Here is a 109,230-nt window from a genome sequence, read left to right as displayed (position 1 = left end):
GCCTCCGGATCCGAAACAGACGCCGCATAACGCCGCTCATATCCCGACGCATCAACATGCGCCTTGCCAGACAATTCCGAAGACGGAGGATAGGTTTTGGAAGTTTCGGTTGGGGTCTGTTTGGTCATCAGAGGCTCCTCCCTGAGTGAAGCATTTCGTGGCTCGATCCTGGCCATATTTGCGACCAAAAATCGGGTCTGTCCGTTGCGGTAAATATACCGTGATACGAAAATAATTAAACAAGTATCAGAAAAATAACAGTTTTACTGTAAATTATTTTCATAAGGGCGCACAAATAAGTAAAAATATTTGCCTGACCTCAAGGAAACCCCTGTGAAACAGCACTCTCTTGATTTTGCGTAGTTCAGTGAAAATTAAAGGTAGCGCAATCATTTGGACCGGGATGGTCCATCAGGGGGTGCGGCAAAATGTTTCAGTATGCTGTTGTATGCCGCTAACGCCCACTGATGGACCGCTGCTCAGTGCGTTCAACCTAAGCCTGCGTCGCAGGTGATTCTCCCTCTGCGTTCTCTGCACAATCATTGCGACGTGTGTCGACATGGAAAGACCCAAGAGCCTTCTCGAAAACAATTGTCAAAACGCCTGTGAAAGGGGGCTATGGCGTGGTTTGAAAGCCGGGGAGGGGCGTCCTAGTCTTCGTGGATGCCCTCAGCGGTGAAGATACCGCCCTGGAACCGCACTTCCGGAGTATCCGGAGCGGGCCGCGCATTATTGGCATCAACCGTCGGCCTGTAGTCTTCAGAGTTGTCTTGCGGTTTCCAGCCCAGGTAACCGACTTTGGAGTTATCCCACCAGCCGGCGTCATTGTCAGACGCGCCGTAGATTACCGGGCATCCCAGCTTGGAGGTCGCAAAGGCCCGTTCGATCAGCCGAACGAAATCGTCTTGGCTTAGCCAGGTGGACAGCTGCCTGTGGTCGGAGGGTTCGGGCAAGCAGCTTCCGATGCGCACGATGGCGGTCTCGATCCCGAATTTGTCATGGTACATGTTGGCGAGCGCTTCGCCGAACACTTTGGACACGCCGTAAAGGCTGTCCGGCCGAGGGTAGACATCAGAATCAAGCCGCTCATTTTGCGGATAGTACCCGATTGCGTGGTTGGAACTGGCAAAGACGATCCGATTGCAGCCTTGTTTGCGCGCGGCTTCATAAAGGTTGAAAACTCCGTCAATATTGGCGGAGCTGATCACGTTCCAACTGTCCTCGATGGAGCGCCCACCAAGATGCACAATACCGTCACAGCCTTTGACGAGTGCCTCGACTGCGGCCTTGTCGCTGAGGTTGCAGGGCATCAATTCTTCATTCGGACCTGCTTTGCCCAGATCCGCGATGTCGGACAGGCGCAGCGTATCGGCCAGATACGCCAGTTTGCTGCGCAAGACAGACCCCAACCCTCCTGCCGCGCCGGTGATCAGTAGTCTTTTCATGGCATTGTCCTTCAATTATTTCCTACTGCCCGAAGGCCCGCAACGCAGATCGAAGTTTGCCTGCACGGCTGCGTGGATGCCGCAATCCTTTAAACCTTATCCGGCAAAACGCTTTTGCGGCAGGCCGGTCGCGCCCAAATCGGTGATGGCGAACAGCCCGCCAGCCTGGGGTTGATCCGTACCTTCCGTCAGGTCTGCGCCGATCGAGGTAACAAAAAGGATGTCCAGATCCTTGCCACCGAACATCGGTTTGGTGGGTTTTTCAACCGGCATGTCTATGGTCAGGAGTATCTCGCCCTCGGGAGAGATCCGATAGACCTGCCAACCGCTGACGCCGGCCATCCAGTAACAGCCTTCGGAATCGACCGTGCCGCCATCGGGCCGACCGGCAACGTGGCGTGTGTCGAAGAACACGCGCGCCGGGCCGGGCGTTCCGGTCTGGGTATCGTAGTCGCAGGCCCAGATCGTACGGACCCGCGCATTGCTGTCGGAGAAATACATGGTTTGCCCATCGGGAGAAAAGGCAAGGCCGTTGGTCGTGTAAATGCCGTCTTTCCAAGGATGCACGACGCGGTCTGCATCCAGACAATAAAACTGGCCCATCGGTTGCGGCGCGCCGCCGTCTTTCATCGAACCAGCCCAGAACCGGCCCTGCGCGTCGGTGGCACCGTCGTTGAACCGGTTATCTGGCAGATGTGCTTCGGGGTCAGCGATATGGTCGCGTCGTCCGCTATCGGGGGCGTAAAGCCAGAAGCCCGATTTGGTCGCCAGCACAAGCCCGCCTGCCTCCCGGATTGCCAGACAACCAACCGGTTCGCCAAATTCCTGCGCGGTATTTTCGCGCGTCACGGGGTCATAGCGATGGATCAGCCCGGCGGAGATATCCACCCACCACAGCACCTGTGCGCGGTCGTCCCAGACAGCGCCTTCGCCAATCATGCTGCGGCTGGAGACAACACATTCAATTTGCATGAAAAAGCCTCATTGTGAATACGGTCTTTGGCGAGCCACGCCGCCGGATAAGAAATCATCGTGCCGGACTGCCGAGGACACCTGGCGGTGTTCCCAGAAGTCTTTGATCTTTGCGTTCACCCAGAGATGGCATGCTATACTTCCAAGGACAACTCAGGTTCTCAGCCGTGACCGGGCACCCTGCGAAATGCGCCCACCGCCACTATCCCCAACCGGCGTGCGGCCGGCGCTTGTCTTGACAATTTATCGCATCACGTTCTGCCGGGTGTGGACTCTACCCTCCCTTTGTCGACTATGATGACGCCGACTTGCATTGGGACTGCGTCGACCGCTGAACGATGACGTGACTGACTTGCGCCTCTGCATATGCTGTGGGGGCGGGGCATGACCTGAAACATGTAACAAATAGAGGCTCCCTTGACCGACACCCGCATCGCCGACATTCGCGTCACGCCAATTGCCTTTTCCGATCCGCCGCTGCGCAACAACGCTGGCTGCCACCAGCCCTATGCGTTGCGTTCCATCATCGAGGTAGAGACGGAAGGTGGCATCGTGGGCTTGGGCGAAACGCATGCCGGCAAAGAGCTGCTGGACGGGATGACAGACCTCGCCCCGCGATTGATCGGAATGGATGTGACCGATCTCAACGGGTTGTGGGCACATGCGCGGCGTGCGCTTTGGCCGATGCCCGATCCTCGGGTGCAACTGCGCGTGGTTGCCGGGATCGAGGTTGCGATGTGGGACGCGTATGGCAAGGCCACTGATCGGCGGGTCTGCGACCTGCTGGGCGGGCAAATGCGCAAGACCGCCCCATTCTCGGCCTATCTGTTTTACAAATTCGCCAAGCACGCAGGCAGCGACACCGCCGATATGTGGGGCGAGGTGGCCACGCCTGAACAATTGGTCAACGAGGCCCACACCCTTGTCGATCAACACGGGTTCCGGTCCTTCAAGGTCAAGGCCGGCGTTCTGCCCCCCGACGAAGAAATAGCCGGGCTGGAGGCCTTGCGCGAGGCATTCCCGAATGCGCCGTTACGGCTTGACCCGAATGGTGGCTGGCATCTGCATACCACGCTGGACCTGCTGCCCCGGCTTGACGGGCTGGTGCAGTATCTGGAGGATCCGACGCATGGCATTCCGGCCATGGCAACCGTACAGGCAGCAACGGAGATTCCGCTGGCCACAAGCATGTGCATTACCAGCGACGCAGATTTGCCCGAGGGGATTTCGCGCAAAGCCGCGCAGGTGATCCTGTCTGACCATCATTATTGGGGCGGGCTACAGGCGACGCGGGAATTGGCGCGGATCTGCGCGATCTGGGGTGTCGGGTTGTCGATGCATTCAAACTCGCATTTGGGTATCAGCCTGGCGGCGATGGCGCATCTTGCCGTGTCCTTGCCGCATCTGAGTTATGACTGCGACACGCATTACCCGTGGCAGACGGATGAGGTGATCGAGGGTGGAAAGCTGCGCTTTGACAAGGGAGCGCTGACGCTGCCCGAAGGGCCGGGACTAGGGGTGACGCTGGACCGCGATGCCCTGAAACGGCTGCATCAGAACTATCTCGATTGCGGCTATACAGAGCGTGATGATGCAAGCGAGATGCGCAAACACCGTCCCGACTGGCAATACGCGCATCCGCGTTTCTAACCCCCCCCGTTCGAAAAGGACCGACATGCCAACGGCTTGTGGGCGATACTTGCCGGAACGAAAGACGATACAAATGCAGCACATCACCTATGACGCCGTCAACGCGCATCTGTCCTGGCCGGATGCCATTCAGGCGTTGAAAGAGGGCCACAAAGCGCCAAAACCAGAGCTTGACGATATGTTCCTCGGCCCGTCAGACGCGACCTTGCTGAACAGGGGGGCCTATATCGAAGGCTTGGGTTATGGGGCGAAGGCGGTAACGGTCTTCGGTGCCAACGCACGGCGCGGCTTGCCGACAGTACAAGGCGCAATGTTCTTTTTTGCGCCCGAGGACGGTCAGCTGCGCGCCATCATCGAAAGCCGTCTTGTCACCGAATGGAAGACCGCAGCCGACAGCGTTCTGGGCGCGCGGCTTCTGGCCCGGCCGGACGCCAAGCGGTTGCTGATCGTGGGGGCCGGTACGGTCGCGGCCTCGCTGGTACGCGCCTATTCCGCCGGGTTTTCGGGATTGGACAGTATTCTGGTCTGGGCGCGCCGGGGCGAGCAGGCAGAGGCGCTGGTTGCCAAGATGCAGACGGAAGGATTTGGTGTCGAGGCGGTTCCGGACTTGCAGGCGGCGGCCGGGCAGGCCGACATCATCTCGACCGCCACGATGGCACGCGCGCCTGTATTGCTGGGCGATTGGATCGCGCCGGGCACACATGTCGATCTGATCGGTGCCTTCAAGGCGGATATGCGCGAGGCGGATGATGCGCTGATGCGCAAGGCGAGCGTGTTTGTCGATAATCGCGACACGACCCTGCACCATATCGGCGAGTTGATCATGCCGCTTGCCTCTGGCGCATTGGCCGAAAGCGATGTTCTGGGCGACTTCTATGATCTTGTGGGCGGCGCGCCGGGGCGTACGAATAGCGATCAGATCACCGTGTTCAAAAACGGCGGCGGCGCGCATCTTGACCTGATGATGGCACGCTATATCGCCTCGGTTGCCTGAGGCCGGATCAGAGCGGAATGTACTCCACCGGATCGCCCGCATCGCGCGCCGGATCATGCGGAGGACGCACCAACAACGCGTCTGACAGGCCCAGAACGGACAACAAGGAGCTGTCTTGCCGCTGGTCGGGCAGAATGCCGTTTTCTGTCAGCCGCGCCCGCATGTAATGCTCGCGCGGGCCGTTGGCGGGCTGGGATTGGGCCAGAACGGTTTGCTTGCGCAGGGCTTGCGCGCGGGGCAGGCCTAGCATGGCCCGGATCACCGGGGCCACGAAGACATGTCCGCAAACCATGGCCGAGACGGGATTGCCGGGCAGTCCGATCATCATCGCGCCGTTCAATGTCCCTGCCATCAGCGGTTTGCCGGGCCGCATCGCCACTTTGTAAAACGCGCGGTCCATGCCCAGGTCGCCCGCCACCTTGCCAACCAGATCGTGATCACCAACTGACGCACCACCGATTGTCACCACCAGATCCGCGCCTTGGGCAAGATCAAAGGCGGTGCGCAAGGAGGATTCATCATCGCGTGCCAGCGGCAAAAGCCGGGGCTGCGCGCCCAGATCGCGCAGCAGCGCGTGCAGGCCGAACGTATTGGACGCGATAATCTGATCCGGTCCGGGGATCTCGCCGGGCATCACCAACTCATCGCCCGTGGACAGGATAGCCACCTCAGGCCTGCCGGTCACTGGAACCCGCGCCACATTCATCGAGGCCAGCAATGCGACAAGCGCGGGCGTCAGACGAACGGGCGCGTCGATGGTCTGCCCCACACGAAAGTCACCGCCTTCGCCGCGAATATGCGGTCCCTTGTCCAAACCCTCTGTGACGGTGATGACATCGCCATCGCGCGTCACATCTTCCTGGATCACAATGCGGGTGGCACCTTGGGGGACGGGCGCACCGGTAAAGATACGCACAGCCTCGCCCGGCCCAACCGGGCCGTCATACCTTGACCCGGCCGCCGCTTCACCGATCACTGTAAAGCGGTCGCCGGGGGCTGCCGAGACAACCGCGTAGCCGTCCATCGCAGAGGCCGAAAACGGCGGCTGGTTGCGTGTCGCCGAAACGGCGCGCGCCAAAACCCGACCGTTCGCCTCGATCAAGGGGATCTCTTCAACGGGCAGTGTAGGGGTCAGTGAAAACAGCCGGTCGAGTGCTTCTGAAACGGGAATCATGTCGCCTCAAAACGGCCGGATTTGCCGCCATCTTTCAACATCACGCGGATGCCGCTGATCTGCATTGTCTTGTCCACCGCCTTGGCCATGTCATAGATCGTCAGCGCAGCCGTGCTGACGGCGGTCAGGGCCTCCATCTCTACCCCTGTCTGGCCGGTGGTCTTGACCGTGGCCTCGATCCGCAGGCCGGGCAGATCCGCATCCGGCGTGATCTCGACCGCGACCTTGGTCACGGGCAGGGGGTGGCACAGCGGGATCAGTTCAGGCGTTTTCTTGGCACCCATGATGCCCGCCAGCCGGGCCACGCCGATCACATCGCCTTTTTTGGCGCGGCCTTCGGTGATGATGTCAAATGTTTCGCGAGCCATCAGCACATGGCCCTCGGCCACGGCCACACGCGCCGTCACAGCCTTGTCGGAGACATCAACCATATGGGCATCGCCCTTGGCGTCGAAATGCGTCAGGCCACTCATGCCGATACCGGATCTGACAGAAGCTGCCGGGTCGCGGTCGCCACATCCGCCTGCCGCATCAGGCTTTCGCCGATCAGGAAGGTGCGGGCCCCGTAGGAGGCCATATCGGCCAGATCGTCGCGCGTGTTCAGACCGGATTCAGAGATCAACAGGCGATTGTGCGGCACGCGTTTGGAAAGCGTGCGCGTGGTGTCCAGCGAGGTCTCGAAGGTCTTGAGGTTGCGGTTGTTCACCCCGATCAGCGCCGATTTCAGCCGTAGCGCGCGGTCCAGTTCCGGCCCGTCATGCACCTCGATCAGCGCATCCATGCCCCAGCGATGCGCCGCGTCCTCGAGTTCTGCTGCTTGCGCGTCGGAGACGCTGGCCATGATGATCAGGATGCAATCGGCGTGCAGCGCGCGGGCCTCGGCGACCTGATAGGTGTCATACATGAAATCCTTGCGCAGCGCGGGCAGCGACGTGGCGCTGCGGGCCTCGGTCAGGAAAGTCTTGGCACCTTGAAAGCTGGGTGTGTCAGTCAGGACGGACAGACAAGTGGCACCGCCATCCTCATAGGCGCGGGCCAGCGTGGCGGGGTGGAAGTCCTCCCGGATCAACCCCTTGGAGGGCGAGGCTTTCTTGACCTCGGCGATCAGGCCATAGCCTGTCGCGGCCGCCGTGCGCAGCGCCTCGGCAAACGGGCGCACGGACGGTGCTGCGCGGGCGGCGTCCTCGACCGCGCCAAGCGGCGTGGCAGCCTTGTCGGCGGCGACTTCCTCCAGCTTGTAGGCTTTGATCTTGTCGAGGATTGTCAGGGTCATGGCGTCGTCCAATTGATCTGTGTCTCGCCCCTTGCCTTAAGCCAGTCGTTGACTTGGGAAAAGGGGCGCGAGCCGAAAAAGCCGCGGTAAGCAGACAATGGCGAAGGATGGGCGCTGCTGAGGATAAGATGGTCGGGGCCTTCAATATGCCGGGCGTATTTCTGCGCCGGTCCCCCCCAAAGCAGAAAGGCGCGGGGGCGGTCCGACAATGCCGTCAGCACTTCCTTGGTCAACCTGTTCCAGCCAAGCTTCGCATGCCCCTTGGCCGCCCCTTCTGGCACCGTCAGCGCGGTGTTGAGCAAGAGAACGCCCTGATCGGCCCAGTCTGACAGGTTGGTCTGTGTTCGTGTGAGGTCCAGATCGTCATGCAACTCTTTGAAAATATTTTCAAGACTGTCCAGACGTCCGCCAAAGTCGTCGGGGATGGAAAAGGCCAGCCCGTCCGCCTTGCCGTTGGTGTGATAGGGATCCTGTCCGAGGATGACCACCTTGGTGTTGTCCGGCGAGCATAGGTCCAACGCCCGGAAAACCTGCTGATCCGGCGGATAAATCGGGCGGGTTTCGGCCTCCAGCCTGGTGACGATCCCAGGCAGGGTGTCGGCGAAGAAGGGCAGATGCGCCCATGCCTCTGGCACCGTCAAAGCCATCACGCGGCTTGGGTGATGCGGGCCAGCGCCTCGATCCGGGCTTTCGCGGCACCGCTGTCGATACTCTCGCAGGCCATGGCCACGCCTTCGCGCAGGTCGTTCGCCTTGCCAGCCACGACCAGCGCACCCGCCGCGTTCAGCAGCACCGCGTCGCGGTAGCCCGAGGGCGCACCGTCCAGCAGCGCGCGGAAGGCCGCGCCGTTTTCTTCGGGTGTGCCACCGATGATGTCCTCGAACGGATGCACGGGCAGGCCCGCATCCTCGGGATGCAGTTCCGATTCGCGGATCGTGCCGTCTTCTTCCAGCGCGGCCACCCAACTGACGCCGGCGATGGTCAGCTCGTCCGTCCCGTCAGAGCCATGCACCAGCCAGGCGCGTTCGGACCCCAGCTTGCCCAGCGTCTCCGCCATCGGGCGGATCAGATCGCGGGTGAAAGCCCCGGTCAACTGGCGTTTCACGCCTGCCGGGTTGGTCAGCGGCCCGAGAATGTTGAACATCGTGCGGGTGCCAAGCTCGGCCCGGACAGGGCCGACATGGGCCATGGCGGGGTGATGCATGGGTGCCATCATAAAGCAGATGCCCGCTTCTTTCAGAGCTTTTTCAACCGTTTCCACGCCGATCATCACGTTGATGCCCATCTGGCCCAACGCGTCCGCCGCGCCCGATTTCGACGACAGGTTGCGGTTGCCATGCTTGGCGACCACGACACCGGCACCGGCCACAACAAAGGCCGTCGCGGTCGATATGTTCAGCGTGCCCTTGCCGTCGCCCCCGGTGCCGACGATGTCTATTGCCCCTTCGGGCGCACGAACCTTGTGGCATTTGGCGCGCATGACGGCGGCGGCGGCGGCATATTCCTCGACCGTTTCGCCGCGTGTGCGCAGGGCCATCAGCAGCCCGCCGATCTGGGCCGGGGTGGCTTCGCCCTCGAACAGGATCTCGAAGGCCTGATGCGCCTCTGCGGCGGTCAGGGCGCGATCCGGGGCGGCCCCGATCAGGGGCTTGAGCGCATCACTCATGCGGGCACCTTCATTTCCTTCACGAAGTTTTGCAGCAGGGCGTGGCCATGTTCGGATGCGATCGATTCCGGGTGGAATTGCACGCCGTGGATTGGCAGGGTCTTGTGTTGCAGGCCCATGATGGTGCCATCCTCCAGCTCTGCCGTGATTTCCAACGCGTCGGGCAACGTGTCCCGATCCACCACCAGCGAATGATAACGCGTGGCGTCAAAGGGCGAGGGCAGGCCCGCGAACACGCCCTTGCCCGCATGTTGCATTGCACCCATCTTGCCATGCACGATCTCGTGGCAGCGCACGACCTGACCGCCAAACGCCTGCCCGATGGATTGGTGGCCAAGGCAAACCCCCATCAAAGGTGTGCGGGTTTCCGCCGCCGCCAGCACCATCGACAAGCAGATCCCCGCCTGATCAGGTGTTCCGGGGCCGGGAGACAGCAGGATGCCGGCCGGTTTCAGCGCCATGGCCTGCTGCACATCCAGCGCGTCGTTGCGCCAGACCTTCACATCCGCGCCCAATTCGCCCAGATAGTGGACGAGGTTATAAGTGAAGCTGTCGTAGTTATCGATGAGCATCAGCATGGGTCGATTTCCCTGTCTGGGGCTGGTGGCCGGGGCCTTGGTCGCGGTATACATGCTCTGGCTTGGCAGGCAGCGTCAAGGGCTTGGCACGTCGCAGGCACATGTGCGGCCATGAAGGACAACGAGAGGGCAGTAAAGTGGCAAAGGGTTTTCTCTCCGGAGCAGTGTTTGGCACCGTGACCGCCGTCGCCGGGGCAGGCGTCTTGTCGTTGGCTGTCGGAATGCCGCAATCGCAACGCCCAGAGGTTGTCGCCGTCGAGGTCCCTGCCGGGTCCGCCTTTGACGATGTCCGCGACGACCGTGCCGCCACGCGCCCTGCGTCAGAGACAAGTGGCCCGGCCGGAGAAGCCCCCCGGATCACTGCGCCGGTGCCGGATGATCTGGCGCGGCTTGCCGATGCCGACACGACGCCGGTGGCGGCGCCTTCGCCGGATATGGGCGCGAATGCGATGACCGCGCCTGATGCCGGGGTATCAAGCGGTGCTGTGACAGTGCAGTCCGAAACGCCGGCCCCGGTCGCCGTGGAGCCATCGGGCGCGCCCGCGACACCTGAGGCAGAGACGCGCCTGACGGTATCCACCGAACCCGCGGATCCTCCGGCACCACCGGTGGAGGAACGCCTGAACGGTCTTACCCCGCCTGATGACGCGCCTGATGATGACGTGTTCGTCCAAAGCATGCGGGCAGAGGCGGTCAGCGGTGGACCGGTGCCACAACCCTGGCGCCCGGACGCCGGTGTCGCGATGTTTGACGCGCCAGCCCAGCCCGCGCCACCTACGGCCGAGGATACCACGCCGCCGACGGCAATCGACACGCCCCGGGCAGCCACGGTCAGCGGCCTTTCCGAGCCATCTGCCCCGGCACCGTTCGTGATTCAGAACGATCCTGGGTTGGCGCGGGATAGAGCCGATGATGCGCCGGCTGGTCGTGACATGTCTGGTGCGAGGGATGCAACCGATGGCTCCCGGTCCGAAGCTGAAGAGCCTGCGGATGCGCCCGTCCTGACGGACACGCCGGAAGTCGCTGGCGCAGAAAAAAGACAATCATCAGACATTGTTACTGCCGAAGGAGAGACTGCTCGATCTGTTCCCGATGATGGCAACGAACAGCCCGCAGACCGCGAGAGCACTGCTGACACTGTAGCGCCGGCAACTGGTGGCGGTGGCGATGTTGGGCCTGGTTCCGACGATGGTGCGGATGCGGGGTCTGACGAAGCGGACGACATGGACTCTGTCGAAGCGACCCCGACGGCTGACAGCGGCCCATCGGATGAACCGCCGGCAATCACGATGTCGGACGCACAGCAAGACGAGGGGCCAGAGCCAGCCGATGCAGATCGCGATGAGGCCAGCGCAGACACCGGCGCTGAGGCAAATGTGAACCTGGGTGCTGATGAGCCGAGCATGGCACCTCCAGAGGAAATGATTGCTGAGAGCACCCCCGTGATTGGCAGTCAGCCAGTCCGAACCACTGCGCCCGACGCAAGCGCAGAGTTTCCCGGCAACGCGGTGGCTCTGGCGGAACTGTCGCCGCTTGAACGTTTCGGCGCTCCCTTCCAGCCTGCGGGCGAAAAGCCGTTGTTGTCGGTGATCCTGATCGATGATGGAACAGGCCCGCTTGGGCCGGACGCCATTGACGGCTTTCCCTTTGCGGTGACCTTTGCACTTGATGCCGCCAGCCCCGATGCGCGGCAGCGGATGACGCTTTACCGAGAAAAGGGCTACGAGGTCATGGCACTTGCCGATCTGCCGCAAGAGGCTGGCGGCAATGCGGCAGAGGACGCCCTGGACGCGCTGTTGAATGATCTCCCGGAAGTGGTGGCCGTGCTTGAGGGCGATCAGGCCGGCCTTCAGGGGGCGCGGGCAATTTCTGATCAGGTGACGCAGACAGTCCGGCAAAGCGGTCACGGGCTGGTCATGCGGCCCAATGGTCAGAACTCTGCGCAAACGCTCGCCGCGCAACAGGGCGTGCCCGCCGCAACAGCGTTTCGGGATCTTGACGGGCAGGGACAGGGCCAGACCGTGATCCGAAGGTTCCTCGATCAGGCGACGACGCGGGCAACCTCGCGCGCAGGCCGGGAACAGCCGATCATTCTGCTTGGTCGCCTGCGTGCGGAAACGCTGGCATCGCTGATGCTCTGGGGGATGCAGGACCAGACCAAGGATGCCGTCGACATCGTACCGATTTCGTCTTTTCTGTTGCAGACGGCGGACTGACACATCGTCGCCAATGACGATTTTTTGCGCGGCTTTCCACCAAGACAGCGCTTTCCCCGTCCCTTCATGCGCAACACTGGAAGGCCCGGTCAGCTCTGCTGACCGGGCCTTCGGGCGACGCCGTAGGTGGCGCAATCCTTGGCCGAATGGGCCTATCTATCGGATCAGAGGTTGCCGGACCCGGTAAAGCGCGCGGCATCTTCCGCGGCCATGCGAATGGCGTTGGATTTATGTACCGTCTCCTGATACTCGGCTTCCGGGTCGCTGTCATAGACCACGCCGCCGCCGGCCTGGATATACAGCTTTTCGTCCTTCACCACGGCCGTGCGCAGGGCGATGCACATATCCATGTCGCCGCCCGCGCTGAAATAGCCGACACCACCGCCGTAGACACCGCGTTTTTCCGGCTCCAACTCGTCGATGATCTCCATCGCGCGCACTTTCGGCGCGCCGGACACGGTGCCCGCAGGCAGCCCCGCCAACAGGGCCGACAGCGCGTCGTGATCGTCGTCCAACTCTCCCACCACGTTCGAGACGATATGCATGACGTGGCTGTAGCGTTCGATGATGAATTTTTCGGTGGGGGTCACGGTGCCGATCTTCGACACGCGGCCGGTATCGTTGCGGCCCAGATCAAGCAGCATCAGATGCTCGGCCAGTTCTTTTTTGTCCGCCAGCAGATCGGCCTCCAGCGCCTTGTCCTCGGCGGGGGTGGCACCGCGTTTGCGCGTGCCTGCAATCGGGCGGATTGTCACTTCCCGACCAAAGACCCGCACAAGGATTTCCGGCGACGCGCCGATCACCTGAAAATCGCCGAAGTTGAAATAGAACATGAAGGGCGACGGATTCGTGCGACGCAGCGACCGGTAAAGCGAGAAGGGCGGAAGCGGGAAATCCTGCGTCCAGCGTTGCGCGGGCACGACCTGAAAAATATCGCCTGCGCGGATGTAATCCTTGGCCTTTTCGACTGCGGCCTTATAGGCATCCTTGGTGAAATTCGACACCGGATCGGCCGTCTGCCCAGCCTCGCCAAGATCGCGGCTGGCCTGCGGCATGGCACGTTCCAGATCGCGCACCGCGTCCATCACGCGCTCTGCGGCCTGCGCATAAGCCGCGCGTGCCGACAGGCCTTCACGGGTCCAGGCGGGGGCCACGACCGTGACCTCGCCCTTGACGCCATCCAGAACCGCAACGACAGAGGGACGCATCAGCAGAGCATCAGGCAGGCCCAGCGTGTCGGGATTGACGTTCGGCAAATGCTCGACCAGCCGGATCATATCGTACCCGAGATAGCCGAACAGTCCGGCCGCTGCCTGTGGCAAATCGGTGGGCAGGTCTATCCGGCTTTCGGCGATCAGCGCGCGCAGCGTGTCCAGCGGATGGCCGTCCAGCGGGGTAAAGCTCTCGCGGTCGAAGCGCGCTTGCCGGTTGATGCTGCTGTGTTCGCCGTCGCAGCGCCAGATCAGGTCAGGTTTCATGCCGATCATCGAATAGCGGCCGCGCACCTCGCCGCCAGTCACCGATTCCAGCATGAACGCGTCCCGCGCCGCGCCTGTCAGCTTCAGCATCAGCGACACAGGTGTGTCCAGATCAGCCGCCAGACGGGCATGCACAATCTGGTTTTGCCCGGCATCATAGGCGCGGGCAAAAGTTTCAAAGTCGGGGGTCAGTTGCACCATTCTCGAACCTTACTGGAATTGCGCGTGAACCGCGTTGATCGCTTGCTGGTTCAGTTCCAGCCCGATGCGCGACTGGATGTCCGTCGCCATGGCGCGGAACAGATCCTGCGAGATTGACGCCCCGGCCTGCTCGCGCAACGTTGTCACCAGTTCCTGCGCATCGGCGCTGTCGCTATCGGCGGCCGAGATTTGGTCCAGACGCACCAGCAGCACGTTGTTCGATGCCGTCACGGCGCGCGCCTCGCCCGGTGCCATGTCGAACACCGCCAGCAGTACCTCTGGCGGCACACCGCCTGCAAAATCGCCGCGTGTCGCGCCAGCCTCGGATCTGGGGTCAAGCCCGAGGGTCTCAAAAGTGCTGTCCCCGGCCAATTGTCCGGCCATCTCGTCGGCTTTTGCGGCCAGCGTTTCCGTCCGGGTTTGCGTTAGCCAATCTTCTGCAACCTGATCTCGGACCTCGTCAAACGGCTGGGCCTGCGCTGCAATCTCGGAATCAAGCCGCATGGCGTAAATGCCGCCATCGCCCAGCAGGTCCATTTCCGGGAAGTCGTCGGCGCTGAGCGCGGTCGCGGCGCTGCGGAACGCTTCGTATCCGGTGATTTCATCCTCGGCCTGTCCGCGCCACTCGACTTGGCCAAGCTGCATATCGGTCGCCTCTGCGATCTGTTCCAGCGTTTCGCCGCCAGCCAGTCGGTCATCCAGATCCTGCATTTGAGCTTCGATCGCACGGCGGGCATTGTCCAGCGCAAGATCGTCGCGCAATGCGGCTTGTGCATCCTCAAAAGAGGTCACCTGCGCGGGCAGAACGCCGTTCACACGAAACAGGGCCGGACCAAGGTTGGAGGCGAAGGGGCCGACGATATCGCCAACCTCAGCGCCGAATACGGCCTCGCCAGCAGTGCCCAGTTCGTTCTGGGCCACATCGCCCATATCGACATCGGCCAGTGCCAGGCCCCGGTTCTCTACCAGTGTTTCGAATTGCGTGGTGCCCGCATCCAGACTGTCGCGCGCGGCTTGTGCGGCGGCGTCATCGGCAAAGACCAGACGCTCGGTCAGGCGACGTTCTGGCTGGTTGAATTCCGCATCGCGACGCTCATAGGAGGCGCGCAGATCGTCTTCGGACACCTCGACGCTGTCGATGATCATTTCGGGCGTGAGCCAAGCATAGGTGATCGCCTTGGCTGCAGCTTCGGTGTAAAGCGCGATATTCTCGTCATACCAGGTCTTCAGCTCCTCCTCGGACGGGTCTGGCAGATCGGTGGCCAGCAGCGCAGGATCGACCGGCGCCCAAGTAAAATCACGGGTCTCGCCGGCATAGGCGACAATCGCGTCGGCATAGGCGTCAGGGATCGTGTTGCCGGACAGCACCGCGGCTTGCAGCATGGTGCGGGCGGTCTCATCGCGCAGTTGTTCTTCGAACTGCGCCTCTGTCAGCCCGGCATTCTGAATGGCAAAGCGGTAGGCTTCGCGGTCAAAACTGCCATCAGCACCCTGAAACGCTGAAATCTCGCGCAATTGCCGCGCCACGATTTCGTCGCTGACAGAAATGCCAAGCCGCGACGTTTCGGCGTCCAGCGCGCGTTCTGTTACCAGTCGTGACAGCACGGCGCGGTCCACACCCGCCGCCTGGGCATCGGCAAAGGTCAAGGCAGAGCCGCGTTCAGCCTCAATCGCGCGGATTTCGTTTTGCAGCGCGCGCGCATAGGTGTTGACGTCGATTTCCTTGTCACCGACAGAGCCGACCGATCGCACGGTGCCGCTGAAATTGATCGCGCCAAAGCCCATGAGGCCGACGATCAGCAGACCCATCAGGATCCAGACCAGCGTTTTTCCGACGCTCTTCACCGGTGAAGCCATGATTTTCCCTTGCCTGTTCGTGCCGTGTCAGTTGATGCGGTGTCTTTTAAGCGGTCCGGCCGCTGCTGCGGATGTCTACGCTGCACCGCCGGTTGGGGCAAGGGGCAGCGAAAGCGTCTCCAGCCGTTCGAAAAGCGTCGCGATCCCGACCACATCGACATTGGCGAAGGCCACGCGAATATGCCGCGCGCCAGTGGCATCATCGCGCGGCGTGAACATCGTGGCGGGCAGGGCGAGGACATGCGCCTGACGCACCAGAAGCGGTGCAAGCGCGTCGGCGGACATGGCGAAAGGATGTTCCAGATACGCGAAATAGGCACCGACACCGCGCAGGTGCCAGCCCTGCGGCTCCAGCCGCGGAAAGCCGGTTTCAATCGCCGCGCGCCGGGACAGGATCTCGGCCCGTTCGCCCGCCAGCCATTGCGTGAGGTTCTGCAATCCCCAAAGGGCGGCACGCTGACCAAGTTGCGACGGGCAGATTGTGACCGCGTCGATGAATTTTTCGACCTCTTCCAGACGCTCGGGCGAGGTCATCACCGCCCCCACGCGATGGCCGGTCAAACGAAAGGACTTGGAAAAGGAATAGAGCACAATGACCGTGTCGGCCCAGTCCGGATCATGCAGAAGGTCATGCGGCGCGCCACTGCGGCTGTCGAAATCGCGGTAGGTCTCGTCAAGGATCAGCTGGATTCCGGCGTCGCGCGCCAGATCGCGAAAGGCGTGGATCACCTCGGCCGGATACTCGACCCCTGTGGGGTTGTTTGGGCTGACCAACGCAATCGCCCGCGTGCGGGGCGTGATCAGTGCGGCGGCGGCTTGCGGGTCGGGGACAAGATCCGGCCCGGTGGAAAGCGGCACCGCCCGCACGCCCGACATATCCAGCCACATCTTGTGATTGAAATACCACGGCACCGGCAGGATCACCTCGTCGCCTTCACCGCAAAGCGAGGCGATGATGGCCGCGAAGGCCTGATTGCAGCCAGAGGTGATGCCCACCTGTTCCGGCAGAACGGTGCCGCCGTACCAGTCCGACCAGCGCGCCGCCAGTTCCGAGCGCAAGGCAGGCAAGCCCAGGTCGGGACCGTAAAGATGGGTGGCCGTGTCCTCCAGCGCTTCGGCCATCGCGCGGCGTAGCGCTTGCGGCGGCGGGGCCACGGGGGCTGCCTGGCTGACATTGATCAGCGGGCGGTCGGCTGGAAAGCTGACCCCGTTGAGCCATGCCCGCGCCGCCATGATCGGCGGGCGAAAGGTGGCGGCGGTGCGTGGCGTCGTCATCGACCATCCCTGTGGTTAACGGCGTTTGCGGACAACAAGGCTTCCGCGTTGTTCGAAGCTTGCATGTTACCCGCGATGCATAGCCTTAATCCGTGCCGCGATAAGGTTCCACATATTGCAGGGCCATGTCCCAGGGGAAGAAGATCCAGGTGTCCTGACTGACCTCGGTGATAAAGCTGTCGACCTGCGGGCGGCCCTGCGGCTTGGCGTAAACGGTGGCGATATGCGCCTTTGGCATATGCTGGCGCACGACTTCCAGCGTGCGGCCTGTATCGACCAGATCATCCACCACCAGCACACCGGTGCCGTCGCCGATCAGATCCATGTCGGGCGACTTGATGACCTGCGGCTTGCTTTGCGTTTGGTGGTTGTAGCTTTTGATGCTGATCGTGTCGACGGTGCGGATGTCCAACTCGCGTGCGACGATCATCGCGGGGGCCATGCCGCCGCGCGTGATTGCCACCACGGCGCGCCACCCCCCGTCCGCAGGGCCGTTGCCATCCAGTCGCCATGCCAGCGCGCGGGCATCGCGGTGAAGCTGGTCCCAGCTGACGTGAAACCCTTTTTCATGCGGCAGTTGGTTGGTCATTAAGAACTCCTGATTAGCGGCTGAGCAGCAGGCGCAGGCCAAGCAGGCCCATGACACCGGCCGCAATACGGTCGAAAATAAACTTGGCGCGCAGGTAGCCTGCGCTGATGCGGCGGGTGCTGAGCAGCATGACAAGGACAGACCCTACCAGAAACTCCACGCCGAGGTGATTGAACACAATCAGTCCCTTATCCCCGACGCTAAGCCCGGCGGGAAAGATCACCACCAGCACGGCTGCCGAAAACAGCACCGATTTGGGGTTGGAAAGATTGACCAACATGCCGCCCAGAAACGCTCGGGCAGGCGGGGTGGGGGCGTCGGCCAACGGGTCGCGCGCATGACGCCATGTCGTCCAGGCGATATGGATCAGGTAGAACGCCCCCACAAGCTTGCAGGCCGTATAGGCCCAGGGCACGATCTGAAAAACCGCGTCCAGTCCCAACAGCGCCAGCAGAGTCCATGTCGCCGCCATCACCCCCAGACCCCATGCCGTGAAAAGCCCCACACGCCTGCCATGCGCCAGCGTGTTGCGGATGGTATACAACATCGCGGGGCCGGGACTGGCGATTGCCGCCAGCAGGGTCACGTTGAAGGCGATCACATGGGCGAGGTCCATCGCGCCTTAGCCCTTGGTGATGTCAGGCGCATCCACGGCCTTCATGCCCACGACATGATAACCGGCATCCACATGATGCGTCTCGCCAGTCACGCCTGCGCCCAGATCGGACAGCAGATAAAGCGCCGAGTTGCCGACATCCTGAATTGTCACATTGCGGCGCAGGGGCGAGTTATATTCGTTCCACTTCATGATGTAGCGGAAATCGCCGATACCCGACGCCGCCAGCGTCTTGATCGGGCCGGCAGAGATCGCGTTGACACGGATATTGTCCTTGCCCAGATCCTCGGCCAGATAACGGACCGATGCCTCAAGCGCGGCCTTGGCCACGCCCATGACATTGTAATGCGGCATCACGCGTTCGGCCCCGTAATAGGTCAGCGTCAGGCAGGAACCGCCCGTTTTCATCATCTTCTCGGCGCGTTTCACCACCGAGGTGAAAGAATAGACGGAGATGTCCATTGTCATCGCAAAGTTGTCGCGGCTGGTGTCCACATAACGCCCGCGCAACTCTGTCTTGTCGGAAAAGCCGATGGCGTGGACGATGAAGTCCATATTATCCCAATGCTCTTGCAGACCGTCGAAAAGCGCATCCACCGATGCCTCGTCGCCGACATCGCAGGGCAGGACGATATTGCTGCCCAAAGATGCCGCCAGCGGATCGACGCGCTTCTTCAGTGCTTCACCCTGATAGGAAAAGGCAAGCTCTGCGCCGGCATCGCCAAGCGCCTTTGCGATACCCCATGCGATTGACTTGTCATTGGCCAATCCCATGATCAAACCGCGCTTGCCGGCCATTAGTTGATTAGACATAAGGATCCCTTCGCCCGAAACTTCTTGCAAAACCGTTTAGGGGATAGGCCGGTTGTCGGCAAGCCTCGGGCCGCGTATGGCAGCTTTGGTGTATCATAGACGTGCTTATTGACACCTACCTGCGACCGAAAGGATTCCCATGACCGACCGTAGTGGCATCTTCGCCGGAGACGACCCTTTTGTAATTGCGCAATCCTGGCTGGACGAGGCCAGAACGCAGGAAATCAATGACCCGGATGCCATGGCGCTGGCGACTGTGGATGTGAACGGGCTGCCCAACGTCCGCATGGTCCTGCTGAAAGAGATCGAGGCGGCGGCCTTTGTCTTCTACACCAATTACGAAAGCGCCAAGGCCCGTGAGATCACCGATACGGGCAAGGCGGCCTTTGTCATGCATTGGAAATCCCTGCGCCGACAGGTCCGTGTGCGTGGGCTGGTCACGCGCGAAGACGGGCCGCAAGCGGATGTCTATTATAAATCCCGATCGCTCAAAAGCCGCCTTGGTGCCTGGGCATCGCAGCAATCGCGCCCACTGGACAGTCGCGCGACCCTGATGGCCGAGGTTGCCAAGGTCACTGCGCGCAAAGGCACCAATCCGGACCGCCCGCCATTCTGGGGCGGCTTCCGGATCGCGCCGCTGGAGATCGAGTTCTGGGCTGACGGGGCGTTTCGTCTGCATGATCGGTTTCGCTGGCATCGCAGCGATGTCTTGGATGCATGGCAGGTCGTTCGGCTCAACCCCTGACGCGGATTCGCGACAACTCTGCCAAGCTTTGAAACGTTTGCAGTTCGCGTCACATGAACTGCAATTAGGCCGGATATTCTAGGTTTTTTGGTTGCATTGATCAAGCCTGTGTCGCAAGACGTATGTGGGGACAAGGAATGGTTATTAACTTGGAAATGGATATGGCACCCGGCGAATACGTGCAGGGGAAGGTCAAGTGGTTCGATCCGGCAAAGGGATTCGGCTTCGTTATTGCTGACGAAGGTGGTCCGGACATACTGCTGCATGCAAACGTGCTTCGCAATTTCGGGCAAAGCTCCGTTGCGGATGGCGCGCGCGTGGAAATCGCCGTGCAGCGCACGGATCGCGGTGTGCAGGCGACCGAAGTTCTGGGGATCGTTCCGCCACTTGGTGCCGAAGGATTGCCGCTTGCCGATTTCGAGGAGATCGACCCGGAAATCATCGCGAATGCGCCGCTTTTGCCCGCGCGGGTCAAATGGTTCGACAAGGCGAAAGGCTTTGGTTTTGCGAATGTCTTCGCGCGGCCCGAGGATGTCTTTATACATGTCGAGGTGCTTAGACGATCCGGCCTGTCCGACCTTCAGCCGGGCGAGGCGCTGGCAATCCGCATGATCGATGGCAAACGTGGTTTGATGGCGACGGAGGTTTGTTCTTGGGAAACCGCAGTTTAGGTCTGGCTCTGGCTTTTACGATTGCCGCAGGGCAGGCTGGGGCTGCATGCCGTGATGATCGCGTATCGTTGCGCGGTGACTGGGGCAGCGCACAGTTCTCTGTCGAGGTTGCCGATGATGGCCAAGAGCGTGCGAAAGGCCTGATGCACCGTTCGGAGATGCCCAAGAGCGCGGGCATGCTGTTTGTCTATGACACGCCGCGATCGGTTGCCTTCTGGATGCGCAACACGCTTATCCCATTGGACATGATTTTTGCGGATGCCAGCGGCGTGGTGCAAAAAGTGCATTCCAACGCCGTTCCCCTTGACGAGACCGCGATTCCCGGTGGCGACAACATCCAGTATGTCCTGGAAATCAATGGCGGACTGGCAGACGCGATGGGCATCACAGCGGGCAGTCAAATGCAGCATCCGGCCGTTGGAGCGGCGGCTGCGTGGCGCTGCGACCGATAAATATCAACTTCCTGCCGAAATGCGTCAGAATCGGCTTTTCAATCGCGGCAGTCACGTCTATTGAGGCCGCTGTTCGGGGCGTAGCGCAGCCTGGTAGCGCGACGGTTTTGGGTACCGTAGGTCGCAAGTTCGAATCTTGCCGTCCCGACCACTTTCCCAGGTTTTCAAACAATTCTGTATGAAGTGATCCTGCCCCAGGCCGGTCGTTTTGTTCTGTTCAATGTCACGAATAGGATGCGTAACGGCGGTTCTTTGGGGTTCGGCGTTTCGGGAACCATAATCATCTGTTGATTGTCTGCGCGGACCATCGCGACCACCACATATATGTAGGGTTGCGATTTCATCGCTACATCTCGACCATTCCTGAGGCGGGGACATGGCCGCTTTGTTCCGACGGTCTGCCGTGTTCTTTGCGCCACGCCATGCGGGAGCGGCACGGCGCGATTTTAAATTAATATACGTTAACAAAACCTAAACGATGGATGAGTGTAATTCATTAAGTATCTGTAACTAAATAGAAAAATGCCATTATAGGGGGTGTTTTGCTTGTGGATATGTCTGGGGGCGACTCGTCGTGTTCGACGCGAAGATGCGTCAACCCAAAAGAAGCCATGAAAAGGCCAATAAATCCGTTGACGGGCTATGCCTAAATACGTCAGATTGTGTAAGTCAGTCGTTGAGCCACAATATGTAGTGGCGGGCAGGCGGGATCAGAAGGCGAAAGCGCCTTGATCGGGACACATGAAACGAACAGCGCGACAGGTTTTCGATTACGCGCCGTTTTCACCGTCCCCTGACCCGGAAAACGGCACAGGTGCCCGGCAAACGGGCGCAAAAATGAAAACGCTGGTAATGGGGCAGCCTGATATGAAGATCGAAAGACAATTCACTCGCGCCGGACAAGATGCCTATGCAGGCATTGATTTCGTGAGCACCACTTCGGAGATCCGCAATCCCGACGGCACCGTGGTCTTCCACCTCGACGAGATCGAGGTTCCCGCGAAGTGGAGCCAGGTTGCCAGCGATGTGATCGCGCAAAAGTATTTTCGCAAGGCCGGCGTCCCAACCCGTCTGAAGAAGGTCAAGGAAAAGGGCGTGCCCGAGTTCCTTTGGCGCTCTGTTCCGGCCAAGGACGGCGTCGAGAAAACCGGCGAGACCTCGTCCAAGCAGGTGTTTGACCGTCTGGCCGGTGCCTGGGCCTATTGGGGCTGGAAGGGTGGCTATTTCACCACCGAGGCCGACGCCCAGGCCTATTACGACGAAATGCGCCACATGCTGGCCACGCAGCGCGCCGCCCCCAACAGCCCGCAATGGTTCAACACCGGCCTGCATTGGGCCTACGGCATCGACGGTCCGGGCCAGGGCCATTACTATGTTGACCACGAAACCGGCGATCTGACCAAATCCACCTCCGCCTATGAGCATCCGCAGCCCCATGCGTGCTTCATCCAGTCGGTCAAGGATGATCTGGTCAGCGAAGGCGGGATCATGGATCTTTGGGTGCGTGAGGCGCGCCTGTTCAAATACGGTTCCGGCACGGGCACCAACTTTTCCTCGCTGCGCGCCGCGCAAGAGCCGCTGTCTGGCGGTGGCAAGTCGTCCGGCCTGATGGGCTTTCTGAAAATCGGTGACCGCGCTGCCGGCGCGATCAAGTCGGGCGGCACCACGCGCCGCGCCGCCAAGATGGTGATCTGCGATGCCGATCACCCCGATATCGAAGAGTTCGTGAACTGGAAGGTCAAGGAAGAGCAGAAGGTCGCCAGCATCGTTGCCGGATCCAAGATGCACGAGCAGATGCTGAACGGTCTGTTCGCCGCGATCAAGGCATGGGACGGAGCCGAGGCCGACGCTTATGATCCCAAGGTCAACGACGCGCTGAAAACCGCCGTGCGCGCCGCCAAGAAGGTCTCGATCCCAGAGACCTATATCAAGCGCGTGCTGGATTACGCGCGGCAGGGCTATGGCTCGATCGAGTTTCCGACCTATGACACCGATTGGGACAGCGAAGCCTATGCCTCTGTCTCGGGCCAGAATTCCAACAACTCTGTCCGCGTGACCGATGCCTTCCTGAAGGCCGTGAAGGATGATGCCGACTGGGAACTGATCCGCCGCACGGATGGATCTGTCGCGAAAACCGTCAAGGCGCGCGCCCTGTGGGAAGATATTGGCCACGCCGCTTGGGCATGTGCCGATCCGGGCATCCAGTATCACGACACCGTCAACGACTGGCACACATGCCCCGAAGACGGCGCGATCCGCGGGTCGAACCCATGTTCCGAATACATGTTCCTGGATGACACGGCGTGTAACCTTGCGTCGATGAACCTGCTGACCTTTCTCAAGGACGGCGTGTTCCAGTCCGAGGACTACATGCATGCCACGCGCCTTTGGACCCTGACGCTGGAAATCTCGGTGATGATGGCGCAATTCCCGTCCAAGGAAATCGCGCAGCTGTCCTATGATTTCCGCACGCTGGGTCTGGGCTATGCCAATATCGGCGGGCTGCTGATGAACATGGGACTGGGCTACGATTCAGACGAGGGCCGGGCGCTCTGCGGTGCGCTGACCGCGATCATGACCGGTGTGTCCTATGCGACCAGCGCCGAGATCGCGGGCGAGTTGGGTGCCTTTTCGGGCTACGAGCGGAATGCCGACCACATGCTGCGGGTCATCCGCAACCACCGCAATGCGGCTTACGGCAAGACCTCGGGATATGAGGCGCTTGCGACCAAGCCCGTCGCGCTGGATCATGCAAATTGCCCGGATGCCACTCTGATCGAGTTGGCGCAATCCAGCTGGGATGAGGCCCTGCGTCTTGGTGAGACGCACGGCTACCGCAATGCGCAGGTGTCTGTAATTGCCCCGACAGGCACCATCGGTCTGGTGATGGACTGCGACACCACCGGGATCGAGCCGGACTTTGCCCTGGTCAAGTTCAAGAAGCTCGCCGGCGGCGGTTACTTCAAGATCATCAACCAGTCGGTGCCTGCGGCCTTGGAAAAGCTGGGCTATTCCTCCAGCCAGATCGCCGAGATGGTGGCCTATGCTGTCGGTCACGGATCGCTTGGCAATGCGCCGGGGATCACCCATACCGCATTGATTGGCCACGGTTTTGGCGAGACAGAGATCCAGAAGGTTGAAAGCGCGCTGGCGGCCGCCTTCGACATCCGCTTCGTGTTCAACCAGTGGACGCTGGGCGAAGAATTCTGCCGCGAAACGCTCGGCATTCCGGCGGAAAAGCTGACCGATCCCACATTCGATCTGCTGCGGCATCTGGGCTTCACACGCGCAGATATCGACGCGGCGAACGATCATGTCTGCGGGACGATGACACTGGAAGGCGCGCCGTTCCTGCGCAAGGAGCATTACTCGGTCTTCGACTGCGCCAATGCCTGCGGAAAGAAGGGCAAGCGGTTCCTGTCCGTCGATAGCCACATCTACATGATGGCCGCGGCGCAAAGCTTCATCTCGGGCGCGATCTCCAAGACGATCAACATGCCCAATGATGCAACCATCGAGGATTGCCAGAAGGCGTATGAGCTGAGCTGGTCGCTGGGTGTGAAGGCCAACGCGCTGTATCGTGACGGGTCCAAGCTAAGCCAACCGCTGGCATCGGCGCTGGTCGAGGATGACGAGGACGCACAGGACGTTCTGGAAAGCGGATCCCAGCACGAGAAGGCAACGGTTCTGGCCGAAAAGATCGTTGAAAAGATCATCATCAAGGAGGTTGCGCAGCAGCAACGCGCCAAACTGCCCGACCGGCGCAAGGGCTATACCCAGAAGGCGATTATTGGCGGTCACAAGGTCTATCTGCGCACCGGCGAACATACCGACGGTACGCTGGGCGAAATCTTCATCGACATGCACAAGGAAGGGGCGGGTTTCCGCGCGATGATGAACAACTTCGCCATCGCCGTGTCCGTGGGCCTGCAATACGGTGTGCCGCTGGAAGAATTCGTCGATGCCTTCACCTTCACCAAGTTCGAACCGGCGGGCATGGTGCAGGGCAATGACAGCATCAAGAACGCGACCTCGATCCTGGATTACATCTTCCGCGAACTGGCCGTGTCCTATCTGGACCGTACCGATCTGGCGCATGTCAAACCCGAAGGTGCGTCCTTTGATGATCTGGGACGCGGCGAAGAGGAAGGCGTGTCCAACATCAAGGAGATGTCGGAAACCGCAGCGTCGCGTTCGCTGGAAGTGCTGAAACAGATCAGCTCGACCGGCTACTTGCGCAAGCGTTTGCCGCAGGAACTGGTGGTGTTGCAGGGCGGTGCCTCGCTTTCCGGGCTCGATACGTCCGGGGCAGTCGAAGCATTGGTGCCCGAAGTGGCCGCAATGGCTGGCGGCGGCGGTGGCTCTACTGCTGTGTCCTCCGGCACGGTCGGGATGGACCAGCGCGTGAAAGCAAAAATGCAGGGCTACGAGGGCGAGGCTTGCGGCGAATGCGGCAACTACACGCTGGTCCGCAACGGCACCTGCATGAAGTGCAACACCTGCGGCGGCACGTCGGGCTGTAGCTGATAAGGATTGATGCGGGCTGATCCGGTTTCCGGGTCAGTCCGACACTGAAACAGAGACACAGAGCAGCTGCGCTTGCTCTGCGCTTTGGACAGGTCGCAGGCAGAAAGCAAACCGAGCGGTGAACCAACCGAACCTGTTCCAGAGAACCTACAGGGTGCCCTTGCGGCACCCTTTTTTCAAACCACCGGCGGCACCTATCCACGAGTCGAATGTCGTAGTTGGGCAGAGATCAACTGTCGTGACATGTTGCTTGCAGGACGCTGCGAAATGATAAATGTCCACCGGACGTTTTTACGTCGGTCGTTCATCTGTCCCGTCCGCCTGAAGCCAGCCCCGGTCGACAGCCGTCCTGAATGTAGTTCATCGCACGCGCCGCGATCGTCTGGTTTCGGCTGTGTTTCAAGGATGCTGTTCCGTCTTTCACGTTAACGAACCTGACCCGGCGATGCAGATTGCAGGGATGGTTGCTTGGTCAAATCCTGGTGTATTCTGGCCTTCCTCGATTGCCATTCTTGAATACGCGACGTCGTCTCCCCAGATCGTTGTCTGATGTGCTTGACGATGGGGTCGTCAGAAATTGAATCCACATCAGGGTCTGGCAGAAGCAGGCAATCATCCTGAACGCCCAGTCATGAACCCGAGGCGATAGCCATGTCGCCGACAATAGTTGAGGATGTGACCATGTTTGACGCAAAGAACCTCCCACTGAACGATGACGTGAATTTGGTGGCGCAGGCACCGGTTGTGTGATCGCAGAACCTCTTGGTTTTATTATCTCAGGTGAACGGGTATTCTGCCGATGATACGGGTGCTTTGGTGCTGACAACCGCCGCCGGCAAGACGATAACGGCTCGCAGACGCTAGGCAGGCGAGAGACGCGCTGAGGCGCGTGAAGTAGAAAACAAGAGGCTGGAAATGACTGATAGCACGACGCAACCCGCCGGGAAGCCAGCCTCGAAAGTGGCAATTTTCGTGGTTCTGCTCCTGATTGTGATGGTTGTTCTTTACGCTTTGGCGGATCGCATGGCACCATCCTCGTCGCGCGGCATTGTTTCCGCCTATGTCGTTCAAATCGCGCCGCGGGTGTCGGGTGAAGTGACCGATGTGCTGGTCGATGACGATGCCGTGGTTCAGGCGGGCGATCCGCTGTTTGCCATCGATTCGCGTCCGTTCGAATTGGCGGTCAGACAGGCAGAGGCCAATCTGGAAACCGCGCTTCAGAACGTCAACGCCTCTGGTGCCTCGCTGGTGGCGGCACAGGCTGCCGTCACGCAGGCCCGTTCCGCACTGGACAACACCCGTGCCGAGGCTGATCGCACCTTCCGGCTGGAAGAGCGTGGCATCGCGGCGACAGCACAGGGCGATCAGGCCCGCGCCGGTGTCGCGCAAGCAGAGGCCGCGCTGCAAACCGCCGAAGCGAACCTCGAAAGCGCGCGGGCCAAGCTGGGACCGCAAGGAAAGGACAATCCCGCCATCCTTGGGGCGGAGGCGCAGCTGGAAAAGGCGCAATACGATCTTGCCTCCACCACCGTGACCGCACCGCATCTGGGTGTGGTGACGAATGTCACCCTGTCGGAGGGGCAGTTCATCGGGGCGGGCAATCCGGCACTGACCTTCATAGATGCCGAGGCCGCCTGGATCACGGTGGACCTGCGCGAGAACCAGTTGCAGGGCATCGGTGCCGGCGATTCGGCGCATCTGCTTTTCGATGCGCTGCCTGGGCAGATATTTGAGGGGCGCGTTCAAAGCGTCGCCTGGGGGATCAATCCGGGGCGCAACGTTCAGGGTGGTCTTGTGGTCAATCAACCCTCGAACCGTTGGTTCGAACCGGCCAGACGGATTCCCGTCCGGATCGAGATTGACGGTGGCATGGAAAACTGGCCCCGCGCCGTGCGGGTGGGGGGCAAGGTTCATGCGGTGGTTTTCGCGCAAAGCGACACCGGTCCGATTGCCTTGATCGCACGGGGCATGCAGCGTCTGCGGTCCTGGTTCAGCTATCTGCACTGATCACGCCAATGTATGTCACACCTCGCCCCGACCCGATAGAAGATCCGCTTTATGGCATCCGCCTTGGGCTGATGGGCGCGTTGGCATATCTCGCGATCCCGATCCTGAATCCGGCGCTGCCTCCGATCATCGCGGCCCTGCCGGTCGGTCTGATTGCGTCACAACGCCGTGCCTTTGATCCGGGCAAGGCCATCGGTGGCGTGGTTGCGATGATCGTGCTGCCCTGGATCATGACTTGGTTTGTTGAATGGCTGCGGCCCATGCCCTTGGTCTATGTCGCGGCCATGTGGCTTGTGTATTTCTCGGGCTTTCTGTTGATCCTGCGGTCCGGCGCGCAGGCAGGCATGTTGATCGTTGTCGTGGCCGTGCTGATGTCTGTGATGGGGATGCATGGCAATGCAACGGTCGAGTTTCTGCGCGACGGGTTTGTGCAGGCCTCGCTGGTGGCATTGGTGGTGGGTCCTCTGGTCTATCTGCTATTACCGCCGCGCACCCGCGAAAAACAGGTGGACGACCCGAAGCCGGGCGGCGGAAACACGACGCTTGGGGCAGCGATCCGCGCGACGGTATTGCTGGGGCTGAGCTTCTGGCTATACGCCGTGATGCAGCCTTCGGATATGATGATGGCCGTGGTCGCGGCCATGGTTCTGGTATTCCCGACCCGCAACGCAGTGTTCGATGAGGCGCGGCAGCGTGTGCGTGCCACGTTCTACGGCGGGGCGATTGCTGTCGGCGTGCTGGCGCTTTTCACTCTGTCGCCAAACCTGCCGATCCTGCTGGGCCTGATTTTTCTCAGCGGATTATGGCTGGGCCAGAAGATGCTGAACGGCACACGGCCAAGCATGGTCTATCAATACGCCTTCTCCGTCGCGCTGGCCCTGATCGCCGGGGCGCTCAGTACGCAGGATCCGGTTTATGCCACTTTCACGCGGATCGTCCTGACGTTGACCGGGGCTTTCACGGCCGCCTTCACCGTGGCACTTCTGGACGCAATGACCGGCTGGCGCGAAGAGGCGGAGCCGGATGCTCAAGGACCCACAGTGACATGATGTATATCGTAAAACTTCTTGTGACCCTGTTGGTATTTGTGGGCGTTGTCATTCTCATTGCCCGCATGGTTTTTACCGTGCCGACGGTAGAGGAGCGGACCGATACGACGGCACTGAAGCCAGCATTGGATGGCCCACTGGCCGACGCTCTGATCGAGCGTGAGGCTGCCAATGCTGGCTTGACCGGCGTTGCGCCGTTGCAAAACGGTGCCGACGCATTTGCCGCGCGGATGATCCTTGCCGATGCGGCAGTGTCGTCCATAGACGCGCAATATTACATCTGGCATGGCGATCTGACCGGAACTTTGCTGCTTGATGCGCTGGTGCGCGCCGCCGACAGGGGCGTGCGGGTTCGGCTGCTTCTGGATGACAATGGCACTGGCGGGCTGGACCCGGAACTGGCAAAGATGAATGCCCATCCCATGATCGAGGTCCGTCTGTGGAACCCGTTCAACCTGCGCCATTTCAAGATGCTGTCTTATGGGTTCGATTTTTTCCGGCTGAACCGGCGGATGCACAACAAATCCTTCACCGTGGATGGACGCGCCACGATTCTTGGAGGCCGCAATATCGGCGACGAATATTTCTCTACCGGGTCTACAGCGCTTTATGTCGATCTGGATGTTCTCGCCGTAGGTGCAATCATTCCCGAAGTGTCTGCCGATTTCGATAAGTACTGGGCCGCGCCTTCCACGCATCCTGTCGGTCCGATTGTCGGCGCCCCGCAGGACGCAGACCCGGTTGCCGATCGTCTCGCCTTGTATCAGGCAGACCCGCAAATGGCGGAATACCGTGCTCTGCTGCAATCTTCGGATATCGTGGCCGCGCTCGCGGCGGGTGAAATGGGGGTGGAGTGGACAAACTCCATGCTGGTCAGCGACGATCCGGTAAAGGGGGAAGGGGCCGTTCCGCGTGAAGACCTGTTAGCGTCGCGGCTTAGAAAGGCCGTGGGCGAAATTGAAAGCAGTTTCGATGGTATTTCGCCCTATTTTGTCCCCGGAAAGGCAGGGGTCAATGCCTTTGCGACACTTGCAAGCCAGGGGGTTGTCGTTCGGATGCTGACCAATTCGCTGGAGGCGACGGATGTGCTTCCGGTGCATGCGGGCTATGCCAAGCACCGCGAAGATATGCTGAAAGCCGGAGTCGTCCTCTATGAACTGCGCCAACAGGCGGCGGTTGACGCGCCAATAGATCGCCTGGGCCCGTTCGGGTCGTCCGGTGCCAGTCTCCACGCCAAGACCTTTGCCGTGGACGGGAAACGCATCTTTGTCGGTTCCTTCAACTTCGATCCACGCTCGACCACGCTCAATACCGAAATGGGGCTTCTGATTGATAGCGAACTGTTGGCGCAAGGATTGCACGATGCTTTTGACAAAGATTTGCAGGGCCTCGCATGGCGGGTAGAGAGCAAGGATAATGATCTTGTCTGGATCGATCCCGAAGATGGCTCGACAGTGACGGATGAACCGGGGACGACGTTTCTCAAACGTGCCGCGCTGACCGTGATTGGGTGGCTGCCGATCGAGTGGCTGCTTTGACGGATCCATCGGAAAAACCCTCCGGGAACGGAGCGCTTGAAGATTGGCGCACCGGATGAGCGGCCGTCCCCTTTGCATCGTAAGCTGGAATATCCGTAAAGCCGTAGGCCTTGACTGGCGGCGTGATCCGGCCCGCGTATTGCGAGTGCTGTCTTCTATGAAGCCGGACATCATACTGCTTCAGGAAGCGGATAAACGGCTGTCGCCCCGCCATCCGGCGTTGCCACTGGATCAGGTGGCAAGAGCTGGATGGACTGCTTTGAACGCCGATCCCAGGACACCTTCGATCGGTCATCACGGCAACGCCATATTGTTGCGGAGCGATTTTATCGCAACTCGCATCGAGCCGGTCGATCTGCCCGGTCTGGAGCCGCGCGGCGCTCTGCTCGCCCGCATCCAGGGACCGTTCGGGGCCGTGACGGTGGGTGGACTGCATCTTGGCCTGCGCCATGCCGACCGCCGACGCCAGATCGCAAACGTCATTGAAGCGGCAGAGCGTATCGGCGGGCGAATCGTTCTGGGAGGCGACCTGAATGAATGGAGAAGGTCCGACGAGGCTTTCGGTTTGCCGGACGGCTGGAGAACATTGGCACCAAGCGCAACATTCCATGCCGCGCGTCCTACTCTGCGGTTCGACCGGTTTCTGATCGGACCGGGTAATGGCGATCCCGTCGCGGATGTTCCGCACAAGGGGGAAAGCCTGCGCGCATCGGATCATCTTCCAATTCGGCTTCTGGTCGAGACGTAGGGCGTTGCACGGCAAGTTGGTGTACGGCCGTCGACAATAACAGCGATGATGTGATCGAATGGTGCAACCACTTTTTAAAATCGCAATGGTTTGCGCAGAAACTCCTTGAAGGGGCGGGCTGAGCACTGCGTAGCATCTGTCGGGCACTGAAAGCCTGACATTGTTAAAACCGATTTCCGCAACCGGCTGCGGGTCCGACGAGCGGGAAGGGGGCTCAACGCAAAAAGGCCGCCTTAGGGGCGGCCTTGTCAGATTGGCGAGCGCAAAGGCTCAGCCTTTTTGCGGAGCAGACTGTTGTTGAGGCTGCTGTGCGGCTGCGCGGGGCGCTGCGGCACCCTTGGTTGCCAGCGGGTCGTCTTGACGCTGCACGGAGCCTTCGAAATGCGCACCGCTTTCAATTGCGATGGTCTTGTGGATGATGTCACCCTCGACCCGAGCGGTCGCGGTCAGGCGAACCTTCAACCCGCGCACACGGCCGACGATGCGGCCATTGATCACAACGTCATCCGCCATCACTTCGCCTTTGACGGTGGCGCTTTCGCCGACGGTCAGCAGATGGGCGCGAATGTCGCCTTCGACGGTGCCTTCGATCTGGATATCGCCGGTCGTCTTGACGTTGCCGGTGATGTGAAGGTCGGGGCTAAGCACCGACGCAGGTGGTTTTGCCTTGGGCGGCGAGGCTTGAAAATCAGATTGCGGACGGGGAGCGGAGGACGAGGCATCGGCGGTTGCCGATTTCGGCGCGTCGTCGGCTTTCGGCCCGGGCTCGTTGATCTTGCTCTTAGAAAACATCGTTTGCAGCCTTGATATAGGTCATTGGATTGACAGCGTTGCCGCCGACTCGGACCTCATAATGTAGATGGGTCCCGGTCGAGCGTCCAGTATTGCCCATATCACCAATGCGACTTCCGCGCGAGACCCTTTGCCCCTTCTTCACGCGAATCTTGGACATATGCGCGTAGCGGGTTTCGATGCCGAATTCGTGCTGGATCTTCACAAGATTCCCATAGCCCGACTGCCATCCCGCATGGATAACCACGCCATCCGCCGTGGAATAGATGGGGGTGCCGTGTGGCGCTGCAAAATCGGTACCTGCGTGCAGGCGGCCCCAACGGTAGCCGAAGCCGCTGGTGAAGCGGAACGAATCCTTCAGCGGGCTGGCAAACGGTGCCTTCTGGGCGGCGATTCGATACAGGTTCAGCCGGTCCATCTGGCCAAGGATGCTGTTGGCGCGCATCGCATCATCGGACGGGCCTTCGCCGCGCGTCGACAGGCTGAGCGGCGTCAGCGGACCACCCTGACCGGAATAGCCGTTGCGGACCTGAGACAGGATACGGTCCGGGTCCATACCCGCGGCGGTAAACATCTTGTCGAGCGGTTTGACCGAGACGGTCATGGCTTCTTCAAGTTGGCGGAAGATGCGGTCGTTTGCATCCTCCATGACGCGGATCTCGCTGGCCATGGCGTCGGCCTGGGTCAGGGCGTGCTGCGCATCGGCGAGGATCTGGTCACGTTCGATCGCTGTGCGCTCCAGTGCTTCGGCCATGAAATCCATCGTGCCGTCGGCGCTGTGATCCCCCTGCGCCAATTGCACGTCGCCATCGGCAAGCTGGGCCTCGATGGAGGCAAGCTTGCGGGTGATGTCCTTACGCTGGGTCATCGTATCGCGAAGCGTGGCTTGAATGACCTCGATGCCGGCTTCCAACTCGCTGCGGCGGGTTTCGGACTGCAACAATTGTGACTGCATCACGGACACCTGCGCCAACGCGGTGTTGAAGCGTTCCTGTGCGGCCAAAGCCTCTTCTGCGCGGATGTCGCGTTCGGTGGAGAGCGCGTTGAGGCGCTGCTGATAGGTCGCCTGATCGCGAATGGCCTGCTCGCGGAAATTGCCGGAGCCGATGGAATCCATCAACACGATGGCTGTTGCGATGATTGCCCAACCGACGATAACGGCGCTCCCGGTAAAGGCGAGCGCTTGCGTGCCGGGTTTGAGACGGATGAACCGGGTGTCGGTTTCGGACCTCAGAAAGAGTCGGCGTTCCGGGAAGAAGCGCTCAAGTAGCGCATGTGTCTTGATCGCGAGTCGCGTTCTCACCTGTCCGTCCTTGTCCAGCCCCGTTTACGGCACTCAGGTCAACTGGGACCGGGCACCTTGGCTGATGGCTTATCCAGACGTTGGCATTTTCGCAACGATTTTGGGTTAGTCGATTCGTCGCAAGGTGGCGTTTTGGTCGAAAGCGGCAAAAAACCGCCGATCTAGAATGGTTTGCGATCCGGATTACCCGGCGATGGTCAGGTCAGCGGCCAGTAGAAATCCGGGGGCAACCCCGCTTCGGCACGCTTCTCTTCGTTGAATGGCGGCTTCAAAGAGCTATGGAAATACCGGCCGACAAGATCGTGGAATGCCAGTTTCGGGTCCATTTCATGGCGTCCGCACAAAAAGTGAAACCATTTGGAGCCGTAAGCGACGTGATGGACCTCTTCGGCGTAGATCGTTTCAAGCGCGGCCACCGCCTGCCTGTCGCCCGCCTTGGTGAACAGCGCGATCATGCCGGGGGTCACGTCCAGTCCGCGGGCCTCCAGAACCATTGGCACAACCGCAAGGCGGCCCATGAAATCCTCGGCTGTATCTTCTGCGGCGCGCCACATCCCGGCATGGGCGGGCAGGGCACCGTAATGGCTGCCCGCATCTTCAAGACAGTCGCACATCAGATTGAAATGTTTCGATTCTTCGTCCGCCGCCTTGACCCAATCGTCGTAATAGCCAACCGGCATCGGAATATCCGAGAAGCGCGCGATGATGTCCCAATGCAGATCCACTGCGTTCAGCTCGATATGCGCGACGGCGTGCAGCATCGCGATGCGGCCCTGCGGCGTGCCGGGTTTCCGCTTTGGCATTTGTCTGGGGTCAAGAAGCTCTGGCCGGGCGGGGCGCGACGGTTGCATCGGCGGTACCGCACGCCCGATTTCCGGCGTTTCACCTGCTTCGCGGGCGGCAAACCAGTCCGCCGCGTGGCGGCGCGATTTGGCGGTTTTCTCACGGCCGTCCGACGTGGTCAGAACGTCCACTGCCATCTCGCTCAAGCTTAACATCGACACTCTGTTCCTTTGTGAGCAACCATGCGCCACATCTCGTCGCGAGGGATGTGCAGATCTTCTGGTTGAAAGACGTGTGACGGCCGTTACAGGTCTTTTGCGGCGGTCAGAACTTCTTCTGCATGGCCGGGGACTTTCACCTTGCGCCATTCGCGCGCGATGCGACCGTCGCCGTCGATCAGGAAGGTCGAGCGTTCTATCCCCATGAATGTCTTGCCATACATGGATTTCTCTTTCCACACGCCGTAGCGTTCGCAGGTATCTCCGCCTTCGTCTGACAGAAGCGGTACGGTCAGCCCGTGCTTGGCCACGAATTTTTCATGTTTGGCCACGCTGTCCTTTGAGATGCCGTAGATCCGCACGCCCAAAGTGGCAAATTCCGGCAGAAGACCTGAAAAGCCGATGGCTTCTTTCGTGCAGCCGGAGGTATCATCACGCGGGTAAAAGAACAGCACGACCGGGGCGGGCCGCAAGGCCGATAGGGTCATCTCGTCACCGCCGTCGCGTGGCAGGGTGAAATCCGGTGCCATCTCGGCAGCTTGTGCGGAATCTGTGGACATTTGCGGCTCCTTATCCTTTGCAGGGTCAGAGGTTTCATATCAAACTCGACGCGACAAGCGTAATCGCGAAAGGCATCATGTCCAGTGACCAACGCAGAAAGACCTGAACAGCCTGCAAGATCGCGGCGGGGACTGCATCTTGCAGGTTGGCTGTTGGTGGTGCTGCTGTTGCTGGGCGCGCTTGCAGGAGCAGGGGCACTATACGTTGTGGGGCGGCCCATTGCCGCGCCGGACTGGCTGCGCGACCGGATCGAGCAGCGCATCGGGCAGACCGTTCCCGGACTTGCAGTGGCTTTCGGTGAGGTCACGTTTCTGATCGAACGTAACGGCGCGCCCAGACTGTCGCTTTACGACGTGGATATCGGCACCAGTGACGGGCGGAGCCTTGCCTCGCTCAGCGATGTTGAGGCTGTGCTGTCACGCGGGGCGTTGCTGCGCGGCGAACCGAAGCTGAAGTCGGTCACGCTGGCGGGAGCTTTTGTCACCATGCGGCGCGATCGGGATGGCCGCTTTGGGCTGTCTTTCGGCGATGCTCTGGCACCCGAAGGGGCTGCGCCGGACCTGCCTGCGATCATCACAGCGGTGGACACCGCACTGGCCAACCCGCGCCTTGATGCGCTGGAGGAGATCACGGCCGAAGGTTTGACGCTGCGCTATGAGGATGCCCGCGCCCGTCGCGGCTGGACCGCCGATGGCGGGCGGCTTGCGCTGACGCGCGGTGACCGGTCGCTGTCCCTGCGCGGTGATTTCGCGGTTCTTGGCGGGGGAACAAATGTGGCCACGATCGCGCTCAACGCCGAAAGCGCGCTCGGGGATCCAGGGCTGGTCTTTGGTGTGACGCTCGCGGATATGCCGTCACGCGATATTGCCACGCAAGGCCCGGCGCTGGCCTGGCTCAAGGGGCTGAGGGCACCGATCTCGGGGTCGATGCGCGCGCAGATGTTCGGCGATGGCAGCCTTGGCCCGCTGAACGCGACGCTGGCTATTGGCGAAGGTGTGCTGCAACCCACCGATCAGACCAGTCCGGTGCCCTTCACGGGCGCGCGCACCTATTTTACCTATCACCCCGATACGGAAACACTGGTTTTCGACGAAATCTCGGTCAAGTCCGACTGGGGGCAGGCGCTGGCAGAGGGCCGCGCGACGTTGACGGGCCTGCAAAGCGGCTGGCCCAGTGCGATGCTGGGGCAGTTCCGTGTCTCCGACATCCGCACCAATCCCGGCGGTTTTTTTGAAACGGATCTTGCCCTGAAAGGCGCCGAGGCTGATTTTCAGCTGGAGTTGGACCCGTTCCGCTTTTCGCTGGGGCGGATGCGACTGGTGGACGAAGACCTGCCGCTGCGGATCTCGGGCGAGGCAGCAGCGGGGGAAGAGGGCTGGCACTTGGCGCTGGATGCGCGCGTGGCCAAGGTAGCGCCTGCTCGTGTGGAAGAGCTTTGGCCACCGCATGTGGTGACCAAGACTCGCAAATGGGTGCGCGAGAATGTGCAGGGTGGGGTGTTGCAGGATGTGCAATTCGCGCTGCGTGTCGAACCCGGAAAGCCACCGGCAACATATCTGGGTGCCGAATTCGAGAACGCGCAGGTGCAATACGCGCGGACCCTGCCGCCGGTCACCGGCGGGTCGGGACAGTTTGTCATCAATGGCAAGCGGTTGTTCGCGACCGTTGACAAGGGGCGGGTCGCGGCGAGCGAAGATCAGCCGCTGGATATTTCAGGCTCCAGCTTCACCATTCCGGACATAACCCGTCGCCCCGCCACCGGCAGGTTGGAGTTGAACGCGACGGGCCGGATCCCGGCGGCGCTGGCCTTTCTGAACCGCGAACCGCTGTCGGTGATGGATCGCGCCAAGCGTCCGGTCGATGTGGCCGAGGGGCGCGCGACCGTCACGGGATGGATGGAACGGCCATTGCGCAAAGGCGTGAAGCTGCCCGACATGACCTTCCGTTTCGACGCGGATCTGACCGATGTGCAAAGCGACAAGCTGATCCCCGGCCGTACCCTGCGCGCGGCGCAATTGAAGGTTGAGGCCACACAGGAGAGCGTGAGCATCAGCGGACCCGCCCGGCTTGGCGCCGTGCCGTTCGACGGCGCTTGGAGCATGCCCTTGGGCCAGCCCGGCGCCGCCAGCAAACTGACCGGAAAGCTGGAACTGGGACAGGCTTTTGCGGATGAGTTCGGCATCGCGCTGCCGCGCGGGATGCTGTCGGGACAGGCGCAGGCAGATCTGTCACTGACGCTTGAAAGGGATCGTGCGCCAGAGTTTTCGCTATCGTCAAATCTGGCCGGGCTGGGGATGCGGCTTGATGCGCTGAACTGGGGGCTGAGCCAGCGCCAGACCGGCAGGCTGGAGGTTGCGGGGCGGCTTTCGAAGCCTGTTCAGATCGACCGGCTCAGCCTGTCGGGGGCGGGGCTGAGTGCTGTCGGCGACGTCCGGCTGAATGCCAATGGCAGTCTGGACCGAATTGCGCTGAACCGCGTGCAACTGGACGGTTGGCTGGATGCGCCGGTGGTGCTGACCGGGCGCGGTGCCGGGGCACCGCTTGCAATCACTCTGCAAGGCGGAACCGTCGATATGCGCAAGGCCAGCATCGGTGGCGGATCAGGTGGCGGGGGCGGCAGCACCGGGCCGATCACACTGGCGCTTGACCGGTTGCAGATCTCTGACGGGATTGCGTTGCAGCCGTTTCGGGGGACGTTCACCACCGGGGGCGGGCTGGATGGCAGGTTCACCGCACGCATCAACGGCGGTCCGGATATTGCGGGTGTCGTCTCGCCGCAAAGGGGCGGGGGCAGTGCCTACCGCATCCAGTCGCAAGAGGCAGGCAAGGTATTTGCGGCGGCGGGTTTGCTGAAAAACGTGGCCGGGGGCGAGATGGATCTGACCCTGCGCCCGACCGGTCGCGCCGGCACGTTCGACGGCATCTTGAAAGTGACCAATCCGCGCCTGCGCAGCGGCAACGCGCTTGCCGCACTGCTGGACGGGATCAGCGTCGTGGGCTTGCTGGACCAGATGAACGGACCCGGCATCTACTTTACGGATGTAGAGGCCAAGTTCCGTTTGACGCCTGCGCAGGTGATCCTGTCGCAATCCAGCGCTGTTGGCCCGTCGATGGGCCTGTCGCTGGATGGCTATTACACGCTGGCCAACAAGGCGATGGATTTTCAGGGCGTGATCTCTCCGATCTATATCCTGAACGGAATCGGGGCGCTGTTGACGCGCAAGGGCGAGGGGCTGCTCGGGTTCAACTTTACCATCAAGGGCACCTCGGATACCCCACAGGTCGGCGTGAACCCGCTATCGATTCTGACGCCGGGCATGTTCCGCGAGATTTTTCGCAGGCCGCCGCCGACCCCGCAGTAATGCACCGAAGCCCCAGATGAAGAGCCCGCCATGAAGCTTGCCGATTTCGACTTTGATCTGCCGGACGAATTGATCGCCACACGCCCTGCGAACCCGCGTTCCTCGGCGCGGTTGCTGGTGGCGCAGGGCGATGGCATCCACGATGCGGTGGTCACGGATCTGTTGGCGTGGCTGCGCCCCGGCGACCGGCTGGTGCTGAACGACACGCGGGTGATCCCGGCGCGGCTGTCGGGCCTGCGCGAACGTGACGGGGTCGAAGGACTGACGCAGGCTCGGATCGAAGTCACGCTGCTGGATCCGGCGGCGGATGGTTGCTGGATGGCGCTGCTCAAACCGCTGAAGAAAGTGCGCGACGGCGAAGAAATCACCTTTTCGCCTGACCTGTCCGCGACGGTCGAGGCGCGCAAAGACGGGCAGGCCCGGCTGCGCTTCAATCTGACAGGCAGCGATTTTGATACGGCTCTGGCAGAGGCGGGGGCCATGCCGCTGCCGCCCTATATTGCCGCGAAACGCCCCGCCGACGAACAGGACAAGACCGACTATCAGACCGTGTGGGCGAAACGCCCCGGTGCCGTGGCCGCCCCCACGGCGTCGCTTCATTTTGACTCCGAATTGCTGGCACTTCTGCGCGAAGGCGGCATCCAGTTTACCCATGTGACATTGCATGTCGGCGCGGGCACCTTCCTGCCCGTCAAGGTCGAGGATGTGACCACCCACCGGATGCATGCCGAATGGGGCGAAGTCACGGAAGAGGCCGCCGCCGAGATCGCGGCCACACGCGCGGCGGGCGGGCGTGTCATCCCGGTGGGGACAACGGCGCTGCGCCTGATCGAAAGTGCGGCAGCAGATGGTGAGATCCGCGCCTGGTCCGGCGATACGGATATATTCATCTATCCGGGCTACGAATTCCGCATCACCGACGCGCTGATGACCAATTTTCATCTACCCAAGTCGACCTTGCTGATGCTGGTCTCGGCGCTGATGGGACAGGACACGATCCGGCATATCTATGCGCATGCGGTAGAGGCAGAATACCGCTTCTTTTCCTACGGCGATGCCTCGCTGCTTTTGCCGCCTTGCAAAAGCGACGCCGAAGGATGAAGAGCGTCGCTGCGAAGACAGTTGATTCTTCGCACGGCCTTTAGGCTGAAACAAAGGCCCTGGCGCCAAAACTCTCTTTCGTTCCGCCGGAGGCACGATGCTGTACGTTCTCAAAAACTCATGGGCGCTTTTGCTTGGCATGATGCTGCTGATGCTGGGCAATGGCCTTCAGGGGTCGCTTCTCAGCGTGCGGGGCGGCGAGGCGGGGTTTTCCGCCTTCCAGATGTCGATGGTCATGTCGGCCTATTTCCTGGGTTTCCTGTTCGCGTCGCGGATGACGCCCGGAATGATCCGGCGTGTTGGCCATGTCCGTGTCTTCGCAGCACTTGGGTCGTTCATTTCGGCCGTGCTGATCATGTATCCGACGTTTGAACATCCGACGGCCTGGATCATCGGCCGTGTGATCATCGGGTTTTGCTATTGCGGCGTCTATGTCACCGCCGAAAGCTGGTTGAATAACGCCGCCAGCAACGAGACCCGCGGACAGTCGCTATCGCTTTACATGATCGTGCAAATGGTCGGAATTATTGCTTCGCAGGGTTTGCTTCTGGTGCCGGATCAGTCCGGCTATCTGCTCTATGTGATTCCGTCGGTGCTGGTGTCTATCGCCTTTGCCCCGATCCTGTTGTCGATCTCGCCGACGCCGGCGTTCGAGACGACCAAACCGATGAAGCTAAGCGTGCTGTACCACACCTCGCCTTTGGGCTGTGTTGGCATGTTCTTGCTGGGCGGTGTTTTCGCATCGCAATTCGGCATGGCGGCGGTGTACGGAACGCAGGCGGGCATGACGCTGACGCAAATCTCGATGTTTGTGGCGTCGTTCTATGTTGGTGCGCTGGTGTTGCAATATCCGCTTGGCTGGCTCTCCGACCGGATGGACCGGCGCGAATTGATCACGATCTGCGCCGGTATCGGCGGTGTCGCGGCATCGGTTGCGGTCTTGCTGAACGGAAATTTCGCGCTGATGCTGGTGGCGGCCTTCCTGATCGGCGGCATGTCCAATCCGCTTTATTCGCTGCTGATCGCCTATACAAACGACTTCCTCGGGACCGAGGACATGGCCGCCTCGTCTGGTGGATTGCTGTTCATCAACGGGCTTGGTGCCATTGCGGGCCCGTTGATCACCGGCTGGATGATCGAGGTGTTTGGACCCGGCGGGTTCTTCGTGTTCATTGCCGGTCTGATGCTCTCCCTGACGGGCTATGCCCTCTACCGGATGACACAACGTGCGGCACCGTCGATTGAAGAAACCGCGGCTTATTCGCCGCTGACCGCGGGCTCGACACCCGTCGCTGTCGAGGTGGCACAGGAACTGGCAATCGAAAGCGCGCAGGACGAGCCTCAGGACGCCGCTGCATGATGTGACGGTTTGTCGTAATTTGTTACTGTTTCAAACTGTTAATGAGGTGTTAGCATTCTCGCATCTGCGGGGGGGCAAACCGCAAGGAGTGTGAGCCATGGTGGCACCTGAAGATGTTCTCAAGTTCTGGCTCGATGAAATCGGGCCAAAAGGTTGGTATCAGGGTAGCAAGGAGCTGGACGCGCAGATACGCGACAAGTTTCTTGAGAGCTGGCAAGGCGCGATGGAGGGGCGTCACGCGATGTGGCTGACCTACCCGTCCGGGGCGCTGGCCTATATCATCCTTGTCGACCAGTTCCCCCGCAACATGTTCCGCGGCACAGAGCAGTCCTTCGCGTCTGACAAGATCGGTCTGGCCGCTGCGAAACAAGCGGTCAAACGCGGCTGGGATCTGAAGATCGACGAACCTGCGCGGCAGTTTTTCTACCTGCCAATGATGCATTCGGAAAACCTGTGTGATCAGGACAGGTGCATCCGGCTGATGAGCGACCGGATGAAGGAAACCGGCACAAGCAACCTTACCCATGCACAGGCGCATCGCGAGATCATTCGCCAGTTTGGACGGTTTCCCTATCGCAATGACGCGCTTGGACGAAAGACAACCGACGCCGAAGCAGAGTTCATGGCCGCAGGCGGTTACGCAAAAATGTTGAAGCAGATCAACGTCCCGGCCTGACAGGTCCTATTCGATAACGGGCGCGGGCGGCCCCGTGTCGCCCCGGTTCCCGTTGATGCCCTTCAGCTCTTCGGCTAGCGTGCTTCGGCATGACAGAACGAACCGGAGGTCCACGCTATGGCGTCGCAAACATTCGACATGATCGTGATCGGAGCGGGGCCGGGCGGCTATGTGGCCGCCATCCGTGGCGCGCAACTCGGTCTTAATGTCGCCATTGTCGAGCGCGAACATATGGGGGGGATCTGCCTCAACTGGGGCTGCATTCCCACCAAGGCACTGCTGCGCTCGTCCGAGGTTTTTCACCTGATGCAACGGGCCGGTGACTTTGGGCTGAAGGCCGATGGCATCGGTTATGATCTGGATGCGGTGGTGAAACGCTCGCGCGGCGTGGCCAAGCAACTCAATTCCGGCATCGGCCACCTGATGAAGAAAAACAAAATCACAACCTTCATGGGCGAGGCGACGCTGCCTGCCAAAGGCCGGGTCAGAGTGAAGACCGACAACGGTACGCAGGAGCTTGAAGCCGACAATATCGTGCTGGCCACCGGAGCCCGCGCCCGGGAATTGCCGGGGCTTGAGGCGGATGGCAAACATGTCTGGACCTACAAACACGCGCTGCAACCGCCGCATATGCCCAAGCGTCTGCTGGTCATCGGATCCGGGGCCATCGGCATTGAATTTGCCAGCTTCTACAATACGCTGGGCGCGGACACGACCGTTGTCGAAGTCATGGACCGGATCCTGCCGGTCGAAGATGCCGAGATTTCGACTTTCGCAAAAAAAGCCTTTGTGAAACAGGGCATGACCATACGCGAAAAAACCATGGTCACGAAACTTGAGCGCGCTAAGGCAGGCGTCCAGGCCCATATCGAACAGGCAGGCAAGACCGAGACACAGGCATTCGACACGGTGATCTCTGCTGTGGGGATCGTTGGCAATACCGAAGGTCTGGGGCTGGACGCGCTGGACGTGAAGGTCGAAAAAACCCATGTGGTCACGGATGAATATTGTCGTACCGGTGTGCCGGGCCTCTACGCCATCGGAGACCTCGCAGGCGCGCCCTGGCTTGCACACAAAGCCAGCCACGAAGGCGTGATGGTTGCGGAACTCATAGCAGGCGGTCAGCCGCACAGCGTATCACCCGAAGCGATTGCCGGCTGCACCTATTGCCAGCCGCAAATCGCCAGCGTCGGTCTGACAGAGGCGCAGGCCAAAGAGAAAGGTTTTGACATCAATGTGGGCCGTTTCCCATTCATCGGAAATGGCAAGGCTATTGCTCTTGGCGAGGCGGAAGGCCTGATAAAGACCATATTCGACGCCAAGACCGGCGCGCTGCTTGGTGCCCATATGGTCGGTGCCGAGGTCACCGAACTGATCCAGGGCTATGTCGTCGCCCGACAGCTTGAGACAACCGAAGAAGACCTGATGCAAACCGTCTTCCCGCATCCGACCCTGTCAGAGATGATGCATGAAAGCGTGCTGGATGCCTACGGCCGCGCAATCCACGTCTGACTCCCCATAAAATGGGCAAAGAAAAAACCAATCACTGCTTCTTCTTGGTAAAAATACTCCGGGGTGTGTGAGGGGCTGGCCCCTCACTCCCGCAATTTCAAACAGGCATGTCGGATAATTCATCACAAAAAGGGTTCAACACCCATTTGCCTGTGCTCACCTGCTCAGCGCGTGTTTTCCGTCAGGCGGCGCTTCACATATTCAGAAACGTTTCCGATCATCGTGTCCATATGCGGCTCTTCAAAGAAATGGCCCGCGCCGTCGATCTCCTGATGGGTGACGGTGATGCCTTTCTGTTCGTGCAGCTTGCCCACAAGCGTCCGTGTATCCGCAGGCGGCGCAACGCGGTCCGTGGTGCCGTTGATCACCAGGCCAGAGGACGGGCAGGGTGCCAGGAAGGAAAAATCATACATATTGGCAGGAGGGCTGACAGAGATGAAGCCGGTGATCTCGGGGCGGCGCATGAGCAGCTGCATGCCGATCCATGCCCCGAAACTGAAACCCGCAACCCAGCAATGCTTGGAGTTGTTGTTCATCGATTGCAGGTAATCAAGGGCCGAGGCCGCATCCGACAGCTCGCCAATGCCCTGATCGTACTCACCCTGACTGCGCCCCACACCGCGGAAATTGAACCGCAGGACCGTGAAGCCCATGTTGTAAAACGCATAATGCAGGTTGTAGACAACCTTGTTGTTCATCGTTCCGCCAAATTGCGGATGCGGGTGCAGCACGATGGCGATCGGCGCGTCGCGTTCCTTTTGCGGGTGGTAGCGGCCTTCGAGGCGGCCTTCGGGTCCGGGAAAAATCACCTCGGGCATGGTCGGGTCTGGCTCCTGGTAGGGTGCGGCAATATTCTTGACGAAATCACTCAAGCACCTTAGAATGGTTCTAATCCGGCTTGAGGCCGGTCAGGCTGCATGGCAGATAAGCCCTGCGGCAGCAGACGTCAATCGTTTCGCGAGGGGAGTTCGGTGCGTTGAAACTAAGCACGAAGGGGCGTTATGCCATGGTGGCACTGGTTGATATTGCTCTTCAGCCGCAAGGCGATCTGGTGACGCTTGGGGATATTGCCAAACGTCAGGACGTTTCGTTGCCTTATCTCGAGCAGCTTTTTGTCAAGCTGCGGCGTTCTGGGCTGGTGGATTCGGTCCGCGGCCCGGGCGGGGGGTATCGTCTGGCGCGTCCAGCGAGCGAGATTCGCGTTGTCGAAGTTTTGGCGGCCGTGGATGAGACAGTTGATGCGATGCATAAGGGCGCGGGTGCGTCAGGTGGGCTGTCGGGCAGTCGCGCGCAATCGCTGACCAACCGTTTGTGGGAGGGATTGAGCGCGCATGTCTATGTGTTTCTGCATCAGACCCGCCTTTCGGATATCGTGGGTAACGGGTTGGCACCCTGTCCGGCGGTACCAACCTTGTTCGCCGTGGTGGATGAGGAATGATGTCGCTCTGTGACAGGCCGTTTGCGCGCGTCTTGCGCGCCCGAAGGAGGGGGCCAGCCCCCTCTGCCGCCTGCGGCGGCATTCACCCCCGGAGTATTTTTGCCAAGAAGAAGGGTTGGGTGTGAAGTCGCGCGTTTACCTTGATTATAATGCGACGGCGTTGTTGCGGGTCGAGGCGCGTGACGCGATGATTTCGGCGATGGATGTTGTAGGCAATCCGTCATCGGTGCATTCAGAAGGTCGCGCCGCAAAAGCGATTGTCGAGAAAGCTCGGGCGCAAGTGGCGGCAGCCCTGGGAGCGGAAGGTGCGGATATTGTCTTTACATCGGGTGCCACCGAGGCGGCGGCTTTGGCCTGTATCGGCAGGAAGCTGGACGGGGCGGCGATAGAGCATGATGCGGTGATGGCTTGGGTATCAGACGGCCTGGTTGTCGATGGTGCGGGGCATGTGACGGTAACGCACCCCGAAGGCAGTGCCTTGCAACAGGCCAATTCCGAGACCGGGGTGGTGCAGGACTTGCCGCAGGGGTTGGCTGTCAGCGATATGACGCAGGCTTTTGGAAAGCTGCCCTTTGCGTTCAACTGGTCGGGCGCGCAGATGGCGCTGATCTCGGCGCATAAGCTGGGTGGCCCAAAAGGTGTGGGCGCGCTGGTGATGAAGCGGGGCACGGATCTGGCTGCACAGATTCGGGGCGGCGGGCAGGAGATGGGGCGTCGGTCCGGAACGGAGAATGTTATCGGGATCGCGGGATTCGGTGCCGCGGCAGAGGCGGCGGCGCGAGACCTTGATGCCGGTATTTGGGATCGGGTCGAAAAACTTAGAAACATTCTAGAAATAGCTATTGAGGCTGGCGCAAAAGAGACTATTTTAGTCGGGAAATCAGCGCGTCGTCTGCCCAACACCTCTTGCCTTGCGACGCCGGGCTGGAAGGGGGAGACGCAGGTCATGCAGATGGATCTTGCGGGCTTTGCCATTTCGGCGGGCTCTGCCTGTTCCAGTGGCAAGGTGCGCGCCAGTCGCGTACTGACCGCGATGGGATATGACGAGGCCGTGGCGGCGAGCGCGATCCGCGTGTCACTGGGGCCTGCGACGACAGAGGATGAAGTGCTGCGTTTCGCTGAAACGTGGCTGGAGAAGTATCACAGACACCGGGCCCGCGCCGCTTGAGGCCCGGGATTCGAGCGAAGGAGACAGACATGTCGGCATTGGATACCACAAACGTCAAGGAAGGCGTGGACCGCGAGACCGTTGACGCGGTGCGTGAGGTTGGCGGCAAGTACAAGTACGGCTGGAACACCGAGATCGAGATGGAATATGCCCCCAAAGGGCTGACTCCGGATATCGTGCGGCTGATCTCGGACAAAAACGGCGAACCGGAATGGATGACCGACTGGCGGTTGGCGGCTTACGATCGCTGGTTGCAGAAGGAAGAGCCGGACTGGGCGATGGTCGATTATCCCGAGATCGACTTTCAGGACCAGTATTACTATGCCCGTCCCAAAAGCATGGCCGAAAAGCCCAAGTCTCTGGATGACGTCGATCCAAAACTGTTGGACACCTACAAGAAGCTGGGCATTCCGTTAAAGGAGCAGATGATCCTTGCCGGTGTCGAAGGGGCAGAGGCCGCGCCCGCAGAAGGCCGCAAGGTTGCAGTGGATGCGGTGTTCGATTCCGTATCCGTCGGCACGACCTTCCAGAAAGAGCTGAAAGCCGCCGGCGTGATCTTCTGTTCGATCTCCGAGGCGATCCGCGACCATCCCGATCTGGTGAAGAAGTACCTCGGCTCCGTTGTGCCGGTGTCGGACAACTTCTATGCGACATTGAACAGCGCCGTGTTCAGCGACGGGTCGTTTGTCTACGTGCCACCGGGCGTGCGCTGCCCGATGGAGCTGTCCACGTATTTCCGGATCAACGCCGAGAACACGGGGCAGTTCGAACGGACGCTGATCATTGCCGACAAGGGCTCTTATGTCAGCTATCTTGAAGGCTGCACCGCCCCGATGCGCGACACCTCGCAGCTTCACGCTGCGGTGGTGGAGATCATCATCGAGGAAGATGCCGAGGTGAAATATTCCACGGTGCAGAACTGGTATCCGGGGGACGAGAATGGCAAGGGCGGGATCTACAATTTCGTCACGAAGCGCGCCGATTGCCGGGGCGACCGGGCCAAGGTGATGTGGACGCAGGTCGAGACCGGCTCTGCCGTGACGTGGAAATACCCGTCCTGCATCCTGCGCGGCGATGACAGCCAGGGCGAGTTCTACTCGATTGCCATCACCAACCACCACCAGCAGGCCGATACCGGCACCAAGATGGTGCATTTGGGCAAGCGCACCAAGTCGCGCATCGTGTCCAAGGGGATTTCGGCGGGCGTGGCGCAGAACACCTATCGCGGGCTTGTCTCGATGCACCCCAAGGCGAAGGAATCGCGCAACTATACGCAATGCGACAGCCTGCTGATCGGCGACAAATGCGGGGCGCATACCGTGCCCTATATCGAGGTGCGCAACAATTCGAGCCGGGTAGAGCATGAGGCGACCACGTCCAAGGTGGATGACGACCAGATGTTCTATTGCCGTCAGCGCGGCATGGACGAGGAAGAGGCCGTCGCGCTGATTGTCAACGGGTTCGCCAAAGAGGTGTTGCAAGCCCTGCCGATGGAATTTGCCATGGAAGCACAACAGCTGGTTGCGATCTCGCTGGAAGGGTCGGTGGGGTGACCAGGCGATAAACGCGCTGTTCACGGCGTCGGTTCTGCAAGGGCACCGGTTCAAAAAGACCAGCGTTCCAAGGCAAGCGCCAAATTCCTGACAGGAGAACGGACATGATCCTGACCACCACAAACTCTGTCGAGGGGTATTCCATCGCAGAATACAAGGGCATCGTCGTGGGCGAGGCGATCATGGGCGCGAATGTCGTGCGCGACGTGTTTGCCTCGATCACCGATATTGTCGGCGGGCGGTCGGGCGCATACGAATCCAAGTTGCAGGATGCGCGCGACACCGCGCTGCGAGAGTTGGAGGACCGGGCCGCCGCGTTGGGGGCAACCGCGGTTGTCGGCATTGATCTGGATTACGAGGTCGTGGGCCAGTCGATGCTGATGGTCTCGGCCAGTGGGACGGCGGTACGGCTGGGCTGAACGATGAACACCACTGTCATCACACAGGCGCGGCAGACGCGCCCGGAATTGACCATGCCCGTGCCGGAGGCTGCTTTGCTGCGCGCCGAATACGCGCGGGCAGAGGTCATTCTTGAATATGGCAGTGGTGGATCCACGGTGCTGGCGGCCGAGATGCCGGGCAAGACGGTGTTCTCGGTGGAAAGTGACAACGGCTGGGCGCAGATGATGCGTGCCTGGTTCAACGACAATCCGCCGAGCGAAGGCACGTCAGTCGATGTGATCTGGTCCGATGTGGGCGAGACAAAAGAATGGGGACGTCCGGTTGATGACAGTCAGTGGCGGCGCTATCCGCGTTACCCGCTGGAGGTCTGGGGCCTGCCGGAATTTCGTCAGCCCGATGTGGTGCTGGTGGATGGTCGGTTCCGCGAAGGCTGTGCCTTGGCGGCGGCATTCATGGCACAGCGTCCCTTGGTGCTGCTGTTCGATGACTACGCGCAGCGCAAGAATTATCATGCGGTCGAGGAATTCCTTGGCACGCCGGAGATGACCGGGCGGATGGCCCGGTTTGATGTAACACCGCAACCCGTGCCACCGGCGCAGCTCTTGCGGATCATGCAGTTGATGGTGCGCCCCTGAGCGCGCCAGATGGGACAACGGAAGGAAAATAAATGCTTGAGATCAAGAACCTGCACGTCGAACTTGAAGAAGAGGATAAGCAGATCCTCAAAGGCGTCAACCTGACCGTTGAGGCAGGTAAGGTACATGCGATCATGGGGCCAAACGGATCGGGCAAATCGACCCTGTCCTATGTGCTTGCGGGTCGCGATGGCTATGATGTGACCGAAGGATCGGCCACGCTGGAAGGCGAGGATCTGCTGGGTCTGGACCCCGAAGAGCGTGCGTCGCTTGGTCTGTTCCTAGCCTTTCAATATCCGGTGGAAATCCCCGGCGTCGGCAACATGACGTTTCTGCGCACGGCTGTGAACGCGCAGCGCAAGGCGCGCGGCGAAGACGAAATGTCCGCGACAGAATTCCTCAAGGAAATCAGAGCCAAGGCCAAGGAACTTCAGATCGATGCGGAGATGCTGAAGCGGCCCGTCAATGTAGGGTTCTCGGGTGGCGAGAAAAAGCGCAACGAGATCCTGCAAATGGCGATGCTGGAACCGAAGATGTGTATTCTGGACGAGACCGATTCCGGTCTTGATGTGGATGCGATGAAGCTGGTCGCTGACGGCGTGAACGCGTTGCGTGGCGCAGGCCGTGGTTTTCTGGTCATCACCCACTATCAACGTCTGCTGAACCACATCAAACCGGACGTGGTGCATATCATGTCGAACGGACGGATCGTGAAAACCGGCGGACCGGAACTGGCGCTTGAGGTCGAAGAAAACGGCTATGGCGACATTCTGGCGGAGGCAGTGTAATGGCAATCGCACAAGCAAAACTGGACGCGACAGATGCGCGTCTGGCCACCCTCAGCCTGCCGGAAGGCGGCTGGGCCGAGCCTGCGCGCCGCGATGCGCTGGCCCGTGTGCAGGCAACCGGCCTGCCGGGGCGTCGGGATGAGTATTGGAAATACACCCGGCCCGACATGCTGACGGCAGAAACCGCCGCCGAAGCCGCTATTTTCGACGCGGACGAAGCGCCGGTCTTCGGTGAGGTTGACCAGTTGAAACTGGTTTTCGTCGATGGTGTATTCGATGCTGCTGCCTCTGACGATCTGGCGCTGGATCATGTGCGCATCGAACGTCTGGCAGAGGCCGGCTCGGCGGACATCCATTGGGCGCGTGATCTGTACGGCACATTGGAGACCGCTGGGCAGACGCCCGTCGCGCGCACGCTGGCGGCGCTCAACACGGCGTTTGCGAGTGACGGCGTGCTGATCCATGTGACCGGCGCGGCCCCCAAACCCATCGCGCTTGTCTACCATCACGCCGACCCGAAATCGGACGTCATGCTGCATCATGTGATCCGCATGGACGCGGGCGCGGCGCTGACCCTGCTGGAAAGCGGCCCCGTCGCGGCACGGTGCAACATGGTGATGGAGATCGACGTGGCAGACAACGCCGCGTTCAACCATGTCCGCGTTCAGGGTCGCGATCACGAGCGTCAGGCCGCCACGCATATCTTCACGCGGCTGGGGCAGGAAAGCCGGTTCAAATCCTTCACCATGACGGCCAATGGCGTGATGACGCGCAATGAATGCGTGATCGAGCTGACCGGCGACGATGCCTCTGCGCATGTTGCAGGGGCGTGCATGGGCGACGGCGATTTTCTGCATGACGACACCGTGTTCATCACCCATGATGCGGTGAATTGCGAAAGCCGTCAGGTCTTCAAGAAAGTTCTGCGCAACGGTGCGACCGGTGTTTTCCAGGGCAAGATCCTTGTGAAGGCAGGCGCGCAGAAGACCGATGGCTATCAGATCAGCCAGTCGCTTTTGCTGGATGGGGACAGCCAGTTTCTCGCCAAGCCAGAGCTGGAGATCTATGCCGACGATGTGGCCTGTTCACATGGCTCCACCTCGGGTGCGATCGACGAGGATGCGCTGTTCTATCTGCGGGCGCGCGGCATTCCGCATGGGATCGCGACCGACCTTCTGACGCTGTCCTTTCTGGCCGAAGCGGTAGAGGAAATCGAGGATCCGGATCTTGCCGAAGAGATCGTGACCCGCATGGAAGCGTGGCTCGCGCGGCGGCGCGGATAGGGTGCCGGTCACCCAGGACATCGTGGCCACCTATCGCGGGCCAGGGCGCGTGATGCATCGCCTGTTGTCGATGGGCCAGCGCGAGGATCGCGCGATTGCCATCGTGATGGCGGGCTGCGCGGTGATCTTCGTCGCGCAGCTGCCGCGTCTGGCACGCGAGGCGCACCTGACCGGGGAAGAGCTGAACCCGATGCTGGGGGCCTCGCTGCTGGCCTGGGTCTTTATCGCGCCGCTGATGCTATATGCGCTGGCGGCGCTCAGCCATCTTGTTGCGCGCCTGCTTGGAGGGCGCGGAAGCTGGTTCGATGCGCGTCTGGCATTGTTCTGGGCGGTGCTGGCGTCTTCTCCGCTGATGTTGCTGAACGGGTTGGTGGCCGGTTTCATCGGGCCCGGCCCGGCGCTTAGCTTTGTCGGGTTGCTATGGCTGGCCATCTTCGGCTGGTTCTGGGCGCGTTGCCTCTGGGTGGCAGAGCGTCCTCAGACGTCCGTGGGGGCAGGGGCATGAGCCCGCAAGCCTTCCTTCAGCTTGCGGTGCAGACGGTGCTGGCACCGCGCGATATTGCCCGGCTGCTGATCTCTGCCCGGTTGGGGCGAGAGGCATTGCTGACCGCCTTTGCGCTGGTCGTGGCGTTGAACACGCTGGTCTTTGCGGGGATGGCCGTCCTCATGCCGCCTGACCCCTCCGTGGCAATCGGAAATCTGTCGCCTCTGGCATTCATGTTGCTTCTTGGCGGATCGGTGGCCACGGCTGCCGTAGTGATCACTTGGGCCGGTCGCGCGATGGGCGGCACCGCGAAGTTCGAAGACATTGCCCTGCTGCTGATCTGGCTTCAAGCGCTGCGCTTTCTGATGCAAGTGGCGCTGATCCTGATCAGCCTTGCTCTGCCGGGGGCCGGCGTTCTTGTGGTGATCGCGGCAGCTGTCGCGGGACTGTGGGTCATGCTTAACTTTATCGATGCGGCGCATGGGTTTGGCAGCCTTGGAAAATCCGTCTTCGTGCTTTTCATTTCGCTTCTGGGCGCGGTGGTGGGCCTTTCAATTCTGCTGTCCCTTGTCGGGACTTCTACACTGGGACTAAGCAACTATGTATGACGTGACGCAGATCCGAGCCGACTTTCCGATCCTCTCGCGGCAGGTCAACAACAAGCCACTGGTCTATCTGGACAACGGTGCGTCAGCGCAGAAGCCGCAGGTTGTGATTGATGCCATCACCACGGCCTATGCACAGGAATATTCCAACGTGCATCGCGGGTTGCACTACCTGTCCAATCTCGCGACAGAGAAGTATGAAGCGGTGCGCGGCACCATCGCGCAGTTTCTTGGTGCGATGGACGAGCATGAGATCGTCATGAATTCCGGCACGACCGAAGGCATCAACACCGTCGCCTATGGCTGGGCCATGCCGCGGATGGAGCCGGGCGACGAGATCATCCTGTCAGTGATGGAGCATCACGCCAATATCGTGCCCTGGCATTTCCTGCGCGAGCGTCAGGGCGTTGTCCTGAAATGGGTCGATGTCGACGAGACGGGCGCGCTCGATCCGCAAAAACTGCTGGATGCGATCACGCCCAAGACCAAGCTGATCGCAGTCACCCATATGTCCAACGTGCTGGGCACCATGGTGGACGTGAAAGCGATCTGCGATGGCGCGCGCGAAAAGGGCGTTCCGGTGCTCGTCGATGGCAGTCAGGCGGCGGTGCATATGCCGGTGAACGTGGCCGAGATCGGGTGTGATTTCTACGCGATCACCGGGCATAAACTTTACGGACCGTCAGGCTCCGGGGCGATTTATATCCGTGCCGACCGTCAGGCCGAAATGCGCCCCTTCATGGGCGGTGGCGACATGATCCGCGAGGTTCACAAGGATGAGATCACCTATAACGACCCGCCGATGCGGTTCGAGGCCGGTACGCCCGGCATCGTGCAGATGATCGGGCTGGGCACGGCGCTGGATTACATGACCGGTGTCGGCATGAGAAATATCGCTGCACATGAGGCTGGATTGCGGGACTATGCGCAATCAAAGCTGGACGGGCTGAACTGGCTTCAGGTGCAGGGCCACGCGAAAGGCAAGGGCGCGATCTTCTCCTTCACGCTGGACGGGGCGGCGCATGCGCATGACATCTCGACCATCCTCGACAAGAAGGGCGTGGCGGTGCGTGCAGGTCATCACTGCGCAGGTCCGTTGATGGATCATCTGGGCGTTACCGCCACCTGCCGGGCGTCCTTCGGCATGTATAACACCACGCAGGAGGTCGACGTGCTGATCGACGCGCTTGAACTGGCCCACGATTTGTTCGGCTGAGTGAGAATTCTCTGGCGTCTGAGCCGGAATTTATTATTGCAGTCACAGGTCGCGGCGGCTATACGCCGATCTCAGGCACTCGTAGCTCAACCGGACAGAGCGTCGCCCTCCGAAGGCTTTGGGATATGGGTGCAAGACGTTGAAAGGTAAGATGGAAATAAAACGGCAATCGCGGGATCGTACAGAAACCGCACAGATACGCCGCTGAAAACGCGGTCCCGTAGCTCAGCTGGATAGAGTGCTCGCCTCCGAAGCGAGAGGTCACAGGTTCGAATCCTGTCGGGACCGCCATCCTTTCACCAACTCGACAGCCCCCAATTCCCGGAACGATCCTCCACAGCCGTCCAGTCAGTTGCAGGCAGCAATCTGATATGGTGAGGTTGGCCACATCCAAGAACACTCCTGTCTCAGCTATGGCAAGTCATGGATAACTGAAAAGTTGAAGGAGGCCGGCCCGAACACCGGTTCTGTATTGGGCGTTTACTGCGCCAGAACGACATATCCGTGATGGAGAACTGGCAAACACAAGGTCACGACGCGCAGCAATCATACGTTCAACATCGCGTTCAACTTGCTGGCTTGGGATTGCAAAGCGGATCAATCGAACCAGAAATGGGCTGGAGAATTCGCGCCGAAGCACTCGACCGATTGCTCAAACGGGATATAATTGAATGTGTTGCGACGGTCGGTTGACTCCGCCCAATACTGTTCCCCCGACGATCACAAGATCCTGCGCACTGCTTTCGTGCTGGTCCTGATCCTATTCAAACAATGCAAGTGATATTGTCAAAGCTAGAGAAGGCGGTGAGGGCAGCAAGGACAAGTAGCCGAGATTTCCAGCTCTCTGCTACTTGACCGTTAATAGCCGTGCCTGGTTGCGATTCCGGCAACCTATGCTCACCTCACGAACTTTTTGAACTTCACCCGTTTCGGTTCCAGCGCGTCGACGCCGAGGCGGCGTTTCTTGTCTTCCTCGTAATCTTCGAAGTTGCCTTCGAACCATTCGACATGCGCGTCGCCTTCGAAGGCGAGCATATGCGTGCAGATCCGGTCAAGGAAGAAGCGGTCGTGGGAGATGACCACGGCGCAGCCTGCAAAATCCACCAGCGCATCTTCAAGCGCGCGTAGGGTTTCGACGTCCAGATCGTTGGTCGGCTCATCCAGCAGCAACACGTTGCCACCCTCTTTCAGCAGCCGCGCCATGTGAACGCGGTTGCGCTCGCCGCCTGACAGCAGGCCGACCTTCTTCTGCTGGTCGCCGCCCTTGAAGTTGAAAGATCCGCAATAGGCGCGAGAGTTGACCTCGGCATCGCCCAGCTTGATCACTTCGGCACCGCCCGAGATTGCCTGCCATACGGTGTCATCGGCGTTCAGGTCGTCGCGCGACTGGTCAACATAGGACAGTTGCACGGTGTCGCCATAGGACACGGACCCTTCGTCGGGCTGTTCCTGCCCGGTGAGCATCTTGAACAGCGTTGATTTACCCGCGCCGTTGGGACCGATCACGCCGACAATGCCGCCGGGGGGCAGGCTGAAGTCAAGATTCTCGATCAACAGCTTGTCGCCCATAGCTTTTTTCAGGTTCTCGACCTCGATCACCTTGGCACCCAGACGGGGCCCGTTGGGGATGACGATCTGAGCTTTTCCGACTTTTTCGCGTTCGGACTGCCCGGCAAGTTCTTCATAGGCCTGAATACGCGCTTTGGATTTGGCCTGACGGGCCTTCTGGCCCTGCTGCATCCATTCCAATTCGCGTTCCAGCGTCTTTTGCTTGGACTTGTCCTCGCGGGCCTCTTGCGACAGGCGCTTGGCTTTCTGTTCCAGCCAAGAGGAATAGTTGCCCTCATATGGCATGCCGCGGCCGCGATCGAGCTCAAGGATCCAGCCGGTGATGTCATCCAGGAAATAGCGGTCATGGGTGACGATCAGGATGGTGCCCTTATAGGCGATCAGGTGGTTTTGCAGCCAGGCGATGGTTTCGGCGTCAAGGTGGTTGGTCGGTTCGTCCAAGAGCAGCATGTCGGGCGCTTCAAGCAGCAGCTTGCACAGCGCGACGCGGCGCTTTTCACCGCCCGACAGCGTGGTGACATCGGCATCGTCGGGGGGGCAGCGCAGGGCCTCCATCGCGACGTCGATCTGGCTGTCCAGATCCCACAGGTCGTTGCTGTCGATTTCGTCCTGAAGGGCGGCCATCTCGTCGGCGGTCTCGTCCGAGTAGTTCATCGCCAATTCGTTGAACCGGTCGAGCTTGGCCTGCTTGGAGGCCACACCCAGCATGACATTTTCGCGCACGCTGAGGCTTTCGTCGAGCGTGGGTTCCTGCGGCAGATAGCCGACCTTGGCACCCTCGGCGGCCCAGGCCTCGCCGGTGAAATCCTTGTCGATCCCGGCCATGATCTTCATCAGGGTGGACTTACCCGAGCCGTTCACGCCGACAACGCCGATCTTCACGCCGGGCAGGAAGCTGAGCCGGATATTTTCGAAGCATTTCTTGCCGCCGGGATAGGTCTTGGAGACACCATCCATGTGGTAGACGTACTGATAAGCTGCCATGTCTGAAACGATCCTGCTCTGTCCTGAAAGTGTTGACTGCATATAGACTGCCTGACAGTTGGCTGCAACGTGGCCGATGCCGCTGATCCTGCTGTCTGGCAGGCCGGTCAACAGGGAACGCCTTGCCGGGGCGAACGTCGGGGGCTTGATGAGGTGTGGGGGCTTTTCGCTGTGCAAGTCGCGTTTGCGACTGCGTATTGAGAAAGGCGGAGGTCGAAAGCCGTTGATCTTCGCACTCAGGAGTAGTTTCTGTTCTGCGGGCCGCAGCTACTATGCGATTTCCGGTCCGACGAGGAGGAAGATGAAACAGCGAGGGGCATATCTGCGGGCCGGCATGCGCGTGGGCCTTCTGGGCGGATCGTTTGATCCGGCCCATGCCGGGCATGTCCGGGTGACATTGGAGGCGCTGCGACGGTTCGGCCTCGATCGGGTCTGGTGGCTGGTCAGTCCGGGCAATCCGCTCAAACCGCGCGGGCCGGCCCCGCTGGAACAGCGCATGGCGGGCGCGCGGGCCATCATGCAGCATCCCAAAGTGCATGTCAGCGACTTCGAGGCACAGGCAGGCACGCGCTACACCGCCGATACAGTGCTGCGGTTGCGCAAGATCCACCCCGGTGTGCGTTTTGTCTGGCTTATGGGGGCGGATAATCTTGTGCAGTTCAGCCAATGGGACAATTGGCAGCAGATCATGCGGTCGGTGCCTGTGGGCGTACTGGCGCGGCCCGGAGACCGGATTTCGGCGCGCACCTCCGTTGCGGCGCGGGTCTTTCGGCATGCGCGACTGCCGGCGCAGGCCAGTCGACTGTTGCCAAATGCGCAGGCTCCGGCATGGTGTTTCGTGAACATGCCGATGGTTGATCTCAGTTCCAGTGCGATCCGGGCTGCCCGCCACAGCGGGACAGGGGCGCAATCAGCAGGCACTCACGAGAACTCGACTTGTGGCACGGCGAATGGTGGGGTTAATTCTGGGACATGACAAAACGTATTTCGAGACGGGCATTTCTGGGCGGGACGGCTGCGTTGATGGTGGCCACGCCCGCGCTTGCCAATGCACCAACCCGTTCCTTGCGCCCCGTGCCACGCGGCGAAGCGCGGCTGGCCGTGGCCCAGACGCCGCCGGAAGAGCTGATCGCCCGCGCCAAGCTAAACGGTCAGGTCAGCTATTGCCTGTCGGACGCCGATACCGGCAAGATCATCGAGCAATACGCCCCGAATGTCGGACTGCCGCCGGCCTCGGTCGCCAAGGCGATCACGGCCGCATACGCGCTGGAGGTTCTGGGCCCGGAACATCGCTTTCGCACAAGACTGCTGGGCAGCGGGCCGGTGCAGGAAGGCGTTCTGAAAGGCAATCTGATCCTTGCGGGCGGGGCAGACCCGACGCTGAACACCGACGGGCTTTATGCCCTGTCGGAAGGGCTGAAGGCAGCAGGCATCCATACCGTCGAGGGCGATTTTCAAGTTTACGGCGGCGCGTTGCCCATGGTGCCCGTTATCGACATCTCGCAGCCTGATCACGTTGGCTATAACCCGGCGGTCTCGGGGCTGAACCTGAATTTCAACCGCGTGCATTTCGAATGGCGCCGCGAGGACAGCGACTATGCCGTGACGATGGAAGCCCGGTCCAGCCAGCATCGTCCGGGTGTGCATTTTGCAAAGATGCAGGTCATCGAACGCAGCATGCCGGTCTACACCTACAAAGACAGTGGCGCTGCCGATGAGTGGACGGTTGCACGCGGCGCGCTTGGCAAAGGCGGGGCGCGGTGGTTGCCAGTGCGCAAGCCTGAACTTTACGCCGGCGAGGTTTTCCAGACTTTCGCACGCGCGCAGGGGATCGCGTTGCGCGCGCCGAAGGTGATCGCAGAATTGCCGGAGGCCGCGGCGGAACTGGCGGGGCAGGACAGTGGGCCGCTCAGCGATATTCTGCGTGACATGTTGAAATTCTCGACGAACCTGACGGCAGAGGTCGTTGGTTTGGCCGCGACGACCGCCCGGTCCGGCAAGCCTGTTTCTGTGCGCGCGTCGGCAGAGACGATGAGCGCATGGGCCAATGCAGCGTTCGAAACCGACGGCATCGTACTGGTCGATCATTCGGGGCTTGGCGATACCAGCCGGGTGGAATCGCCCGATATGGTGGCCTTGCTTGTGGCGGTGCGCGAACGACTGGGGCTTTTGCCGCTGCTGAAAGAGATCCCGATGCGGGACGCCAATCGGAAGGTTCTCAAGTCCCATCCGGCAACCGTTCGTGCCAAGACCGGGACGCTGAATTTCGTAAGTGGGCTTGCGGGCTATGTGGACACGACCGACGGCAAGGCGCTGGCTTTCGCCATATTTGCCGCCGACACGGACCGTCGCGACGGGCTGGAAAAAGCAGAGCGGGAACGCCCGCCGGGGGCGGCCTCGTGGAATGCGCGGGCGAAGATCCTGCAACAGCAGTTGATCGACCGGTGGTATGTTCTGCACGCGAGCTAGGGCGCGGCGTCAGCACATGGCGCCGCGGAAACAGCGCATTTGGGTTGCTTTCAGTTCAGCAGGGCCAGCCGCGGTGCCGCGGCACCGACGATCGGCAGCAGGCAGAGCAGGAACAGGCCCAGTAGGGTCAGCTTTCTGCGGTTCATTCTTCAATCTCCGACAAGAATAATTTCGATTAAAGTCATAACGGCGGTAATTGCCTGTTTTATGACATATCAAAAAAGACATGTTGTCGGCAGTCAGGAATAGCTTACCTGCACCATTTTGAGCAGAAAGCCGCCCGGTTAGGCGGCTTTGCGGGGATTTTGGGCAGATCAGTGTGCGTCAGGCGCGCAGGTGCCGGGCGCGGGCACCGCGTTCAATCGCTGCGGCGTGCAACCGGTCGAGGTTCAGCTCGTAGCGGATTTCCTCCAGCAGGCGCAGTTCCGGTTCGTAAAGCTGACCGTCGGCGGCGGCCACATCGCAGGCCAGTGCGTAGGCGGTTTCAAACAGGCGCTCCGGCAGGTTGTCTCGGATCAGACCGAACAGCGCGTCCAGCCCATCCTCTTGTTCGAACAGGTCGAACACCGTTTGCGTGGTGCTGTTCATGCGGTCGATGTCATATTCAGCAAAGACCGGCAGATTGTTCACCGCCGACTGGATCTTGACCAGCTCCGACGTGCGGATGTTCTCGTCTGAGGCAGAGATCGCGACCATCAGGGCAACAAGGCAGTCCTGCGGCGTCATCGGGTGGGAGGGCGTATCGTCGTCTTCGGTGCTCACAAGACTGATCCTTGGAATAAGAGGAGGTTGCGTTGCAGATTATTGACCTATGCCCGCGCCCGCAATAGGTACGCGAGCGCTGCGTGCCCCAAGACGGGGCGCGCGCCCAATGGAGACTTTCCGCATGTCCGAGATCCGCGACGCCGCCCTTACCTCGAAAGCCTGGCCCTTCGAAGAAGCGCGCCGCGTGCTCAAACGCTATGAAAAGGCGCCGCCCGAGAAGGGCTATGTGCTGTTCGAGACCGGCTATGGCCCCTCGGGGCTGCCGCATATCGGCACGTTTGGCGAAGTTGCGCGGACGACCATGATCAAGCGCGCCTTCGAGCTGATTTCCGACATTCCAACGCGGCTGATCTGTTTTTCCGACGATCTGGACGGGATGCGCAAAGTGCCCGGAAACGTACCCAATCAGGACGCGTTGCAGGAGCATTTGCAAAAGCCGCTGACCAGTGTGCCGGACCCGTTTGGCGAGTATGAAAGCTTTGGCGATCACAACAACGCCATGCTGCGGCGGTTTCTGGACACGTTCGGGTTTGAGTATGAATTCATCTCGGCGACCGAGTTCTACCGGTCGGGCAAGTTCGACGAGGTGCTGTTGCGCGCGGCCGAGCGCTATGATGACGTGATGAAGATCATGCTGAAATCGCTGCGCGACGAACGCCAGCAGACCTACTCGATCTTCCTGCCGATCCACCCCGAAACCGGTCGTGTGCTGTATGTGCCGATGAAAGAGGTCAACGCCAAGGACGGCACGATCACCTTTGACGACCCGGATGGTCGTGAATGGACGCTGCCGGTCACCGGCGGCAACGTGAAACTGCAATGGAAGCCGGATTTCGGTGCGCGTTGGGCTGCACTGGGTGTCGATTTCGAGATGTACGGAAAGGATCACAGCACCAACACGCCGATCTATGACGGCATCTGCAAGGTGCTGGGTATGCGTCCGCCCGAGCATTTCACCTATGAGCTGTTCCTTGACGATCAGGGGCACAAGATTTCGAAATCATCGGGCAACGGTGTGTCGATCGACCAGTGGCTGACCTATGCCTCGACGGAATCGCTGTCCTATTTCATGTATCTCAAGCCAAAGACGGCCAAGCGGATGCACTTTGACGTGATCCCCAAGGCAGTGGACGAGTATCACCAGCAGTTGCGGGCCTACCCGACGCAGGATCTGAAGGCGCAGTTGAACAACCCGGTGTGGCATATCCACGGCGGCGATGTGCCCGAAAGCCGGATGGTGGTGCCGTTCTCGATGTTGCTGAACCTTGCCAGTGTGGCAGGTGCCGAGGACAAGGAAACCCTGTGGGGGTTCATGCGCCGCTATGCACCTGACGCCAGCCCGGAGACGCATCCAGATCTGGATCAGGCGGCAGGTTTTGCCGTGCGCTACTACAATGATTTTGTCAAACCTGCCAAGGTGTTCCGTGCCGCAACTGATTTGGAGCGTGAAGCCCTGATGGAGTTGCGCGACGGTCTGGCCGCCTGGGACGGACCTGCGGATGGCGAAGCCTTGCAGGGGCTGGTATTCTCATGCGGGCGCGAGCGGTTCGACCCGATGCGCGACTGGTTCAAAGCACTGTACGAAGTGCTTCTTGGTGCCAGCCAAGGCCCGCGCTTCGGGGGGTTCATCGCGCTTTACGGTGTCGATGAAACGGTCGCATTGATCGACAAGGCCCTCGCTGGCGAGTTGCTGGCGGCCTGAGGCACGTTTTGACCGTAGAGCAAACTGCGCTATCTCCCTGCCTAGATTGCAGGGAGATGGATCATGCGGAGTTTGATTTTTGGGCTGGTTGCAGCGGTGGCGTTAGCTGGCGGCGTGGCGGCACAGGACACACCTGAAACGGGCATCAAGGATGTGATCTCTTCCCAGTTGGAAGCATTCCGGCAGGATGATTTCGCGCGGGCGTTCTCTTTCGCCAGCCCTTCCATTCAAGGTATGTTCGGGTCGCCCGAGAATTTCGGCGGGATGGTGCAGAACGGCTATCCGATGGTGTGGCGTCCAGGGCGCGTGGATTTTCTGGAACTTCGCCAGATCCAGGGCAGCCTTTGGCAAAAGGTGCAGATCGTCGACCAGAACGGACAGGTGCATCTGCTGGACTATCAGATGGTCGAGGGCCGCGACGGCTGGCGCATTGGCGGGGTTCAGATGCTGGAACTGCCCGGCATGGCGGTCTGACGGCCCGGTTGATACAACGAGACTGTCTAATCTATTGCAATGGCGTGCCTTTTCTGGTGCGCCATTTTCGTTTCAGGACGTAATGCTTCATCGGGCGCAACGCCTACCGTCACGGTGCTGTCGGGCGGCGTTAATGTCGCATTGGTATTTCCCTCAAAGCGGCCGGGTGAGCACCCGGCACTGTTGATCAGCAGGCCGGGACACCGGTCCTGCGGCGGATGAGACCCGTTGCAGGTGGGCTGTTTACGCGGAAAGGGAATGGAATGAACAAGGCAATCACCGACGGGGTGCAATTCATGCCTGCTGCTTTCGAGGCAGGTTTGGGACACTGGTCACGCGGCAACGGCGTGCCGGGGTCTGACAGCTACCACAATGTGGCGACGGCGGCCTTTGTGCCTGCGGATCAGGATTTTGGCGGGTGTCTGGAACTTCAGAAAACCGAAGGCGTGCAGAAACTGCGCTATAAGGGCCAGACGCCTATACTGCCGGGCTGCTACATTCGCGTGACCGCTCGGATCAAGGCGATGTCGGGCAATCTGCCCTCTGTCAGGATCGCGGGTTGGGCCGGATCTGCGGGCGGTGTCCATGTGGGCGGCTTGCCGGAAACCGATGTCGCGGTGCCGTTGACGGCTTATGGCGATGTTGTCGAGGTTTCGGCCATCATTGGCAGCGGCAATCGGCCAGGGGTCGATCTGGTCTGGGGGACAGAACCGATTTATGGCCATTTCGGCATCGATCTGACGGGCCAGAACGGCGCGGTTGTGCGGATCGACGATATACAGATCGAGGACGTCACTCAGGTCTTTTATCGCGACCTGATGAATTGGGTCGATGTGCGCGACTATGGCGCAGTGGGCGATGGCATTACCGATGACAGCGCGGCGTTCGAGGCTGCTGACGCGGCCGCCGATGGCAAACGCGTGCTGGTCTCGAAGGGAATATACTATCTCGGCAGCAGTGTGACGCTGGAAAATCGGGTTCAGTTCGAAGGCAACGTCATCATGCCCGACAATGCGATCCTGTCGCTGACGCGTGATTTCCATCTGCCCGCCTATATCGACGCTTTCGGCAATGAAGAACTGGCGTTTCGCAAGGCGGTCCAATCTTTGCTGAACAATTCCGACCATGAGGGTCTGGACCTTGGCGGGCGGCGGGTGTCCGTGACAGCGCCGATCGACATGCAGGCAGCGGTCAACAACCGGACGACCTTTGCGCAACGCCGCCATATCCGTAATGGCCAGTTGCGTGCCGAAGGCGGCCCAGCCTGGGAAAACGACGTCGTGACCAGTCAGGCGAGCTACACGGCCTCAAAGCCGTTTACGCTGACCAACGTGGTCAATGTCGCGAACATCCCCGTGGGGTCTTTGGTCGAAGCGAATGGCGTGGGGCGCGAGATCTATGTCCGCGACCGCAATGTGGCCGCGCAGCAAATCACCCTGTCGCAGCCACTGTCCGATGCGGTCGGCACGCAGAACTACACGTTCACGCGGTTCAAGTATCTGCTGGATTTCAGCGGCTTCGACAAGCTCACCTATTTCTCGATGTCGGATATCGAGTTTCAGTGCAACAACATGGCAAGCGGCGTGCTGATGCCCCCTTTGGGCGGCATCTTTCAGTTCCGCGACTGTTTCTTCAACCGTCCGCAGGATCGCGCCATCACCTCGCACGGGTCGGGCTGTCAGGGCATGCTGGTGGACCGCTGCAACTTTGAAAGCCCTGAAAATGGCCTGGCCGCGCAGGACAGGACGGTTGTGGCGATCACCGCCAATGCAAATGACGTGAAATTGCGAGATAACCGGGCATCGCAGTTCCGGCATTTTGCGGTGCTGTCAGGATCGAACAATGTCGTCACCGGTAACCACTTCTTCCAAGGCTCAACAGGCGGGGTGCGCACGGCCGGTCTTGTTCTGGCGCTTCGGGCCTGCAACACCACGATCACCGGCAATTACGTTGATAACTGCTTCATCGAATGGACGAACGAGCGCGAACCGGAACCCGACTATACTGGTGGTTTCGGCTTTGCGGGCGTGTCGATCACCGATAATGTCTTCCTGGCGGGTGGCGTGGCGAGCTGGTTTTCGTTCATCGTGATCAAACCCTTTGGCACCGGGCATTTCATCAACGGGTTGAACGTGTCGGGCAACACCTTCCGCTGTGTGGATGCGGTGATGAACCGGATCGAGCGTGTGGACACCAGCTATGCCAATCTGGAAATCGGGCAAATGCGCAAGCTCTACTTCTCTAACAATACGCATCACAACGTGGAGTACCCGACGCATAACCCGCTGACCGTCAAGCATAGTCAGAATACGGCGGCGCAAACCTGGCAGGTGGAATGCGCGCCGCATTTGCCGTTCAATGGCTACGCGCAGAATGTCGACGGGGTGGCATTGCGCGGCAGGATCGCAAACGCGTCCAACGCAGCCCAATATGTCTCGCCGCATGCGTTCGAACAGAAGGGGCCAAACAGGTCTCAGGTCCATCTGGTCTGGCCGTCGTCCGTGAAGGGCGATGTGAACGTCCAGGTGCGGATGGACAAGTAAGCCTTCATGGGGCCGGGGCGTTTTGCACGCTTCGGCCCTATTCTGATTGGTACGGATCAGAAATCCTGCCAGAGACCGAATTTGATCCGAAAGTTTCGGCGTTCCAGCAGATCTGCCGAAGCGCCGACCTCCAGGTGACGGGACTTGCCGAAAGGCACGACGACAGACGGGGCTAACTGCGCGGTTGCGGCCCGACCAAACGGTTTTCCGGTTTGCAATTGCAGGATAAGCATCCGTCCGCGATCATCTTTCAGGCCTAAGGTCAGATCCAGTTTCAGGTCAGTTGCGCCGGTCATCTGGATCTCTGCCAGAGCATCCGCCGCCATCCAGCCTTTATCCAATCCGCGCCCCCAAGAAATGCCGGGGCGCAACACGGTCTGCGTGTCGATGACGCCGAGCCCAAGCTCTGCCGCGATGGGGCTTCCGGCCTTCGTTGTGGACAGCGGCTGCCGGACAAAGACAATGGCGCGGGACGTTCCGTCGCTAGAGTATCCCGCATCCAGCCCAAGCGTATGGCGGCCGTTCAACCCGTATTCGAGATAGGCCGAACTGTACGAGGTGAGTGTCATAAAGGTGTCGTCAAAGCTCAGACGGGTCGCGACGCTGGCAAATCCCGTGCCTTCCGGCCGTGGCCAGGCACCCGCATTCGCGAGCGTCCCGGTCAGGCAAATCAGAAGGCAGAGACAATTCAGCATCGCAACCCGTCCTTTGCAGCCCCGCGTCCAGCATCGGACAGGGTTGGTTAATGGCGGGTTAAGGCGGAGCGAGCCTGACTTTGCGCGGACAGGCGGGCTTGACGTGGCGATTTGCGCACCGCAGCTTGGCGCAAAGCCTGTCACCGCGGCAAGCGAATCGTCGGTCACAGGGCCGCAAGCAGAAAAGGCAGCTCTATGACAGGACGCGTCATCACCGTCGCACAGCAAAAGGGCGGGTCCGGCAAGACGACTGTGGCGGTGAACCTGGCCGTGGGGTTCGCCCGCGCAGGCAAGAGCGTCGCGGTGGTGGATGTGGACCCGCAGGGCAGTCTGGGCCGCTGGTTCATGGCGCGGCTTGAACGGCTGGAAGATGCGGGGATCGAGTTTGCGACCTCCTCGGCCTGGGGGGTGACATATGAGTGTCGCAAGCTGGCCGACAGCCATGACATCGTGATTGTGGACACGCCGCCCAAGGCAGACAGCGATCTGCGCCCGGCATTGCGCGCCGCCGATTTGGTCGTGGTGCCGGTTTCTATGAGCCATGTCGACCTTTGGGCGACCGAAGGCGTGCTGGATCTGGCGCGGCGTGAAAATCGGGTGGCGTTGGTGGTGATGAACCGCGCACGGGCCGGAACACGGCTGGGCGCGGATGTCGCGGAAGCCGCCTCGCAACTGGAGGCACAGCTTGCCACGGCGCAATTGGCGAACCGTGTAGTCTATGCCGAAACACTGGGGCAGGGGCTTGGTGCGATCGAGGCACCGCGCGGACCGGCCCGCGATGAGGTGACAGCGCTGTGCGAAGAGGTGGCGCTTTTGCTGGAGGACGCGTAAGCACGCCCCAGCCGACTGACGGAGCCGACTGCCATGACCGACCTCGACGCGCTGATTGCGCTGATCAAAGCCGAACCCTCGACCAGAGGGCACACGATTTCCAAGTTGGGATATTTCTGTGCGCCGTTCCGGCCCGGTTCCGGCCCGCTGTCGGACAAGGTGATCAAGGTTTACCGGGGGCTTCCGGATGAGGCGGCGCTGGACCGGCTCAAACGCTGCCATGACGACTATTTCGACGCGCTGCGCCAATGTGGCGTAACGATCCCCGATACCGAGATGCATCTGGTGACCATCGACGGCGCCCGCCAGCCGGTGATCGTGCAGGACGCGCTGCCGGAAAGCAGCCTGATGCGGCCGCTGATGCAAGGTGCCTCGCTTGACGACACGCTGGCGATGATGGAGGCCGCAGGGCAGTGTATCGCAGGCTTCTGGCACGGGGCGCAAAAGATCGACACGCGCATCGGCTTTCACCCCTCGATCCGCAATTTCGCCATTGTTGATGGCGTGGCTGTTTTCTTCGACACGTTCCCGCCGCTGATCCACTATTCGCGGGACGAGATGGGCCGGATGTTGCTGCAATATTCCGACAAGCGGCTGATGCGGCTGGTGGGACCATTGATGCAGAAACGTGTGACCGGCATTCAGGATGAATGGTATTCGCCGCCCGAAACGCTTGTCGGGCTGGTCGGGTCAGCCTGCCGGTTGCGGCCGCCAGAGGCAGAGGCATTCCTGACCTGGGGACGCGATTTTGCCAACCGCCGCATGCAGCCCTGGGCCGAAGAGGCCTTGCGCGGGATGCAGGAACCGCCGCGCCTGCCGGGCTATTGGACGGGCTTTCGCAAGATCCTGGGCCTTCAGGGCGAACCCAACGTCTGAGGCATGAACAGAGGTCTTTGCCTGATCCTCCGAACCTGCCAGACTGGTACAAAACGGAGGATGCCATGCCGACAACCATCAATTTCCCCAGCAAGGTCCAGACGGTCATCACCACATTCGAGATGACGCCCGGCACCTGTCAGGATCTGCTGGACGAGCTGACCGAAGCCTATGAGGTCTTTATTTCCAAGCAGCCGGGCTTTGTTTCGGCCGGCCTGCATGTGAATGACGCACAGACCCGGATTGCCAATTATTCGCAGTGGAACCGTCGTGAGGATTTTCAGGCGATGCTGCGCACGCCCGAAATGCGCGAGCGGAATCGGCGGATCAACGGGCTGTGCCGCGCGTTCGAGCCGGTGATGTACGAGGTTGCCGGAACTTTCTGACATGTTTGCATCCTATGCCGTCTGTCACGGCATCTGGAGAACTGGCTGTGATTCGGACTTCATATGTGCATTCATGGATGTGCGCGTCATCGCCCGGCATCAATGGAATGAACACGCTTGGCCGTCAGGCTGATGCGGGATTGGCAAAAAGGAGATCGCAGATGTATCGAAATATTCTGATTCCGATTTCGTTCGACGAGGATCGGGACGTCAAGGGCGCGCTGGAGGTCGCCCGAGCGCTTTCCATCGAAAGCGCCAAGATCACGCTGTTGCATGTCATGGAGCAGATGCCCACCTATGCGATCAGCTACATTCCGGAGGATTATCTTCAGGAAAGCCGCAAAGCGATCAACACCGAACTGGCCAAAATGGCCTCGACGCTGCCGAATGGCGAGGGGGTGCTGCGCGAAGGACATTCCGGGCGGACGATTCTGGATTTCGCTTCGGAAATCGGCGCGGATTGCATTGTCATCGCCTCGCACCGGCCGGGGATGCAGGACTATCTTCTGGGCTCGACCGCGCATCAGGTCGTGCGCCATGCGCGCTGCGCGGTCCACGTTCTGCGATAGGCTGATTGCAAGCAGGCCGATGCAGAACGCCGCGGGACTGCCCCGCGGCGTATGGCTTGGCGTTGTAGCCGGACCTCTGCTCTCCAGATGATTGAGGGGGCTCTGTCAGATTTGCGCCGGGCAAGCCAAGTCCGCGCCTATCCTGCAAAGGTCAAATGTACCTTCACGGCGCGGGTGCGGTCGGCGGCGGTTTCAAACGCGGCCAATGCGTCCTCTACCGGGAAACTCTGCGAGATCATCGGGCGCACATCGATGCGCCGGGAAGAGATCGCAGCAGCCGCCTGTTCAAATTCCGGGTGGAAGCGGTGCGTGCCCTGAAAGGCGACTTCCTTGCCGACCAGCAGGTTGACGGGCAGGGCGACATCGCCGGTCACGCCGACCTGCACAAGCGTGCCGCGTGGGCGGATCGCCTCTATCGCGCCACGGATCGCGGGCTGCGCGGCAGAGCATTCAAAGACCACGTCGAAATGGCCCTTGTTCTCGGTGAACCGGCTCATGGCGCTTGCGTTAGTGCTCATGTTGATGGTTTGCGTAGCCCCCATCGCCTCGGCGGCTTTCAGCGGCACGTCCTGAAGGTCGGTGACGACAATCTCCGACGCGCCGGCCTCGGCCGACACAGCGGCGCACAGCGCGCCGATCGGGCCTGCGCCGGTGACCAGCACGCGCTTGCCCGCCAGATCGCCCGCGTTGTTGCGGGCATGCAGGCAGACCGCCAGCGGTTCGGAACAGGCAGCCTCGGCCAGCGAAACATCCGTGGAAACCGGCACACATTGCGCCGCGCCAATCACGATACGGTCGCGAAACAATCCCTGTTCGTGCGGAAACCGCATGGCAGAGCCGCGAAACCGCATATTGAGGCAATGCTGGTGCAGCCCTTCGGCGCAATAGATGCAATCATTGCAGGGGCGGCTGGGATTGAGCGCAACATGCTGGCCCTGCGTCAGACCGGTCACACCGTCGCCCAGTTCCACGACAACACCGGCGGCCTCATGGCCCAGAATGATCGGTTCCTTCACCCGGATCGGCCCAAACCCGCCATCCTGAAAGTAATGCAGGTCAGACCCGCAAATCCCGCCTGCGGACAGCGCGACCAAGACTTCGCCGGGGCCGGGCGCGTCCAGTTCTGCGGTCTCGATACGGATGTCAGCGGCAGCATAAAGACGGCAGACGCGAGTTTGCATGGAAGCTCCAGTCTTGAAGGGTGGGTGATTGTCATTCAAGTATAGCCCGACAAAAGCGCGACTGCGAGTGGATTAAGCCGCAAGCCGATTACGAATCCAGCCGCATCTGTCCCAGCTCCTTGGCCAGCGCATCGCTCATCAGCATCTTCGCGGGCCCGATGGCGGCAGAGGCAGAAACCATGATGCCGATCCGTACTTTCGCCAGTGACGCCTGAATCAATGGCACGAAACAAAGATCCCCGCGCTCTACCTCGTCGTAAAAGCCGATCTTGGTGTACAGTCCGATCCCCTGGTTCGACAGGATCATCTCTTTGGCCAGAAACAGCGTATTGGTGTAGACATGCGTGGACAGGGGCGTCACCAAAGTCGAGATTGCCTGATCTATGATCGAGTTGCCGCCGCGCGCATCGCTTGTGCGCACCAGCCTATAGCCGGCAAGATCGCCGATCTTCACGCTGGGGCGGGTCGAAAGAGGATGATCGGGGCGCGTGATGATGCCAAAAGGCGCTGACTTTTCCGACAGCACGCGCACATCAGGATGTGGTGTGAAGATGAAGGCGACGCCGATCTCGGCATCGCCCGACGCCACCGTTTGCACCACGTCCTCTGGCTGGGCGGTGGTCACAGAGATCGAGATATCGGGGAATTTGCGCGCGAACTCATTCATCGCGCGGGGCAGCGCGGTGACGGCCATCGAATCCATCGTGTGAATGGTGATGTGGCCGGTCCGCAGGTCGCGCATATCATCCATCAAAACCTTGGCGCGTTCATAATCGTGCAATACTTTTCGGCAGTGTTCCAAGAGAATCGCCCCCATGGCGGTCAGCTCCACGCCTTCGGGGGTTCGGTCGAAAAGTCGCATTCCAAGGCTTTCCTCGACGCTCAGGATCTTGCGATTGACCGATGTGGATGACACGTTCAGCACCAGTGCGGCCTTGCGGATCGACCCTTGGCGCGCGGTTTCGTCGAAGTATTTCAAGAAGATGGAGTGCATGAAGCCGCTCGCCATTCGGGTGTTGTCAGGGGTGGTGCGTATTATGCATCGCCGTTGGCATATCTTTGTTCTACCTGCATCGCATCAGGAATCATAGGCTTACTAGGACAAGGCCGAACAACAGGCCGGTCCCGAAACCTCAACAGGAGAGTTTGACAATGACGCGAGACACCCAGAACGGACTTACCCGGCGTAGGGCGCTCACGACCTTCGGTGCGGCGGCAGGTGCTGCCTTTGCGGGCAACTTTGTCGGTATCCAGAAAGCTTGGGCTCAGGATATGCACACGGTGTCGCTGCAACTTGGCTGGCTGGCATCGAACGGTATTCTGGGCGAGGTCGCCGCCGCCGATCAGGGGTTCTATGCGGATGAAGGCCTGGAGTTGGATGTTGTGGCCGGTGGCCCGAACATTGACGGTGTGGCTTCGGTTGCCTCTGGTCGCGCCGATCTGGGGTCGATCTCTTCCAGCCCGTCACTGATGCTGGCGCGGTCGCAGGGATTGCCGATCAAATGTATCGCCGCAGGCTATCAGCAGCACCCGTTCACATATTTTTCGCTGAAAAAGAATCCGGTGCGCGAGCCCAAGGATCTGATCGGCAAGACCGTCGCCACCAATGGCACCGCGCGCATCCTGCTTCAGGCGATGCTGGCCGCGAATGACATCCCCGAGGATGAGGTGAACGTTCTGGTCATGGGGTCTGACATGTCGCCGCTGCTGACGGGGCAGGCGGATGTCGTAACCGGATGGCGCACCAATACAAGCGCGCTGGCCGTGCTGGGCGATGACCGGGTGGATATGTCTCTGTGGGATGCGGGCGTCAAGCTATACGCAAACCCCTATTACGTCACCGATCAGACACTGGCCGAAAACCCCGAACAGGTCGAAGGCATGCTGCGTGCCAGCGCCCGCGGATGGGCCTGGGTGCATGACAACCCCGAAGCGGCGGTGGATATTCTGGTCAAGCGCTACCCCAACATGGACCGCGACAATGAATTGGCGACGGTTCAGATGGTGCTGGACTACAGCTTCAACGCCAACACGGCAGAGAATGGCTGGGGCACGATGACCCGTGAAAACTGGCAGGCGCAGATCGACGCCTACGACAATCTTGGTCAGTTCGAAAACGCGGCACCCGCCGTGGATGAAATCATGACGCTCGATGTGCTGGAAAAGACCGCTGCATCGCGTGCCAATTACGGATGACAGGTATGATGGAAGCGAAAAACTCCCTTCAAGGACAAAAGGTAGGTGCCCCTGACAAGGCACTTGCCGCCTCGCTCACCGATGCGACGGTGCGGTTCGGCACTTTCACGGCCATTGACGGGCTGAACCTCGATATCGAAGAGGGTGCCTTTTACACGATCCTCGGCCCCTCGGGCTGTGGCAAGTCCACAATGCTGCGGCTGGTCTCGGACCTGATCCCGGCGGCGGCTGGCGACGTGTCGATCTTTGGCAAGACGACAGAACAGGCGCGACTGGCGCGTGAGTTTGCTTTCGTCTTTCAGGACGCGACCTTGCTGCCCTGGCGGTCGGCGCTCAAAAATGTGGAACTGCCGCTGGAGATTGGCGCAAAACGCGGCGTTGACGTGCCCTTGGGCAGCCGCAGCCCGCGTGAGTTGCTGGAGCTGGTCGGCCTGAAAGGGCGCGAGGACGCGCTCCCCCACGAGTTGTCCGGTGGTATGCGTCAGCGCGTTGCCATTGCCCGTGCGTTGGTGTGTCAGCCGAAACTGCTGCTGATGGATGAACCGTTTGGTGCGCTGGACGAGATGACCCGCGACCACCTGAACCTGCAACTGCTGGACATCTGGCGCGAGACCGGGACGACGATCCTGTTCGTCACCCACTCGATCGCCGAGGCGGTGTTTCTGGGCCAGAAAGTCATCATGATGCGCGCCCATCCCGGACGTCTGCGCGAAGTGGTGGATATTGATCTGCCGGAACCGCGCACGATCAAGCAACGCGACCAGCAGGAATTCACCGCCTATTGCGGTTACCTGCGTGACCTACTGGAGACATGCTGATGGCTGTGGCAGAAAATATCACCATGCCCGATCTCGAAGCGGCGGAACGCGCAGAGGCGCGGCGTCGGAAGGTCGTGTCTACCGCCGTGCCGCTGGGCACCGCGGCGGCCCTGATCCTGCTGTGGCAACTGGGTGTGAAATTGTTCGGCGTGCCGACCTATGTCGCCCCCGCACCATCGGATGTGGCCGTCGCCTTTGTCGAGAAATTCGACATCCTGCTGATGAACTTCTGGCCGACGCTGATGGAAAGTGTCGCAGGCTTCGCGGTGGGCAATATCGTGGCGATCCTGATTGCCGTGGCCTTCGTGCATTCGCGCCATGTGACCATGGCCTTCTTCCCGATCGCCGTGTTTATCAACACCATCCCGATCCTGGCGATTGCGCCGATTCTGGTGCTGATCTTCGGCCCCGGCATCACCGCCAAGGTGGTCATCGCGGCCCTGATCTGTTTCTTCCCGACGTTGGTGAACATGGTGCGCGGACTTCAGGCCATCAGCCCGCAGGCGTTGGAACTGTCGCGCATCCTGTCCGCCTCCAAATCCGAGGTGTTCTGGAAGATGCGTCTGCCTGCTTCGCTGCCGTTCCTGTTCTCGGCACTGAAGATCTCGGCCACGACTTCTGTCATCGGCGCGATTGTCGGTGAATGGGTCGGCGCGGATCTGGGGCTTGGCGCATTGATCATCGACGCCACGTTCAACTTCAACTCACCCTTGCTTTACGCGACGGTTTTCATGTCCTCGGGCCTGTCGGTGCTGATGTTTGCACTGGTCACACTGGCCGAGAAACTGATCGTCCGCTGGTAAAGTAAGTCACTAAATACACACGTAAAATGGCGCCCGGTTCTGCATCCGGATCACGGCGCATCAGGAGGAGTTTGTCAAAATGACCGATCGTATCAAGGATCACATCAGCACCCGCGCCGAACAAGTGCCCGTTGTCGCAGACACCGATGTCGTGGTGATCGGCGCAGGACCGGCAGGCCACGCGGCCGCTGTTTCCGCGGCACGCAACGGCGCATCCGTCACACTGGTTGAACGCTACCACCACCTTGGCGGGATGGCCTCCGGCGGGATGGTTCTGGTGCTGGACGACATGGTGAACGAGGGCAACGAGATTGTCACAACCGGGATCGTCAGCGAGTTTGTCGACCGGATGGAACGTCAGGACGGCGCGGTTTACCCGCCCTCCGAGGATTGCCTGACCAACTGGGAGATGTGGAAAAAGTGGTCCCGCTGGGGGGCCATCGACTTTCACAAATCCGGCATGCCGCAGCCGATCATTCATGCCGTGGCCTTCGACCCCGACGCTTGGAAGCGCGTCAGCCTTGATATGGTCAAGGATGCCAATATCAACCTGCGCACCCATAGCTGGTTCTCCGAAGCGCTGGTCGAGGATAACCGCATCACCGGCGTGATCGTGCAGACCAAACTGGGCCGTCAGGCGATCCGCGCCAAGATGGTGATCGACGCGTCCGGCGATCTGGACGTCGCGTCGTCGGCCGGGGCATCCTTCATCACCGGACAGTTCATCGTCACCACGGTGTTCCGTCTGATGGATGTCGATACGAACCGCGCCGAGGCGTTCGAATACGAGAACCCGGAAGAGTACAAAAAGCTTGACCGTCAGGCGCGTCGCGTGATCGGCGGGGCTTGGGGCATGTGGTGGCTGAAGACGCCGCTGCCCGGTGTGGTGTGGTGCAACTGCCCGCATATGCCTGGCTATGACGGCATGTCGCCCGAACACATGGTCGAGGCGGAATTCGAAGGCCGTCGCCGGATGATGGAACTGCTGGAGTTTGCCCGCAAGAACCTGCCCGGTTTCGAGAATGCCAAGATGCTGGGTGCTGCCGAGCAGATGGGCATCCGTCAGACGCGGCTGTTGCAGGGCGAATATGTCGTCACCAAGGACGATGTGAAATCGCGCCGTCACTTCGCGGATTCAGTGTGCCGGGGCCGTGACTACTATACGCCGTACCGCGCATTGCTGCCCAAGGGCATCGACAACCTGATCGTCGCGGGGCGTCACTACTCGGTCGAAAGCGAAGCGCAAAAGCAATCGCGGGAGATTCCACCCTGCATGAGCCAGGGCGAGGCTGCGGGCGTCGCCGTTGCCAAGGCGCTGGACGCAAATTGCGCGCTGCGCGATGTGGACGTCACCTCGATCCAGAAACAGATGCGCGCACAAGGTGCCGATCCGGGCGATGTGCCCTCGGCCAATGCGCTTGTCGAAGAACCCGTTGACGCGTGAAGGAGTTAACTATGTCTGAACAACATCTTCCATTGGAGGGCGTTCGCGTCCTCGACTTCACCCAGGTGATGATGGGCCCCTGCGCCACGCAGATGCTGGCCGATTTCGGTGCCGATGTGATCAAGATCGAACGGCCCGGTGCGGGGGATCTGTCGCGGAACTTCTTCGGCGAAACCTCGGAGGAGGCGATGAACAACGCGGTTTTCGCCTCTCTCAACCGCAACAAGCGCTCGGTGGAGATCAACAGCAAATCCGACGAAGGCCGTCAGATGATCTATGATCTGGTGGCGCAGTCCGATGTGGTCGTGGACAACTTCCGCGCTGGCGTGATGAAACGTCTGGGCTTTGATTTCGAGACGCTGAAAAAGATCAATCCGCGGATCATCTGCGCCTCGGGCACAGGGTTCGGCGAGGTTGGGCCATATGCCCACAAGGGCGGGCAGGACGTATTGGCGCAAGCCATGACCGGCGTGATGGAAAAGACCCAGGATCCCGCGATCCCGAAGTCGATCTACCCCACCACGCTGTGCGACTACACGGCCGGCATGCATATGGTGCAGGGCATTCTTGCCGCGCTTCTGGGGCGCGAGAAAACCGGACGGGGTCAGAAAGTCGGCGTCTCGCTCTACGATTCGATCATCGCCATGCAGATGCAGGAGGCCGCGCAATGGTCCAAGCATCGCGAGGTGCTGAACTGGGCCGCCATGCCGCTGACCGGCGTGTTCGACACCACCGACGGTGCGGTCGTCGTGGTCGGGGCCTTCAAGGTCAACCCGCTGCAAGACATCTGCAAAGCGCTTGATATCGAGGATCTGTCGCCGGAATACCCCAACCTGACTGCTCAGCGGGCCAACAAACCTTATCTGCAAGGTCGGTTCCGCGATGCCTTTGCCACCAACACGACCGCCTATTGGATCGAACGGCTGGAAGAGCAGGATCTGCTTTGCGCGCCGGTAAAGTCGCTGGGCGAGGCGCTGGACGATGAGCAGACCAAGGCAAACGGAATGCTGGTTGATATGGAGCATCCGATCCTGGGGCATCTTACGCTTGTCGGATCGCCCGTGCACCTCAGCGAGGCACCGGTCATCATACGCCATACACCGCCGAAACTGGGCGAGCATACCGAAGAAGTGATCCGCGAGCTTGGCCTTACCGCCGAAGCCCGAAAGGAGGCCGTATGAGCGTCCTGTTCGACGTCAAGGATCACGTCGCCTATGTCACCATCGACCGCGCCGACAGGATGAACGCGGTCGATCCGGACACCGATGCGGCGCTCAACGACATCTGGCAGCAGGTTGAGGCCCGCGATGATATTCGCTGCGTCGTGCTGACCGGTGCGGGAGAGCGCGCCTTCAGCGCCGGTGCCGACATGAAGGCCGGCGGTGGCCATAGCGGTCTGGAATACTGGGCCGCGGCCAACCCGAACGGGTTCGGCGGCATTGCCCTACGGCAAACGCTGAACGTGCCGGTGATCGCGCGTGTGAACGGCCTGGCCCTTGGGGGCGGGTTCGAGATGGTGCTGGGGGCGGATATCGTCATCGCGTCCGAGTCCGCGAAATTCGGACTGCCCGAAGCCAAGGTCGGCCGGCTGCCGCTGGATGGCGGCATGGTCGCGCTGCAACGGCTGATCCCGCGCAACATTGCCGCTGGCATCATGCTGACCGGCCGAATGCTCAGCGCCTCGGATGCCGCGCATTACGGGCTGGTCAACGCGGTGGTGCCTGCGGCGGATCTGGATGCCGAGGTTGCGGCCTGGGTCCAGGACATCCTGTCCTGCGCGCCGCTTTCCGTCGCCGCGATCAAGGACACGCTGCGCAACACCGCGCATCTGACACCGACCGAGGCGCGCGATCTGCGCCGCCCCGCGCTGGTGACGGCCCTGCAATCCGAGGATTCCGAAGAAGGCGTTCGCGCCTTTCGTGAAAAACGCGCCCCTGTTTGGCAGGGCAAATAACCGGAGGAGACATGGCACTCGTCATCCAGAACCAATGCATCGACATCAAGGACGGGATTTGCACCACGTCCTGCCCGGTGGACTGCATCTACGAAGGCGAGCGGATGTACTACATCCATCCGACCGAATGCATTGAATGCGGCATGTGCGAATCCATCTGCCCTGTCGATGCAATCCGTTACGACGACGAGTTGGACGCCGAAAACGCCGTGTTCGCCCAGATCAACCGAGAGGTTTTCGAGGACGAAAACGGCGAGATCGTTGAACCGGGCGGATGGCGCAAAGACGACCCGCCCGTACCCGATCACCCCAAACTTGCAGATTACGCCCGGCGCGAACCTGCCGATCAGGAAAGTTGAGGAGACATTCATGCAAGGTATCATTGCCGCCGTGCCAACCCCCGTCGATGCGGCGGGGGTGCCTTCGGAAACGCTGTTTCTGGAACATGCACGCTGGGCACTGGCCAATGGCTGCGACGGGCTGAACGTGCTGGGCTCGACCGGCGAGGCAAACAGTTTTGACAGTGCCACGCGCCGTCAGATCATGGCTTGGGCGGCGCGCGGGCTGGATCTGGACCGGCTTATGGTCGGCACCGGCACGCCGTCACTGGCCGAAACGATATCCCTGACCATCCATGCGGATGATCTGGGCTATCCGGTCGCGCTTGTGCTGCCACCCTATTATTACACGCCGCCATCGGAGGACGGGCTGGTACGCTGGTACACGGCCCTGCACGAGGCTTTGGGCGATCGCCCCATAAAGGTCTGGTTCTACAACTATCCGCAGATGACCGGCTTTGTGATCCCTGAAGAGGTGATCGCCCGTTTGCACGCTCTGGCACCGGAGCGGTTCAACGGGATCAAGGATTCCTCGGGTGATCTGGACTATTGCCGCCGGATCGTCACGGCGCATCCGGGTTTCGCTGTCTTTCCCAGTTCCGAAACCAGCCTGTCGGTTGCGCCAGAGGCGGGCTTTGCCGGCTGCATCTCGGCCACGGTCAACCAGTCTGCACCGCTTTGTGCGCGGGTCTGGAAGGGCGAGGCCACGCCCACTCTGATGGAACAGATCGGCAATATCCGCGCAGCCATCGCGGCCGGACCGCTGATCCCTTCGGTCAAGCATCTGGTGACGCGGCGCACCGGCAACCCGCTTTGGGCTAACGCTGTGCCGCCCTTCACCAAACTCAGCGACCCGGAACGCGCGGCACTGGATCACATGGTCCCCGAAGAAGAGACGGTCGCCTAGATCGCCCTATAAACAGGAGGCCTTTCCCATGGCTAATGAAGACGTCTGGGCCACACGCTTTGTGGCGCTCGCCCGAGAGATGGCAAGCTGGTCCGAAGATCGCGACCGGCATGTCGGTGCGGTGATCGTGGGGCAGGGCCACGAGGTTCGCGCAAGCGGTTATAACGGCTTGCCGCGCGGGGTTTCCGCGGCAGAGGACGCGCGGTTCGACCGGGCCAGTGGCGAGAAATTCCACTGGGTCGAACATGCCGAGCGCAACGCGATCTACAACGCTGCGCGGTCCGGCGCGGCGCTGGAGGGCTGCACGATCTATGTCACGCGGTTTCCCTGCGCCGATTGCGCCCGCGCGATTATCCAAAGCGGCATCGCCTGCGTGGTCAGCCCGGCCCGTCCGGAAAACGACGGCGCGCTGGATCATAGTTTTGAGGTGTCCGAGGTCATGCTGGCCGAAGCAGGCATCGCTTTCACGGCCGTCCCTGAATTGCCGTGAGCTGTTGTCGCGCGACTTCGGAAAACCTGCTTCGGACGGCAGCGCGCCATCCGGAGCGCGGCGGGATATGGGATTGATTTTCCTTTAGAACCACTGACCCGGTTCCATCAGTCCGAGATCAAGCAATTGACGTGAATTCCACTTGAATTGCGTCGAATTGTGCCAGCGGAAATTCTGGATCTCGAAGGTGGAGCCGGGGTTGCGTTTCAGCGCCTTCGCGGTGCGAAAACTGGCAATGACCGAGGTCAGGTTGTGATGCCACGGACAGGCGAAGGTGTTGAACTCTTCGTCGTTGAACGTGTGGTCGTCGCGCAGCAGCAGCCCCGGCTTGGCGCGAAACAGCGAGATCCGGTCAATGCGGCGACGACCCTGGGGGACATGCTCTTCGTAGCGCCAGCGCAGACCGCCGTAGAAATCGAGTTGCCGCTCCTTGGCTTCATGGCTGATCGGATCCTTGCGCGCCAGAGCGTAATACCCCGACATGTCGACCCAGGCATCCTCCAGCGATACGGCATCGGGGTTCTGCACAAGATCGCCGGCATAAAGGTCCAGAACAGTGCTCAGCATCGCGTCGCGCCGTTCCTCGGCATGAAAGCCGAGCATTTCGCCAATCGTGCGGCTTTCGCAGAACGGGAAAAACAGATATTCGGCATTGTAGCAGTAATGCAGCCAGACGCCGGGGGCGGCGGCAATGACGGCGTTGACGGCATTGGTCAATGCGCCCTCGGTGCCCATGTCGTAGCTGACCTGATGCACGGTGGTCGCCAGATCGGGCGGCAGCGTTGCCCCCTCGCGCATGAAGGCCACGATTTCCGCGAAACCTGTCTTGTGCTGGTGGCGCAGGGTGCTTTCAATCTCGACATCATCTTCGGAAAAGACCAGCGCGACCGGTCCTTTTGCCAGCGCCGGTTTGCCCTTTTCCAGAAACGCCGATAGCCCCGGATAGATCATCGTGTCTGTCGCCCCTCTGAGGTTTGACGCAAAATCGGTGATATCGCCATGCATTGCAACCCACCGCCATTTTGCGATATGCCGCCGCTCTGAGACATGCGAGGATTGCGCCATGACCGCGCCGAAAAAACTGTTCATCAAGACCTATGGCTGCCAGATGAATGTCTATGACAGCGAGCGTATGGCCGAGGCCATGGGCGGGCAGGGCTATGTCCAGACGCAGACGGCCGATGACGCGGACATGATCCTGCTCAACACTTGTCACATTCGTGAAAAGGCAGCCGAGAAGGTCTATTCCGAACTTGGGCGCTACAAGGGGCTGAAGGTGGCCAAGCCCGATCTGAAGATCGGTGTGGCGGGCTGTGTGGCGCAAGCCGAGGGCGAAGAGATCATGCGCCGTCAGCCGATGGTCGATCTGGTTGTTGGCCCGCAAAGCTATCACCGCCTGCCCGAGATGGAGGCGAAGATCCGTGAAGGCAAAAAGGCGCTGGATACGGATTTCCCCGAAGAGGGCAAGTTCGACAAGCTGATCGCCCGGCCCAAGGCCAAGCGTGGCCCCACCGCGTTTCTGACCGTGCAGGAAGGCTGCGACAAGTTCTGCGCCTTTTGCGTGGTGCCCTATACGCGCGGCGCAGAAGTCAGCCGCCCCGTGGACCGTGTCTTGACCGAAGCGCGCGATCTGGTCGAACGTGGCGTGCGCGAAATCACGTTGCTGGGTCAGAACGTCAACGCCTATCACGGTGCGGGTCCGAACGGCGATATGGGGCTTGCACAGTTGATCTGGGCGCTCAATGACGTCGATGGGCTGGAACGCATCCGCTTTACCACCAGCCATCCCAACGACATGGACGATGCGCTGATCGAAGCGCATGGCGACTGTCCAAAACTGATGCCTTACCTGCATCTGCCGGTGCAGGCCGGGTCCGACAAGATCCTCAAGCGGATGAACCGCAGCCACACCGCCGCCAGCTATCTGCGCGTCATCGAACGGCTGCGCGAGGTACGTCCCGACATCCATATTTCCGGCGATTTCATCGTCGGCTTTCCCGAAGAGACTGAAGAGGATTTTCAGGCCACGCTGGATCTGATCGAGGCCGTCCGCTATGGCTCTGCCTATTCGTTCAAATATTCGACCCGCCCCGGCACCCCCGCCGCAGAGCGCCCGCAAGTGCCCGAGGATGAGAAGGACGATCGTTTGCAACGTTTGCAGGCGCTTCTGACGCGTCAGCAACGGCAATTGCAGGACGACATGGTTGGACGCGACGTCAGCGTGCTGTTCGAAAAGCCCGGCCGCGAGGCAGGGCAGATGGTCGGCAAATCGGAATATCTGCATTCGGTGCATGTCACCGCCGACGGCGTGTCGCCGGGCGATATGGCGCGGGTGCATATCCTTGAAAGCCGGACAAATTCCCTGTCCGGGCAGCTGATTTGAGGTTGCTTGCACCGGCAGGCTTCAACGCTTCGGCATGGCGGGGCGCAAGGCGGGTGGCCGACAGCGCCTGTCCCGCCTGATGGGCGGCATTTCACCCAAACGGAACAGAGAACCGTCATATCTCTGTCAGATACATCACATTTTGCGTGTTAGGCTTGCGCTACCCACAAGCTGTTGGCACGATCATGGTGACTCGCAGCAGTGGAGAATTGCGTGGATACAGGCACATTGACCGAAGTCCTGATTGAATTTCCCGACAATCGATTGCTGATCGACCTGTGCGGCGAATATGACCGCAACCTTGCCGATATCGAAAAGCGCCTTGATGTGCAGATCGTGCGCCGTGGCAATCTGCTGGCTATTCTCGGGGAAGAAAGCGCCCAGATCGAGGCGCGAGACGTGCTCAATGCGCTTTATCAACGGCTTGAGGCCGGACGCACCGTCGATCCCGGCGATATTGACCGCGAGTTCCGCATGAACGCGCCCGAAGAAACAGCCCCCGGTGCCGATGCACAGATGGAGATGTTCTCCGGCGGCAAGGTCGAGATCAAGACCCGCAAAAAGCTGATCGAACCCCGCACCGACGCGCAAAAGGCCTATGTCCGGTCGCTCTTCAACAATGAGCTGGCTTTCGGGATTGGCCCGGCGGGCACCGGTAAGACCTATCTGGCCGTGGCCGTGGGCGTGAACCTGTTCATCTCGGGGGCGGTTGACCGGATCATCCTGTCGCGCCCGGCTGTCGAGGCGGGCGAAAAGCTGGGCTATCTGCCCGGCGACATGAAAGACAAGGTCGATCCCTACATGCAGCCGCTTTACGACGCGCTGAACGACTTTCTGCCCGGCAAGCAATTGGCGAAGATGATGGAGGAAAAGACCGTCGAGATCGCGCCACTGGCCTTCATGCGGGGGCGCACGCTGTCCAATGCCTTCGTGGTGCTGGACGAGGCGCAGAACGCCACGACCATGCAGATGAAGATGTTCCTGACCCGTCTGGGCGAAGGCAGCCGCATGGTCATTACCGGCGACCGGACGCAGGTTGACCTGCCGCGCGGCATGCCCTCCGGTCTGGCCGATGCCGAACGGCTGCTAAGCCACATCCCGAAGATCGGCTTCAATTACTTCACCTCTGCGGATGTTGTGCGACATCCGCTGGTGGCCGCGATCATCAGGGCCTATGAGGGCGATTCTCAGGGCTAGGGGCAATGCGCCAATCATGGCGCAGATGCCCCGGCTGGATGGACAAGACAATGCTGACCGACACGATTATCGAGGATGACCGCTGGCAGGCGCTCGGGCTTGCCGCGCTGGCCGAGGCGGCGGCGAAGGCAACTCTTGCCCGGCTGATGCTGGACCCAGCCGAATTCGAGATCGCCTTGCTGGCCACCGACGATGCCCGCATCGCCGTGCTCAACGCCGATTTCCGGGACAAGCCGCAGCCGACAAATGTGCTGAGCTGGCCATCGGACGAACGCGGTGCCGAGGCCGACGGCGACGCGCCGGAACTGCCCGCCCCGGACCCCGACCCGGAACTTGGCGACATCGCCATCGCCTATGACACCTGCGCACGCGAGGCGTCCGAGGCCGGAAAATCGCTCAGCGATCATGTGACGCATCTTATCGTGCATGGTGTTCTGCACCTTCTGGGATATGACCATGTGCGTGACCGCGATGCCACGTTGATGGAATCACTGGAACGCGAGATACTTGGCAACATGGGGTTGCCTGACCCATATAGGGAAGATGACAGGGTCTGATGGCCCGCCTCTGGACAGGAATGATGGACGACAACGAAGAAGGCAGTTCTAGCGCAGCGCAAAGCGCGCAGGACGAAGAACAACAAGACCGGCCGGAAGGATTATTCCGCCGCATTATCGGGGCGCTCAGCCCCAACGACACTGCTGAAGACGCGCCTGACCCCGATCCCGCGGGCAGTGCTGTGCTTTTCTCGCGCGGCATGATCAATCTGCGTCGGATGCGGGTCGAAGACGTTATGGTCCCCAAGGCGGACATCATTGCCGTTCCCGACACAATCGAAAAACGCGATCTGGTGCAGGTGTTCCGCGACAGTGGAATGACCCGTCTGCCGGCGTTTTCCGGCACGCTGGATACGCCCGTGGGCATGGTGCACCTCAAGGATCTCGCGCTCAGCCACGGGTTCAATGGCAACACCACCGAATTCGATCTCGGCACGATGCTGCGGCCGTTGTTGTTTGTGCCGCCGTCGATGCCGATCGGCGTGTTGCTGACCAAGATGCAGACCGAACGCAGACATATGGCGCTGGTGATCGACGAATATGGCGGCGTTGACGGGCTGGTCACGATCGAGGATCTGATCGAACAGGTCATCGGCGAGATCGAGGACGAACACGACATCGACGAGGGGCAGAACTGGACCCGCGAAACGCCGGGCTGCTATCTGGCGCTGGCCAAGACCCCGCTGGAAGAGTTCGAGGCAGAGATCGACCTGCAACTGGCCGATGGCGAAGAGATCGACCGTGAAGAGATCGACACGCTTGGCGGCCTGGTTTTCGTGCTGGCAGGCCATGTGCCCGCGCGGGGCGAGATGGTGCCGCACCCGTCCGGCGCGGAATTCGAGGTTGTGGATGCCGATCCGCGCCGCATCAAGCGTCTGCGCGTGCGTCTGCCGGGCGCGACCGTGGGGCAAGGGGGCAGAGCGGCTGTGCCCTCACAACAGGCTGCAAGTGGCTGACCAGACGGCGCGGGTGGGGCGACAGGATCGTTGGTTCTGGCACCTGCCGCTTGCCGCCGCTCTTGGTGCCGGGGCCGCGTTGGGGCAGGCACCTTGGGATATTCTGTTCATCGCCATTCTATGCTTTGCTTGCGGGTGTTTTCTGTTTCGAACCGCCCAGTCCGCGCGCGCCTCGGGCTGGACCGGATGGGCCTTCGGGACCGGATATTTCGCGCTCGCCCTTAGCTGGATTCCCGAACCGTTCATGGTGGACGCCGCGCGGGACGGATGGATGGCACCCTTCGCATTGGTGGGTATCTCTGGCGGGCTCGCGCTGTTCTGGGCGCTGCCCTTCTGGCTGGCGCATCGCTTTCGGGGCGGGCTGCTTCTGCTGGTCCCGCTCTGGGCGCTGGCAGAGATGGCGCGCGGCACGGTCCTCACCGGGTTTCCCTGGGGGTTGCCGGGCTACGCATGGGCACCGGTGCCTGCCGTACAATGGGCCGCTGTCATCGGCACTTACGGACTGAGCTTCGTCCTCTTTACCATCGCGGCGATGCTTGCAACCTTGCGCGCAAGCACGGTGCTGATCGCTAGCGCGGTGACAGCGGCGTTGATCGGAACGGGGGCCTGGATGGGCGGCAGCCGCGCGCCGGATGCCGATGCGCCCGTGGTGCGCCTGATCCAGCCCAACGCCGCCCAGCATGAAAAATGGAACCCCGACAAGATTCCGACCTTCTTCAACCGGCAGGTGGACTACACCGCCGCCGAATCGGACCCGCGTCCCGATCTGATTGTCTGGTCCGAAACCGCACTGCCGACATTGCTGAACCACGCCGATGAGGCTTTGGCGATCATCTCGGATGCGGCGGGGCCGGTGCCGGTTGTGCTGGGCCTCCAGCGGGAAGAGGATTTCACCTACTACAATTCCGCCATCGTGCTGGACGGCAGCGGCACCGTCACGCAGATCTACGACAAGCATCACCTCGTGCCATTTGGCGAATACATGCCCTTTCCGGATCTTTTCCGGAACCTCGGAATCGAGGCTTTGGCGCAACGCGTCGACGGCAGTTATGGCTCGGGTCCGGGGCCGCGATTGCTTGATCTTGGCAAACTGGGCCAAGCGCTGCCGCTGATCTGTTACGAGGCGGTGTTTCCGCAGGATCTGCGCGGCACCGACCGCCCGCGCTTTCTGCTGCAACTGACCAATGATGCGTGGTTCGGTCAGTATTCCGGGCCCTATCAACATCTTGCTCAGGCGCGGTTCCGCGCCATCGAGCAGGGTCTGCCATTGCTGCGCGCCGCCAATACCGGTGTGTCTGCGGTGTTCGATGCGCGCGGGCGGATGACGGCCAGCCTTGGATTGGGGCAGGCGGGCTATGTCGATGCGGCGTTACCTGCGGCCTTGCCGCCAACGATTTATTCACGCACCGGCGATAGTCCCCTGCTGGTGTTGTTGGTGTTGCTCAGCTTGGGCGCGATCTGGCGGGCGACCCGCGTTTCGCGTTGACCACCTCTGCCTGCCGACGTATCCCGACCTAACTGAAAATCCCGTCACAACGGCTTCCTGGCGTGACGGCAGACATCAATGGAGCACTTCCCATGTCGCGAAACAACTATATCTTCACCTCCGAGTCCGTCTCGGAGGGCCACCCCGACAAGGTTTGCGACCGGATTTCCGACGCAATCCTGGATGCGTTCCTGACCGAAGAATCCTCGGCGCGGGTCGCCTGCGAAACCTTCGCCACCACCGACCGTGTCATCATCGGCGGCGAGGTACGCCTGTCCGACGAGGACAAGGCGCGGAAACTGAGCGACGACATGGCCAGCGTCGTGCGCGACTGCGTTCGCGATATCGGCTATGAGCAGGATAAATTCCACTGGAAGACGCTTGAAGTGACGAACCTGCTTCACGCCCAGTCCAAACATATCGCGCAGGGTGTGGATGCCGCCGAAGGCAAGGAAGAGGGCGCCGGCGATCAGGGCATCATGTTCGGCTATGCCACCAACGAAACCGATGCGCTGATGCCCGCGCCAATCCAGTTCAGCCACGCCATCCTGCGGCGGCTGGCAGAGGTCCGCAAGGACCGCACCGAACCCACATTGCGCCCCGATGCCAAATCCCAGATCTCGCTGCGCTATGAAGACGGCAAGCCGGTCGAGGTTATGTCGATCGTGCTGTCCACCCAGCATTCCGAAGAGAGCCAGACAAAGGACGATATCCGCGCCATTGTAGAGCCTTATATCCGCGAAGTGCTGCCCTCTGGCTGGATCACCGAAAAGACGCAGTGGTGGGTCAACCCCACCGGCACTTTCGTCATCGGCGGGCCGGACGGCGATGCGGGCCTGACGGGTCGCAAGATCATCGTGGACACCTATGGCGGGGCCGCACCCCACGGGGGCGGTGCGTTTTCCGGCAAGGATCCGACCAAGGTGGACCGGTCCGCCGCCTATGCCGCGCGCTACCTGGCCAAGAACGTCGTCGCCGCAGGCATGGCCGAACGCTGCACCATCCAGCTCAGCTATGCCATTGGTGTTGCCCGGCCTCTGTCGATCTATGCCGACACGCATGGCACCGGCGCGATCGAGCCTGCCGCGATCGAGGCCGCGATCCCCCGGATCATGGACCTTAGCCCGCGCGGTATCCGCGAGCATCTGAAGCTGGACCGCGCGATCTATCAGGGCACCGCTGCCTATGGTCACTTTGGCCGCGCGCCGGAGGAAAATGGCAGTTTCAGCTGGGAACGTACCGATCTGATCGAGGCGCTGAACAAGTCCGTCTGAAACGCAAGGAAACCCGCCTGTCCCGTGAAGCGGGACAGGTGCCATTCCCGGTTCGTGCCATCGGGGGATTGCAATAGCTGCGCTTGTCCTGCCCGGCAGAGTTTCTCAAGCCTGAAAGAAATCCGGACCATCGCTTGGGGTTGATCCCCGGAAGGGCCTTCGCCTATCGTGCGCCAAATCTTAATTTTTGGTTAATTTGGTGTGCACATGTTACGAATTTCTGCGTTTTCCGCAATTTGTCTAAGCCTTCTGGGCTGCGGCCCGATGCTGGCAACACAAGAAGAGCTTGATACCCGGCAGGCGCTTGCCGCGCAACAATGCGAAGGGCCGTCCTCTGACAGTTGCCAGTTCATCAACAGCCCCGTGAAGCTGCAAAACGACAGCGTCCGCATCGGCTCGCGTCTTGCGGATTTTTATCCGACCGCAGAGCGGCTTGAATTCGTTGATGTCACGCAGCGTCGCTGGGTCGCGCCAGAACGCACGCTGACGGATGGCGCGTCGATTCCACGGATCTTCGTGCCGATTGTCGGGTCGCCCAGGTCGCAGGAATTTGTCAACGCCGCAGCAATCCACGACGCCTATTGCGGTATCGGAAACGAGCAGCTGCCGGAATATCACTCAGCCCCCTGGCAGGATGTGCACCGCATGTTCTACGATGCCCTGCGCGTCGGCGGCACCGAAGCAGGCCGTGCGAAAGTGATGTTTGCCGCCGTCTATCTGGGCGGTCCGCGCTGGAACAGCCCGCCTGAGCGCCTGGATATGGTGCCGGATGCCTACCTCAGGGATGCGATGATCAAGACCCAGACTTACATCGGTGAAAATGATCCTACGATGCCAGAGCTGCTCGCCTATCTGAAATGGCTGGAACGCAGGCTGATCAAGAAATGGGTGCCGGCCAACGAGGATGGCGACAACAATAGCCGGAATGGCCGGGCCGAAACGGGCAGGGACGCTCAGGACGGCGGCACTGACAACGGTGCTGGCATCGCGGGTGGCGAAATCATCGACGGCCCTGCTAGACAAGACGGCGGCACCTTGGCGTTGACTGGCGCAAACTCTGCCGACGGTCTGGCCACTTCCACAGATGTGACCCGCGCTGCCCGCTAACTGGGCTGACAGGGTCGACATTGGGCCGTGCGGCATTGCGCTGCACGCCGCACCGCGCTAGACGCTCTGCCCATGACCGGACAGGACAGGCGTGATACGCACCCTTCAGGCGCCCCGTGGCGCAACTTTTACGGCCGTTTCAAGGGCAAGGCCCTGCGGCCCAGCCAGGAGGTTTATCTTCAGGAAGACCTCGATGCGCTGTCGCCCGGCACGGTGGACTGGGAAACCAACCCGGATCGCAACCCTCTGGATCTTACGGGCCTGTTTGGCGATGCCCCGGTCTGGCTGGAAATCGGCTTTGGCGGTGGCGAGCACATGGTGCATCAGGCCGTGCGCAACCCCGGCACCGGGATCATCGGCTGCGAACCCTATATCAACGGCGTCGCGATGTTGCTGGGCAAGATCCGTGATGCGGGGGCCACCAACCTGCGGGTTCATCCCGGCGATGCGCGCGATATGTTCGACGTGCTGCCAGAGGCCTCCATCGACCGTGCCTTTCTGCTCTATCCCGATCCCTGGCCGAAAAAGCGCCACCACCGCCGCCGGTTCGTGACGCCCGATCACCTCGCACCACTGGCCCGCGTGCTGAAACCCGGTGCGATCTTCCGCGTGGCGACGGATATTCCCGACTATGTACGCCAGACTCTGGAACAGGTCCCGCGCTTTGGCTTTGACTGGCTGGCCGAACGCCCGCAGGACTGGCGCGAACCGTGGGAGGACTGGATTCCCACCCGCTACGAGCAGAAGGCCCTGCGCGAAGGCCGCAGGCCGCATTATCTGACCTTCCGCCGAACGAAAGGCTGACCAAGGGCCGCACGACAGGTGATTTACGCCCCCTTCCGCTTGCGCTATCAGACGACCAACTCGCAGTTCACGCAAAGGTCTTCAGATGTCTGCACATGGCACCCCGATCCCGATGATGTCGCGCAAGTCCGGTCCGCTTGTCGGAGAGGCAAACGTACCGGGGGACAAGTCGATCTCGCACCGTTCGCTCATCCTTGGCGCGATGGCCGTGGGCGAGACGCGCATCACCGGCCTTCTTGAAGGGCAGGACGTGCTGGATACCGGCAAGGCCATGCGCGCCTTCGGGGCCGAGGTCGAGGATCTGGGTGGCGGCAATTGGCGCGTGCAGGGCGTGGGTGTCGGCGGCTTTGCCGAGCCCGAGAATGTCATTGATTGCGGCAACTCGGGCACCGGCGTGCGGTTGATCATGGGGGCCATGGCCACCACGCCGATCTCTGCCACCTTCACCGGCGATGCCAGCCTCAATTCGCGGCCCATGGCGCGCGTCACCGATCCGCTGGCGCTGTTTGGCGCGCAGGCAGTGGGGCGTGCCGGTGGCCGTCTGCCGATGACAATCGTGGGGGCGGCAGATCCGGTCCCCGTGCGCTACACCACACCCGTCCCGTCTGCGCAGGTCAAATCCGCCGTGCTGCTGGCGGGGCTGAACGCGCCCGGCCAGACAGTGGTGATCGAGAAGGAAGCCACCCGCGATCACACCGAACGGATGCTGGCAGGCTTCGGTGCCGAGATCACCACCGAGGTCACCGACGAAGGCCGCGTCATCACCCTGACCGGCCAGCCGGAACTGAAGCCGCAGGACATCATCGTGCCGCGCGACCCAAGCTCTGCCGCCTTCCCGGTCTGTGCCGCGCTGATCACCGAAGGCTCGGACGTGCTGGTGCCCAATATCGGTTTGAACCCCACGCGTGCGGGTCTGTTTACCACCCTGCGCGACATGGGCGCCGATCTGACTTACGAGAATGAGCGTGAAGAGGGCGGCGAACCCGTTGCCGACCTGCGCGCGCGCTACTCGCCCGACATGAAGGGCATCGACGTGCCGACCGACCGTGCAGCCAGCATGATCGACGAATACCCTGTGCTGTCGGTCGTCGCCGCCTTTGCCAGGGGCCGCACTCTGATGGCCGGCGTCAAGGAATTGCGCGTCAAGGAATGTGACCGCATTGATGCGATGGTGACGGGCCTGCAAGCCAATGGTGTGCAGGTTGAGGAAGGCGACGACTGGTATGCCGTCGAAGGGCAGGGGCCGGGTGCCGTGCAAGGCGGGGCCGAGGTGCAAAGCCATCTTGACCATCGAATCGCCATGGCGTTTCTGGTGATGGGGCTGGCCGCGCAAACCCCGGTGCGGGTCGATGATGGCGGGCCGATTGCGACCTCCTTCCCGATATTCGAGCCGCTGATGGCAGAACTCGGGGCACAGATCGAACGATCGGCGACCTGACGCGCGCCGCGCAAGCGGTTTTACAACCTCATTCAGGGGGAATTTTTATTGGCTTTCACCATTGCAATCGACGGGCCAGCAGCCGCAGGCAAGGGCACGCTCTCCAAGGCGGTGGCCGCGCATTTCGCCTATGCCCATCTCGATACCGGCCTTCTTTACCGGGCGGTCGGACGGCGGATGCTGGACGGGGTTGACCCGTTGGAGGCCGCAACCTCGCTGCTGGCCGAGGATCTGGACGCGGATGATTTGCGCACGCCCGACGTGGCACAGGCCGCCAGCCGGGTCGCGGTGATCCCCGAGGTGCGCGCCGCATTGGTCGATTTCCAGCGCGCGTTTGCGCGGCGCGACGGCGGGGCCGTGCTGGACGGGCGCGACATCGGGACGGTGATCTGCCCCGATGCCGAGGCCAAGCTGTTCGTCACCGCCAGCGCCGAGGTGCGCGCCGAACGCCGCTTTCGCGAATTGCTTGACCGGGGGCTGGAGACCACGTTTGAAACCGTCCTTGCCGATGTTCGCGAACGCGATGCGCGCGACATGGACCGGGTGGCGGCACCATTGCTGCCGGCCGAGGATGCCGTGCAAATCGACACATCGGGCATGAGCATCGACGATGCCGTTGCCGCCGCGATTGCTGCCGTTACCGAAAAGGGCGCGACGCAGGCCTAGTCACCTTGGCCTAGATCCCGCGCACCGCCTCTGCAAACGCGGAGATTTTGGCGGCATCCTTCACGCCCGGCGCGCTTTCCACGCCAGAGGACACATCCACCTGCCGCGCGCCGGTCATCTGAACCGCCAGCGCCACGTTTTCCGGTGTCAGTCCGCCTGCCAGCATCCACGGCACCGGCCAGCGACGCCCGGCGATCAGCCGCCAGTCAAAGGCAAGCCCGTTGCCGCCCGGCAAATCGGCCCCTTTCGGCGGCTTGGCATCGACCAGAAGCTGGTCGGCCACACGGCCATAGCTGTCCAGCGCGGGCAGATCCTCTTCCGACGCAACCCCGACCGCCTTCATCACCGGCAGGCCGTAACGCGCGCGAATCTCCTGCACCCGCTCGGGCGTTTCGCGACCATGAAGCTGCAACATATCCAGCGGCACCTGATCGGTGATCTCGTCCAGCAGCGCGTCATCGGCGTTGACCACCAGCGCGACCTTCGCCAATCCGGGCGGCGTCAGCAAGGCAAGCGCGCGCGCCTGCGTCACCGTCACGTTGCGCGGGGATTTCGGGAAGAACACGAAACCGGCATAGGCCGCACCCGCATCGGACACGGCCTGAATATCGGCCTCTGCGCTGAGACCACATATCTTTACACGGATGTCGGGCATGACCGCAGGCTCAGCGCGCCTCGTCGAGAATGGCCAGAACCTCGTCCTTGCCTTCGTCGCGCTGGCCTTTGACACGACGCAGCTCGCGCTCCAGCTTCTTGACCTCGGACGCTTTGCGGTTGGCCTCGGCACGCACCTTGTGCTCGCGCAGCCACTCCCAGAAGAATCCGATCAGCAGGCCTGCGGCAATCCCACCGAAAATCACGATGAACAGCGGCAGCTGGATGGAATGGGTCAGCCCCAGCAAATCGGCCAGTTCCGCAGGCAAAAGCCGCAGCGTGACAAAGCCGCGATTGGCCAGAGCCACGGCAATCAGCACAATGGCCATAGCGCCCAGAAAGGCATAGCGAATGTAGCGCATGAAGTTTACTTTCCGTTCAGCCTGTCGCGCAGCAGCTTGCCGGTCTTGAAGAAGGGCACATGTTTCTCCTCGACATCGACCGACTCTCCGGTGCGCGGGTTACGTCCCACCCTCGCATCCCTTTTCTTGACGGAAAAGGCCCCAAAGCCGCGCAGTTCGACGCGATCTCCGCGTGCCATCGCGTTGGTAATCTCTTCAAAGATCGTATTCACGATCCGCTCTACATCACGTTGATAAAGATGCGGATTATCATCCGCGATCTTCTGGATTAGCTCCGACCGGATCATATATGTTGCCCCCCTCGGGCATGCCCCACGGTTCTCGTTTATCCTGACAACTATAGGATCAAACGCGCAAAAAGGAAATGTTTTCCGGGCGTTGGAGGCCGAATAATTGTGATGTATCTCACCACGTACCGCCGGAAACGCGCCGGACCGTCATCACAAGCGCGATGCTGCGTTGCGGCATTGATGCCGATGGGCACATAACGCCCTGCGGCCGGCACTTGATTCGTATACAATCATGCGATTTCATTCCGAACATAATCCGAGACCTTATTGCTACGAAGGAATTTTGCATGGGACCAGTCACCCGTTTTCTGAACGACGTTGTGGACGAACTCGAAACATTGGGGCTGACGGGGGTGTCGCAGCGGGTTCACTACCGGCGCAACGGCGATCAGGCAGCGCAGAAATACTATTTTGACGTGATGACCGCCAAGGCAGACGGTGCTTTCAAATACAAGATGCTGCCCGATTACAAATCCGTCCTGCATCAGTTTGAGGAAAACCCGAATACCAATACCGATGCCTTCAATACCAAATGGGTCAGCACCACCGGGGAGCGCGAAGAATACGTTTTCAAATACGTTGGAACCGCACAGACCGGGCGGTTCGCCATGCTGACGGACGATTACAATCTTTCCACATCCAGTGGCTATTTCGAATATTCCAACCGCAATATCGGCACCTATAATTACCGTCCCAGCGTGGATGTTCCGGGCCACACCGCCTTTGATATTCTGCCATGGGTCCTGTGGGGCAATAACGAGGCCGACGCGAACGACTGGCCGCGTCACGAACGGCTGCAAGCCCTTCTAGACTCGCTTGGCCAGCCATTTTACAGCAGCCTGACCAATCTGAATGCCGCAATTGAAGCCTCCTACAATCCGGACCTGCCAGCGCCGAACAGGTCGGCAGGGAGCATGGGCGCGGACGTCTTCATCGCCAGCGCGGGTCAGGATTTCTTCATCGGCAGGGGTGGTAGGGATACTGTCGACTTTTCGCTGTCAGACCGCGCCGTCAGCGTGTCTTTGATCCGCAGCTACGAGGACGGGCAGGGGTTCGACGGCTGGGCGAAAGGCGATGGGTTCTGGAATATCGAAAACCTCGTCGGGTCAGACTTCGGCGACATTCTTATCGGGAACGGCAAGGCAAACCTGCTTGAAGGCGGGGCAGGCGCGGACATCCTGTCAGGCATGGGCGGGAATGACACGATTGACGGTGGCGCAGGGGCCAACACGATTTTCGGCAATTACGGTGACGACACGATCTATGTGCACAACATCCAGACAGAGGTCGATGGCGGTGTCGGTTTCGACACGATCATCTCGACCATGTGGCAGCTTCATACCGGTTATTACGCCACTTTCGCCAATGTCGAGGTCTTCAGGCTGATCGACTCCGGCCCGTTGGCGGAAACTGCCGAAGACATATTCGGGTCAAACGCCGATGAAGTGCTGATTGGCAACCAATACGACAACAGGCTTTCCGGGGCCGGGGGCAGCGATTTTCTTGACGGCGGGTTTGGCAACGACGATCTGGAAGGTGGGCTGGGCAATGACACCTATGTTTTTCGCGAGGGCTGGGGCGTGGATGTCATCGGCGAAGAGGGCGGTTGGGACAGGCTGAGATTCCCCGATGCATCGCTGGATGATCTCAGGCTGGTGCGCGAGATCGGCGTCAACAGCGGCCATCTCAGCATCTACCACAGCAATGGCACCGATCATGTCTTTGTGGGGAATCATTTTTCCGCCGCCGCGTACCGGGCAGACCGGCTGATCACGAAAGACGGCGTTCTGGATCTTCGCGCGGGGCTGCCCTTCACCGGAACCGACGAAACTGACAGCCTCGCAGGCACAGACCACGCGAGCGGGGATTACATCGACGCCGCCGGCGGGGATGACGGGATCTATGCCGGTGACGGCGCCGACACCATTATCGGCGGGTCCGGCAACGACCTTCTGTCGGGCGACGGTGGTGACGACATTTTCATCTTCACGCCGGGCTTTGGCCATGACGAAATCTACGAAGCCGGCGTCTATCAGGGCGAGGTGGATTCCTCCGGCGACACGATCAGGATGAACGGGTTCTCAATCGGCGCCGTCAGCGCCGACGTCGATTCGCAGGGGCGGATGACCATCTCGGTCACGGACGCGTTTGGGGCAGTGACCGACAGCATCTTCATTCACAGCCAGACCTACAATTACGGCGATGGCAATCTGATCGAATGGATCAGCTTCGATGACGGTGCACTGATGCCCCTGACAGAGTTCTGAGGCGCTAACGAAAAAGGCCCCGGCGCTGTGCCGGGGCCTTTCGTCATCTTGTGAAACCCTAAGGTTTATTCGTCGCCGGTTTTCAGCGCCGCACCCAGGATGTCGCCAAGCGATGCGCCCGAGTCGGAAGAGCCGTACTGCTGCACTGCTTCTTTCTCTTCTGCAATCTCGCGGGCTTTGATCGACAGGCCCAGCTTGCGGGTCTTGGCGTCCACGTTTGTCACGCGCACGTCGATCTTGTTGCCGACCGAGAAACGCTCGGGGCGCTGTTCGGAACGGTCACGCGACAGGTCAGAGCGGCGGATGAAGGATTTCATGCCCTCATATTCCACTTCGATGCCGCCATCTTCGATCGCCGTCACTTCGACAGTCACGATAGAGCCGCGCTTCACGCCGCCAACCGCTTCTGCGAACTTGTCGCCACCAAGTGCCTTGATCGACAGCGAGATACGCTCTTTCTCGACATCAACCTCGGACACAACCGCCTGAACGATATCGCCCTTGCGGTATTCCTGAATGGCTTCCTCGCCGCGCTGGTCCCAGCTGAGGTCGGACAGGTGAACCATGCCGTCGATCTCGCCTTCGAGACCGATGAACAGACCGAATTCGGTGATGTTCTTGACCTCGCCCTCGACATGCGTGCCTTCGGGGTGGGTTTCGGCAAAGACTTCCCACGGGTTGCGCATGGTCTGCTTGAGACCCAGCGAAACGCGGCGTTTGGCCGGATCGATTTCCAGAACCATGACTTCGACTTCCTGAGAGGTCGAAACGATCTTGCCGGGATGCACGTTCTTCTTGGTCCAGGACATTTCCGAGACGTGAACCAGACCTTCGACACCGGGCTCCAGCTCGACGAACGCGCCGTAATCGGTGATGTTGGTCACGCGGCCAGTGTGCACGGATTCCAGCGGGAACTTGGCAGCAACCATATCCCACGGATCTTCCTGAAGCTGCTTCATGCCCAGGCTGATACGGTGGGTTTCCTTGTTGATCTTGATGACCTGAACCTTGACGGTTTCGCCGATCGACAGGATCTCGGAGGGGTGGTTCACACGACGCCATGCCATGTCGGTGACGTGCAGCAGGCCGTCTACGCCGCCCAGGTCAACAAACGCACCGTATTCGGTGATGTTCTTGACCACGCCGTCCACTGCCTGACCCTCAGTAAGGTTGGCAATGACTTCGGCGCGCTGTTCGGCACGGGATTCTTCAAGGATCGCACGGCGCGAAACAACGATGTTGCCACGACGACGGTCCATTTTCAGGATCTGGAACGGCTGCTTGAGACCCATCAGAGGGCCGGCATCGCGCACGGGGCGCACATCAACCTGAGAGCCGGGCAGGAACGCAACCGCGCCGCCCAGATCGACAGTGAAGCCGCCTTTGACACGACCAAAGATCGCACCTTCGACACGCTCGTCGTCGGCATAGGCCTTTTCCAGACGGTCCCAGGCTTCTTCGCGACGGGCCATCTCACGCGAGATGACAGCTTCGCCGCGCGAGTTTTCTGCGGACCGCAGGAAAACCTCGACTTCGTCGCCGACATTGATTTCGGGCGCTTCGCCGGGGTTTGCAAATTCTTTAAGATCGACGCGGCCTTCCATCTTGTAGCCTACGTCGATGATGGCCTGGCCTGCCTCTACGGCGATGACCTTGCCCTTGACGACAGTCCCCTCATCGGGTGTGTCCATTTCGAAGCTTTCGTTCAGAAGGGCTTCGAATTCCTCCATAGATGTATTTTCAGCCATGTGGCGCTTAGATCCTTTAAGATGTTTTCTGGCCGAGCGGTTGTCTCCGCCGGTCTTGAGGATGTCCGCGCTTACGGCGGATCGGATTGGTCTACAGACAAACCGCAAAACAAAGAGGGCCGGTGTTTCCGACCCTGCTCGATCTCGATGTTGCGCGGCAATTTCACCTTGTCGACGCGCGCGGTATAGCCGGGTTGAATGGGATACACAACCATGTAGTGCATTGATCGGGGGCAGGGCTGCGGCGTATCGGCGGTAAGGCGGGCAGGGGGCGGAAAAACACATCGGGCGGCCATTTCCTTCGCCGGACGGGGACGTTATGTATGGGCACGAATAACACGGGGCGCATCCGATGAACGATCTCTTCAACAGCTTCATGTCCGGGCCCGACGAAAACGGCCGTTTTGGCAAGTTCGGCGGCCGGTTCGTGTCCGAAACCCTGATGCCGCTGATCCTCGAACTTGAGGAACAGTACGAGCGGGCCAAGACCGACACGGATTTCTGGGACGAGATGAATCATCTCTGGACCCATTATGTCGGCCGTCCCAGCCCGATGTATTTCGCAGAGCGTCTGACCAACCATCTGGGCGGTGCCAAGGTCTATTTCAAACGCGACGAACTGAACCATACCGGCGCGCACAAGATCAACAACGTGCTGGGCCAGATCATTCTGGCGCGCCGCATGGGCAAGACCCGGATCATTGCCGAAACCGGCGCGGGCCAGCACGGCGTGGCCACGGCGACGGTCTGCGCCAAGTTCGGCCTGAAATGCGTGGTCTACATGGGCGCGCATGATGTCGAACGTCAGGCACCCAATGTCTTCCGCATGCGCCTGCTGGGTGCCGAGGTGATCCCCGTGACCTCTGGTCGCGGCACGCTGAAGGACGCGATGAACGACGCGCTGCGCGACTGGGTGACCAATGTGCGTGACACGTTCTACTGCATCGGCACGGTCGCCGGCCCGCATCCCTATCCGGCGATGGTCCGCGATTTTCAGTCGATCATCGGCAAGGAAGCCCGCGAGCAGTTGCACGAACAAGAGGGCCGTCTGCCCGATACACTGATTGCCGCCATCGGGGGCGGGTCCAACGCGATGGGCCTGTTCTACCCGTTCCTTGACGAACCATCGGTGAACATCATCGGGGTCGAGGCCGGCGGCAAGGGCGTCAATGACAAGATGGAACATTGCGCCTCGCTGACCGGCGGGCGTCCCGGCGTGCTGCACGGCAACCGAACTTATCTGTTGCAGGACGATGATGGCCAGATCCTCGAAGGCTTCTCGATCTCCGCCGGTCTGGATTATCCCGGTATCGGACCTGAACATAGCTGGCTGCATGACACGGGCCGCGCGCAATATGTCTCGATCACCGACGCCGAGGCTTTGGAAGCGTTCCAGCTGTCCTGCGAGATGGAGGGCATCATCCCCGCGCTGGAACCCAGCCACGCGCTGGCCCATGTGATGAAGATCGCGCCGGACCTGCCCCGCGATCACATCATCTGCATGAACATGTGCGGGCGCGGCGACAAGGACATCTTCACCGTGGCGCGCCATCTCGGTTTCGACATGAGCGCAGAGCCTTGAAACACCCACCCCGGTCGCTCTGCGAACCGGGGTCTTGTCCCTGAATGCCGGCCTGAATGTCGCCTGAATTTCGCCGTCGGGGCCTTTTGTACGTTTGAGGCGTACAAAAGGCACAAAAGGCGTCAAACCCTGTCGGACGAATGCGCCTCCAGCACGGCCAGCGGTACGATGTCCAGCGCCCGGATATGGGTCGCGGCCAGGTCAACCTTGGGCGCGCAGCCCTCCTCATGCGCTTGCAGAAAACGCCCCGCGCACAGGCACCAGCGATCGCCGGGCTTCAGGCCTGCAAAGGAAAATTGCGGTTGCGGGGTCGACAGATCGTTGCCGACATATTTCGAATAGGCCAGAAACTCCGCCGTCATCACCGCGCAAACCGTGTGGCTGCCCTGATCCTGCGCGCATGTATTGCAGGCACCATCGCGGAAATACCCCGTCAGCGGCGAGGTCGAGCAACTCTCCAGTCCGCCACCCAAGACATTGATTTCAGGATCTTTCTTCATTGACTATCCTCCGTCCGGGTCTGGCATCTGCCTGTGTATATGCTAAACGTGGGGTTGATTGGTTTTGATGTTACACCAATCAGGGTTGATCCGGCCAGAGCCGATGCAGCACTGGGCTGTGTCTTTGCCTTTGACGTGCAAAGCCTCCGCGCGCCGCAACCGGGCCCAGCTACCGAAACCGATCCGCCAGTTTTTGCAATGCGCTGCGCCTGTCAGGCGTCTCTGGATTTTCTATTTTCGCTTCAGAGGCTTGAGCGACCTTCTCAGATTTCCTTGGCGCTGTCTTTCCACCATCCGGTCCGGTGCCCGTCGCCTTGCGGGGCGGTGCCATTCGCAACGCGACTGCATTCATAAACCGCCCCGGATCACCTTCCGCCAGCGACGCCGCGCCGTCCGAGATGCCACGCATCAGATCGTCCAGCCAGTCCGCATCGGCCCGCGCAAAGTCATGCAGCACATAGCCCGAGACCAATTCTTTGCGGCCGGGATGGCCGATGCCCAGGCGAACCCGTTGATAAGCCTCGCCAATATGGCCATGGGTCGAGCGCAAACCATTGTGCCCGGCATGTCCGCCGCCGGTCTTGACCTTCACCCGTCCGGGCGCAAGGTCCAATTCGTCGTGAAAAACACAGACATCCGATGGGTCCAGCTTGTAAAACCGCATCGCCTCGCCCACCGATTGCCCCGACAGGTTCATGAAGGTCTCGGGCTTCAGCAACAGCACCTTTTCAGACCCCAGCTTGCCTTCGCTCATCTTGCCCTGAAACTTCGATTTCCACGGTGCAAACTCATGATCCGACTGGATTATGTCCACTGCCATAAAGCCGATGTTATGCCGTGTCCCCGCATATTTCGCGCCCGGATTGCCCAAGCCGACAAAGAGTTTCATGGGTTTCGCCCCCTGTGCTGTGCTCTCCCGGCTACATAGGCCGGGACGCGCGCGAAGAAAAGCCGTGCGACAAACGCAAACGGCCCCCGCCACAAGGGCAGGGGCCGCGATACCTGGCTCGTTGAGGCTGGGATCAGCTCTCTTCGACTTCGGTTGCCGGAACCTCGTCGGCTGCGACCTCTTCTTCTTCATCATCGCCAGAGGATTTCAGGCTCGACGGAGCGGACAGGTTGGCAATCACGAAGTTGCGCTCAACCGTGACCTTCGCACCCTTGGGCAGATCGACTTCGTCGATATGCATCACGTCGCCAATATCCTTGCCGGAAAGGTCGATCGTGATGTGGTCGGGAATGTCACCCGCCTGCACGTTCAGTTCGACTTCCGGGCGAACGGTGGTCAAGACGCCACCTTTGGTCAGGCCGGGGCATTCTTCGTGGCCGATGAATTCAACCGGAATGAACAGGTTGAGGCGCGTGGTGCGGCGCAGGCGCAGCAGGTCGAAATGCGTCGGCAAATCCTTGACCACATCGCGCTGCACGTCGCGGCAGATCACGCGGACGTCTTCCTGGCCTTCAACCTTCAGGTTGAACAGCGTGGACTTGAAGCGGCCTGCTTTCAGGCGCTTGAGCAGTTCGTTGAAAGGGATCTGAATTGCCAGCGGCTCTTTGTCGCCACCAAATACGATGCCCGGAACCATTTGTGCACGACGTGCAGCGCGAGCGGCGCCCTTGCCCGTCCCCGTGCGTTCCTGGGCGTGAAGATCAGGGATCTCACCAGCCATTTTGTAGTCTCCATAAATAAAGGCGGGGTTCCTCCAAGGCTGTAACCCCGCGTGAAGCCGCGCGTATAGGACAATTCCCTCAGGTTGGAAAGTCGATTCGAAAGCACGCTTTCCAAAGCGCTTTAATATGTTACTTTGCAGCGCGTGCGCAGCGATGTACCACATGCGGGCAATGTCGGACCAGTCTTGCAGGGACGAAGCGGCAAGCCGGGAAATGCCGTGAAGGGGTTCTGATGTCATATACCAAAGCCATCGCGGTTTCGCGCGCGCCGATGCTTGCGCTGACCGCAGTGGGCGCGTTCTGGGGCACGTTTGCCGCCTCGGTTCCTGATCTCAAGCAAACGGCAGGTCTCAGCGATGCGGATATGGGCCTGGCGTTGTTGTTCTCTGCCGTGGGCGGTTTTGTGGCGATGTATCTCAGCCCGCGGATCGGCGCGCTTCTGGGGCGGCGGGTGCTGCCCGTCTCGGGCGCGCTTCTGGTCGGGGGGTATCTGCTGCTAAGCTTGGCGGATGGATTTGCCTCATTTGCAGCGGCGATGCTGTTTTCGGGGCTGATGGTGGCGCTGTTGGATGTCAGCGCCAATGTCCGCATCTCGGTTCTGGAAGAGCGTCACGGGATGCCGCTGATGAACGTCAACCACGCGATGTTTTCCTTTGCCTTTGCGGGCGGCGCGCTGGTGACGGGGATTGCACGGCGCGCAGGCTATGGCCCGGACCAGATCCTGCCGGTGATGGCGCTGGCGGGGCTGGCGCTTGCGGTGTTCATGCATGAAGGGCGCCAATGGCGCGGCTCGCCGCCGCCCGACATGTCGCAGCCCGCGCATTTGCCATGGACACTGATCTTGTTGACCGGCGGCATCCTGTTCGCGTCGTTCATCGGGGAGAACGCGACCGAGGCCTGGTCGGCCTTGCTGATCGAGCGCACGCTTGGTGCGGCGGAAGGCACTGGCGGGTTCGGCCCGTCGATGCTGGGGCTGGCGATGGGCGTGATCCGTCTGTGTGGGCAGGCGGCCGCGCGCTGGCTTGGCGAGGGGCCGTTGATCCTGTGGTCGGCGGTCTTGGGCGTTGTGGGGGCGCTGACGATCGCATTGGCGGTCAATGTGCCGATGGCCATTGCGGGCGTCGCGGTGATGGGGGCAGGCATGGCGGTGATCGTGCCTTGCGCCAATTCCCTGCTTGGGCGGTTGGTGCGGCCCGATCAACGGTCGCTGGTGATTTCACGCGCCTGGATGGTGGGGTTTGTCGGCTTTTTCGTCGGGCCGTCGATGATGGGCCTGATTGCCGAGCATCTGGGCCTGCGGATGGCGTTCATCGCCACCGCATTGCTGGTGGCGACGATCATCCCGTCAGTTCTAACGTTGATGCGCGCTTCGGCGGCGCGGCCCGTCGTGGCAGAGTAGCGATCCGACGCTACTGCCAGCGGCCTTCGAAATCTTCGGGGATCAGCAGAATGTCGCGGTCCAGCTCGTCCATCCGGCGGCGTCCACACAGCGCCATCGAGACGTCGAGTTCCTTCTCGATCACTTCCAGCGCCGCGGTCACGCCCTCTTGCCCCATGGCGCCCAGCCCATAGACAAAGGCGCGGCCGATATGGGTGCCCTTGGCACCCATCGCCAACGCCTTCAGCACGTCCTGACCGGAGCGGATGCCGCTATCCAGATGCACCTCGGTGTCATTTCCGACGGCTTGCAGGATCGGGTCCAGCATCCGGATGGAGCTGAGCGCGCCGTCCAATTGCCGCCCGCCATGGTTTGACACCACGATGGCATCGGCACCGACTTTCAGCGCCATCTTGGCATCCTCGGGGTCCAGAATGCCCTTGAGGATGACCTTGCCGCCCCATTGCTCCTTGAGTTTTGCCACCTTGTCCCAGTCAAGCGCCGGGTCGAACTGTTCGGCCGTGTAGGAGCCAAGGCTTGCCAGATCCGTCACGCCATGCACATGGCCGACCAGATTACCGAAATTGCGGCGTTTGGCCCCGGCCATGCCCATGCACCAACCCCATTTCGTGCTGAGGTTCAGCATCGTGGCAGGGGTCAGCTTCGGTGGGGCCGACAACCCGTTTTTCAAATCCTTGTGCCGCTGCCCGAGGATTTGCAGATCCAGCGTGATGACCAGTGCCGAACACCGCGCCGCCCGTGCCCGTTCGATCAGGCGCGAGGTGAAATCGAGGTCCTTCATGGTGTAAAGCTGGAACCAGAACGGCTTGGTCGTCGCTTCGGCCACTTCCTCGATCGAGTTGATCGACATTGTGGACAGGGTGAAGGGCACACCAAATGCCTCGGCCGCGCGGGCGGCCTTGATCTCTCCATCGGCGCATTGCATGCCGGTCGAGCCAACCGGGGCGAGCGCCACCGGCATTCTGACCTTCTCGCCGATCATCTCGCTTTGCGTGCTGCGACCGGTCATGTCGACAGCCACACGTTGCCGCAGACGGATCTGATCGAAGTCAGACGAATTCTCGCGGAAGGTCTGCTCTGTCCAGCTGCCCGATTCAGCGTAGTCGTAGAACATCTTCGGCACGCGGCGCTTATAGATGCGCTTGAGGTCTTCGATGCTGGTGATGACGGGCATGGCAGTGTCTCCGGAGGATTGGTGAGGTTTTCTTACCAATGCCCGGACCGTCAGGCAATGCGGCATTTGTCATTTCATGCGGTGTCAGGCGCGATGGGTCCCGTCTGACAGTGTTTTCACAAAGCTCAGCACGTCCGTGACCGGTTTTCCATCGGCAAGCGCGCCCACAATGGCAGAGCCGACAACCGCGCCATCGGCGATGCTGGCGATGCTCTCGGCGGCTTCGGGGGTTCTGATGCCAAAGCCCACAATCACCGGAAGATCGGTCTGCGCCTTGATCCGCGCCACTTCCGGTCCGACATCGCCGGCCTCTGCCGCCGCAGCACCGGTGATGCCGGTGATCGAGACATAATAGACAAAGCCCGAGGTGTTCTGAAGCACTTTGGGCAGGCGTTTGTCATCCGTGGTGGGCGTCGCCAGACGGATGAAGTTGAGCCCGGCGGCCTGCGCGGGGATGCACAATTCCTCATCCTCTTCGGGGGGCAGATCGACGACGATCAGGCCGTCGATGCCCGCGGCTTTGGCGTCGGCAAGAAACGTGTCCACACCGTGATTGTAGATCGGGTTGTAATAGCCCATCAGCACGATCGGGGTGGTGTCGTCGGCCTCGCGGAACGCGCGTGCCATCTGCAAGGTGCGTTTCAGCGTCATGCCCGCCTCCAACGCGCGCTGGCCCGCCAGTTGGATTGTCTCGCCATCGGCCATCGGGTCGGTGAAGGGCAATCCCATCTCGATGATGTCGACGCCCGCGCCCGGCAGGCCGCGGATCAGTTCCAGAGACGTTTCGTAATCGGGATCGCCTGCCATGACATAGGCGACAAATGCTTTCTTGCCCTCGGCCTTCAGGGCGGCGAATTTGGCGTCGATGCGGGTCATGGCAGGTCCTTTCGGGAAGTTCCAGTCCGATGTGCCGAATTGGCGCGGGGAAATCAAGACGCTCTGACGTCTGCGCAGGGGCTTGCGCGGTTGCTTTGACGCTCGTTCCGCTGCGAATGACAGCACCATGTGTTGCAGCGCGGCGGGCTTGGTTCTAGAAGGCGCGGGAAACCTAGCTGGGAAAGATGTGTCATGGGATTCAAGATGGGAATTGTGGGCCTGCCGAATGTGGGCAAGTCGACTTTGTTCAATGCGTTGACCCGAACCGCTGCGGCGCAGGCGGCGAACTTCCCGTTCTGCACGATCGAGCCCAATGTCGGCGAGGTCGCGGTGCCCGATGCGCGGCTGGACAAGCTTGCCGCGATTGCGGGTAGCAAGCAGATCATTCCGACCCGGATGACCTTTGTCGATATCGCCGGTCTGGTGAAGGGTGCCTCGCAAGGGGAGGGCCTTGGCAACCAGTTTCTGGCGAATATCCGCGAAGTCGATGCCATCGCCCATGTCCTGCGCTGTTTCGAGGATGGCGACGTGACCCATGTGGAAAACCGTGTCGATCCGGTGGCCGATGCCGAGACCATCGAAACGGAACTGATGCTCGCCGATATTGATTCCATTGAAAAGCGGATGCAGAACCTGACGCGCAAGGTGCGCGGCGGCGACAAGGAAGCGGTTCAGCAGGAGCGGCTTTTGAAGGCGGCGCTGGCGGTACTGGAAGACGGCAAGCCCGCCCGCACGGTCGAGGTGGACGCGGATGACCAGCGGGCGTGGAAATTGCTGCAATTGCTGACCACCAAGCCGGTTTTGTATGTGTGCAACGTGTCCGAGGAAGACGCCGCCGAAGGCAATGCCCATTCCGCGCGCGTCGCCGAAATGGCCGCTGCCGAAGGCAATTCGCATGTCATCATCTCTGCGCAGATTGAGGAAGAAATCAGCCAGTTGGAAGATGAAGAAGCCGAGATGTTCCTGTCTGAGATGGGGTTGGATGAGCCGGGCCTGGATCGGCTGATCCGCGCGGGCTATGAGCTCCTGCATCTTGAGACCTATTTCACGGTCGGCCCAAAGGAAGCACGCGCCTGGACAATCCGTCAGGGGACGTCCGCGCCGCAGGCCGCAGGGGTGATTCACGGCGATTTTGAAAAGGGCTTCATCCGCGCCGAGACGATCGCCTTTGACGATTTCGTGGCGTTGGGGGGCGAACAGCCCGCCAAGGAGGCCGGAAAGATGCGCGCCGAGGGCAAGGCTTATGTGGTCAAGGACGGCGACGTTCTGCACTTCCTTTTCAATACCTGAGTGTTGCACCGCTGTTTCGGCGCCGGGGTGTGCGGTAGACGCGGACCTGTGCGCGCCTCACAGGCCTGACGGGCGGGGATGTGCCCGCTGAATTGACGCCGTGATGCGCCGGTTTGACCATCGGGGACGGTGGCGCTAACAGTTGGGCTGAACGGCAGGTGCGTCAACTGTCCCGCGAGGCCCCGGCTCGGGGGCCGGGGCGGATCTGCACAACCAAGCCGATGAGGTCTTAAAAGCGCCTCAAGACAGTCAGGAGATTCACACCCATGTCACAAGCAACTATTGGCCTGATTGGCCTGGGAACCATGGGGGCGGCGCTGGCGCTGAACATCGCGGATCACGGCTTTGACATTGCGGTGTGGAACCGTACGACCAACGTCACGCGGGACTTTCATGCCTCTGCCGGACAGCTTGCCGCGCGGATCACGCCGACCGAAACGCTGGAGGCGTTGGTCGAAGCCATTGCAGAGCCACGTGCGATCATTCTGATGGTGCCGGCGGGGCAGGCGGTAGACGACCAGATCGCGGCGCTGAGGCCGCTTCTGGGGCCGGATGATCTGATCATCGATGCGGGCAACGCCAATTTCCACGACACAAACCGCCGGTCGCGCGATGGCTCTGGGCCGTTTCTGGGCATTGGTGTGTCGGGCGGAGAAGAAGGCGCGCGCCACGGGCCCGCGATCATGGGGGGCGGCCAACGTGCCGACTGGAACCGGGTCGCGCCCATCCTGACCGCCATCGCCGCAAAGTTTGACGACACGCCTTGCGCCAACTGGATGGGCGAGGAGGGGGCCGGACATTTCGTCAAGGCCGTCCATAACGGCATCGAATATGCCGATATGCAGATGATCGCCGAGATCTACGGCATCCTGCGCGATGGCATGGGCTATGGGCCCGATCAGGTTGCCAAGGTTTTCAACCGCTGGAATGACGGTCCGTTGCAAAGCTATCTGGTCGAGATCTCGGGCAAGGTCGCAGGGGCCGCCGACAAGGAGACGGGGAAACCGCTGCTGGAGGTCATCGTCGACGCGGCGGGCCAGAAGGGCACCGGGCGTTGGACGGCAATCGAGGCGCAGCATCTGGCCGCCCCCATTCCTTGCATCGAGGCGGCGGTGGTCGCGCGCAACCTGTCATCCCGCCGCGATGCGCGGGCCGATGGCGAGCGTCTGTTCGGCGCTGGACCGGTGCCAATGGGCGATGCCGCACCCACCGAAGACGCGCTGGAAAACGCGCTTATCTGCGGCAAGATCCTGTGTTACGCGCAAGGCTACGAGATGATCGCGGCAGCGTCAGAGCAATATGGCTGGTCGCTGGACCTGCCCACGATTGCACGGACCTGGCGGGCGGGTTGTATCATCCGCTCGGCGATGCTGGACGATATGGCGACGGCATTGGCAGAAGGGGGCAACCGCAACCTGATGTTCGCGCCGCATTTCACGAAACGGATCCAGAAAAGCCATGCAGCCTTGCGGCAGGTCGTTGCCACAGGCGTTGCACATGGCGTGGCGCTGCCGGCACTGGGGGCAGGGCTGGCCTATTTCGACGCGATGCGCACCGCGCGCGGGACTGCGAACATGATCCAGGGTCAGCGCGATTTCTTCGGCCTTCACGGGTTCGAGCGTTTTGACGGGCGCAAGGATCAGCACGGGCCTTGGGCGGACTAGGCCGGACGACCTTGGCCGTGTCGCCTGCAAAAGGTCAGGACGCCTTGAGCACCATTTTGACGCTGGGTTCCTTATGCGGCTTCTTGTCGAGCTTGAGCAGAAGCTCTGACAACTCGGGTTCATGCACCCGTTTGGCGGCCGCTTTAGGGGTAAACCAGTGGCGCTTGCGCTCGTCCCGCTCTTTCCAGTTACGCTTCAGCTTCTTGACCATCATCGGGTAGACCCGGACCCTGCAACGCAGCGTCTTCTTGTCGTCCAGAACCTTGTCGTAGTGGTAAATGCCCAGCTCTTCGTCGGCAATGAACCCTTCGGCACCGGCTTCTTCCAGAGCTTCAATCTCGGCCGCCGCCCAGGGTTTCTTGTTGTCCATGATCCAGCCCTTGGGGAGAACCCATCGCTTTGTCTCGCGAGAGGTCACCATCAATACGCTGATCTTGCCTTTTTCGTCGCACCTTATGGGCAGCGCGGCGATTTGTTCGCCCCTCCGCTTCATTCTTCTGCTCCTTGGGTCTTTTCCAGACCACTATTTTACGCAACCTGTTGCTTGTATGGTTCGGCTGCTTGCGCCCTGTCGGGCTTTATCAACTACAGTATTTCTTAAGATTTTAGTTTCTACATCGTTAATTATAGGGCTTTGTTAAACAAAAATCCAGCCGGATGAACCGCGCGTTGTCTGGCGCGCTGCCAATAAGCGGGAAGGTGCGGCCCGCGTCAGCGGGATCAAAGCGACCCTCGAGATCAAACAGCCCGCAGCCTTGCCTAGTCGCGCAACTCGTCCGGTTTCACGCCCCACAGGTCGGCTTTGTGCGCCCAGCCCTTGTAGCCCCCCGCGCTAAGCTGACACCATTTCAGGGTGCATTCGTTGAGCCGCGCGATGACGCCCATTTCCAGCCGGGCCGAGACCTGGGCGTCGTCATCGGGTCGGACGTGCAGATCAAGCATCTCGCGTTCCACCAGAACCGTGCGTACCCCGGACAGAAGCGAATAATGCACCCAACCGCCCGCGCCGTCACGGTCTCGCACCCGGCGCCAATGGCCATATTCGGCTGTGATTTCCAGCGGCATGTCGCGGCGTTTGAACACCCAGTCGATGCGGTGGGTCAGTGATGGGCCACGCCGGACATTGCCTTCGCTCGCCTTCATCGAGACAAATCTCGGCACCGGCAGGTTCGTCACCGGCCCACGCTCTTGCGCATACGCCGAAACCCCCAGCAAGACCGCGAGGATAAGCCCTAATCCGATGGGTTTCATTCGACCTGCCCCGGTTGCGCATGTGTTTTTCGCGCAGGGTTCTTGTGCCCCGTCGCTGCTTGCGCCACTGTGCCAAAAGCTACGCGGGTTTGGAAGAAGCAGGAGTGCATGATGCCATCAAAACGCCTGAGTGTTGTCGTGACGCGACGCTTGCCGGAAGTGGTTGAAACCCGGCTCAAAGAACTTTTCGATGTTCGTCTGCGGGACGATGATACGCCTCTGACGCGCGCAGAACTGGTCGCGGCAGTGAAAGAAGCCGATATTCTGGTTCCGACCGTGACCGATCAGATCGACGCCGCGTTGATATCCCAAGCCGGAGACCGGCTGCGCCTGATCGCGAATTACGGTGCGGGTATTGATCATATTGACGTGAACACGGCGCGGCAACGCGGCATTCTTGTGTCCAACACGCCCGGCGTCGTGACGGAAGACACCGCTGACATCACGCTTGCCCTGATCCTTGCTGTCACCCGGCGTTTGCCCGAAGGGCTGGCGGTAATGCAGACCGGGGACTGGAACGGCTGGGCACCGACCGCCTTTCTTGGCGGACGCCTTGGCGGGCGTCGCCTGGGCATCCTGGGTATGGGACGGATCGGAACGGCCGTCGCACGCCGGGCGCAGGCATTCGGCATGCAGATCCACTATCACAACCGTCGCCGCCTGCGTCCCGAAAATGAACAGCAGGTCGAGGCAACATATTGGGAAAGCCTCGATCAGATGGTCGCGCGGATGGATGTCATCAGCGTGAACTGTCCGCACACCCCGTCCACCTTTCACCTGTTGAACGCGCGGCGGTTGAAGCTGCTGAAACCCAGCGCCGTGGTTGTGAACACCTCGCGCGGCGAAGTGATAGACGAGCCGGCCCTGACCCGCATGCTCAAAGCAGGCGAGATCGCGGGTGCGGGGCTTGATGTCTACGAGCAAGGTTCACAGTCCAACCCCGACCTGCGCAATCTGCCCAATGTGGTGATGCTGCCGCATATGGGGTCCGCCACACAGGAGGGGCGGGTAGAGATGGGCGAAAAGGTCATCATCAATATCAAAACCTTCGCCGACGGTCACCGCCCACCCGATCAGGTCGTGCCCGCCATGCTGTGACGGGCGGTCGCTCGGCGTTTTAGCACCCGATCCAGCTGTCGATGACGCGTTTGGCTTGTAAGCCCACGGGCAAAATGAAGGCTGTCCAAGTACAGCTCTGCTAGCCGAGGGACAGAGCAAGAGACGCGTCGCCGGTGAATTGGTTATCTCCGAAAGGCCCGTGCGTAGGATTGCCCAAGCCAGAATCTAGGATTTAATCGTCACTCGCTGGGCCTACATCGGAAAAGTCAGTTCGATGGCCCTAGCACTGGATTGTGGTCAAACCTAAGAGGCTAACATGTGTGGTGAATATATGTGGCAAGAGCAGGATTCGTCGCTTCATGGTCATTTAAAATCAATAGCTTGGCGCTATTTTGGCGTACTGGCGGAGACGAAGGGATTAGAGTGTGGCAACAATAATATATAAATATCAATTACTTAAGGTGATGGTATCCTCCTATTTATGCGCTATTTATCCTCCTCACCACAATGCCTTAGAGGGTTACAACAGTTTGGGTGTTCCTTCATGTCTGGTGTAGCATCAGGGAACCTTAGGGGTCTACATGCAGGTATCTGGTGGGGTTCCTGTACGGTAGATCAGTAATGAATGAACTGAACCGCCCCTTGTTTGCCGGAGGCCAATTTGTCTTAGTTACGCGGCCATGTCTGATCTTTCCATAGCTGCGTAGAAGTTTGCCTCGGCTGCAGCTGGCGGGATATTCCCGATGGGCTCGAGCAGGCGGCGGTTGTTGAACTCAGGCGTTTCTTCGACAACGCCGGTATCGACCCATTCCAATGTCGCGTATTCCACGGCGTCGAAACTGCGCCATGGCTCGCGCCGGTGGATGACCTCGGCTTTGAACAGCCCGTTGATGGTTTCTGCCAGGGCATTGTCATAGGAATCTCCAACGCTGCCGACAGATGGGGCAATCTTCGCCTCTGCCAACCTTAATTATTGATGCTGTCAGGCTGGCATTTTCAGGGGTCCGCTAGATATTGCATGCGGCCCCAATTTGACCCAAAAAACAAATAAACACATGCACGGCTGACAGGCCCCCATGGCCTCACAGAGAGCCGCTTGACTCCATGATTGCTGGGCAGCCAAATTGGGATGAAGGCGCTGGGCGGACCTCCTGCGCCCTCTCAGGGGCTATCCAGTCTGCGCCCCAGCCTTCGCTTCATCCAAGATGCGGTAGACGCTTGCCCGACCGATCCCCAGCCGCTTGGCAATCTGCGTGCCCCCAACGCCTTCTCCGTGCAGCTTAAGGACCTCCGCAGACTTCGCTCGTGCAGTGGGCTTCCGTCCTGTGTACTTTCCTTCGGCCTTGGCCTTAGCGATCCCCTCACGTTGACGCTCAAGCATGATCCCCCGCTCAAACTCGGCCACGCCACCCAGCATGGTCAGCAAGAGTTTCCCTGTCGGGGTGCTGGTGTCCAGGTCCATGCTTAGGATACGCAGGGCCGCACCCTTCCCGGTGAGCGTGTCGAGGATACCCATCAGGTGCGCCACAGAGCGGGCCAGGCGGTCCAGCTTGGTCACGACTAGGGTGTCCCCCTCCCGCACGAAGTCCAGCGCTTCTGTGAGCCTGTGACGCTCTCTCACGTCCACTGACGATACCTGCTCGATGAACAGCCGTTCGCATCCAGCTTCCCTCAACTCCCGCTCTTGGCCCTCAAGTCCAGCTTTCTGGTCCAGTGTCGATGTTCGCGCATATCCAACCAGCATGTCTCATATCTCCCGATTGTCTCAATAGGTCGTAGGCGTGATAGCTTGATACGTCTCAAATCGCAAAGTATATTCTATTGGGGCAGTTTGAGGTCAGTCTTGGGACGACTCACAGGGGCAAGGCCAGTGAGACACACCGCCCCGGCGGCGGCAAGTACCCCTTCCGGTGGACGTGTCCTGAATACCCCTTCTGTGTCTCGCAATGCGCCGAACAGCGCACGGTTACATCCGCGTGAACGGGAGGGTACGGGTACATCCGTGTGAACGGGAGGGTACGGGGGAAAACCAGCGCGGGTCATAGAAGAAAAGGTCCTTCGGAAATCTGACCCGAAAACAACTCCTATAAGTATATGCGCACAGGGTGTTTGAATGACTCGTCAAGCTAAAAGCCCTTATGTCCAATTGTGAAACTCTGCACTCTCCGCCCAGCTCGAACGTCCGCGACGCGCAGATAGTGACCTTCGCAAAGTTTACTGCGCTTCCCCGCAGCGGACATTCACGCTAAGTGCGGCGAACAACCGGTCAGAACCTATTGACCACACACTCAATCGTAGTCAATGTACCCTTTTATGGCTTCGGGATATCAGGGTCGGTTGTAAGCATCAGACGAAAGTAACGTTGCTTGCATTGTCCTGAGTGAAGCGACCGTGGCTATTTTTATTTTACATTGGGGCCAGTTGCCTTGAGGTTAGCTTGGATTGACTTCGCAAAGGGAATAGGAATTGTGCTCGTTGTCGTCGGGCATACGGGTCGTGGTCTTTCCGGCCAAGCTTTTTCAGATGGGGAAGAGTTACTCTCGACCATGGATCAAGCAATTTATGCTTTTCACATGCCTCTTTTTTTTATACTGTCAGGGATTACTTTTGGGATGCGCCCACCGATTTCGATAAATCCATCTCTACGAGGCAGGGTATGGCGTCTCATTTATCCATTGGTGATCTGGACGTATATATTTCTAGCTTTACAGGCATTTGCAGGGGATAATTCAAATGCGCGGAGCGATTGGATGGGTGTCTTGGTCTGGCCTGTTCCTCCAGTTGCACATTTTTGGTTTCTGTGGGCGCTGCTGCTTATTACCGTTTTATTGGCGATTGTGCGGATGTTATGTTTGTCTGCAATGTCGGATATTCAGTTTTGGATCAGTACCCTTGTCGCGGCATCAATTATTAGCTTTTCGGTCACTCTTCCTGGCCACTTGACTCCTTTCTTCGGTGCGGGTTTGAGCTATCTTCCGGTGTTTGCAGTAGGAGGCTTGATCGGTGCATCTTCTTTTGTGCGATCCGTCCCCAATCGTGTTTTCGCTTCGATAGCGGGTACGGCGTTTATGATCGGCCTGTTGGCGACTGTATTCCTCTATTTTGGAGTTCCAAGGCACCTTAGTGGCACGGTTCTTTCTTTACTTTTGATTGTGCCTTTGATGGCGATTTCTGGGCGATATGCGCTGTTTCGGTGGGCGCAGGGGATAGCCTTTCTGGGCGTAATCTCTATGCCCATTTATGTGATGCATACGATATTCAGTGCGGGCTTGCGCATCATGCTTCTCCAGGTTGGACTCGATAGCCTACTCATTCATTTCGTTCTGGGAACAGTCATAGGCATCATTGGACCACTCATTTTTTATATTTTATTGAAACGTCAAAAGGCACTGCATTACGTTGGGTTTTGACAAGTCGTCTGATCTGTCCAAGCCTATGTCGTCAGTAAGCATAAGCTAAATTATGAAGGCCAGCTACTAGGTGCACGCCTTCCAGAAAACGGGCATTGGCACGGGCGGAGCGAATGGAAATTCTGCACCGCACATTGACCACTGGACTGATCCTGCGCGAAGGTCCGGTCTGACCAGTCCCGCCGTTTCGTGCCATGATCGCTCAGGGCTGTTGTATCCCGGAGAACCTCACAGGAGAGCCACTACGACACAAGACTGAGGACTAGTCAACGAAGGGACTTGAGAAACTGTTATGGTTTCGTATGGCTTTGATGATGTGACCGCCCCCCGACGGCATCTCTGTGCCAAGGTGGGTCTGCGATGATCCACAAAGGAGGACGGTCATGTCGGAGATTAT

General features: G+C 60.6%; 99 protein-coding genes, 2 tRNA genes, 1 pseudogene and 1 riboswitch. Of the genes and pseudogenes, 64 read left to right on the top strand and 38 right to left on the bottom strand.

Annotated features, from left to right (window positions below; all coding sequences use genetic code 11):
• Positions 1-650: 650 nt before the first annotated feature.
• A complete protein-coding gene (locus B8991_RS13305) occupies positions 651-1,445 on the bottom strand; it encodes an NAD-dependent epimerase/dehydratase family protein (protein WP_084353479.1) in 795 nt (264 codons plus the stop codon).
• A 96-nt stretch (positions 1,446-1,541) separates the two neighbouring features.
• Complete coding sequence (locus B8991_RS13300; RefSeq protein ID WP_084353478.1) at positions 1,542-2,417, bottom strand: SMP-30/gluconolactonase/LRE family protein; 876 nt, start codon at positions 2,415-2,417, stop codon at positions 1,542-1,544.
• 417 nt (positions 2,418-2,834) lie between these two features.
• On the opposite strand from B8991_RS13300, the gene B8991_RS13295 reads away from it, so the two are divergent.
• Together B8991_RS13295 and B8991_RS13290 are read left to right on the top strand one after the other, a co-directional pair.
• Complete coding sequence (locus B8991_RS13295; RefSeq protein ID WP_084353477.1) at positions 2,835-4,067, top strand: enolase C-terminal domain-like protein; 1,233 nt, start codon at positions 2,835-2,837, stop codon at positions 4,065-4,067.
• A gap of 73 nt (positions 4,068-4,140) precedes the next feature.
• A complete protein-coding gene (locus B8991_RS13290) occupies positions 4,141-5,061 on the top strand; it encodes an ornithine cyclodeaminase family protein (RefSeq protein WP_143514596.1) in 921 nt (306 codons plus the stop codon).
• Positions 5,062-5,068: 7 nt separating this feature from the next.
• Here B8991_RS13290 and B8991_RS13285 read toward each other — a convergent pair whose 3' ends face one another.
• From B8991_RS13285 to B8991_RS13260, 6 genes are read right to left on the bottom strand one after another with little or no spacing between them, the layout of a single operon-like run.
• The gene (locus B8991_RS13285) at positions 5,069-6,235 is read right to left on the bottom strand and encodes a molybdopterin molybdotransferase MoeA (RefSeq protein ID WP_084353476.1); all 1,167 of its coding nucleotides are present in this window, start codon (positions 6,233-6,235) and stop codon (positions 5,069-5,071) included.
• Positions 6,232-6,708, bottom strand: a complete 477-nt coding sequence (gene moaC, locus B8991_RS13280; protein WP_084353475.1) for a cyclic pyranopterin monophosphate synthase MoaC — start codon at positions 6,706-6,708, stop codon at positions 6,232-6,234. The genes B8991_RS13285 and moaC overlap by 4 nt, the downstream gene beginning before the upstream one ends.
• Positions 6,705-7,508: an indole-3-glycerol phosphate synthase TrpC gene (gene trpC / locus B8991_RS13275; protein ID WP_084353474.1), complete on the bottom strand. Its 804-nt coding sequence runs from the start codon at positions 7,506-7,508 to the stop codon at positions 6,705-6,707. Before trpC ends, moaC begins: the two co-directional genes overlap by 4 nt.
• The gene (locus tag B8991_RS13270; RefSeq protein WP_084353473.1) at positions 7,505-8,155 is read right to left on the bottom strand and encodes a uracil-DNA glycosylase; all 651 of its coding nucleotides are present in this window, start codon (positions 8,153-8,155) and stop codon (positions 7,505-7,507) included. The genes trpC and B8991_RS13270 overlap by 4 nt, the downstream gene beginning before the upstream one ends.
• Positions 8,155-9,174, bottom strand: coding sequence for an anthranilate phosphoribosyltransferase (gene trpD, locus B8991_RS13265; RefSeq protein ID WP_084353472.1), 1,020 nt, complete (start codon positions 9,172-9,174; stop codon positions 8,155-8,157). The genes B8991_RS13270 and trpD overlap by 1 nt, the downstream gene beginning before the upstream one ends.
• Entirely contained in the window at positions 9,171-9,752 is a 582-nt protein-coding gene (locus B8991_RS13260; protein WP_084353471.1) for an anthranilate synthase component II, read from the bottom strand. The genes trpD and B8991_RS13260 overlap by 4 nt, the downstream gene beginning before the upstream one ends.
• A 137-nt stretch (positions 9,753-9,889) precedes the next feature.
• Here B8991_RS13260 and B8991_RS13255 point away from each other — a divergent pair, with 137 nt between their 5' ends.
• Entirely contained in the window at positions 9,890-11,968 is a 2,079-nt protein-coding gene (locus B8991_RS13255) for a divergent polysaccharide deacetylase family protein (protein WP_179141493.1), read from the top strand.
• 164 nt (positions 11,969-12,132) lie between these two features.
• Here B8991_RS13255 and trpE read toward each other — a convergent pair whose 3' ends face one another.
• From trpE to fabI, 6 genes are all read right to left on the bottom strand, one after another.
• Complete coding sequence (gene trpE, locus B8991_RS13250; RefSeq protein ID WP_084353489.1) at positions 12,133-13,644, bottom strand: anthranilate synthase component I; 1,512 nt, start codon at positions 13,642-13,644, stop codon at positions 12,133-12,135.
• A 12-nt stretch (positions 13,645-13,656) separates the two neighbouring features.
• The gene (locus B8991_RS13245; RefSeq protein WP_084353469.1) at positions 13,657-15,504 is read right to left on the bottom strand and encodes a peptidylprolyl isomerase; all 1,848 of its coding nucleotides are present in this window, start codon (positions 15,502-15,504) and stop codon (positions 13,657-13,659) included.
• A 75-nt stretch (positions 15,505-15,579) separates the two neighbouring features.
• Positions 15,580-16,779 (bottom strand): aminotransferase, encoded by a 1,200-nt coding sequence (locus tag B8991_RS13240; protein ID WP_084353468.1) that lies wholly within the window; start codon positions 16,777-16,779, stop codon positions 15,580-15,582.
• Between the two features lie 85 nt (positions 16,780-16,864).
• Complete coding sequence (gene gpt, locus B8991_RS13235; protein ID WP_084353467.1) at positions 16,865-17,368, bottom strand: xanthine phosphoribosyltransferase; 504 nt, start codon at positions 17,366-17,368, stop codon at positions 16,865-16,867.
• Positions 17,369-17,381: 13 nt separating this feature from the next.
• Positions 17,382-17,984 (bottom strand): LysE family translocator, encoded by a 603-nt coding sequence (locus B8991_RS13230; RefSeq protein WP_084353466.1) that lies wholly within the window; start codon positions 17,982-17,984, stop codon positions 17,382-17,384.
• A gap of 6 nt (positions 17,985-17,990) precedes the next feature.
• Positions 17,991-18,797 carry an enoyl-ACP reductase FabI gene (fabI, locus tag B8991_RS13225; RefSeq protein WP_084353465.1) on the bottom strand — a complete coding sequence of 269 codons (807 nt, stop codon included), beginning with the start codon at positions 18,795-18,797 and terminating at the stop codon, positions 17,991-17,993.
• Positions 18,798-18,936: 139 nt separating this feature from the next.
• Between fabI and pdxH the strand changes: the two genes are divergently transcribed.
• The 9 genes from pdxH to B8991_RS13180 all read left to right on the top strand — a co-directional run bounded on the left by pdxH (position 18,937) and on the right by B8991_RS13180 (position 30,534).
• Positions 18,937-19,542 (top strand): pyridoxamine 5'-phosphate oxidase, encoded by a 606-nt coding sequence (pdxH, locus tag B8991_RS13220; RefSeq protein WP_084353464.1) that lies wholly within the window; start codon positions 18,937-18,939, stop codon positions 19,540-19,542.
• A gap of 137 nt (positions 19,543-19,679) precedes the next feature.
• Complete coding sequence (locus B8991_RS13215; RefSeq protein ID WP_235866629.1) at positions 19,680-20,213, top strand: cold-shock protein; 534 nt, start codon at positions 19,680-19,682, stop codon at positions 20,211-20,213.
• Positions 20,195-20,665 carry a DUF192 domain-containing protein gene (locus B8991_RS13210; protein ID WP_084353462.1) on the top strand — a complete coding sequence of 157 codons (471 nt, stop codon included), beginning with the start codon at positions 20,195-20,197 and terminating at the stop codon, positions 20,663-20,665. The genes B8991_RS13215 and B8991_RS13210 overlap by 19 nt, the downstream gene beginning before the upstream one ends.
• 74 nt (positions 20,666-20,739) lie before the next feature.
• Positions 20,740-20,816: transfer RNA gene (locus tag B8991_RS13205), tRNA-Pro, on the top strand.
• Between the two features lie 716 nt (positions 20,817-21,532).
• Positions 21,533-25,192, top strand: a complete 3,660-nt coding sequence (locus tag B8991_RS13200; RefSeq protein ID WP_084353488.1) for a vitamin B12-dependent ribonucleotide reductase — start codon at positions 21,533-21,535, stop codon at positions 25,190-25,192.
• Between the two features lie 915 nt (positions 25,193-26,107).
• Positions 26,108-27,199 (top strand): HlyD family secretion protein, encoded by a 1,092-nt coding sequence (locus B8991_RS13195; RefSeq protein ID WP_084353461.1) that lies wholly within the window; start codon positions 26,108-26,110, stop codon positions 27,197-27,199.
• Positions 27,200-27,207: 8 nt separating this feature from the next.
• Positions 27,208-28,248 (top strand): FUSC family protein, encoded by a 1,041-nt coding sequence (locus B8991_RS13190; protein ID WP_084353460.1) that lies wholly within the window; start codon positions 27,208-27,210, stop codon positions 28,246-28,248.
• Positions 28,245-29,786: a phospholipase D family protein gene (locus B8991_RS13185; protein WP_084353459.1), complete on the top strand. Its 1,542-nt coding sequence runs from the start codon at positions 28,245-28,247 to the stop codon at positions 29,784-29,786. Before B8991_RS13190 ends, B8991_RS13185 begins: the two co-directional genes overlap by 4 nt.
• A 55-nt stretch (positions 29,787-29,841) precedes the next feature.
• Positions 29,842-30,534, top strand: a complete 693-nt coding sequence (locus tag B8991_RS13180) for an endonuclease/exonuclease/phosphatase family protein (protein WP_084353458.1) — start codon at positions 29,842-29,844, stop codon at positions 30,532-30,534.
• Between the two features lie 270 nt (positions 30,535-30,804).
• Here the strand turns inward: B8991_RS13180 and B8991_RS13175 are convergent, their stop codons facing one another.
• From B8991_RS13175 to B8991_RS13160, 4 genes are all read right to left on the bottom strand, one after another.
• Positions 30,805-31,326 carry a bactofilin family protein gene (locus B8991_RS13175; RefSeq protein ID WP_084353457.1) on the bottom strand — a complete coding sequence of 174 codons (522 nt, stop codon included), beginning with the start codon at positions 31,324-31,326 and terminating at the stop codon, positions 30,805-30,807.
• Positions 31,316-32,629, bottom strand: a complete 1,314-nt coding sequence (locus tag B8991_RS13170; RefSeq protein ID WP_084353456.1) for a M23 family metallopeptidase — start codon at positions 32,627-32,629, stop codon at positions 31,316-31,318. The genes B8991_RS13175 and B8991_RS13170 overlap by 11 nt, the downstream gene beginning before the upstream one ends.
• Positions 32,630-32,826: 197 nt before the next feature.
• Positions 32,827-33,627, bottom strand: coding sequence for a ferritin-like domain-containing protein (locus tag B8991_RS13165; RefSeq protein ID WP_084353455.1), 801 nt, complete (start codon positions 33,625-33,627; stop codon positions 32,827-32,829).
• 89 nt (positions 33,628-33,716) lie between these two features.
• The gene (locus B8991_RS13160; protein WP_084353454.1) at positions 33,717-34,190 is read right to left on the bottom strand and encodes a peroxiredoxin; all 474 of its coding nucleotides are present in this window, start codon (positions 34,188-34,190) and stop codon (positions 33,717-33,719) included.
• An 84-nt stretch (positions 34,191-34,274) separates the two neighbouring features.
• On the opposite strand from B8991_RS13160, the gene B8991_RS13155 reads away from it, so the two are divergent.
• From B8991_RS13155 to lpdA, 5 genes are all read left to right on the top strand, one after another.
• On the top strand, positions 34,275-37,553 hold the full coding sequence (locus B8991_RS13155; protein WP_084353453.1) for a YhdP family protein: 3,279 nt from the start codon (positions 34,275-34,277) through the stop codon (positions 37,551-37,553).
• Between the two features lie 30 nt (positions 37,554-37,583).
• A complete protein-coding gene (gene queA, locus B8991_RS13150) occupies positions 37,584-38,654 on the top strand; it encodes a tRNA preQ1(34) S-adenosylmethionine ribosyltransferase-isomerase QueA (RefSeq protein ID WP_084353452.1) in 1,071 nt (356 codons plus the stop codon).
• Between the two features lie 97 nt (positions 38,655-38,751).
• Positions 38,752-40,014: an MFS transporter gene (locus B8991_RS13145; protein ID WP_084353451.1), complete on the top strand. Its 1,263-nt coding sequence runs from the start codon at positions 38,752-38,754 to the stop codon at positions 40,012-40,014.
• Positions 40,015-40,111: 97 nt separating this feature from the next.
• A complete protein-coding gene (locus B8991_RS13140; RefSeq protein ID WP_084353450.1) occupies positions 40,112-40,690 on the top strand; it encodes a DUF924 family protein in 579 nt (192 codons plus the stop codon).
• A gap of 117 nt (positions 40,691-40,807) precedes the next feature.
• Positions 40,808-42,202 carry a dihydrolipoyl dehydrogenase gene (gene lpdA, locus B8991_RS13135; RefSeq protein ID WP_084353449.1) on the top strand — a complete coding sequence of 465 codons (1,395 nt, stop codon included), beginning with the start codon at positions 40,808-40,810 and terminating at the stop codon, positions 42,200-42,202.
• A 164-nt stretch (positions 42,203-42,366) separates the two neighbouring features.
• Here the strand turns inward: lpdA and B8991_RS13130 are convergent, their stop codons facing one another.
• Positions 42,367-43,020: an alpha/beta hydrolase gene (locus tag B8991_RS13130; RefSeq protein ID WP_084353487.1), complete on the bottom strand. Its 654-nt coding sequence runs from the start codon at positions 43,018-43,020 to the stop codon at positions 42,367-42,369.
• Between the two features lie 158 nt (positions 43,021-43,178).
• On the opposite strand from B8991_RS13130, the gene iscR reads away from it, so the two are divergent.
• The 12 genes from iscR (at position 43,179) to B8991_RS22310 (ending at position 52,467) form a co-directional block, all read left to right on the top strand.
• The gene (gene iscR, locus B8991_RS13125) at positions 43,179-43,640 is read left to right on the top strand and encodes a Fe-S cluster assembly transcriptional regulator IscR (RefSeq protein ID WP_084353448.1); all 462 of its coding nucleotides are present in this window, start codon (positions 43,179-43,181) and stop codon (positions 43,638-43,640) included.
• Between the two features lie 121 nt (positions 43,641-43,761).
• Positions 43,762-44,808 (top strand): cysteine desulfurase family protein, encoded by a 1,047-nt coding sequence (locus B8991_RS13120; protein WP_235866628.1) that lies wholly within the window; start codon positions 43,762-43,764, stop codon positions 44,806-44,808.
• Positions 44,809-44,837: 29 nt separating this feature from the next.
• Complete coding sequence (gene sufB, locus B8991_RS13115) at positions 44,838-46,361, top strand: Fe-S cluster assembly protein SufB (RefSeq protein ID WP_084353446.1); 1,524 nt, start codon at positions 44,838-44,840, stop codon at positions 46,359-46,361.
• 104 nt (positions 46,362-46,465) lie between these two features.
• A complete protein-coding gene (locus B8991_RS13110) occupies positions 46,466-46,780 on the top strand; it encodes a heavy metal-binding domain-containing protein (protein ID WP_084353445.1) in 315 nt (104 codons plus the stop codon).
• Between the two features lie 3 nt (positions 46,781-46,783).
• Entirely contained in the window at positions 46,784-47,398 is a 615-nt protein-coding gene (locus tag B8991_RS13105) for a hypothetical protein (protein WP_235866627.1), read from the top strand.
• 32 nt (positions 47,399-47,430) lie between these two features.
• The gene (gene sufC / locus B8991_RS13100; RefSeq protein ID WP_084353444.1) at positions 47,431-48,186 is read left to right on the top strand and encodes a Fe-S cluster assembly ATPase SufC; all 756 of its coding nucleotides are present in this window, start codon (positions 47,431-47,433) and stop codon (positions 48,184-48,186) included.
• The gene (locus B8991_RS13095; RefSeq protein WP_084353443.1) at positions 48,186-49,469 is read left to right on the top strand and encodes a SufB/SufD family protein; all 1,284 of its coding nucleotides are present in this window, start codon (positions 48,186-48,188) and stop codon (positions 49,467-49,469) included. Before sufC ends, B8991_RS13095 begins: the two co-directional genes overlap by 1 nt.
• A 1-nt stretch (position 49,470) precedes the next feature.
• Positions 49,471-49,974: a YIP1 family protein gene (locus B8991_RS13090; RefSeq protein ID WP_084353442.1), complete on the top strand. Its 504-nt coding sequence runs from the start codon at positions 49,471-49,473 to the stop codon at positions 49,972-49,974.
• Complete coding sequence (locus tag B8991_RS13085) at positions 49,971-50,561, top strand: YIP1 family protein (protein WP_179141492.1); 591 nt, start codon at positions 49,971-49,973, stop codon at positions 50,559-50,561. The genes B8991_RS13090 and B8991_RS13085 overlap by 4 nt, the downstream gene beginning before the upstream one ends.
• A complete protein-coding gene (locus B8991_RS13080) occupies positions 50,554-51,774 on the top strand; it encodes a cysteine desulfurase (protein ID WP_084353440.1) in 1,221 nt (406 codons plus the stop codon). The genes B8991_RS13085 and B8991_RS13080 overlap by 8 nt, the downstream gene beginning before the upstream one ends.
• 214 nt (positions 51,775-51,988) lie before the next feature.
• A tRNA-Arg gene (locus B8991_RS13075) sits at positions 51,989-52,065 on the top strand.
• A 216-nt stretch (positions 52,066-52,281) separates the two neighbouring features.
• Positions 52,282-52,467, top strand: a complete 186-nt coding sequence (locus B8991_RS22310) for a hypothetical protein (RefSeq protein WP_179141491.1) — start codon at positions 52,282-52,284, stop codon at positions 52,465-52,467.
• 204 nt (positions 52,468-52,671) lie between these two features.
• Here the strand turns inward: B8991_RS22310 and ettA are convergent, their stop codons facing one another.
• Positions 52,672-54,327 (bottom strand): energy-dependent translational throttle protein EttA, encoded by a 1,656-nt coding sequence (ettA, locus tag B8991_RS13070; RefSeq protein WP_084353439.1) that lies wholly within the window; start codon positions 54,325-54,327, stop codon positions 52,672-52,674.
• Positions 54,328-54,628: 301 nt separating this feature from the next.
• On the opposite strand from ettA, the gene B8991_RS13065 reads away from it, so the two are divergent.
• Both B8991_RS13065 and dacB read left to right on the top strand, forming a co-directional pair.
• On the top strand, positions 54,629-55,303 hold the full coding sequence (locus tag B8991_RS13065; RefSeq protein WP_084353438.1) for a nicotinate-nucleotide adenylyltransferase: 675 nt from the start codon (positions 54,629-54,631) through the stop codon (positions 55,301-55,303).
• The gene (gene dacB / locus B8991_RS13060; RefSeq protein ID WP_084353437.1) at positions 55,300-56,796 is read left to right on the top strand and encodes a D-alanyl-D-alanine carboxypeptidase/D-alanyl-D-alanine endopeptidase; all 1,497 of its coding nucleotides are present in this window, start codon (positions 55,300-55,302) and stop codon (positions 56,794-56,796) included. The genes B8991_RS13065 and dacB overlap by 4 nt, the downstream gene beginning before the upstream one ends.
• 324 nt (positions 56,797-57,120) lie before the next feature.
• On the opposite strand, the gene B8991_RS13055 is transcribed toward dacB, so the two are convergent.
• Positions 57,121-57,522, bottom strand: a complete 402-nt coding sequence (locus tag B8991_RS13055) for a tellurite resistance TerB family protein (protein WP_084353436.1) — start codon at positions 57,520-57,522, stop codon at positions 57,121-57,123.
• Between the two features lie 160 nt (positions 57,523-57,682).
• Between B8991_RS13055 and B8991_RS13050 the strand changes: the two genes are divergently transcribed.
• The 3 genes from B8991_RS13050 (at position 57,683) to B8991_RS13040 (ending at position 62,280) form a co-directional block, all read left to right on the top strand.
• A complete protein-coding gene (locus tag B8991_RS13050) occupies positions 57,683-59,263 on the top strand; it encodes a lysine--tRNA ligase (protein WP_084353435.1) in 1,581 nt (526 codons plus the stop codon).
• Between the two features lie 63 nt (positions 59,264-59,326).
• Positions 59,327-59,737 carry a DUF4864 domain-containing protein gene (locus tag B8991_RS13045; RefSeq protein WP_084353434.1) on the top strand — a complete coding sequence of 137 codons (411 nt, stop codon included), beginning with the start codon at positions 59,327-59,329 and terminating at the stop codon, positions 59,735-59,737.
• A gap of 263 nt (positions 59,738-60,000) precedes the next feature.
• A complete protein-coding gene (locus B8991_RS13040) occupies positions 60,001-62,280 on the top strand; it encodes a glycosyl hydrolase family 28-related protein (protein ID WP_084353433.1) in 2,280 nt (759 codons plus the stop codon).
• A 56-nt stretch (positions 62,281-62,336) separates the two neighbouring features.
• On the opposite strand, the gene B8991_RS13035 is transcribed toward B8991_RS13040, so the two are convergent.
• On the bottom strand, positions 62,337-62,975 hold the full coding sequence (locus tag B8991_RS13035) for a hypothetical protein (protein WP_084353432.1): 639 nt from the start codon (positions 62,973-62,975) through the stop codon (positions 62,337-62,339).
• 195 nt (positions 62,976-63,170) lie between these two features.
• On the opposite strand from B8991_RS13035, the gene parA reads away from it, so the two are divergent.
• From parA to B8991_RS13015, 4 genes are all read left to right on the top strand, one after another.
• The gene (gene parA / locus B8991_RS13030) at positions 63,171-63,806 is read left to right on the top strand and encodes a ParA family partition ATPase (RefSeq protein WP_084353431.1); all 636 of its coding nucleotides are present in this window, start codon (positions 63,171-63,173) and stop codon (positions 63,804-63,806) included.
• A 33-nt stretch (positions 63,807-63,839) separates the two neighbouring features.
• Positions 63,840-64,682 (top strand): DUF6206 family protein, encoded by an 843-nt coding sequence (locus B8991_RS13025; RefSeq protein ID WP_084353430.1) that lies wholly within the window; start codon positions 63,840-63,842, stop codon positions 64,680-64,682.
• Positions 64,683-64,747: 65 nt separating this feature from the next.
• Positions 64,748-65,068, top strand: coding sequence for an antibiotic biosynthesis monooxygenase family protein (locus B8991_RS13020; protein WP_084353429.1), 321 nt, complete (start codon positions 64,748-64,750; stop codon positions 65,066-65,068).
• Between the two features lie 161 nt (positions 65,069-65,229).
• Positions 65,230-65,637 carry a universal stress protein gene (locus B8991_RS13015; protein ID WP_084353428.1) on the top strand — a complete coding sequence of 136 codons (408 nt, stop codon included), beginning with the start codon at positions 65,230-65,232 and terminating at the stop codon, positions 65,635-65,637.
• Between the two features lie 137 nt (positions 65,638-65,774).
• Here the strand turns inward: B8991_RS13015 and B8991_RS13010 are convergent, their stop codons facing one another.
• Positions 65,775-66,818: an L-idonate 5-dehydrogenase gene (locus B8991_RS13010; RefSeq protein WP_084353427.1), complete on the bottom strand. Its 1,044-nt coding sequence runs from the start codon at positions 66,816-66,818 to the stop codon at positions 65,775-65,777.
• A gap of 88 nt (positions 66,819-66,906) precedes the next feature.
• Positions 66,907-67,812 (bottom strand): LysR family transcriptional regulator, encoded by a 906-nt coding sequence (locus B8991_RS13005; protein ID WP_084353485.1) that lies wholly within the window; start codon positions 67,810-67,812, stop codon positions 66,907-66,909.
• A gap of 158 nt (positions 67,813-67,970) precedes the next feature.
• Between B8991_RS13005 and B8991_RS13000 the strand changes: the two genes are divergently transcribed.
• The 9 genes from B8991_RS13000 (at position 67,971) to B8991_RS12960 (ending at position 75,768) form a co-directional block, all read left to right on the top strand.
• The gene (locus B8991_RS13000) at positions 67,971-69,014 is read left to right on the top strand and encodes an ABC transporter substrate-binding protein (RefSeq protein WP_084353426.1); all 1,044 of its coding nucleotides are present in this window, start codon (positions 67,971-67,973) and stop codon (positions 69,012-69,014) included.
• Complete coding sequence (locus B8991_RS12995; RefSeq protein WP_235866626.1) at positions 69,011-69,832, top strand: ABC transporter ATP-binding protein; 822 nt, start codon at positions 69,011-69,013, stop codon at positions 69,830-69,832. Before B8991_RS13000 ends, B8991_RS12995 begins: the two co-directional genes overlap by 4 nt.
• Positions 69,832-70,635, top strand: coding sequence for an ABC transporter permease (locus B8991_RS12990; protein ID WP_235866625.1), 804 nt, complete (start codon positions 69,832-69,834; stop codon positions 70,633-70,635). Before B8991_RS12995 ends, B8991_RS12990 begins: the two co-directional genes overlap by 1 nt.
• A 79-nt stretch (positions 70,636-70,714) precedes the next feature.
• Positions 70,715-72,079, top strand: a complete 1,365-nt coding sequence (locus B8991_RS12985) for an FAD-dependent oxidoreductase (protein ID WP_084353424.1) — start codon at positions 70,715-70,717, stop codon at positions 72,077-72,079.
• An 11-nt stretch (positions 72,080-72,090) separates the two neighbouring features.
• Positions 72,091-73,260 carry a CaiB/BaiF CoA transferase family protein gene (locus B8991_RS12980; RefSeq protein WP_084353423.1) on the top strand — a complete coding sequence of 390 codons (1,170 nt, stop codon included), beginning with the start codon at positions 72,091-72,093 and terminating at the stop codon, positions 73,258-73,260.
• On the top strand, positions 73,257-74,033 hold the full coding sequence (locus B8991_RS12975) for an enoyl-CoA hydratase-related protein (protein ID WP_084353422.1): 777 nt from the start codon (positions 73,257-73,259) through the stop codon (positions 74,031-74,033). The genes B8991_RS12980 and B8991_RS12975 overlap by 4 nt, the downstream gene beginning before the upstream one ends.
• Before the next feature lie 11 nt (positions 74,034-74,044).
• Complete coding sequence (locus B8991_RS12970; protein ID WP_084353421.1) at positions 74,045-74,392, top strand: indolepyruvate ferredoxin oxidoreductase subunit alpha; 348 nt, start codon at positions 74,045-74,047, stop codon at positions 74,390-74,392.
• Between the two features lie 10 nt (positions 74,393-74,402).
• A complete protein-coding gene (locus B8991_RS12965) occupies positions 74,403-75,278 on the top strand; it encodes a dihydrodipicolinate synthase family protein (protein ID WP_084353420.1) in 876 nt (291 codons plus the stop codon).
• Between the two features lie 28 nt (positions 75,279-75,306).
• The gene (locus B8991_RS12960; RefSeq protein ID WP_084353419.1) at positions 75,307-75,768 is read left to right on the top strand and encodes a deoxycytidylate deaminase; all 462 of its coding nucleotides are present in this window, start codon (positions 75,307-75,309) and stop codon (positions 75,766-75,768) included.
• Positions 75,769-75,852: 84 nt separating this feature from the next.
• Here B8991_RS12960 and B8991_RS12955 read toward each other — a convergent pair whose 3' ends face one another.
• The gene (locus B8991_RS12955; RefSeq protein WP_084353483.1) at positions 75,853-76,719 is read right to left on the bottom strand and encodes a hypothetical protein; all 867 of its coding nucleotides are present in this window, start codon (positions 76,717-76,719) and stop codon (positions 75,853-75,855) included.
• A gap of 112 nt (positions 76,720-76,831) precedes the next feature.
• Between B8991_RS12955 and miaB the strand changes: the two genes are divergently transcribed.
• From miaB to B8991_RS12905, 10 genes are all read left to right on the top strand, one after another.
• Complete coding sequence (gene miaB, locus B8991_RS12950) at positions 76,832-78,151, top strand: tRNA (N6-isopentenyl adenosine(37)-C2)-methylthiotransferase MiaB (protein ID WP_084353418.1); 1,320 nt, start codon at positions 76,832-76,834, stop codon at positions 78,149-78,151.
• 213 nt (positions 78,152-78,364) lie between these two features.
• Positions 78,365-79,348, top strand: coding sequence for a PhoH family protein (locus B8991_RS12945; RefSeq protein WP_084353417.1), 984 nt, complete (start codon positions 78,365-78,367; stop codon positions 79,346-79,348).
• Between the two features lie 50 nt (positions 79,349-79,398).
• Positions 79,399-79,905, top strand: a complete 507-nt coding sequence (ybeY, locus tag B8991_RS12940; RefSeq protein WP_084353416.1) for an rRNA maturation RNase YbeY — start codon at positions 79,399-79,401, stop codon at positions 79,903-79,905.
• A gap of 23 nt (positions 79,906-79,928) precedes the next feature.
• A complete protein-coding gene (locus B8991_RS12935; protein ID WP_084353482.1) occupies positions 79,929-80,861 on the top strand; it encodes a transporter associated domain-containing protein in 933 nt (310 codons plus the stop codon).
• Positions 80,854-82,347 (top strand): apolipoprotein N-acyltransferase, encoded by a 1,494-nt coding sequence (gene lnt / locus B8991_RS12930; RefSeq protein WP_235866624.1) that lies wholly within the window; start codon positions 80,854-80,856, stop codon positions 82,345-82,347. The genes B8991_RS12935 and lnt overlap by 8 nt, the downstream gene beginning before the upstream one ends.
• A 38-nt stretch (positions 82,348-82,385) precedes the next feature.
• Positions 82,386-82,433, top strand: a riboswitch (SAM-SAH riboswitch).
• 6 nt (positions 82,434-82,439) lie between these two features.
• A complete protein-coding gene (gene metK / locus B8991_RS12925) occupies positions 82,440-83,621 on the top strand; it encodes a methionine adenosyltransferase (RefSeq protein WP_084353414.1) in 1,182 nt (393 codons plus the stop codon).
• 264 nt (positions 83,622-83,885) lie between these two features.
• Positions 83,886-84,728 carry a DUF1353 domain-containing protein gene (locus B8991_RS12920; RefSeq protein WP_179141490.1) on the top strand — a complete coding sequence of 281 codons (843 nt, stop codon included), beginning with the start codon at positions 83,886-83,888 and terminating at the stop codon, positions 84,726-84,728.
• 72 nt (positions 84,729-84,800) lie between these two features.
• On the top strand, positions 84,801-85,532 hold the full coding sequence (gene trmB, locus B8991_RS12915; RefSeq protein ID WP_084353412.1) for a tRNA (guanine(46)-N(7))-methyltransferase TrmB: 732 nt from the start codon (positions 84,801-84,803) through the stop codon (positions 85,530-85,532).
• 85 nt (positions 85,533-85,617) lie between these two features.
• The gene (gene aroA, locus B8991_RS12910) at positions 85,618-86,970 is read left to right on the top strand and encodes a 3-phosphoshikimate 1-carboxyvinyltransferase (protein ID WP_084353411.1); all 1,353 of its coding nucleotides are present in this window, start codon (positions 85,618-85,620) and stop codon (positions 86,968-86,970) included.
• A 48-nt stretch (positions 86,971-87,018) separates the two neighbouring features.
• Positions 87,019-87,636: a (d)CMP kinase gene (locus B8991_RS12905; protein ID WP_084353410.1), complete on the top strand. Its 618-nt coding sequence runs from the start codon at positions 87,019-87,021 to the stop codon at positions 87,634-87,636.
• Between the two features lie 10 nt (positions 87,637-87,646).
• Here B8991_RS12905 and B8991_RS12900 read toward each other — a convergent pair whose 3' ends face one another.
• The 3 genes from B8991_RS12900 to ihfB are packed head-to-tail and all read right to left on the bottom strand — an operon-like array spanning position 87,647 to position 88,939.
• Positions 87,647-88,291, bottom strand: a complete 645-nt coding sequence (locus tag B8991_RS12900; RefSeq protein WP_084353409.1) for a phosphoribosylanthranilate isomerase — start codon at positions 88,289-88,291, stop codon at positions 87,647-87,649.
• A gap of 10 nt (positions 88,292-88,301) precedes the next feature.
• Positions 88,302-88,652, bottom strand: coding sequence for a lipopolysaccharide assembly protein LapA domain-containing protein (locus tag B8991_RS12895; protein WP_084353408.1), 351 nt, complete (start codon positions 88,650-88,652; stop codon positions 88,302-88,304).
• A 5-nt stretch (positions 88,653-88,657) separates the two neighbouring features.
• A complete protein-coding gene (gene ihfB, locus B8991_RS12890) occupies positions 88,658-88,939 on the bottom strand; it encodes an integration host factor subunit beta (protein ID WP_084353407.1) in 282 nt (93 codons plus the stop codon).
• Between the two features lie 290 nt (positions 88,940-89,229).
• Between ihfB and B8991_RS12885 the strand changes: the two genes are divergently transcribed.
• Positions 89,230-91,209 carry a calcium-binding protein gene (locus B8991_RS12885; protein WP_084353406.1) on the top strand — a complete coding sequence of 660 codons (1,980 nt, stop codon included), beginning with the start codon at positions 89,230-89,232 and terminating at the stop codon, positions 91,207-91,209.
• Positions 91,210-91,274: 65 nt separating this feature from the next.
• Here the strand turns inward: B8991_RS12885 and rpsA are convergent, their stop codons facing one another.
• Positions 91,275-93,242: a 30S ribosomal protein S1 gene (gene rpsA / locus B8991_RS12880; RefSeq protein WP_268876740.1), complete on the bottom strand. Its 1,968-nt coding sequence runs from the start codon at positions 93,240-93,242 to the stop codon at positions 91,275-91,277.
• A 67-nt stretch (positions 93,243-93,309) separates the two neighbouring features.
• Here rpsA and trpB point away from each other — a divergent pair, with 67 nt between their 5' ends.
• Positions 93,310-94,539 (top strand): tryptophan synthase subunit beta, encoded by a 1,230-nt coding sequence (gene trpB, locus B8991_RS12870; RefSeq protein WP_084353403.1) that lies wholly within the window; start codon positions 93,310-93,312, stop codon positions 94,537-94,539.
• 122 nt (positions 94,540-94,661) lie between these two features.
• On the opposite strand, the gene B8991_RS12865 is transcribed toward trpB, so the two are convergent.
• The 3 genes from B8991_RS12865 to B8991_RS12855 all read right to left on the bottom strand — a co-directional run bounded on the left by B8991_RS12865 (position 94,662) and on the right by B8991_RS12855 (position 96,709).
• Positions 94,662-95,039, bottom strand: a complete 378-nt coding sequence (locus B8991_RS12865) for a DUF2237 family protein (RefSeq protein WP_084353402.1) — start codon at positions 95,037-95,039, stop codon at positions 94,662-94,664.
• A gap of 169 nt (positions 95,040-95,208) precedes the next feature.
• Positions 95,209-95,928 carry an aminoacyl-tRNA hydrolase gene (gene pth, locus B8991_RS12860; RefSeq protein ID WP_084353401.1) on the bottom strand — a complete coding sequence of 240 codons (720 nt, stop codon included), beginning with the start codon at positions 95,926-95,928 and terminating at the stop codon, positions 95,209-95,211.
• Positions 95,929-96,061: 133 nt separating this feature from the next.
• The gene (locus B8991_RS12855; RefSeq protein WP_084353400.1) at positions 96,062-96,709 is read right to left on the bottom strand and encodes a 50S ribosomal protein L25/general stress protein Ctc; all 648 of its coding nucleotides are present in this window, start codon (positions 96,707-96,709) and stop codon (positions 96,062-96,064) included.
• 233 nt (positions 96,710-96,942) lie between these two features.
• Between B8991_RS12855 and B8991_RS12850 the strand changes: the two genes are divergently transcribed.
• Complete coding sequence (locus B8991_RS12850; protein WP_084353399.1) at positions 96,943-98,109, top strand: MFS transporter; 1,167 nt, start codon at positions 96,943-96,945, stop codon at positions 98,107-98,109.
• 10 nt (positions 98,110-98,119) lie between these two features.
• Here B8991_RS12850 and B8991_RS12845 read toward each other — a convergent pair whose 3' ends face one another.
• Together B8991_RS12845 and trpA are read right to left on the bottom strand one after the other, a co-directional pair.
• Entirely contained in the window at positions 98,120-99,283 is a 1,164-nt protein-coding gene (locus tag B8991_RS12845) for an alpha-hydroxy acid oxidase (RefSeq protein WP_084353398.1), read from the bottom strand.
• Between the two features lie 84 nt (positions 99,284-99,367).
• Positions 99,368-100,159, bottom strand: coding sequence for a tryptophan synthase subunit alpha (gene trpA / locus B8991_RS12840; protein ID WP_084353397.1), 792 nt, complete (start codon positions 100,157-100,159; stop codon positions 99,368-99,370).
• Between the two features lie 192 nt (positions 100,160-100,351).
• Between trpA and ychF the strand changes: the two genes are divergently transcribed.
• Both ychF and gndA read left to right on the top strand, forming a co-directional pair.
• Positions 100,352-101,449: a redox-regulated ATPase YchF gene (gene ychF, locus B8991_RS12835; protein ID WP_084353396.1), complete on the top strand. Its 1,098-nt coding sequence runs from the start codon at positions 100,352-100,354 to the stop codon at positions 101,447-101,449.
• Positions 101,450-101,715: 266 nt separating this feature from the next.
• Positions 101,716-103,113 carry an NADP-dependent phosphogluconate dehydrogenase gene (gndA, locus tag B8991_RS12830; RefSeq protein ID WP_084353395.1) on the top strand — a complete coding sequence of 466 codons (1,398 nt, stop codon included), beginning with the start codon at positions 101,716-101,718 and terminating at the stop codon, positions 103,111-103,113.
• Positions 103,114-103,147: 34 nt separating this feature from the next.
• Here the strand turns inward: gndA and B8991_RS12825 are convergent, their stop codons facing one another.
• Positions 103,148-103,606 (bottom strand): NUDIX hydrolase, encoded by a 459-nt coding sequence (locus tag B8991_RS12825; protein ID WP_084353394.1) that lies wholly within the window; start codon positions 103,604-103,606, stop codon positions 103,148-103,150.
• A 266-nt stretch (positions 103,607-103,872) separates the two neighbouring features.
• On the bottom strand, positions 103,873-104,364 hold the full coding sequence (locus B8991_RS12820; RefSeq protein ID WP_084353393.1) for an SH3 domain-containing protein: 492 nt from the start codon (positions 104,362-104,364) through the stop codon (positions 103,873-103,875).
• Between the two features lie 111 nt (positions 104,365-104,475).
• Between B8991_RS12820 and B8991_RS12815 the strand changes: the two genes are divergently transcribed.
• The gene (locus B8991_RS12815) at positions 104,476-105,462 is read left to right on the top strand and encodes a 2-hydroxyacid dehydrogenase (RefSeq protein WP_084353481.1); all 987 of its coding nucleotides are present in this window, start codon (positions 104,476-104,478) and stop codon (positions 105,460-105,462) included.
• A gap of 631 nt (positions 105,463-106,093) precedes the next feature.
• Here the strand turns inward: B8991_RS12815 and B8991_RS12810 are convergent.
• Both B8991_RS12810 and B8991_RS12805 read right to left on the bottom strand, forming a co-directional pair.
• Positions 106,094-106,390 (bottom strand): annotated as a pseudogene (locus tag B8991_RS12810) (IS3 family transposase); the annotation flags it as partial.
• 201 nt (positions 106,391-106,591) lie between these two features.
• Entirely contained in the window at positions 106,592-107,167 is a 576-nt protein-coding gene (locus tag B8991_RS12805; RefSeq protein WP_084353392.1) for a recombinase family protein, read from the bottom strand.
• A 667-nt stretch (positions 107,168-107,834) separates the two neighbouring features.
• Here B8991_RS12805 and B8991_RS12800 point away from each other — a divergent pair.
• Positions 107,835-108,833 carry an acyltransferase family protein gene (locus tag B8991_RS12800; protein ID WP_143514595.1) on the top strand — a complete coding sequence of 333 codons (999 nt, stop codon included), beginning with the start codon at positions 107,835-107,837 and terminating at the stop codon, positions 108,831-108,833.
• The last annotated feature ends 397 nt before the right edge of the window (positions 108,834-109,230 follow it).

Source organism: Primorskyibacter flagellatus (assembly GCF_900176485.1).
GTDB lineage: Bacteria > Pseudomonadota > Alphaproteobacteria > Rhodobacterales > Rhodobacteraceae > Primorskyibacter > Primorskyibacter flagellatus.
This window is presented reverse-complemented; position numbering and strand designations above follow the sequence as displayed.

What these genes read in the sequence shown, in the direction of transcription:
- B8991_RS13305 (WP_084353479.1), bottom strand. Translation starts at nt 1,445, where the DNA reads ATGAAAAGACTACTGATCACCGGCGCGGCAGGAGGGTTGGGGTCTGTC.
- B8991_RS13300 (WP_084353478.1), bottom strand. Translation starts at nt 2,417, where the DNA reads ATGCAAATTGAATGTGTTGTCTCCAGCCGCAGCATGATTGGCGAAGGC.
- B8991_RS13290 (WP_143514596.1), top strand. Translation starts at nt 4,141, where the DNA reads ATGCAGCACATCACCTATGACGCCGTCAACGCGCATCTGTCCTGGCCG.
- B8991_RS13285 (WP_084353476.1), bottom strand. Translation starts at nt 6,235, where the DNA reads ATGATTCCCGTTTCAGAAGCACTCGACCGGCTGTTTTCACTGACCCCT.
- moaC (WP_084353475.1), bottom strand. Translation starts at nt 6,708, where the DNA reads ATGAGTGGCCTGACGCATTTCGACGCCAAGGGCGATGCCCATATGGTT.
- trpC (WP_084353474.1), bottom strand. Translation starts at nt 7,508, where the DNA reads ATGACCCTGACAATCCTCGACAAGATCAAAGCCTACAAGCTGGAGGAA.
- B8991_RS13270 (WP_084353473.1), bottom strand. Translation starts at nt 8,155, where the DNA reads ATGGCTTTGACGGTGCCAGAGGCATGGGCGCATCTGCCCTTCTTCGCC.
- trpD (WP_084353472.1), bottom strand. Translation starts at nt 9,174, where the DNA reads ATGAGTGATGCGCTCAAGCCCCTGATCGGGGCCGCCCCGGATCGCGCC.
- B8991_RS13260 (WP_084353471.1), bottom strand. Translation starts at nt 9,752, where the DNA reads ATGCTGATGCTCATCGATAACTACGACAGCTTCACTTATAACCTCGTC.
- B8991_RS13245 (WP_084353469.1), bottom strand. Translation starts at nt 15,504, where the DNA reads ATGGCTTCACCGGTGAAGAGCGTCGGAAAAACGCTGGTCTGGATCCTG.
- B8991_RS13240 (WP_084353468.1), bottom strand. Translation starts at nt 16,779, where the DNA reads ATGACGACGCCACGCACCGCCGCCACCTTTCGCCCGCCGATCATGGCG.
- gpt (WP_084353467.1), bottom strand. Translation starts at nt 17,368, where the DNA reads ATGACCAACCAACTGCCGCATGAAAAAGGGTTTCACGTCAGCTGGGAC.
- B8991_RS13230 (WP_084353466.1), bottom strand. Translation starts at nt 17,984, where the DNA reads ATGGACCTCGCCCATGTGATCGCCTTCAACGTGACCCTGCTGGCGGCA.
- fabI (WP_084353465.1), bottom strand. Translation starts at nt 18,797, where the DNA reads ATGTCTAATCAACTAATGGCCGGCAAGCGCGGTTTGATCATGGGATTG.
- pdxH (WP_084353464.1), top strand. Translation starts at nt 18,937, where the DNA reads ATGACCGACCGTAGTGGCATCTTCGCCGGAGACGACCCTTTTGTAATT.
- B8991_RS13215 (WP_235866629.1), top strand. Translation starts at nt 19,680, where the DNA reads ATGGTTATTAACTTGGAAATGGATATGGCACCCGGCGAATACGTGCAG.
- B8991_RS13200 (WP_084353488.1), top strand. Translation starts at nt 21,533, where the DNA reads ATGAAGATCGAAAGACAATTCACTCGCGCCGGACAAGATGCCTATGCA.
- B8991_RS13195 (WP_084353461.1), top strand. Translation starts at nt 26,108, where the DNA reads ATGACTGATAGCACGACGCAACCCGCCGGGAAGCCAGCCTCGAAAGTG.
- B8991_RS13190 (WP_084353460.1), top strand. Translation starts at nt 27,208, where the DNA reads ATGTATGTCACACCTCGCCCCGACCCGATAGAAGATCCGCTTTATGGC.
- B8991_RS13185 (WP_084353459.1), top strand. Translation starts at nt 28,245, where the DNA reads ATGATGTATATCGTAAAACTTCTTGTGACCCTGTTGGTATTTGTGGGC.
- B8991_RS13180 (WP_084353458.1), top strand. Translation starts at nt 29,842, where the DNA reads ATGAGCGGCCGTCCCCTTTGCATCGTAAGCTGGAATATCCGTAAAGCC.
- B8991_RS13175 (WP_084353457.1), bottom strand. Translation starts at nt 31,326, where the DNA reads ATGTTTTCTAAGAGCAAGATCAACGAGCCCGGGCCGAAAGCCGACGAC.
- B8991_RS13165 (WP_084353455.1), bottom strand. Translation starts at nt 33,627, where the DNA reads ATGTTAAGCTTGAGCGAGATGGCAGTGGACGTTCTGACCACGTCGGAC.
- B8991_RS13160 (WP_084353454.1), bottom strand. Translation starts at nt 34,190, where the DNA reads ATGTCCACAGATTCCGCACAAGCTGCCGAGATGGCACCGGATTTCACC.
- queA (WP_084353452.1), top strand. Translation starts at nt 37,584, where the DNA reads ATGAAGCTTGCCGATTTCGACTTTGATCTGCCGGACGAATTGATCGCC.
- B8991_RS13145 (WP_084353451.1), top strand. Translation starts at nt 38,752, where the DNA reads ATGCTGTACGTTCTCAAAAACTCATGGGCGCTTTTGCTTGGCATGATG.
- B8991_RS13140 (WP_084353450.1), top strand. Translation starts at nt 40,112, where the DNA reads ATGGTGGCACCTGAAGATGTTCTCAAGTTCTGGCTCGATGAAATCGGG.
- lpdA (WP_084353449.1), top strand. Translation starts at nt 40,808, where the DNA reads ATGGCGTCGCAAACATTCGACATGATCGTGATCGGAGCGGGGCCGGGC.
- B8991_RS13130 (WP_084353487.1), bottom strand. Translation starts at nt 43,020, where the DNA reads ATGCCCGAGGTGATTTTTCCCGGACCCGAAGGCCGCCTCGAAGGCCGC.
- sufB (WP_084353446.1), top strand. Translation starts at nt 44,838, where the DNA reads ATGTCGGCATTGGATACCACAAACGTCAAGGAAGGCGTGGACCGCGAG.
- B8991_RS13110 (WP_084353445.1), top strand. Translation starts at nt 46,466, where the DNA reads ATGATCCTGACCACCACAAACTCTGTCGAGGGGTATTCCATCGCAGAA.
- B8991_RS13105 (WP_235866627.1), top strand. Translation starts at nt 46,784, where the DNA reads ATGAACACCACTGTCATCACACAGGCGCGGCAGACGCGCCCGGAATTG.
- sufC (WP_084353444.1), top strand. Translation starts at nt 47,431, where the DNA reads ATGCTTGAGATCAAGAACCTGCACGTCGAACTTGAAGAAGAGGATAAG.
- B8991_RS13095 (WP_084353443.1), top strand. Translation starts at nt 48,186, where the DNA reads ATGGCAATCGCACAAGCAAAACTGGACGCGACAGATGCGCGTCTGGCC.
- B8991_RS13085 (WP_179141492.1), top strand. Translation starts at nt 49,971, where the DNA reads ATGAGCCCGCAAGCCTTCCTTCAGCTTGCGGTGCAGACGGTGCTGGCA.
- B8991_RS13080 (WP_084353440.1), top strand. Translation starts at nt 50,554, where the DNA reads ATGTATGACGTGACGCAGATCCGAGCCGACTTTCCGATCCTCTCGCGG.
- B8991_RS22310 (WP_179141491.1), top strand. Translation starts at nt 52,282, where the DNA reads ATGGAGAACTGGCAAACACAAGGTCACGACGCGCAGCAATCATACGTT.
- ettA (WP_084353439.1), bottom strand. Translation starts at nt 54,327, where the DNA reads ATGGCAGCTTATCAGTACGTCTACCACATGGATGGTGTCTCCAAGACC.
- B8991_RS13065 (WP_084353438.1), top strand. Translation starts at nt 54,629, where the DNA reads ATGAAACAGCGAGGGGCATATCTGCGGGCCGGCATGCGCGTGGGCCTT.
- dacB (WP_084353437.1), top strand. Translation starts at nt 55,300, where the DNA reads ATGACAAAACGTATTTCGAGACGGGCATTTCTGGGCGGGACGGCTGCG.
- B8991_RS13055 (WP_084353436.1), bottom strand. Translation starts at nt 57,522, where the DNA reads ATGACGCCGCAGGACTGCCTTGTTGCCCTGATGGTCGCGATCTCTGCC.
- B8991_RS13050 (WP_084353435.1), top strand. Translation starts at nt 57,683, where the DNA reads ATGTCCGAGATCCGCGACGCCGCCCTTACCTCGAAAGCCTGGCCCTTC.
- B8991_RS13045 (WP_084353434.1), top strand. Translation starts at nt 59,327, where the DNA reads ATGCGGAGTTTGATTTTTGGGCTGGTTGCAGCGGTGGCGTTAGCTGGC.
- B8991_RS13040 (WP_084353433.1), top strand. Translation starts at nt 60,001, where the DNA reads ATGAACAAGGCAATCACCGACGGGGTGCAATTCATGCCTGCTGCTTTC.
- B8991_RS13035 (WP_084353432.1), bottom strand. Translation starts at nt 62,975, where the DNA reads ATGCTGAATTGTCTCTGCCTTCTGATTTGCCTGACCGGGACGCTCGCG.
- parA (WP_084353431.1), top strand. Translation starts at nt 63,171, where the DNA reads ATGACAGGACGCGTCATCACCGTCGCACAGCAAAAGGGCGGGTCCGGC.
- B8991_RS13025 (WP_084353430.1), top strand. Translation starts at nt 63,840, where the DNA reads ATGACCGACCTCGACGCGCTGATTGCGCTGATCAAAGCCGAACCCTCG.
- B8991_RS13020 (WP_084353429.1), top strand. Translation starts at nt 64,748, where the DNA reads ATGCCGACAACCATCAATTTCCCCAGCAAGGTCCAGACGGTCATCACC.
- B8991_RS13015 (WP_084353428.1), top strand. Translation starts at nt 65,230, where the DNA reads ATGTATCGAAATATTCTGATTCCGATTTCGTTCGACGAGGATCGGGAC.
- B8991_RS13010 (WP_084353427.1), bottom strand. Translation starts at nt 66,818, where the DNA reads ATGCAAACTCGCGTCTGCCGTCTTTATGCTGCCGCTGACATCCGTATC.
- B8991_RS13005 (WP_084353485.1), bottom strand. Translation starts at nt 67,812, where the DNA reads ATGCACTCCATCTTCTTGAAATACTTCGACGAAACCGCGCGCCAAGGG.
- B8991_RS13000 (WP_084353426.1), top strand. Translation starts at nt 67,971, where the DNA reads ATGACGCGAGACACCCAGAACGGACTTACCCGGCGTAGGGCGCTCACG.
- B8991_RS12995 (WP_235866626.1), top strand. Translation starts at nt 69,011, where the DNA reads ATGACAGGTATGATGGAAGCGAAAAACTCCCTTCAAGGACAAAAGGTA.
- B8991_RS12990 (WP_235866625.1), top strand. Translation starts at nt 69,832, where the DNA reads ATGGCTGTGGCAGAAAATATCACCATGCCCGATCTCGAAGCGGCGGAA.
- B8991_RS12985 (WP_084353424.1), top strand. Translation starts at nt 70,715, where the DNA reads ATGACCGATCGTATCAAGGATCACATCAGCACCCGCGCCGAACAAGTG.
- B8991_RS12980 (WP_084353423.1), top strand. Translation starts at nt 72,091, where the DNA reads ATGTCTGAACAACATCTTCCATTGGAGGGCGTTCGCGTCCTCGACTTC.
- B8991_RS12975 (WP_084353422.1), top strand. Translation starts at nt 73,257, where the DNA reads ATGAGCGTCCTGTTCGACGTCAAGGATCACGTCGCCTATGTCACCATC.
- B8991_RS12970 (WP_084353421.1), top strand. Translation starts at nt 74,045, where the DNA reads ATGGCACTCGTCATCCAGAACCAATGCATCGACATCAAGGACGGGATT.
- B8991_RS12965 (WP_084353420.1), top strand. Translation starts at nt 74,403, where the DNA reads ATGCAAGGTATCATTGCCGCCGTGCCAACCCCCGTCGATGCGGCGGGG.
- B8991_RS12960 (WP_084353419.1), top strand. Translation starts at nt 75,307, where the DNA reads ATGGCTAATGAAGACGTCTGGGCCACACGCTTTGTGGCGCTCGCCCGA.
- B8991_RS12955 (WP_084353483.1), bottom strand. Translation starts at nt 76,719, where the DNA reads ATGATCTATCCGGGGCTATCGGCGTTTCTGGAAAAGGGCAAACCGGCG.
- miaB (WP_084353418.1), top strand. Translation starts at nt 76,832, where the DNA reads ATGACCGCGCCGAAAAAACTGTTCATCAAGACCTATGGCTGCCAGATG.
- ybeY (WP_084353416.1), top strand. Translation starts at nt 79,399, where the DNA reads ATGCTGACCGACACGATTATCGAGGATGACCGCTGGCAGGCGCTCGGG.
- B8991_RS12935 (WP_084353482.1), top strand. Translation starts at nt 79,929, where the DNA reads ATGGACGACAACGAAGAAGGCAGTTCTAGCGCAGCGCAAAGCGCGCAG.
- metK (WP_084353414.1), top strand. Translation starts at nt 82,440, where the DNA reads ATGTCGCGAAACAACTATATCTTCACCTCCGAGTCCGTCTCGGAGGGC.
- B8991_RS12920 (WP_179141490.1), top strand. Translation starts at nt 83,886, where the DNA reads ATGCTGGCAACACAAGAAGAGCTTGATACCCGGCAGGCGCTTGCCGCG.
- trmB (WP_084353412.1), top strand. Translation starts at nt 84,801, where the DNA reads ATGACCGGACAGGACAGGCGTGATACGCACCCTTCAGGCGCCCCGTGG.
- aroA (WP_084353411.1), top strand. Translation starts at nt 85,618, where the DNA reads ATGTCTGCACATGGCACCCCGATCCCGATGATGTCGCGCAAGTCCGGT.
- B8991_RS12900 (WP_084353409.1), bottom strand. Translation starts at nt 88,291, where the DNA reads ATGCCCGACATCCGTGTAAAGATATGTGGTCTCAGCGCAGAGGCCGAT.
- B8991_RS12895 (WP_084353408.1), bottom strand. Translation starts at nt 88,652, where the DNA reads ATGCGCTACATTCGCTATGCCTTTCTGGGCGCTATGGCCATTGTGCTG.
- ihfB (WP_084353407.1), bottom strand. Translation starts at nt 88,939, where the DNA reads ATGATCCGGTCGGAGCTAATCCAGAAGATCGCGGATGATAATCCGCAT.
- B8991_RS12885 (WP_084353406.1), top strand. Translation starts at nt 89,230, where the DNA reads ATGGGACCAGTCACCCGTTTTCTGAACGACGTTGTGGACGAACTCGAA.
- rpsA (WP_268876740.1), bottom strand. Translation starts at nt 93,242, where the DNA reads ATGTGTTTTTCCGCCCCCTGCCCGCCTTACCGCCGATACGCCGCAGCC.
- trpB (WP_084353403.1), top strand. Translation starts at nt 93,310, where the DNA reads ATGAACGATCTCTTCAACAGCTTCATGTCCGGGCCCGACGAAAACGGC.
- B8991_RS12865 (WP_084353402.1), bottom strand. Translation starts at nt 95,039, where the DNA reads ATGAAGAAAGATCCTGAAATCAATGTCTTGGGTGGCGGACTGGAGAGT.
- pth (WP_084353401.1), bottom strand. Translation starts at nt 95,928, where the DNA reads ATGAAACTCTTTGTCGGCTTGGGCAATCCGGGCGCGAAATATGCGGGG.
- B8991_RS12855 (WP_084353400.1), bottom strand. Translation starts at nt 96,709, where the DNA reads ATGGCTGGTGAGATCCCTGATCTTCACGCCCAGGAACGCACGGGGACG.
- B8991_RS12850 (WP_084353399.1), top strand. Translation starts at nt 96,943, where the DNA reads ATGTCATATACCAAAGCCATCGCGGTTTCGCGCGCGCCGATGCTTGCG.
- B8991_RS12845 (WP_084353398.1), bottom strand. Translation starts at nt 99,283, where the DNA reads ATGCCCGTCATCACCAGCATCGAAGACCTCAAGCGCATCTATAAGCGC.
- trpA (WP_084353397.1), bottom strand. Translation starts at nt 100,159, where the DNA reads ATGACCCGCATCGACGCCAAATTCGCCGCCCTGAAGGCCGAGGGCAAG.
- ychF (WP_084353396.1), top strand. Translation starts at nt 100,352, where the DNA reads ATGGGATTCAAGATGGGAATTGTGGGCCTGCCGAATGTGGGCAAGTCG.
- gndA (WP_084353395.1), top strand. Translation starts at nt 101,716, where the DNA reads ATGTCACAAGCAACTATTGGCCTGATTGGCCTGGGAACCATGGGGGCG.
- B8991_RS12825 (WP_084353394.1), bottom strand. Translation starts at nt 103,606, where the DNA reads ATGAAGCGGAGGGGCGAACAAATCGCCGCGCTGCCCATAAGGTGCGAC.
- B8991_RS12820 (WP_084353393.1), bottom strand. Translation starts at nt 104,364, where the DNA reads ATGAAACCCATCGGATTAGGGCTTATCCTCGCGGTCTTGCTGGGGGTT.
- B8991_RS12815 (WP_084353481.1), top strand. Translation starts at nt 104,476, where the DNA reads ATGCCATCAAAACGCCTGAGTGTTGTCGTGACGCGACGCTTGCCGGAA.
- B8991_RS12805 (WP_084353392.1), bottom strand. Translation starts at nt 107,167, where the DNA reads ATGCTGGTTGGATATGCGCGAACATCGACACTGGACCAGAAAGCTGGA.